The organism is Duganella zoogloeoides (assembly GCF_034479515.1).
GTDB lineage: Bacteria > Pseudomonadota > Gammaproteobacteria > Burkholderiales > Burkholderiaceae_D > Rugamonas > Rugamonas zoogloeoides.
On the sequence record NZ_CP140152.1, the window covers coordinates 2,177,294 to 2,292,636 of the forward strand.

Annotated in this window: 99 protein-coding genes, 5 pseudogenes and 1 other annotated feature (2 of these 105 running past the window's edge); of the genes and pseudogenes, 82 read left to right on the forward strand and 22 right to left on the reverse strand. The window is 64.8% G+C overall.

The window, feature by feature from the left end:
- Both SR858_RS09655 and SR858_RS09660 read left to right on the forward strand, forming a co-directional pair.
- Window positions 1-81, forward strand: partial view of a VOC family protein gene (locus SR858_RS09655; protein ID WP_019920565.1) — the final stretch only. It extends 345 nt beyond the left edge of the window; the window shows 81 of its 426 coding nt (coding positions 346-426); its start codon lies beyond the left edge, outside the window; it ends in the stop codon at window positions 79-81.
- A gap of 75 nt (window positions 82-156) precedes the next feature.
- Window positions 157-879, forward strand: coding sequence for a helix-turn-helix transcriptional regulator (locus SR858_RS09660; protein ID WP_019920566.1), 723 nt, complete (start codon window positions 157-159; stop codon window positions 877-879).
- Window positions 880-1,115: 236 nt separating this feature from the next.
- Here SR858_RS09660 and SR858_RS09665 read toward each other — a convergent pair whose 3' ends face one another.
- The 3 genes from SR858_RS09665 to SR858_RS09675 are packed head-to-tail and all read right to left on the reverse strand — an operon-like array spanning window position 1,116 to window position 4,203.
- Window positions 1,116-2,030 (reverse strand): polyprenyl synthetase family protein, encoded by a 915-nt coding sequence (locus tag SR858_RS09665; protein WP_019920567.1) that lies wholly within the window; start codon window positions 2,028-2,030, stop codon window positions 1,116-1,118.
- Window positions 2,030-3,148, reverse strand: a complete 1,119-nt coding sequence (locus SR858_RS09670; protein ID WP_019920568.1) for a metallophosphoesterase — start codon at window positions 3,146-3,148, stop codon at window positions 2,030-2,032. The genes SR858_RS09665 and SR858_RS09670 overlap by 1 nt, the downstream gene beginning before the upstream one ends.
- On the reverse strand, window positions 3,148-4,203 hold the full coding sequence (locus SR858_RS09675; RefSeq protein WP_019920569.1) for an aldo/keto reductase: 1,056 nt from the start codon (window positions 4,201-4,203) through the stop codon (window positions 3,148-3,150). Before SR858_RS09675 ends, SR858_RS09670 begins: the two co-directional genes overlap by 1 nt.
- 86 nt (window positions 4,204-4,289) lie before the next feature.
- Between SR858_RS09675 and SR858_RS09680 the strand changes: the two genes are divergently transcribed.
- The 25 genes and pseudogenes from SR858_RS09680 to SR858_RS09795 all read left to right on the forward strand — a co-directional run bounded on the left by SR858_RS09680 (window position 4,290) and on the right by SR858_RS09795 (window position 36,010).
- Window positions 4,290-4,985 (forward strand): TetR/AcrR family transcriptional regulator, encoded by a 696-nt coding sequence (locus SR858_RS09680; protein WP_019920570.1) that lies wholly within the window; start codon window positions 4,290-4,292, stop codon window positions 4,983-4,985.
- 563 nt (window positions 4,986-5,548) lie between these two features.
- Window positions 5,549-6,115: a response regulator gene (locus SR858_RS09685; protein WP_019920571.1), complete on the forward strand. Its 567-nt coding sequence runs from the start codon at window positions 5,549-5,551 to the stop codon at window positions 6,113-6,115.
- Between the two features lie 135 nt (window positions 6,116-6,250).
- The gene (locus SR858_RS27745; protein ID WP_019920572.1) at window positions 6,251-6,433 is read left to right on the forward strand and encodes a TrfB-related DNA-binding protein; all 183 of its coding nucleotides are present in this window, start codon (window positions 6,251-6,253) and stop codon (window positions 6,431-6,433) included.
- 273 nt (window positions 6,434-6,706) lie between these two features.
- On the forward strand, window positions 6,707-7,555 hold the full coding sequence (locus tag SR858_RS09690; RefSeq protein ID WP_019920574.1) for a GNAT family N-acetyltransferase: 849 nt from the start codon (window positions 6,707-6,709) through the stop codon (window positions 7,553-7,555).
- 167 nt (window positions 7,556-7,722) lie between these two features.
- Window positions 7,723-8,337, forward strand: a pseudogene (gene tnpC, locus SR858_RS09695) (IS66 family transposase); the annotation flags it as partial.
- Between the two features lie 221 nt (window positions 8,338-8,558).
- Window positions 8,559-8,846 (forward strand): hypothetical protein, encoded by a 288-nt coding sequence (locus SR858_RS09700; protein WP_154819773.1) that lies wholly within the window; start codon window positions 8,559-8,561, stop codon window positions 8,844-8,846.
- A 149-nt stretch (window positions 8,847-8,995) separates the two neighbouring features.
- Window positions 8,996-9,238, forward strand: coding sequence for a hypothetical protein (locus tag SR858_RS09705; protein WP_322534537.1), 243 nt, complete (start codon window positions 8,996-8,998; stop codon window positions 9,236-9,238).
- Between the two features lie 100 nt (window positions 9,239-9,338).
- A complete protein-coding gene (locus SR858_RS09710) occupies window positions 9,339-10,607 on the forward strand; it encodes a pilus assembly protein TadG-related protein (protein WP_407654707.1) in 1,269 nt (422 codons plus the stop codon).
- Between the two features lie 8 nt (window positions 10,608-10,615).
- Window positions 10,616-11,527, forward strand: a complete 912-nt coding sequence (locus SR858_RS09715) for a hypothetical protein (RefSeq protein WP_154819775.1) — start codon at window positions 10,616-10,618, stop codon at window positions 11,525-11,527.
- Window positions 11,524-12,360, forward strand: a complete 837-nt coding sequence (locus tag SR858_RS09720) for a hypothetical protein (protein ID WP_019920580.1) — start codon at window positions 11,524-11,526, stop codon at window positions 12,358-12,360. Before SR858_RS09715 ends, SR858_RS09720 begins: the two co-directional genes overlap by 4 nt.
- Before the next feature lie 11 nt (window positions 12,361-12,371).
- Window positions 12,372-13,142 (forward strand): hypothetical protein, encoded by a 771-nt coding sequence (locus SR858_RS09725; RefSeq protein WP_051120277.1) that lies wholly within the window; start codon window positions 12,372-12,374, stop codon window positions 13,140-13,142.
- Entirely contained in the window at window positions 13,139-13,384 is a 246-nt protein-coding gene (locus tag SR858_RS09730; RefSeq protein WP_019920582.1) for a hypothetical protein, read from the forward strand. Before SR858_RS09725 ends, SR858_RS09730 begins: the two co-directional genes overlap by 4 nt.
- A gap of 2 nt (window positions 13,385-13,386) precedes the next feature.
- Entirely contained in the window at window positions 13,387-14,358 is a 972-nt protein-coding gene (gene cpaB, locus SR858_RS09735; RefSeq protein WP_019920583.1) for a Flp pilus assembly protein CpaB, read from the forward strand.
- A 39-nt stretch (window positions 14,359-14,397) separates the two neighbouring features.
- Entirely contained in the window at window positions 14,398-16,152 is a 1,755-nt protein-coding gene (locus SR858_RS09740) for a type II and III secretion system protein family protein (protein WP_322534538.1), read from the forward strand.
- 9 nt (window positions 16,153-16,161) lie between these two features.
- Complete coding sequence (locus tag SR858_RS09745; protein ID WP_019920585.1) at window positions 16,162-17,997, forward strand: ATPase, T2SS/T4P/T4SS family; 1,836 nt, start codon at window positions 16,162-16,164, stop codon at window positions 17,995-17,997.
- Window positions 17,994-18,854 carry a type II secretion system F family protein gene (locus SR858_RS09750; RefSeq protein WP_019920586.1) on the forward strand — a complete coding sequence of 287 codons (861 nt, stop codon included), beginning with the start codon at window positions 17,994-17,996 and terminating at the stop codon, window positions 18,852-18,854. Before SR858_RS09745 ends, SR858_RS09750 begins: the two co-directional genes overlap by 4 nt.
- Before the next feature lie 15 nt (window positions 18,855-18,869).
- Window positions 18,870-19,802, forward strand: a complete 933-nt coding sequence (locus tag SR858_RS09755; protein WP_019920587.1) for a type II secretion system F family protein — start codon at window positions 18,870-18,872, stop codon at window positions 19,800-19,802.
- 27 nt (window positions 19,803-19,829) lie between these two features.
- Window positions 19,830-20,822 carry a hypothetical protein gene (locus tag SR858_RS09760; RefSeq protein ID WP_154819776.1) on the forward strand — a complete coding sequence of 331 codons (993 nt, stop codon included), beginning with the start codon at window positions 19,830-19,832 and terminating at the stop codon, window positions 20,820-20,822.
- A 27-nt stretch (window positions 20,823-20,849) separates the two neighbouring features.
- Entirely contained in the window at window positions 20,850-22,496 is a 1,647-nt protein-coding gene (locus SR858_RS09765) for an OmpA family protein (RefSeq protein ID WP_084669823.1), read from the forward strand.
- Between the two features lie 4 nt (window positions 22,497-22,500).
- The gene (locus SR858_RS09770) at window positions 22,501-27,678 is read left to right on the forward strand and encodes a DUF6531 domain-containing protein (RefSeq protein WP_084669825.1); all 5,178 of its coding nucleotides are present in this window, start codon (window positions 22,501-22,503) and stop codon (window positions 27,676-27,678) included.
- A gap of 7 nt (window positions 27,679-27,685) precedes the next feature.
- Window positions 27,686-28,540: a hypothetical protein gene (locus SR858_RS09775; protein ID WP_019920591.1), complete on the forward strand. Its 855-nt coding sequence runs from the start codon at window positions 27,686-27,688 to the stop codon at window positions 28,538-28,540.
- Between the two features lie 37 nt (window positions 28,541-28,577).
- Window positions 28,578-29,303, forward strand: a complete 726-nt coding sequence (locus SR858_RS09780) for a hypothetical protein (protein WP_154819777.1) — start codon at window positions 28,578-28,580, stop codon at window positions 29,301-29,303.
- A gap of 101 nt (window positions 29,304-29,404) precedes the next feature.
- A complete protein-coding gene (locus SR858_RS09785) occupies window positions 29,405-34,432 on the forward strand; it encodes a DUF6765 family protein (RefSeq protein ID WP_154819778.1) in 5,028 nt (1,675 codons plus the stop codon).
- Between the two features lie 13 nt (window positions 34,433-34,445).
- Window positions 34,446-35,321 carry a right-handed parallel beta-helix repeat-containing protein gene (locus SR858_RS09790; RefSeq protein ID WP_019920594.1) on the forward strand — a complete coding sequence of 292 codons (876 nt, stop codon included), beginning with the start codon at window positions 34,446-34,448 and terminating at the stop codon, window positions 35,319-35,321.
- Window positions 35,322-35,356: 35 nt separating this feature from the next.
- The gene (locus tag SR858_RS09795) at window positions 35,357-36,010 is read left to right on the forward strand and encodes a right-handed parallel beta-helix repeat-containing protein (RefSeq protein WP_154819779.1); all 654 of its coding nucleotides are present in this window, start codon (window positions 35,357-35,359) and stop codon (window positions 36,008-36,010) included.
- A gap of 284 nt (window positions 36,011-36,294) precedes the next feature.
- Here SR858_RS09795 and SR858_RS09800 read toward each other — a convergent pair.
- A pseudogene (locus SR858_RS09800) lies at window positions 36,295-37,023 on the reverse strand (transposase); the annotation flags it as partial.
- A gap of 966 nt (window positions 37,024-37,989) precedes the next feature.
- On the opposite strand from SR858_RS09800, the gene SR858_RS09805 reads away from it, so the two are divergent.
- Complete coding sequence (locus SR858_RS09805; protein ID WP_019920598.1) at window positions 37,990-39,717, forward strand: methyl-accepting chemotaxis protein; 1,728 nt, start codon at window positions 37,990-37,992, stop codon at window positions 39,715-39,717.
- 278 nt (window positions 39,718-39,995) lie between these two features.
- Here SR858_RS09805 and SR858_RS09810 read toward each other — a convergent pair.
- Window positions 39,996-40,669: pseudogene (locus SR858_RS09810) on the reverse strand (IS3 family transposase); the annotation flags it as partial.
- Window positions 40,351-40,442 (reverse strand) — a sequence feature (AL1L pseudoknot). (Overlaps the previous pseudogene by 92 nt.)
- A gap of 371 nt (window positions 40,670-41,040) precedes the next feature.
- Between SR858_RS09810 and SR858_RS09815 the strand changes: the two are divergent.
- The 5 genes from SR858_RS09815 (at window position 41,041) to SR858_RS09835 (ending at window position 47,880) form a co-directional block, all read left to right on the forward strand.
- Window positions 41,041-42,798 (forward strand): glycoside hydrolase family 2 protein, encoded by a 1,758-nt coding sequence (locus SR858_RS09815; RefSeq protein ID WP_019920601.1) that lies wholly within the window; start codon window positions 41,041-41,043, stop codon window positions 42,796-42,798.
- A 60-nt stretch (window positions 42,799-42,858) separates the two neighbouring features.
- Window positions 42,859-44,076 (forward strand): glycosyltransferase, encoded by a 1,218-nt coding sequence (locus tag SR858_RS09820; protein ID WP_019920602.1) that lies wholly within the window; start codon window positions 42,859-42,861, stop codon window positions 44,074-44,076.
- Between the two features lie 92 nt (window positions 44,077-44,168).
- The gene (gene glf / locus SR858_RS09825) at window positions 44,169-45,320 is read left to right on the forward strand and encodes a UDP-galactopyranose mutase (RefSeq protein ID WP_019920603.1); all 1,152 of its coding nucleotides are present in this window, start codon (window positions 44,169-44,171) and stop codon (window positions 45,318-45,320) included.
- Between the two features lie 48 nt (window positions 45,321-45,368).
- Window positions 45,369-47,600: a family 1 glycosylhydrolase gene (locus SR858_RS09830; RefSeq protein ID WP_019920604.1), complete on the forward strand. Its 2,232-nt coding sequence runs from the start codon at window positions 45,369-45,371 to the stop codon at window positions 47,598-47,600.
- Window positions 47,601-47,628: 28 nt separating this feature from the next.
- A complete protein-coding gene (locus SR858_RS09835; RefSeq protein ID WP_019920605.1) occupies window positions 47,629-47,880 on the forward strand; it encodes a hypothetical protein in 252 nt (83 codons plus the stop codon).
- 18 nt (window positions 47,881-47,898) lie between these two features.
- On the opposite strand, the gene SR858_RS09840 is transcribed toward SR858_RS09835, so the two are convergent.
- Window positions 47,899-48,078 (reverse strand): DUF3606 domain-containing protein, encoded by a 180-nt coding sequence (locus SR858_RS09840; RefSeq protein WP_019920606.1) that lies wholly within the window; start codon window positions 48,076-48,078, stop codon window positions 47,899-47,901.
- A 278-nt stretch (window positions 48,079-48,356) separates the two neighbouring features.
- Between SR858_RS09840 and SR858_RS09845 the strand changes: the two genes are divergently transcribed.
- From SR858_RS09845 to SR858_RS09865, 5 genes are all read left to right on the forward strand, one after another.
- Window positions 48,357-49,352 (forward strand): patatin-like phospholipase family protein, encoded by a 996-nt coding sequence (locus tag SR858_RS09845; protein ID WP_051120279.1) that lies wholly within the window; start codon window positions 48,357-48,359, stop codon window positions 49,350-49,352.
- Between the two features lie 310 nt (window positions 49,353-49,662).
- The gene (locus SR858_RS09850; RefSeq protein ID WP_322534539.1) at window positions 49,663-50,253 is read left to right on the forward strand and encodes a hypothetical protein; all 591 of its coding nucleotides are present in this window, start codon (window positions 49,663-49,665) and stop codon (window positions 50,251-50,253) included.
- A 269-nt stretch (window positions 50,254-50,522) separates the two neighbouring features.
- Window positions 50,523-50,753 (forward strand): hypothetical protein, encoded by a 231-nt coding sequence (locus tag SR858_RS09855; protein ID WP_084669905.1) that lies wholly within the window; start codon window positions 50,523-50,525, stop codon window positions 50,751-50,753.
- Window positions 50,754-50,813: 60 nt separating this feature from the next.
- Window positions 50,814-51,275 (forward strand): DUF6328 family protein, encoded by a 462-nt coding sequence (locus tag SR858_RS09860; protein ID WP_026637062.1) that lies wholly within the window; start codon window positions 50,814-50,816, stop codon window positions 51,273-51,275.
- 364 nt (window positions 51,276-51,639) lie between these two features.
- A complete protein-coding gene (locus SR858_RS09865) occupies window positions 51,640-52,671 on the forward strand; it encodes an SDR family oxidoreductase (protein WP_026637063.1) in 1,032 nt (343 codons plus the stop codon).
- A 113-nt stretch (window positions 52,672-52,784) separates the two neighbouring features.
- Here SR858_RS09865 and SR858_RS09870 read toward each other — a convergent pair whose 3' ends face one another.
- Window positions 52,785-52,955, reverse strand: coding sequence for a hypothetical protein (locus SR858_RS09870; RefSeq protein ID WP_019920612.1), 171 nt, complete (start codon window positions 52,953-52,955; stop codon window positions 52,785-52,787).
- 318 nt (window positions 52,956-53,273) lie between these two features.
- On the opposite strand from SR858_RS09870, the gene SR858_RS09875 reads away from it, so the two are divergent.
- The 38 genes and pseudogenes from SR858_RS09875 (at window position 53,274) to rfaD (ending at window position 90,902) form a co-directional block, all read left to right on the forward strand.
- Window positions 53,274-53,615: a hypothetical protein gene (locus SR858_RS09875; RefSeq protein ID WP_019920613.1), complete on the forward strand. Its 342-nt coding sequence runs from the start codon at window positions 53,274-53,276 to the stop codon at window positions 53,613-53,615.
- Between the two features lie 210 nt (window positions 53,616-53,825).
- Window positions 53,826-54,376 (forward strand): annotated as a pseudogene (locus SR858_RS09880) (sigma-70 family RNA polymerase sigma factor).
- Window positions 54,373-54,726: a DUF4880 domain-containing protein gene (locus tag SR858_RS09885; protein ID WP_026637064.1), complete on the forward strand. Its 354-nt coding sequence runs from the start codon at window positions 54,373-54,375 to the stop codon at window positions 54,724-54,726. The pseudogene SR858_RS09880 and the gene SR858_RS09885 overlap by 4 nt, the downstream one beginning before the upstream one ends.
- Window positions 54,687-55,040, forward strand: a complete 354-nt coding sequence (locus SR858_RS09890) for a FecR family protein (RefSeq protein ID WP_026637065.1) — start codon at window positions 54,687-54,689, stop codon at window positions 55,038-55,040. The genes SR858_RS09885 and SR858_RS09890 overlap by 40 nt, the downstream gene beginning before the upstream one ends.
- A 90-nt stretch (window positions 55,041-55,130) precedes the next feature.
- Complete coding sequence (locus SR858_RS09895; RefSeq protein WP_019920615.1) at window positions 55,131-57,614, forward strand: TonB-dependent siderophore receptor; 2,484 nt, start codon at window positions 55,131-55,133, stop codon at window positions 57,612-57,614.
- A gap of 301 nt (window positions 57,615-57,915) precedes the next feature.
- Window positions 57,916-58,158 (forward strand): annotated as a pseudogene (locus tag SR858_RS09900) (methyl-accepting chemotaxis sensory transducer); the annotation flags it as partial.
- A 245-nt stretch (window positions 58,159-58,403) separates the two neighbouring features.
- Window positions 58,404-58,637, forward strand: a complete 234-nt coding sequence (locus SR858_RS09905) for a hypothetical protein (RefSeq protein WP_019920617.1) — start codon at window positions 58,404-58,406, stop codon at window positions 58,635-58,637.
- Between the two features lie 92 nt (window positions 58,638-58,729).
- Window positions 58,730-59,656 carry an STM4015 family protein gene (locus tag SR858_RS09910; RefSeq protein WP_019920618.1) on the forward strand — a complete coding sequence of 309 codons (927 nt, stop codon included), beginning with the start codon at window positions 58,730-58,732 and terminating at the stop codon, window positions 59,654-59,656.
- Between the two features lie 15 nt (window positions 59,657-59,671).
- The gene (locus SR858_RS09915) at window positions 59,672-60,772 is read left to right on the forward strand and encodes an STM4014 family protein (protein WP_019920619.1); all 1,101 of its coding nucleotides are present in this window, start codon (window positions 59,672-59,674) and stop codon (window positions 60,770-60,772) included.
- On the forward strand, window positions 60,760-61,587 hold the full coding sequence (locus SR858_RS09920; protein ID WP_019920620.1) for an STM4013/SEN3800 family hydrolase: 828 nt from the start codon (window positions 60,760-60,762) through the stop codon (window positions 61,585-61,587). Before SR858_RS09915 ends, SR858_RS09920 begins: the two co-directional genes overlap by 13 nt.
- Window positions 61,584-62,963, forward strand: coding sequence for an STM4012 family radical SAM protein (locus tag SR858_RS09925; RefSeq protein ID WP_019920621.1), 1,380 nt, complete (start codon window positions 61,584-61,586; stop codon window positions 62,961-62,963). Before SR858_RS09920 ends, SR858_RS09925 begins: the two co-directional genes overlap by 4 nt.
- Entirely contained in the window at window positions 62,957-63,847 is an 891-nt protein-coding gene (locus tag SR858_RS09930; protein ID WP_019920622.1) for an STM4011 family radical SAM protein, read from the forward strand. The genes SR858_RS09925 and SR858_RS09930 overlap by 7 nt, the downstream gene beginning before the upstream one ends.
- 43 nt (window positions 63,848-63,890) lie before the next feature.
- Window positions 63,891-64,112 carry a hypothetical protein gene (locus tag SR858_RS09935; protein WP_019920623.1) on the forward strand — a complete coding sequence of 74 codons (222 nt, stop codon included), beginning with the start codon at window positions 63,891-63,893 and terminating at the stop codon, window positions 64,110-64,112.
- 274 nt (window positions 64,113-64,386) lie between these two features.
- Entirely contained in the window at window positions 64,387-65,847 is a 1,461-nt protein-coding gene (locus SR858_RS09940) for a PfaD family polyunsaturated fatty acid/polyketide biosynthesis protein (protein WP_019920624.1), read from the forward strand.
- A gap of 12 nt (window positions 65,848-65,859) precedes the next feature.
- Complete coding sequence (locus SR858_RS09945) at window positions 65,860-67,110, forward strand: hydroxymethylglutaryl-CoA synthase family protein (RefSeq protein ID WP_026637067.1); 1,251 nt, start codon at window positions 65,860-65,862, stop codon at window positions 67,108-67,110.
- Window positions 67,098-67,880, forward strand: a complete 783-nt coding sequence (locus SR858_RS09950) for an enoyl-CoA hydratase/isomerase (protein WP_019920626.1) — start codon at window positions 67,098-67,100, stop codon at window positions 67,878-67,880. The genes SR858_RS09945 and SR858_RS09950 overlap by 13 nt, the downstream gene beginning before the upstream one ends.
- On the forward strand, window positions 67,877-68,938 hold the full coding sequence (gene fabD / locus SR858_RS09955) for an ACP S-malonyltransferase (RefSeq protein ID WP_019920627.1): 1,062 nt from the start codon (window positions 67,877-67,879) through the stop codon (window positions 68,936-68,938). Before SR858_RS09950 ends, fabD begins: the two co-directional genes overlap by 4 nt.
- Window positions 68,939-68,963: 25 nt before the next feature.
- Window positions 68,964-70,940: a type I polyketide synthase gene (locus SR858_RS09960; protein WP_019920628.1), complete on the forward strand. Its 1,977-nt coding sequence runs from the start codon at window positions 68,964-68,966 to the stop codon at window positions 70,938-70,940.
- A gap of 32 nt (window positions 70,941-70,972) precedes the next feature.
- Window positions 70,973-71,746 (forward strand): hypothetical protein, encoded by a 774-nt coding sequence (locus SR858_RS09965; RefSeq protein ID WP_019920629.1) that lies wholly within the window; start codon window positions 70,973-70,975, stop codon window positions 71,744-71,746.
- Between the two features lie 33 nt (window positions 71,747-71,779).
- Window positions 71,780-72,043: an acyl carrier protein gene (locus SR858_RS09970; protein WP_019920630.1), complete on the forward strand. Its 264-nt coding sequence runs from the start codon at window positions 71,780-71,782 to the stop codon at window positions 72,041-72,043.
- The gene (locus SR858_RS09975; protein WP_019920631.1) at window positions 72,027-73,280 is read left to right on the forward strand and encodes a beta-ketoacyl synthase N-terminal-like domain-containing protein; all 1,254 of its coding nucleotides are present in this window, start codon (window positions 72,027-72,029) and stop codon (window positions 73,278-73,280) included. Before SR858_RS09970 ends, SR858_RS09975 begins: the two co-directional genes overlap by 17 nt.
- 8 nt (window positions 73,281-73,288) lie before the next feature.
- On the forward strand, window positions 73,289-73,828 hold the full coding sequence (locus SR858_RS09980; RefSeq protein ID WP_019920632.1) for a hypothetical protein: 540 nt from the start codon (window positions 73,289-73,291) through the stop codon (window positions 73,826-73,828).
- Complete coding sequence (locus tag SR858_RS09985) at window positions 73,825-74,712, forward strand: alpha/beta fold hydrolase (protein ID WP_019920633.1); 888 nt, start codon at window positions 73,825-73,827, stop codon at window positions 74,710-74,712. The genes SR858_RS09980 and SR858_RS09985 overlap by 4 nt, the downstream gene beginning before the upstream one ends.
- Complete coding sequence (locus SR858_RS09990) at window positions 74,709-75,644, forward strand: acyltransferase domain-containing protein (protein WP_019920634.1); 936 nt, start codon at window positions 74,709-74,711, stop codon at window positions 75,642-75,644. Before SR858_RS09985 ends, SR858_RS09990 begins: the two co-directional genes overlap by 4 nt.
- Window positions 75,641-77,188: a DHA2 family efflux MFS transporter permease subunit gene (locus SR858_RS09995; RefSeq protein ID WP_154819781.1), complete on the forward strand. Its 1,548-nt coding sequence runs from the start codon at window positions 75,641-75,643 to the stop codon at window positions 77,186-77,188. The genes SR858_RS09990 and SR858_RS09995 overlap by 4 nt, the downstream gene beginning before the upstream one ends.
- Window positions 77,185-78,264 carry an HlyD family secretion protein gene (locus SR858_RS10000; RefSeq protein ID WP_019920636.1) on the forward strand — a complete coding sequence of 360 codons (1,080 nt, stop codon included), beginning with the start codon at window positions 77,185-77,187 and terminating at the stop codon, window positions 78,262-78,264. The genes SR858_RS09995 and SR858_RS10000 overlap by 4 nt, the downstream gene beginning before the upstream one ends.
- Window positions 78,265-78,410: 146 nt before the next feature.
- Window positions 78,411-79,028, forward strand: a complete 618-nt coding sequence (locus tag SR858_RS10005) for a response regulator transcription factor (RefSeq protein ID WP_322534614.1) — start codon at window positions 78,411-78,413, stop codon at window positions 79,026-79,028.
- Window positions 79,029-79,185: 157 nt separating this feature from the next.
- Window positions 79,186-79,683 (forward strand): transcription termination/antitermination protein NusG, encoded by a 498-nt coding sequence (gene nusG, locus SR858_RS10010; protein ID WP_019920638.1) that lies wholly within the window; start codon window positions 79,186-79,188, stop codon window positions 79,681-79,683.
- A 12-nt stretch (window positions 79,684-79,695) separates the two neighbouring features.
- A complete protein-coding gene (locus SR858_RS10015; protein ID WP_019920639.1) occupies window positions 79,696-80,916 on the forward strand; it encodes a cation:proton antiporter in 1,221 nt (406 codons plus the stop codon).
- Between the two features lies 1 nt (window position 80,917).
- The gene (locus SR858_RS10020) at window positions 80,918-81,613 is read left to right on the forward strand and encodes a 4'-phosphopantetheinyl transferase family protein (protein WP_040377530.1); all 696 of its coding nucleotides are present in this window, start codon (window positions 80,918-80,920) and stop codon (window positions 81,611-81,613) included.
- 94 nt (window positions 81,614-81,707) lie between these two features.
- Window positions 81,708-83,234 (forward strand): sensor histidine kinase, encoded by a 1,527-nt coding sequence (locus SR858_RS10025; RefSeq protein ID WP_019920641.1) that lies wholly within the window; start codon window positions 81,708-81,710, stop codon window positions 83,232-83,234.
- On the forward strand, window positions 83,225-84,721 hold the full coding sequence (locus SR858_RS10030) for a sigma-54-dependent transcriptional regulator (protein WP_019920642.1): 1,497 nt from the start codon (window positions 83,225-83,227) through the stop codon (window positions 84,719-84,721). The genes SR858_RS10025 and SR858_RS10030 overlap by 10 nt, the downstream gene beginning before the upstream one ends.
- Window positions 84,722-84,874: 153 nt before the next feature.
- A complete protein-coding gene (locus SR858_RS10035) occupies window positions 84,875-85,435 on the forward strand; it encodes a hypothetical protein (protein WP_154819782.1) in 561 nt (186 codons plus the stop codon).
- A gap of 18 nt (window positions 85,436-85,453) precedes the next feature.
- Complete coding sequence (locus SR858_RS10040; protein WP_026637069.1) at window positions 85,454-86,113, forward strand: hypothetical protein; 660 nt, start codon at window positions 85,454-85,456, stop codon at window positions 86,111-86,113.
- Window positions 86,103-87,353: an SLC13 family permease gene (locus SR858_RS10045; protein WP_019920644.1), complete on the forward strand. Its 1,251-nt coding sequence runs from the start codon at window positions 86,103-86,105 to the stop codon at window positions 87,351-87,353. Before SR858_RS10040 ends, SR858_RS10045 begins: the two co-directional genes overlap by 11 nt.
- Window positions 87,350-88,636 carry an MFS transporter gene (locus SR858_RS10050; RefSeq protein WP_019920645.1) on the forward strand — a complete coding sequence of 429 codons (1,287 nt, stop codon included), beginning with the start codon at window positions 87,350-87,352 and terminating at the stop codon, window positions 88,634-88,636. The genes SR858_RS10045 and SR858_RS10050 overlap by 4 nt, the downstream gene beginning before the upstream one ends.
- Before the next feature lie 195 nt (window positions 88,637-88,831).
- Window positions 88,832-89,887 carry a lipopolysaccharide heptosyltransferase II gene (gene waaF / locus SR858_RS10055; RefSeq protein ID WP_019920646.1) on the forward strand — a complete coding sequence of 352 codons (1,056 nt, stop codon included), beginning with the start codon at window positions 88,832-88,834 and terminating at the stop codon, window positions 89,885-89,887.
- A gap of 16 nt (window positions 89,888-89,903) precedes the next feature.
- Window positions 89,904-90,902 (forward strand): ADP-glyceromanno-heptose 6-epimerase, encoded by a 999-nt coding sequence (gene rfaD, locus SR858_RS10060; protein ID WP_026637072.1) that lies wholly within the window; start codon window positions 89,904-89,906, stop codon window positions 90,900-90,902.
- Window positions 90,903-90,905: 3 nt separating this feature from the next.
- Here the strand turns inward: rfaD and SR858_RS10065 are convergent, their stop codons facing one another.
- The 3 genes from SR858_RS10065 to SR858_RS10075 all read right to left on the reverse strand — a co-directional run bounded on the left by SR858_RS10065 (window position 90,906) and on the right by SR858_RS10075 (window position 95,121).
- Entirely contained in the window at window positions 90,906-91,163 is a 258-nt protein-coding gene (locus SR858_RS10065) for a hypothetical protein (RefSeq protein ID WP_154819783.1), read from the reverse strand.
- 170 nt (window positions 91,164-91,333) lie between these two features.
- Window positions 91,334-92,998 carry a PepSY domain-containing protein gene (locus SR858_RS10070; RefSeq protein ID WP_019920649.1) on the reverse strand — a complete coding sequence of 555 codons (1,665 nt, stop codon included), beginning with the start codon at window positions 92,996-92,998 and terminating at the stop codon, window positions 91,334-91,336.
- 2 nt (window positions 92,999-93,000) lie between these two features.
- Window positions 93,001-95,121 carry a TonB-dependent receptor gene (locus SR858_RS10075; RefSeq protein WP_019920650.1) on the reverse strand — a complete coding sequence of 707 codons (2,121 nt, stop codon included), beginning with the start codon at window positions 95,119-95,121 and terminating at the stop codon, window positions 93,001-93,003.
- A gap of 216 nt (window positions 95,122-95,337) precedes the next feature.
- On the opposite strand from SR858_RS10075, the gene SR858_RS10080 reads away from it, so the two are divergent.
- Window positions 95,338-97,560 (forward strand): ATP-binding protein, encoded by a 2,223-nt coding sequence (locus SR858_RS10080; RefSeq protein ID WP_322534541.1) that lies wholly within the window; start codon window positions 95,338-95,340, stop codon window positions 97,558-97,560.
- Here SR858_RS10080 and SR858_RS10085 read toward each other — a convergent pair.
- The 7 genes from SR858_RS10085 to SR858_RS10115 are packed head-to-tail and all read right to left on the reverse strand — an operon-like array spanning window position 97,557 to window position 103,795.
- A complete protein-coding gene (locus SR858_RS10085; RefSeq protein WP_154819784.1) occupies window positions 97,557-97,793 on the reverse strand; it encodes a hypothetical protein in 237 nt (78 codons plus the stop codon). The genes SR858_RS10080 and SR858_RS10085 overlap by 4 nt on opposite strands.
- On the reverse strand, window positions 97,780-99,705 hold the full coding sequence (locus SR858_RS10090) for a hybrid sensor histidine kinase/response regulator (RefSeq protein WP_019920653.1): 1,926 nt from the start codon (window positions 99,703-99,705) through the stop codon (window positions 97,780-97,782). Before SR858_RS10090 ends, SR858_RS10085 begins: the two co-directional genes overlap by 14 nt.
- Window positions 99,706-99,732: 27 nt before the next feature.
- Entirely contained in the window at window positions 99,733-101,100 is a 1,368-nt protein-coding gene (locus SR858_RS10095) for an ATP-binding protein (protein WP_019920654.1), read from the reverse strand.
- Complete coding sequence (locus SR858_RS10100; RefSeq protein WP_019920655.1) at window positions 101,097-102,119, reverse strand: ATP-binding SpoIIE family protein phosphatase; 1,023 nt, start codon at window positions 102,117-102,119, stop codon at window positions 101,097-101,099. The genes SR858_RS10095 and SR858_RS10100 overlap by 4 nt, the downstream gene beginning before the upstream one ends.
- Window positions 102,107-102,577: an anti-sigma regulatory factor gene (locus SR858_RS10105; protein WP_019920656.1), complete on the reverse strand. Its 471-nt coding sequence runs from the start codon at window positions 102,575-102,577 to the stop codon at window positions 102,107-102,109. The genes SR858_RS10100 and SR858_RS10105 overlap by 13 nt, the downstream gene beginning before the upstream one ends.
- Window positions 102,574-102,924 (reverse strand): STAS domain-containing protein, encoded by a 351-nt coding sequence (locus SR858_RS10110; RefSeq protein ID WP_019920657.1) that lies wholly within the window; start codon window positions 102,922-102,924, stop codon window positions 102,574-102,576. The genes SR858_RS10105 and SR858_RS10110 overlap by 4 nt, the downstream gene beginning before the upstream one ends.
- 7 nt (window positions 102,925-102,931) lie before the next feature.
- Window positions 102,932-103,795 (reverse strand): STAS domain-containing protein, encoded by an 864-nt coding sequence (locus SR858_RS10115; RefSeq protein WP_019920658.1) that lies wholly within the window; start codon window positions 103,793-103,795, stop codon window positions 102,932-102,934.
- 301 nt (window positions 103,796-104,096) lie between these two features.
- On the opposite strand from SR858_RS10115, the gene SR858_RS10120 reads away from it, so the two are divergent.
- Genes SR858_RS10120 through SR858_RS10140 form a run of 5 tightly spaced genes read left to right on the forward strand, consistent with a single transcriptional unit; the run spans window position 104,097 to window position 109,085 of the window.
- Entirely contained in the window at window positions 104,097-105,146 is a 1,050-nt protein-coding gene (locus tag SR858_RS10120) for an ATP-grasp domain-containing protein (protein WP_322534542.1), read from the forward strand.
- The gene (locus SR858_RS10125) at window positions 105,146-106,357 is read left to right on the forward strand and encodes a phosphoribosyltransferase domain-containing protein (protein WP_019920660.1); all 1,212 of its coding nucleotides are present in this window, start codon (window positions 105,146-105,148) and stop codon (window positions 106,355-106,357) included. Before SR858_RS10120 ends, SR858_RS10125 begins: the two co-directional genes overlap by 1 nt.
- Window positions 106,335-107,087 carry an HAD family hydrolase gene (locus SR858_RS10130; protein ID WP_019920661.1) on the forward strand — a complete coding sequence of 251 codons (753 nt, stop codon included), beginning with the start codon at window positions 106,335-106,337 and terminating at the stop codon, window positions 107,085-107,087. The genes SR858_RS10125 and SR858_RS10130 overlap by 23 nt, the downstream gene beginning before the upstream one ends.
- Complete coding sequence (locus SR858_RS10135) at window positions 107,084-108,172, forward strand: cysteine protease StiP domain-containing protein (RefSeq protein WP_019920662.1); 1,089 nt, start codon at window positions 107,084-107,086, stop codon at window positions 108,170-108,172. The genes SR858_RS10130 and SR858_RS10135 overlap by 4 nt, the downstream gene beginning before the upstream one ends.
- Window positions 108,165-109,085: an HpcH/HpaI aldolase/citrate lyase family protein gene (locus SR858_RS10140; protein ID WP_019920663.1), complete on the forward strand. Its 921-nt coding sequence runs from the start codon at window positions 108,165-108,167 to the stop codon at window positions 109,083-109,085. Before SR858_RS10135 ends, SR858_RS10140 begins: the two co-directional genes overlap by 8 nt.
- Window positions 109,086-109,197: 112 nt before the next feature.
- Here SR858_RS10140 and SR858_RS10145 read toward each other — a convergent pair whose 3' ends face one another.
- The 5 genes from SR858_RS10145 to SR858_RS10165 form a co-directional block, all read right to left on the reverse strand.
- Entirely contained in the window at window positions 109,198-109,458 is a 261-nt protein-coding gene (locus SR858_RS10145; RefSeq protein ID WP_056148503.1) for a hypothetical protein, read from the reverse strand.
- Window positions 109,459-109,566: 108 nt separating this feature from the next.
- A complete protein-coding gene (locus tag SR858_RS10150; protein ID WP_019920664.1) occupies window positions 109,567-112,626 on the reverse strand; it encodes a family 16 glycoside hydrolase in 3,060 nt (1,019 codons plus the stop codon).
- Window positions 112,627-112,728: 102 nt separating this feature from the next.
- Complete coding sequence (locus SR858_RS10155; RefSeq protein WP_019920665.1) at window positions 112,729-113,169, reverse strand: hypothetical protein; 441 nt, start codon at window positions 113,167-113,169, stop codon at window positions 112,729-112,731.
- 173 nt (window positions 113,170-113,342) lie between these two features.
- Window positions 113,343-113,813, reverse strand: a complete 471-nt coding sequence (locus SR858_RS10160) for a response regulator (RefSeq protein ID WP_019920666.1) — start codon at window positions 113,811-113,813, stop codon at window positions 113,343-113,345.
- A protein-coding gene (locus SR858_RS10165) for a sensor histidine kinase (protein ID WP_019920667.1) crosses the window boundary here: on the reverse strand, window positions 113,810-115,343 show its 3' portion. 335 nt of this gene lie beyond the right edge of the window; only the last 1,534 of its 1,869 coding nucleotides appear in the window; the start codon falls outside the window, past its right edge — the gene reads right to left on this strand; its stop codon occupies window positions 113,810-113,812. Before SR858_RS10165 ends, SR858_RS10160 begins: the two co-directional genes overlap by 4 nt.

A 115,343-nucleotide genomic window follows, 5' to 3' on the forward strand; every position in this document is an offset into this window, starting at 1 on the left:
TCGCCACTCTATGGCATGCTCAAGGATCGCTTCGGCATTACGTGGGTGCTGTCGCTGTCCACGAGCCAGGCCGTGGCTTGATCGTTGCGCTCGGCTGTGTTTGAATAGCCGGGATGCAGTCGTTTTGCCGCATGGCCCTTTAATTATTTAAATCGTATGTCCCGTTCCGAACGCCTGCTGAATCTGCTGCAAGTGTTGCGCCACCATCGGCGGCCAGTGACGGGGCAAGCGCTGTCCGCGGAACTTGGCGTGAGCATCCGCACCTTGTACCGCGATATCGCCAGTCTCAAGGCGCAGGGGGCGGTCATTGAGGGCGAGCCTGGCCTCGGTTACGTGATGAAGCCGGGTTTCATGCTACCGCCCCTGATGTTTGCCGCTGAAGAGCTCGATGCACTGGTGCTGGGCATGCGGTTGATCGCCGAGCAGGGCGATCAGAGCCTGGCGCAAGGCGCCAGCCGGGCGCTCGACAAGATCTACGCGGTGTTGCCCGCCGAGCTGCGGCGCGAACTGGAGGCGTCGGCACTGCTCGTGGGCGCTGGCCGCAAGGTGCCGCCCCAAGCGGTCGACGCCGACGTGTTGCGCACTGCCATCCGTATCGGGCATAAGCTCGAACTCAGCTACCGGACACCTGCCGGCGCGGTGTCCGAGCGCACCGTCTGGCCGTTTGCGCTGGTGTATTTCGACCTGACCCGGGTGCTCATGTGCTGGTGCGAATTGCGCGGAGCGTTCCGCAATTTCCGCACCGATCGCATCCTCGCTGCCAAACTGCTCAGCACCCGATCGCCCAGAAGCAGGCAGGCACTGCTTGCTCAATGGCGCCGTACCGAATACGTTGCCGGCCACAGCATCCTGCCCGAGGCCACCAGCGGCGTGCGCTGACCGCCAGGTGGTCGCCGACCGGTCGCGTCTGCAGCATGGCCAGCACGCCGCTTGCAGACCGAGGTGTGCTCAGCGTTGCTGCCGACGTGCACCGCGCTGCCGCACCCGCAATCTTTTCATGCCCGTCGACATCGCAGCATTACCGGCTGCCGCTTGCCAACATCATCAGAACAGGTCGCGAAACTCGGTCGCGCCCGATCATGCGTGGATGCTGATCTGGCAGTGCTCAGCGGCAGTTAGCCGGTACCGCAGGCGTATTGCACGGCGAGCTGCGGGAACCGGGCCGCAAGCAAGCCAGCAGTCCGGTTGCCTGGCCCGAGCGCCTGTTCCAGACAGCGTTGCACCTGGCGTAGCGCGTTGTCCATGTTGTGGCCAGCCGCGGCGATGTCCAGGCTACCGGGCAGGGTGGCCTTGTCGGATTCCTGCCCGGTATCGTCGCCCGTAGCGTCACCGTGCCACGGGCGCGGCCCCGCGCCAGCACCCGGCAGTTCATCCCGGATCTGGTACGCCTGGCCCACTGCCGCTGCGACACCGCGCAAGCTGCGCGTGACAGTGTCGTTCGCTTGCGCAACGATGGCGGCCATCTCGATGGCGGTGCACAGCAGGGCGCCGGTCTTTAATGCATGGGATGTGTCGATGTTGATCTGTGCCTGTTCCGGGCTGCCGACCACATTGCCGCATTGACCTGCAAACAAGCCTTGCGCACCGATGGCCTGCGCCAGCACCGCGACCAGGTCCATGCGCATCGGTGCAGAAAGGTCCTCTGCACCGGCCACCAGCGTAAAGGCCTGGCTGAACAGTGACACCGCTGCCAGCACCGTGACGTCTTCGCCATACCGGCGATGTAGCGCCGGTACGCCACGGCGCAATGCCGTGTCGTCCTTGCAGGGCAGGCCGGCTAAAACCAGGGCTGCTGCCTGCACGATGGCGATCGCGCACGCTACATCCAGCAGTGAAGGCGTGTCGTAGCCGATGTCACGCGCAATGGAGACCAGCAAGATCGACTCCAGCCGTGTTCGCGGTCCAAGCACGGCAGCGCGCATGGCGTCGCCCAGCGGATCGACCGAATCATGTCCGCCGAACACCTGCTGCAAACGTTGCTCGAGCGCCCGTTCGACGGTGTCCCAATGCATTCGGTGGCGGTCGGTCATTACGCTTTCCTCCTGAGCGTGATGCGGGTCAGTTCCGATGGCACGCCGAGACGCAATGCCAGCCCGCCCCACAGTGCCGTGCCGTTACTGACGTACAAGGTCATGCCCTGGACGTCGTAGCGGCCGGACACATAGCCGCCGTTTGCCAGCGCGAAGACCGGCCCCAGGCCCAGCACCAAGCCACCATGGGTATGCCCGGAAAGCTGCAACGCTACGCCTAGTGAAGCGGCGGCGCGGGCATTTTGGGGTTGATGGTCGAGCAGGATCATCGGTGCGTTGGCGGGCGCGCCGGCGAGGGCTAGAGCGAGGTCCGGCATGGGCAAACCCGTTTCGCTGGCCGAGAGATCGGTCACGCCGGCCAGCACCATCCTGGCACCGCCGCGCGCGAGGACGGCATGGCTGTTTTCCAGCACTGTCATGCCAAGCCTGGAAAACTGTCGCATCCATGCCTGCTGGTCGAAAAAGTACTCGTGGTTGCCAGGGATAACGAACACGCCGTCCGCAGCGCGCAGGTGCGCCAAGGGCGCGATATCGCGGGCACGCGCTGCCACGCTGCCGTCGATCAGGTCGCCGGTGACGACGACCAGGTCCGGTCCCAGCGCATTGGTCCTGCCGACCACGACCTCAGCCCATGCGCCCGGAAACAGGCGGCTCAGGTGCAGGTCGGTCAGCTGCACCACCGTGTAGCCCTCGAATGCAGGCGGCAGGTCCGCGATCTCGACCACCACCTCGCGCAGTGGCGGAATACGGATGGCCGCGTGCACCCCAATGGCTGCAAGCAGCAATGCGCCAGCGGCCAGCGCATAGCGCAAGTCCGGCGCGATCGCCATGCTACGGCCAAGTACCGGCAGCAGCGCCAGCGCGCCGAGGTCGACCAGCAGCTGGAACAGCGCCAGCAGCAACAGGGCGCTGAATGCCCAGTTGAACAGGATGATCGCGCTGCGCGGCATTTCAGCGGCAAACACGCTGCCCGAGGACCAGCGGCTGTACAGGTGATATTGGGACGCCAGCAGCACCACGATGGCCGCCGCCAGTTTGACGCCTGATGGCCAGGGGAGGGGCCACAGCGTGCGGCCGATGACGTACAGCGACGGCAGCGCGAACACCAGGTGGAACATCAAGCCGCTCCCGCCTCGGTGGTTAGCCGGCCCGTGTCGCGCAGGGCGATCCGCGCCGCGCTGCTGTTGACCAGCATCCATCCCGGGTATTCGGGCGCGGGTGCGCCGGCCGCATTCAGGCGCTCGAGCTCGTCGCGGTGCAAGGTGATGTCGGCGGCAGCCAGGTTCGCTTGCAGCTGGTCGCGCGTCTTGACGCCCAGGGTGATGCTGGTGACCACGGGCTGGTGCCGTAGCCACGCCAGCGCTACCGCTTCCATCGAGCTGCCGTGGGCGGCCGCGATGGCGTCGAGCACTGGCAGCAGCTGCGCGCCCCGCGCCTCGTCCACCGGGGGGAACTGCACGCTCGCGCGGCGGCCGCCGGTGTTGCCGTCACGGTATTTGCCGGTCAGGTAGCCGCCCGCGAGCGGACTGTACACCAGCATGCCCAGGCCTTCCGCTGCGAGCATGGGAATGATGTCGCGCTCGGCATCGCGACCGACGAGCGAGTAATAGGATTGGTAGGACTGGAAGCGCGACAGCTGCAGCCGGTCGGCCACACCCAGCGCCCGGCTGACCTGCCACGCCGCCCAGTTCGATACGCCGATGTAACGCACATGGCCCTGGCGCACCAGGTCATCGAGCGCGCGCAGGGTTTCGTCGATCGGCGTGGCCGGATCGAAGCCATGCATCTGGTACAGGTCGATGTGATCGGTGCCGATGCGCCGCAGGCTGGCCTTGACGGCATCCATGATATGCACCCGCGAGCCGCCGCTGTCGTTCGGGCCCGCGCCTGTCGCGTGTTCGAACTTGGTGGCAAGGATCATGTCATGGCGGGCAATGCCCAGCGTTTTGAGGGCGCTCCCGACCATGGTTTCGGACTGGCCGTTGGCGTACACATTGGCCATGTCGATGAAGTTGATGCCCGCGTCGCACGCAGCGCGCACGATCGCATCGACTTCGTCCTGTTCCACGCCGCTGGCCGCCGCATATCGTCCGCCCGCGTGGCCGAAGGTCATGGTGCCAAGGCACAGCTCGGAGACGAACAGGCCTGTACGGCCCAAAAGGTTGTAGCGCATAATTGTATCCTTGGTCGTTGCAAAATAAGAAATAAGTCGTCAACACATGGAACTAATCAGTTCCGGAACTAAATAGTATCGAAATTATGAAGCCAAAACAAGGGGCACGCGAGTCCGTGCCTGATGCACTTTCAATCGAGCCAACTGCGCTGCCAACCTCGCCGGCACGGCCACGCGATGGCGGTGGTCGTCCACGCGACGCCACGCGGGACGAGGCTATCCTCGACGCTGCCATTGCCATCCTGGCCGAGACCGGCTACGACCGGATGACGATGGATATGGTGGCGATACGCGCCAAGGCCGGAAAGGCGACCGTTTATCGCCGCTGGCCGTCCAAGGGAGAGATGGTGGTCGACGCGGTGGCCCGGATGAAGCGCAGCCTGGTGGACCTGAACCTACTGGCCGATACCGGCACCCTGCGCGGCGATCTGCTGGCACTGTTCCGCCCGCAATCGGTTGAGCAGGCTGAACAGAAAATGCGGGCCATGGCCGGCCTGGCCGCCATGCTGGCGGCGCAACCAGCGCTGGCCGAGGCGGGGCACGACGCGATCGTGGCGCCGTGGGTGGCAGCCAACCGTGCCCTGATCGAGCGCGCCCGCGCCCGCGGCGAAGTGCGTGCCGAGGCGCAAATTGACACCCTTGCCAACCTGATTCCGTCGCTGGCCGCTTACCGGGCCTTGATCCAGCGGCGTCCGTTCGATCAGGCGTTCCTGGTGGAGATCATCGATGGTGTGCTGCTGCCGGCCTTGGGGATGTCAGCGCCAGACGTAGCAGCGCCCTGAGCTGACGCCGCTTGTGTCGCATGTCGCCCAGACCTGCGGGCGAAGCGTCTGACAGGTTCGGCTTGAGGGCAATTAACTGGTGAGACGACGTGAGAACTTCGCTCTGGTTGTTTTTCCCATGACCAGCAGCACCCTACATGGGAACATCGGCACGCATATCCGCCTTGGCGTGGACACACGCGGCATTGCTGGCCAGTGAGTGCCACCGCGATCCGCATCCTGCCAGTACGAGGAAACTGCTACATCGGCGCAAATGTCGCCCATGATGTTTTGGAGGTGATCGAACCTTATCTGCGGCTTGTGCAAATGAGGCACGATGGTGCGCTCACGCGATCGCAGGGAACTTCTCCGGCCCGTGGGCGAGGACGTCGCTTTCAGCATTCAGTCTTGCTTTGCAGCGATAGCCGTTTGGCTGCCGCCGTGGGGGGCTTTGCACGTGACGATTCACTCTCGGGCATCGCAAAGAGTGGCTTCGCAGCGTTCACCGGCTGTGACGTAGTGCCGGCGCTTGTTGTGCAGGTTCCATAGGTAATGCGACCGACTGCTCACGGGCGACGCTGACGATGGGTGCCGATGGTGCCCGGTATCGCTGCCTGGTATGGATCGGCGAGCAACTGAGCACCAATGCGAAGGTCGACTTCGTCGTGATCGGGGAGGGCGGCGGGTTGGCAGTGATCGAAAGTTCCAGGTGTCCCGACGATGTGCCTCGCTACCGGGTTAACAAGCTGGAAATCGTTGTCGAGCACCCATTCGCACCGACGGTCGCCATCGTTGACGATGAACGCGGCTTTGCCGACAGCCTGTGCGATTATCTGAACGATAGCGGCTTGCGTGCCGTTCCTTTCTATGACCTGGCATCGCTTGAGCGGTCAATGGAGGAACGCGAGTACGATGGCTATGTCATGGACTGGATACTCGGTGAGCGGATGTCCGAATCGCTGATCAAGAAAATTCGCCATTCTGACCCCGATGGCGTGCCAATCTACGTCCTCAGCGGGAAAGTCGCCAGTGGACTTATTGATGAAGCCGAAGCTGCGCGCGCGATCAGGCAGCTTGACGTGCACGGGCGCGATAAGCCGATCAGGATGGCGACGTTTGCTGCGGAGTTGCAAAAAAGCTTGGGCACTTAGCTGGCTTGATATAACGGCTTGCAGCCGCCGGTATGACAGGTCACGGCTTTATTTTGTGCGCACCTTTGTACGGCGAACGAATGTCCCTCCCTGATGCCGCCGGAGGCATTCCATAAACCCTGTCAGGAGCAAGAAATGAAGCTAGTTCGCCTTTCGGCCAATGACTTTGGGCGTATCGCGTCGCGAACCCGGTTGGGGCCGGCCGCAACTACCATGGCCTCCGGCATTCTGGTTGAGCGGAGAGGTTTGGCTGAGGTCGCTGCCGAGCATGGCGTTAGCAAGCAACGTGTATTTCTGGCGGTGGAGTCGGTTCGCTAGGAGTATTCGAACTCGCTTGAACAGTGTGGAAGCTTCGCTGTAGAAATTGAATTGCCCCACACGCTGGCGGTGCCGCTTGAGCAGTTTGTGTTGGCACTCGACGCCCAGGAAAGCAGCGAGTTAAAAATTGCCATGGTCAGAAGGTTAACGTTGGCGCTTGAGTAGGGGCTAATGGGGAATAACTTGCGAATTACATTGCCCATCGGGCGGCGCCGGCCAAAATGCGCGTACTTCGATATTGTCGGCTTTGATAAGAACGATTAGGAAAATGAAGTGAGCACTCAATTTGACCACCTAGGCTCCGCGTTTAGAAGTGATGACTTCGGAACGTGGCCAAGACAACCGGATGTTTGCATTCTCGAAATCCAAAGGCGAGAGGCGAGTAATGCTTTCGGACGGGTCGATCGGCTGCTGGTCGAAAAGAGGAAAGAATTTGAGCTGGATTCGGCCGGCAATGTTTACCGAGGCAAGCTGCGCATCTTTTATTGGGATCTCGAAAACGATCCTCTAGATGGTGACGTGCCGGACGGTGAATTTGGGGCCTGCTATGATCGTGGCTTCAATCTGGTATCAATTACCTCAAGTTGCCTGTCAAGCGGTGGCTACGTTCTGATTAAGCCCAATCGTCTCCGTGGTGCGGGTCTGGGAACCTACTTGATGAACTTCGCTGTAGAGTGGGCAAAGCAGTGGCCCGAGGCAGAGGTTCGTCAGATCGAACTACCAAAAGGCGAGGCGAAGGAGACACCACAACAGGAATTGCGGATTCATTTTTATGGAAAGTTTGGAATCGAGTTCGATTTCACGGGTGACCTCGTGACCTCCGGGATATCCCGGCCAATGCAAGCCCGCGACCTAGTGGTAATAACCCATCGGAAGGAGACAATTACTGAACTTAGCGCAGTCGTTTTCCTTCGTGAGCGTCTTCAAGAGGCAGAGCGTGGAGCAGCAGAAGTCGCCTTTCTGAGGCGTAGCCTAAAACAAGACGGTACTATTCTTAGCCAAGCGTATCGACATCCGATCAAATGGATGTTTCAACGATTGGTAACCGATAATTTGACGAGAACAGGCCTCATTATTGCTTTTATGTTCGTCATCGGACTGGGAGTGTACCGTGCATTTTAAATCGGGATAGTGTTCACAGCGTGACCGCCGCCGGCAACGACTACTCGCTTTAAAAAGATCAATGCGATCAATGAACGATGACGTCCGGTAGTTGTCAACAAAGATGTCGCGTTTTGTCATGCTGCTTTTTGGTTTATTGATTTATACTGTTGCCGCTGTACCGCTAGGCCGTCATTTACGCCCGCGAAGGTGTCGACCTCGATCGCGCGCTGCTGGCGAGCTGGGTCGGCGCCGCCAGCGCGTTGCTGCGCCCGTTGGTCGACGCCGTTCGGCGCCATGTGCTGGCAGCATCGAAGCTGCACGCCGACTACACGCCGATCCCGGTGCTGGCGCCCGGCAATGGCAAAACCAAGACGGCGCGCTTGTGGACCTATGTGCGCGATGACCGGCCAGCTGGCGACTCGACGCCGCCGGCCGTTTGGTTTGCCTACACGCCCGACCGCAAGGGCATCCATCCCCAGGCACACTTGGCCAAGTTCGAAGGCGTACTGCAAGCAGATGCCTACGCCGGTTTCAACGCCTTGTTCGACGACGGCACGATCCGCGAAGCGGCCTGCTGGGCGCACGCGGGACGCAAATTCCACGACATGCAAGCAGCGCGCGCAACGCCGCTAAGCGCCGAGGCGCTGCGCCGGATCGCCGAGCTCTATGGGGTCGAGAGCGAGATCCGGGGCAAATTACCCGACGAACGAAGGCAAGTTCGACAAACCCGCTCGCGCCCACTGCTCGACGACCTGGAGCGCTGGCTGCGCAGCACGCTCGATACTTTATCGCGCAAGGCCGGCGGAAGAAAAACTTAACGTAGTGTCCAGGATGGGTTGACCACTACAATTCGAACTCTCTTGAACAGTGTGGAAGCTTCGCTGTAGAACTTGAATTGCCCCACACGCTGGCCGTGCCGCTTGAGCAGTTTATGTTGGCACTCGACGCTCAGGAAAGCAGCGAGTTAAAACTTGCCATGGTCAGAAGATTAACCTTGGCGCTCGAGTAAGGTTTCTGTCGGATGGCGAATCCCGGTAAGCGTCCCCTCAGCGCGCACTTTGGACAATTTGGCCGCCTTTATACTCACCATCAGCGCAAAACCGCAAGTGCACTCGCAGCAAAATCCTCCCCCATGCCCCAATCTCTTACTGCAACGAATCTCTATTTCTCCACCGGGAACATCATTTCCCGCGCCACATTTTTTCCACATTTTTTAACAAAAACTTGTACCGCTGGCCGTCGGCGAGCCTATCCGAAAAAAACCCTGCGCACGATTCAAACGTATCAAAAAATAATTATTTTTATGTAATTTAAGCACTGTGACAATTAACGTATTTTCACGTGCAGTGCAGCATTTATATTTGGCCCTCCATTGATATCCATGAGGGGAATACCATGAATTTTGCACGCAACCCACTGTCGGCCCAAACCAAACGCCTGAAACAAAAAGGCCAGGGCATGACCGAGTACATCATCATCGTGGCACTGATCGCTGTTGCGGCGATCGCGACCACGCAGCTGTTTGGCGCCACTATCCGTAACCAGATGGCCGGTATTTCGAAAGAGGTTTCGGGTAATAGCGGCGCTGCGGCAATCACCCAGGCTGGCGTTGCTGCGGGCAAGGCGGAGACGGCCGCCAAGGACAACAACAAAAATTCGCTGTCGACCTTTGGTGACCAGAAAACCACTGGTGCGCAATAAATTTTAGCGTCGCGCGATCGTGCTTCAGCCTCATCGACCACTGGACTCCCGCCCGCGCCTGGTTCGCCAGCGCGGGCAGGCGATGATCTATGGCTTGTTCATGCTGATCGCCGGATTGGCGGCGCTGTTTTTCCTGTTTAACACGGGCCAGATGACGGCCGAAAAAACCAAGCTGGTCAACACTGCGGATGCGGTGGCCTACAGCGCTGCTGTGATGCATGCGCGGGCGCTCAACTTCGATGCGTACACCAACCGCGCGCTGATCGCCAACGAGGTGATGGTGGCGCAGACGGTCAGTGTGGCGTCGTGGCTGGAGTATGCGAAGGAGCATACCGAGCGGGTGACACCGCTCAATTGTTTGACATACTACTCGGTGCCGCTCGTGCTGGGGATGCCCAAATATACGCCGCTGTGCGCGTTGATGGCGTATCCCGCTGCGGCCACCGCGATCAATCTGGCCTCGGGCGCCTTCAACGCGCTGAGCACCGGTACCATGGCAGCGACCGAAGTGGCAAAAGTGGCACTGCAAGCGTCGCAGGCCACCATGTTCGCCGCTTTTTTACCGGCGCGCCACAAGGTCATGCAGCAGGTGGCCGATGCCAATTATGCGGGCCGCGGTGTGGTCAAGGTAACCCCCGCGCCCCTGCTGGACAACTACAGCGTGTTTGACGGTGGGCCATTCATCAAACGCTATTCCGGCAACGAGCGCGCACGGTTCAAGGAAGTCGAGGTCGCTGCTGCGAACAAAGATCCGTTTGTTTCCACTCGGGGATGGACCGACCAAACACCGGGCGGGTGCATTATCGTCCTCGGTGGCAAGGCCAGCCATACCGCCAGCACCACGCTCAGTAATTATGACAACTGGTCAGCCCGCGACGACGGCGCATTCAGGACAGAGATATGGGAATTCCGCTTTCCGCGATTCCGGTGCCGTACCAAGAGCTCCTACAACCTCGGTGACGGCCGCAAGAGCGCCCGCCCCAGCGGCGGCACCTGGTACTACAGCGGCGTGCCCAGTTTTTACGATTTGTCCACCGCCGCACTCGGTTACGTGTCGACCAATAGCGATGTCAAGAAGCGCGATCCGCGCCTGCAGTTTGCCGTTCGGCTCACCCGCGACAAGGCAGAGCTGCGCACGTCCGGCGGCAGTTCGGAAGTCAAGCAAACCGGCCGGATGGATATCTACCAGGGCGCGGAGGCCCAGGATTTGATGGCGGCCGTCTCCAGTTCCGAAGTGTTTTTCGAGCGCACGTCGCCGCGCGCCTATGGCGGCAAGGAACAGGCCAGCTTGTTCAATCCGTATTGGCAGGCGCACTTGATCGGCAACTCACCCACCGTCAGGGCCGCAGCCTTGGCTCTTCAACAATGATGAATTCCATGTTTACCCTTTACCGTGGCGCGGCGCTGGCCATTTCCCTGCTGGCATTGACCGGCATGCCCGCACATGCCACGTCGCCGCAAGAGCAGACCATCTTCAGCGCGCCGCTGCCGCACCAGCTCCATGCCGGCGGCCCCATGGTCAAAGTCCACCGCGCGCGGCTCGACGGCTATCTGGATTTCGAGAACGGCGATGCTGCCGCGCTGGCCGAACTCAAGGAGCGCGTCCAGCAGTGCACGCGCGCGCTGGCAGCCAGCGGGCGGGCGCTGCACCCGCCTACCGTCTGGCCCGACCACATGTCGTCGCACCGTGACGACCAGTACAGCGCTCCCAACCGTAACATCCGCTACACCAGCGGTGTGTCCTATGTCGTAAACGGCAACGATTGCAGCCTGATCGCGGAAATCGCGTCGTCGGCGATGCTGTCGTCCAGCAAGGGGGTATGCAAGATCGACCTGGTGAGAAAAACCGCGCGCGGTGAGTGCGATGCCAGTGGCCATGCCGATGCCCGGCCAGAACCGCAGGTGCAGGATGGCATGGCTGACGTCATCAGAAAAATGGCCGCCAACCCGGCGATGGCGGCGGCTGCCGCGCAATTGACCGCGGCGGTCGGCACCGGTGCCGTGCGCGGCGGACAGCGTACCGTGGCCGGTGTACGCTGCACCGACTGGCGCCAGCAAATCGATCCGCAAGGCACCATCGCCACGCTGTGCTATGCGACCGGCGGTTCATTCGTGCCGTTTCGCGCGGTGAACCAGGAAGGTCTGGGCGGCCTGTTGCTCGCCAATACCACGCCGCATGGCCTGCAACTGAAGGCGGTCGACGCGCGCCTCGATACCCAGGTGGGTAACGCCGTGTTCGCCCCGTACATGGCACCAGGCTTCACGCTGGAACGATCGGGACAACCATGAGGCCGGCACTGTACGCGCACCGCAGCTTGCGGCCCCGCCTGCACCGCTGCGGCGGTCAGGCCCTCACCGAATTCGTCGTGATCGCGCTGGCACTGGTGCCGCTGTTCTTGCTCATGCCCATGGTTGCCAAGTACCAGAGCGTTACCCATGCCACCGAAATGGCCAGTCGCTACGTAGCCTTCGAGGCCATTGCCAACAACGACGGCATGAGCAACTACAAACCGCCCGAGCAACTTGCGCAGGAAGTGCGGCGCCGCTTCTACAGCAACTCCGATGCGCCGATCAAAACCAACGACGAGGCTGGCGACTTCAAGGCCAACCAGAACTTGTTCTGGGTCGATGCCCAGGGCGACGCGCTGATCAAGAATTTCACCGACGTCACCGTCAGCTTCGGCAGCAGCCACGGCGCCAACCATGCAGACGGCAAGAGCGCCGCCGATGACGGCAAACCGTTCAACGTGCCGTCGCCGCTCCAGGTCGGCGAGCAACTGGGGCTGAAGACCGGGATGTACACGGCCAACGTCAGCGTCAAGCTGGCCAACCTTCAGGATATCGGCCCCAGCTTTGCATCGACCTACGAAGAATTCAAAAACCTCAACCTGACCGTCAGCCGCCACACCAGCGTGGTGACCGATACCTGGACGGCGCGCGACGCGATGCAGGTGGAATCGCGCATCGACAATACGCTGCTGTTCCCTGGCAAGCTCATGCGACCGCTGAATCCGGTGCTCAAGGCCACCAATATGGTGGTGGAACTGCCCCACATCGAGCCGCCCAATATGGCCAAACTCGAACTCTGGCGCGACCAGGTACCAGCGGACCGACTCCGATGAAAGCGCCCGCCATGACCCAACGCCTGGTACTGATCGCGCTGGCCGCCTTGTCGCTGCTGGCCGCCTGGACCATTGCCAGCGCGGTGCCGACGGCCAAGGTGCCGTGGCCCGAGGTAGCGCTACCGCCGGACGCGGTCAGCTACGAAATCGGCGAACAGATCAACATGGATGGCATACCGTTGCGCATGCGCGGCTTCGATACCAGCGCTTCGCCCGAACAGACGGCGGCCTGGTTCCGCCAGAACATGGCGCGGCCGGTGGTGGAAAACAAGGTGGGCGCGGCGCTGGTGCTGGGGCGCGAGCAGAACGGCTATTACGTCACCGTGCAACTGTCGCCAGCGGCAGAGGGCGGTGGCACGCGTGGGGTGGCGTCGGTGGCCGATGCCACCACCGGCATGGCGCAGCGCGACAGCTATCGCGCCGCCAACGAGCGCCTGCTGGCGAGCCTGCCTTCGGGCACCGAACTGGTCAGCGCGATGACCTCGATCGATGAGCGGCGCAATGCCCGTTTCGTGATGCTGATTAACCGCTACAGCGAGGAAGTCAACCGCGAGCGGGTGCGCGACCTGCTGCGCCAGGAAGGCATGGAACTCGAGCGCGAGGCGCGCGCTGCCGACGCTGGTGCGGACGTGCTGGCCACGCTGCCGCCAGGCACGACCAGCGGCATCGCGCTGTTCTTCAAAGGCAAGGGCCGCGAGGCCATCGCCGTCATCAGCCGCCTGCCCGACAGCCGCGCCAGCATCGTCCTGAACACCGTAACCACCATGGAGACTTACCAATGAAGCCGCGCCCAGCCGGACCATTCCTCCAGCAACCTGACGCCCTGGCGGCGGTCACGCGTCAGGCCGGCCAATCCACGATCGAGTACCTGGTTGTGTGCGCCGCGCTCGCCTTTGCCTTGTTCGTACCGATCAGCGGCGATGCGGCCAGTCCCGACGGTGCACGCACCACGGTGCAAATCGTGCTCAACGAGTTTCAGCAAGCCTATCGCAACATCAGCCACGCCATTTCCCTGCCCAATTGACCATGAAACTCGACCGACTCAAACGACTGCGCCATTTTCGCCCTGGTAAAACCTGGATCGTCCTGGGCGTTGCGCTCGCCATTGGCGGGCTGGCGGCGTTTGCCGCCAGCCGCTATCTGAACACCCAGATGGCCGCCATCGAAGCGCGGTCCAAGGGCACGACCACAATGGTGGTGGTGGCCAAGGTGGATATCGCGCGCGGCGTCAAGCTCGACAATCAAAACGTGGCGGTGCGCAGCGTGCCGCGCGAATACGCGCACTCGGTGGCGATCACGCCGGACGACTTTCCCCGCATCGACGGTCAGGCGCTGGCCTACCCGGTCAAGGCCGGTGAAATGATTTTATGGGGATTGATGGAAACCCAGAAGGCTCCCACGTTTTCGGCGCGGGTGGAAGCGGGGCGGCGGGCGATGACGGTGCCGGTGGACGAAATCAATTCCATCTCGGGCATGCTGGAACCGGGCGACATGATCGACCTGATTGCCACCGTGGACCAGAACGGCAAAAAGCTGACCTTCCCGCTGTTGCAGCGCGTGCACGTGCTGGCCACCGGCCAGCGCAGCGCCGAAGACGCTGCCGGCGAGCGCCGCCAGTTTTCCACCGTCACCATCGACACCTCGCCGGCGCAGGCGCAAAACCTGATCGTCGCGCGCGACATCGGCAAGCTCACCGCGCTGTTGCGCAACCCGCAGGACAACCAGCCCATCGGCGCCGAGGTCAACGACCTGGCCTCGCTGCTGGGCATGAAGGCTCGGCCCAATGGCGGCGGCGGCGGTGGCCAGGCGCGCCGCGGCGTGCCTGTCATCTACGGCAACAGCAAGGTGCCGCCCGAAGCGTTGTACCTGCGCCGCACCGGCGGCCGCGCGCTGCTCGACCCGGGCACGTCGCCAGCGGCGGTGCCAGCCGATGGCGCGCCCGATCTGACCGACCGGCCCGACCCTATGCCGAACCATCCAGCCCTGGGCATGCGCTAGCACATGCCTTCGACCATCCTCCAACCCGTGAATCAAACCATGCTAGTGCGCACCCTGTTTATTTGCCGTCGCCCGTTACGGCGCTCGTTGTCGCTGTCGTTGCTGTCCCTCTCGCTATCGATGTTGACCGGCAGCGCACTGGCCGCCGGCCAGGCGCAGGTCCAGCCTGCCGCTGCCCAGGCCGCGATGCCTGCCGTGCCTGCCACGCGCAGCGCGGTACCGGCGCCGCCGCCCGCCGCCAGAGCGGCCCTGGCACCTGCTGCACCCGCATCGGCACCTGGTGCTGTCGCTGCGGTGGCCGGTGCGCCAGCGCTGCCCGCAGCGGCGGCCGGCGCTGCAACTGCCGTCAATACCCGCAATCCGATCAGCGCGGCCGGCACCATGCGGCCAGCGCGCGCGACACCCAAGGTGGTGGAGCCGTACGCGCCGATCAGCGCCGGTACCGATGCCGTGCCGGTGCCCGAAATCGAATTGTACGTGGGCGAGTCGCGCGTGTTTCCCACGCCTGGTGTGGCGCGCATTGCGGTAGGCAATGGCCAGATCCTCAGCGCCAGTGCGCTCGACGGCAAAGAAATCATCATGTTCGGCAACGGCGTGGGGGTGTCGTCGCTGTTCGTGTGGAACGAGGACGGCCGCTACCAGCGCATCAAGGTCACCATCGTGCCCGGCGAGACTGCGCGCATCACGCGCGAAGTGGCGGCGTTCCTGCGGCATATTCCGAAAGCGACGGCCTCGGTGGTGGGCGACAAGGTGATCGTCGAAGGCGACGAGCTGTCCGATAACGACCGCGAGAAAGTGGCCGAACTGGCCAAGCGCTATCCGCAGATCGTCAATTTCACCAGCCCCATCGGCTGGGAGCAGACGGTGCTGATGGACGTCAAGGTGGTGGAGTTTCCGAAAAACGAACTGCGCGAGCTGGGTCTCAAGTGGAACCCCACCGGCGGCGGCGCCATCGGCGCGATCTGGTCGCCGGCCGGGCGCGGCGACAACGGCGCCAGCGTGGGCGGGCGCCAGATCACCATCACGTCGCCAGCCGGCCAGGCCAGCCCGATCACCAATATCGATACGACCAAGGGCGTGGTGCTGCCTTCGTCGCTGACGATCATGAGCGCGATTAACATGGGTCTCAATGCCCAGCTCAATCTGCTTGAGCAAAACGGTACCGCCGCCATCCTGGCCGAGCCGCAATTGTCCACCCGCAGCGGCGCCAAGGCCAGTTTCCTGGCCGGCGGCGAGTTTCCGTATTCGGTCTCCAACCTCAACGGTACGACCATCGTCTTCAAGCCATACGGTATCAAGCTCGATATCGAACCGAAGGTGGGCCGCAACGGCGTGATCCGCGCCGAGATCGATTCCGAAGTCAGTTCGCTCGATACGTCGGTGTCGTCGGTGGGCGGACCGGCGCTGCTCACGCGCCGCACCAAGACCGAGTTCAACGTGCGCACCGGCGAAACCATCGTGTTGTCGGGCTTGCTGCAGCGGACCACCGGCACCGACATCGACAAGGTACCGCTGCTGGGCGATATCCCGGTGCTGGGCGCCCTGTTCCGCTCGAAGCGCTTCCAGAACAAGGAGACCGAGCTGGTGGTATTCGTCACGCCCACCATTGTTGACGCCCGCGCCCCCGGCCTGCAGGACCGCGTGCAGCGCACCAACGAGCGGCTGGGAACGCAGATGGGACCGTCGCCGTACCTGAGCGATCCGCTGCAGCCGGGCACCGACCCCGCCCGGGTGTTCGTGCCGGTTGCCCCGGTTGCCCAGGATGCCGCCGTTACCCCGACCCCGTCACACTAGGAGAATCCCATGCTCGATATCGAAATCATCAGTGGCGACGGCGAGATCCGCCTGCTGGAAACGCCGGACGAGGCGCTGCTGGGCAAGGGTGCCCATGTGGACGTCAAGCTCGACGGCTGGCGCGTGGGCAAGGAGCATGCACGGCTGTACCGCACCCCGGGCGGGGTGCTGGTGCAGGATCTGGGCTCGTACGGCGGCCTGTCGGTGAACGGCGAGCGGGTGGCGTCGCAGCATGGCCCGCTGGCCGCGTGCGATGTCATCGGCATCGGTCCCTACAAGCTGCGGGTACTCAACAGCATGCTGGAAGCGCCCACGGTGCAGGCTGCCGCGCCGCAGTCGCGGTCGAGCGCCGCGCCCGCCCGCAACCGCCAGGCCACGGAGGAACTGAACACCTCGCGCCAGCTGGCCGAGCAGGCTGCCGAGGTGGCCCGCGCGGAAGGTGCGAGCAAGCCGTTTTCGCTGGTGGTGGGGGCCGACCCACGCCGCAAGGAACTGGAATTCGAATGGCGCAAGCGGATCCACGCCAAGCTGCTCGACACCATGGATTTGCGCCGCCACGATGTCTCGAGCATGAGCGATGCGCAGTTGCGCACCGAGAGCAGCCGGGTGATCCGCGAAATTCTTGCTGAAATGGAAAACGACCTGCCGCGCGAACTCGATCGCGACGTGCTGAGCCGCCAGGTACTGGACGAAGCCGTGGGACTGGGGCCGCTGGAAGAGCTGCTGGCGGACGAAACGGTGAGCGAGATCATGGTCAACCGCTACGATGAAATCTATATCGAACGCAACGGCCGCCTGCAACGCCACGCGCTCACGTTTACCGGCGACCGCGCGGTGCTGGGCGTGATCGAGCGCATCGTCGCGCCGCTGGGCCGCCGCATCGATGAATCGTCGCCGATGGTCGATGCCCGCCTCAAGGACGGCTCGCGGGTCAACGCCATCATTGCGCCGCTGGCGCTCAAGGGACCGGCACTGACCATCCGGAAATTCGCCACCCGCCGCCTGACCGCGCAAGACCTGGTAACGTTTGGCGCGGTCAGTCCGGACATGGCGGAATTCCTGCGCATCTGCGTCGAGTCGCGCAAGAACATCATCGTTTCGGGCGGTACCGGCTCGGGCAAGACCACGCTGCTGAATATCCTGTCGAACTTCATTCCGTCCGGCGAACGCATCATTACGGTGGAAGATGCGGCCGAACTGAAGCTGCACCATGAACACCTGATCAGCCTGGAATCGCGGCCGCCCAACGTGGAAGGCAAGGGCGGGGTGCTGATCCGCGACCTGGTCAAGAATACCCTGCGCATGCGGCCCGACCGCATCGTGGTGGGCGAGTGCCGCGGCGCCGAAGCGCTCGACATGCTGCAAGCCATGAACACCGGTCACGAGGGTTCGCTGACCACGCTGCACGCCAACACCCCGCGCGACGGCCTGGCCCGGCTGGAAACCATGGTGCTGATGGCCGGCATGGACTTGCCGCTGAACGCCATCCGCGAACAGATCGCCTCGGCCGTGGACGTGGTAGTGCAGCAGAGCCGCTTTGCGTGCGGTTCGCGCAAGGTCACCAGCATCACCGAGCTGACCGGCATGGAGAGCGGCAAGATCCAGTTGCAGGAAATTTTCCGCTACGTCAGCCAGGGCTATGGCAACCCGGACCAGCACGGCCTGAAAAAAGTGCAGGGCTACTTTACCGCCTGCGACATGGTGCCCGGCTTTTACGAGGAATTGCGCGCCGTCGGCAACGAACTGGACATGGATATGTTCAAGCCCACGCTGCCGCCCGGCATGGAGCGGGAAGAGCGCCGCGACTGGCGCAACCGCAGCAATGTCGACCGGAGGGCTTCATGACCCCCGCCATGACGGTGACCGTGCTCAGCGTGGTCATCGCGCTGGCGGCCGGCATGCTGGCGTGGCTGGCGATCGAGGTGGGCAGTGGCACGCTCAAGCGCTACAAGTCGAGCTTTACCGAGCGTGCCCAGTTCCGCGTGCGCGAATTCTTCCTGTTCATCGATCCGCGCCAGCTGTTCATGCTCAACGTGGGCGCCATGTTGGCGGGCGCCTTGCTCACCTGGCTGGTGACCGGCAGCGTGCTGCTGGCGCTGGTGGCAGTGGCCGCGCTGACATTCGCGCCGCGCCTGCTGTATGCGCGCATGCGCGTGCGCCGCATGCGCAATTTTGAACTGCAACTGCCCGATGCGCTGATGATGCTGGCCGGCGGCATGCGCGCCGGCGCCGGCTTCGGTTCGGCGCTGGCGCAACTGGTGCAGGAAGCGCCGGCGCCGCTGGGCCAGGAGTTTTCGCTGATGCTGCGCGAACAGCGCATCGGCGTCACCCTCGAACAAAGCCTGAACAACCTGGCGCACCGCATGCCCACCCAGACCACGATCCTGGTGGTGTCGGCCATGCGCATTGCCGCCGAGACCGGCGGCGGACTGGCCGAAGCGCTCGAGCGCACCGCCGGCACCATCCGCAGCCGTCTGCAAATGGAAGGCAAGATCCGCGCGCTTACCGCGCAAGGCAAGCTGCAGGCGTGGGTGGTGGGCCTGCTGCCGGTGCTGCTGGCGCTGGTGCTGGCCAAGCTGGAGCCGGCGGCGATGGACCTGCTGTGGCACAGCCGCATCGGCTGGGCCACGCTGGCGGTGCTGTTCGTGCTCGAAGCGATGGGCGTGTACGTGATCCGCAAGATCATCGCGATCGACGTCTGAGCCGGGGAGAGAACCATGGAAAAATTATTGCTCGAACATGGCACCGCGCTGATCGTCGCCGTGGCGCTGGCCAGCGGCCTGTCGGTGGCGCTGCTGGTGTGGCTGGTGAGTGCGGCGCTGGCGGAAGTGCCGCGCGAAGACCGGTCGTACAAGGATGCGCCGCCGCTCGGTTTCCGGCTGGTATGGTGGCCAATCCAGTGGATCAGCCATTTCGTCGGCCCGATCATGTCGGTAAACCGCCGCGCCGCCATGCTGGCCAAGCTGCGCCAGGCGGGGCTGGACTACACCGTCTCGCCAGCGCAACTGCTGGCGGCACGCCTGCTGGGCGCCGGGCTGCTGGCGCTGCTGTGCTGGTGGGGCCTGTCCAGCTTTGACCATGCACGCGACGGCGAGGTGGGTTTTTCGCTGATGCTGTATCTCGAAGTGATGGGTGGCGGCGCCTTGCTGGGCTTTTTCTATCCGTCGTTCTGGCTGCGCGACCTGATGCGGGCACGGCGCAGCGAGCTGCTCAAGACGCTGCCGTTTTATCTCGACATCATCACGCTGTGCGTGGAAGCCGGGCTGAACCTGCAGGGCGCGCTCAACCAGTCGGTGGACAAGGGCCCGCGCGGCGTGCTGCGCACCGAGATCCAGCGCGTGCTGCGCGACATCCGCGCCGGCAAGGCGCGGGCCGAGGCCATGCGCGCCATGGCCGACCGCCTGAGCGAACCGAACGTCACCCATTTCATCACCGCCGTGATCCAGGCCGAACGCATGGGCATGAACCTGGGGCCGGTACTGCGCGCCCAGGCCGACCAGCGCCGCACCGAGCGCTTTGCACGCGCCGAAAAGCTGGCGATGGAAGCACCGGTGAAAATGCTGTTTCCGTTGATCGCATTTATTTTTCCGTGCACGTTCATCGTGCTGTTCTTTCCAATCGTAATGAAGTTCATGCACCCCGGTGTGTGAGCCTTCGTTTTAAACCCGCCTATTGCAATGACTGTATTACAGGACATTTTGACCAGCAACGCCGAGGAATTGCTCGACCAGTGGCTGGCGCTGATCGAGCAAGATATCGCCGACGGCTGGCGCGCATTTTATGCGCGCGCGGTGTGGATGCGCGAACACCTGCCGGCACCGTTGATCAATGGCCTGGGCCGGGCGCTGATGGTCGAGCAGCTGCGGCAAAAAATCGGCGCAAACGGCCAGCCGGTGCTCGCCGACGATGTCGGCATGGTCCGCGAACTGTCCCAGCGCCTGGACTTGCCGGAGTGCCGGAATTATTTGCAGGTGGGCATCCTGTCCCTGCAACAGCAGCCCGCGCCTCTGGACCTGGTGGCCGATGCCGCGGTCATGCGCTTGCTGAACACCGCGCATCGGCACGCCGAGTTTGAGATCCGGCGCAACCAGGCCAACTGGTACGTGGAATCGACTGCCCGCTGCACGCTCACGCCACCGCTTATCACGCTGCCCAAGGAGGGCAAGCCAGCGGTGCGCGACGACAGCGAGCCGCTGGCACTCGATACCCACTACTGGTGGAATGTGTACGAGCCCGATCATCGCGTGGCGATGGATTGCGACAACAATGGCCTGTTTACGCCCGCCGTCAGCCTGATGCTGATGGCGGCGCTGGCGCCCGATTTTCCGTACGCCGAAACCTTGAGCACGGCGAAACGGCTGGTATTCATGCAGGCCGGCGACGGCGCGCTGGCCTGGGCGATCGTGATCGAGAAAATCGATGGCGGCCGCACGTTCCGTTACCCGCCGGCGCTGATGCTGATCGACCGTCACCTCGGCAAGAAACTCAAGGACCAGCACGTGCTGTTTCATAACGTTCTGACCCGGCCTTATTTTTCCGATGCGATCAGTGGCCAGGCGGCGATGGAACTGGAACTGCGCTTTCACCTGCCGCGCTATCGCCGTCTGATCGACGTGTACCGCCCCTATATTGCAGCGACGCAGTCTGCCGCACAACAACTGCTGGCCTGACCCCCATTCCACCAACGCCTACCGACCATGACCAACAATCCCGTTCCTGATGCCGCAAACGCACCGCCTGGTGATGCCTGGCTCCGCACCTGCAGCGGCGATCACCGGTTGGCGGTGCACCGCGCCGCCGGCTTCGCCAGCCGTTTCATGGGACTGATGGGGCGCGCCGGGCTGGCTCCCGGTGCCGCGCTGCTGTTGCCCGGCTGTTCCAGTGTGCATACGTGCTTCATGCGCTTCACCATCGACGTGCTGTACCTCGACCGCGAAGGCGTGGTGCGCAAGTGCGTGCCGCAATTGCGGCCGTGGCGCGCCAGCCTTGGCGGCGCCGGGGCGCGCCACACGCTGGAACTGGCGGCGGGCAGCATCGTGCGCTGGAACATCGCACCTGGCGACCGGCTGCACGATCCGCGGTCGCACTGGGAAGTGCTGGCGCCTTTGTCGCCGGCGCCGGCGCAACCGGCCAGCGCGCCGCCGTCCGCCCCGGTGCGCGCCGCCATGCGCGGGCGCCAGCGTGGCGCGGCGGTGGTGGAGCTGGCCGTGGTAGCGCCGATCCTGACCATCATGGGGCTGGGCACGGTGCAATACAGCCAGCTGTTCTTCGCAAAAAACCAGCTCGACCACGCAGCGATGCTGGCCGCGCGCGCCGGCAGCGTGGGCAACGCCAAACTCGACGCCATCAAAAACGCCTACACCGAAGGACTGGTGCCGATGTTCGGCGGCGGCGAAACCGCCGCCAAGCTGGCGGATTCGCTGGCGGCGGCCAAGGTATCGGTGGAAGCCAATGCCTCCATCGAAATGCTGAACCCGACGAAGGAAGCATTCCAGGACTTTAACGATCCGGCCCTGCAAACCCTGCTCAACACCCAGGGCAAGCGCGTGATATCGAATCGCGGCCTGGCGTTCAAGCCGAACTCGGTGGGCCCCACATCGGGCGAGACGCTGCAGGACGCCAACCTGATCAAGCTGCGCATCACCCACGGCATCAAGCCGGTGGTGCCGATCATTTCGAGCATCTACAAGGTGTACCTGAAGTGGCAGGACACCGGCACCGATCCCGTGCAAACGCGCCTGATCAACGACGGCCTGGTGCCGGTGGTTACGCACGTTACCCTGCAAATGCAGTCCGACGCCATCGAACCCGATCACCCGGTATCGTCGCCGGGGGCCGGCAACGGCGGCAATCCGACCAACCCCGGCGATCCGCCGGTCACGGGCGAGCCGCCGCCGGACGGCGAGTGCGGCACCCTCGGCGGTTGCACCACGCCGCCGCAACCACCGGGTAACACCTGCCCGGTGCCGATTTCGGCCAACCTCAGCGCCGACGCGCTGTTTGGGTTTGACCAGGCCACGCTGCAACCGGCCGGCATCGCCGCGCTCGACCAGCTAATCCAAAGCACCAATGGCCAGACCTACGACACCCTGACCGTGACCGGCTACACCGATCCGATCGGCACCGAGGCCTACAACCTCGAGTTGTCGCGCCGGCGTGCACAGGCAGTACGCGACTACCTGATCGGCCATGGCCTGCAGGTCGATCACATCAACGTGGTGGGCGCCGGGTCGGCCAGTCCGGTGGTGCAGCCGGGCGGCTGCCCGGGCATGACCGGCGCCGCGCTGCAAGCCTGCTACGCGCCCAACCGGCGCGTAGTGGTCGAACTGACGCCGAGAGGTTGACGCCATGATCTCATTGCTTCGATCGCTGTTGACGGCACGCCGGCGCGCCACGCTGGCGGCGCTGCTGCTCTCTGGCGCCGCCGCATGGCCGCAGGGGGCGCTGGCCTGCCCGGGCGACGGCGGCGCCACCTGCGGCGCTGCCGATGCGCCGGCCACCCAGCCCGGCGCCACCAGCGTGAATATCGGCGCCGGCAATCCGATCAACATCATCACCGGCAACAAGTACCAGCGCGAGGACGACCTGCCGGCGCTCCCCGGCGTGCTGGGCCTGGAAATCGTGCGCCACTACAACAGCCGCTTCAGCGGCACGGCAGCGGTGCCGGGTCTGGTGGGACGCGGCTGGAAGCTCTCGTATGAAACCGAGCTGGCAATCGACGGCGACACCATCCGCGCCTGGCAGGCCGACGGCAGCAGCTTCATGTTCCGCCGCGACCTGGCCAACCCGGCGCTGGCCAACAGCGCCGATCCGGCCAACGGCAGTATTGCCATCCGCCGCAACGGCGCCGGGCGCGACGAATACCTGTGGCGCTGGGCCAATGGCCGCGAACTGAGTTTCGACCAACGCGGCAAGCTGGTGCAGATCAAGGCCGCCACCGGAGAAATTCTCAGCCTGCTGTACGATGCCCGCGGCTTGCTGGTCAAGGTCACCGATCCGCAGGGACGCAGCCTGCGCCTGTCGTACCTGGACCGCCAGCAGGTTGCCGCGGCCGACCGCTTCCGCGGCGTGCAAAGCATCGATACGCCGGTGGGGCGGTTCAGCTACGAATACGGCAACCCGCCACCGAAAAGTTCCACGCTGGCGCCGCAGTACCTGCTGGCCAACCTGGTGCGGGTGCGCTATCCGGCCAGCGCGGCGGGTGCCGCTGGCACCGGTCGCCAGTACCATTACGAGGCGGCCGCTCACCCCACCAACCTGACCGGCATCACGATCGAAGGCCAGGGCGCGGATGGCAAGCCGACCGCGCAACGCTACGCCACCTTTGGCTACCAGGCCGACGGCCGCGCCGTGCTGTCTACCCACGCCAACGACGTGGACAAGGTCACCGTCAGCTTCGAGCGGCCCGGCATTACCGTCGTCAAGAACAGCGCCGGCCAGCAGACCACGTATCGCTATGCCAGCATGGCCGACGATTACCGCCTGCTGGAAGTGCGCGGCGCCGGTTGCGCGCTGTGCGGACCGCCCAACCAGCGTTATCGCTACGATTCGCAAGGCCGGCTGCTGGAAACCATCGAGCTCGATAGCCAGGGGCTGGCGCTGCACAGCCAGGTGACCGAAGTGGATCACTACGGCCGCGCGCTGCTGGTCAGCCGTATCGAATACATCAAGGGCAAGGCCCAGCCAGCGCAGTGGCAGCTGCGTTACGAGTACGCGCCAGGCAGCGCCGGCGGGCCGGTGCTGATTGCCCGGCCGAGCGTGGTGCCGGGGCGTGAGGCGGTCACGCGCATTGCCTACAACGACCGCGGGCAGCCCATCAGCGTGACGGTCAGTGGCTGGTCACCGCAGCCGCCGGGCATGGGCGCGCCACTGGCCATCGTGCGCACCACGCGCTACGCCTACCAAATGGTCAATGGCCTGAGCGTGCTGGCGCAGGTCGATGGGCCGCTGGCCAACGGCAAGACGAACAGTCCGGCCGATTCCGACATCACCCGCTTCGAGTTCGAAGCCAGCGGCCACTTTGTCAGCCGCGTCACCGCGCCAGGCGGCATCGTTACCGACGTGCGCGAACGCGATGCCGCGCTGCGGCCGGTGGTGCTGCGCCGCGTGGACGGCGCCCTGCAGCAGATCGCGTCCAATCGCCTCAATTGGCGCGGGCAGACCGAGGTGGGCAGCGTGGCGGCGACACAGGCCGGTGCCGACGCCGCGCAGACCCGTACGCTGCAGTACGCCTACGACGCCGCCGGCAATCTGACGGGCGTTACGCAGCCGGGCAACCTGACCACCCGCTACGTGTACGATGGCGCCGGCCGTCTGGCCGAACAGGTGCTGGCCGACGGCAGCCGCATTGCCACCCCGCGCGATACCGAAGGCCGCCAGCCGGGCGCCGCCAGCCCGGCCGGCAGCGAACAAGATCTTTGGGGCCGTTCGGTGGCGTGGCGCGACGCCAGCGGCGCGCCCTTGTTGCAGGCGCAGTGGGGCGCGATCGGCACCGCCGCGCAAGGCGATGTGCTGGCGCTGAGCACGCGCAATGCGCAGGCGCAGCGGCTGCTGGACGACGATGGCTGCGTGGTGGCCATCCGCAATCCGGGCCAGGGCTGGCAGACCGCGCGCTACGACGCCGCCGGCCGTATCGAAGAAGCCACTGATCCGCGTGGTGCCCGCCAGCGCGCCAGCTGGGACGTGGCCGATCGCCTGCTGCGGCTGGAGCGCTACGCGGCCGGCGCCAGCACGGCGGAACAGGTGCTCACGTATCGCTATGCCGGCGCCTGGGCCAGCGAAGAAACCATCACCGACGCCGACGGCGCGCGCACCACGCTGACGGTGCGCGATGCCCAGGGCAGGGTGCTGAGCGAAACGCTGCGCATCACCGCCACCGGCCCGCTGGCGGCCGCGCTGGCGCAACCGGTGCAGATCAGCCAGTCCTACCGCTACGATGCGGCCGGCCGGTTGCTGGCCCGCATCCTGACCGACAACACCGGCCGCACGCTGGAACTGGCCACCACGCTGGACGCGCAAGGCCTGCCGGCGAACATCGCTGCAGTGGGCCTGCTGCCGTCGTGGCTGGGCGGACGCCAGGCGCTGATCGACCGGGTGCAGTGGCAACAGCTGCCTGGCGGGCCGTATGCGACCGAGATCGCCCACGGCGACGGCAGCATCGACCGCTACCCGCGCATCGATACCGGGCGCGTGGATGCCGACGGCGTGACCACGCCGGCCGCGCGTGCCAGGGCGACCTCGGCTGCCACAGCGACCGCGACAACGAGCGCAACCTCAAGCGCAACAGCGGCCGCGCTGGCGGACGCACCTTCCGCCTTGCCGGACGGGGGAATGGCGGCCACGGCATCGGCCACCGATGCCGGCCAGGACCGCGCACCATTGGCCGGCCCGGGCGCGTCGCCCGACAGTGCCGGACTGCCAGCGACCGTGACGACTGCGCAGGGCGAACAACGCTTGCACTGGAACGCGGCCGGCCAGTTGAGCGCCACCGCGCGCGCCGGCAGCAGCAGCCGCTACCTGTACGATGCGCGCGGCCGCCGGGTGGTCAAGCTGGTCACCGACGCGCAGGGTGCGGTGCAGGTCTCCTTGATGGCGTACGAAGGCAACAACCTGGTGGCCGAGGCCGATGCCCACGGCCGGGCCAGCTTTGCCTATGTGCACCTGGGCTCGCGGCCGGTGGCGCAGCTCGACCTGCGCCCCGGCAGCTGGTGGCAAACCGTGCAGGCGCGCCTGTTCGGCGTGACGTCGCTCCACCTGCACACCAGCCGCGCCGGCCTGGTGCAGAACATGACCGAGGGCGGCAAAGTGGTGTGGCAGGATGCGCCATCGAACCGCGCCAACCCGGTACACCAGCCGCTGCGCTACGTGGGCCAGTACCACGATGCCGACAGCGGCCTCGCTTACCACGGCGCCCGCTATTTCGAACCCGGCAGCGGCCGCTTCATCAGTCCTGATCCGCAGGGCGTGGCAGACGCCGTCAACGAACTGTCCGGCGATTTGCTGCTGGACCTGTACGCTTACGCGGGCGGCCAGCCGAACGACTACTTCGACCCGGACGGCGCGGCGCGCATCCGGTATTTTGCGATTACCACCAAAGCCAATGGCCAGGCCATCGGCCAGGACCAAGGATATACCAAGGCACGCTGGGCCTTTATCGTGGATAACATCCAGGGTGGCGGCGATAGCAGCGCATTGGGGCAAAAGCGTAATGAATATGCCCAGAACGGCGCGGGACTGCTGGTGGACGCAAATGGCAGCTTCCTGGGCGTGGGACAGGAGGCTGCCACCTGGACCGGTGCGAACGGCAGGCTGGACGAGTTTACAGCGCATTACGGTGCCAACCTGATCGCGATCCCGGAATTTACCATCAATGATATGAGCGACGATGACGCCACCAAGCTGATCGCCAGTTACATCGCGGCTGACCGGCAGGCGCTGTTCCCGACCCAGTGCCCGGGCAAATCGACCTTGCTGCCGCCGATTAAATTCGGTACCGGCGATGCCGATATCAATATCATGATGGGTACTGCAAACGGGGCAAACAAGCAGCGAATTCTGGCGTGCGGTGCAGGGTCGAGTACCGATATCACACTGCGCCGTATCGCCAAGTACGAGGCGGCTGCGGAAACCAACGAGACCGCGCGCATCAACCGTGATTGCTCCACAACCGGTTGCCCCGGCATTGGGTACTACTGTAGCGCCACCAAGTGCTTCACCCCCAGGGACCAATTGCTCTACGGTCCGCCAGATACCACGGAGCCGGTGTACACGCCTTCATATGGACGTTCGCAGTTTATCGGCAGCACGCTGGTCGGGGAATTGTTGGGTGGTTACACCGCGTTCAGCGCCGATATTCTGACGCAGCTGGGCCTGACTCAACCGATGAAAACGTCGCTGGAAAGTGCAAAGGTCCGTGGCAACAAGATGGTTGCATGGTGGGACAGTGCAGTCCCGGCGGCCAACTATGCTGCGGCCAACCAGGCCTGGGCCAATCTTTCGGCAGCCAACAAAACGCGGTTCACTGCGGAAACTGGGCTTGGTGAGCGCGCCTACGTAGACATGATCCGTATTAAAACTCAGCCGCCCACCAATTCCAATGGCGCCGACTTGTCCGGTGATGCGAAGCAGGCGTTGGTGACCACCGCTATCATGAGTGATACCGTCGTCAAGGATTTACTGATGGGGATCTTCCAGGACTTCGACAAATTTACCGTGATGAGCCATGCCCTGATGCGAAAAAATCTGGAGGCGGCCATCGCCTACCAGTCGACTGCATCGGAAGCGTACCTGGCGGCCATGGTCGCGCGCGCCCACAATGGCGGCGTGTGGAAGAGAACGTATCAACAGTTGACGACCAGTGACTCCTATGATTATGTGAAAAACTTCATCGGCGCCCCGGGCCATACCGTGAAAGGCGACTGGAAATCGCTGCGCTGCACCGAGAGCCTGGGCGACAACACCGTCAGGCCCGGCACCGGGGGCGTAGGGATAGGCGGTCTGCAATTTACACCACTGATATTGAAATGAACTACTGATGAAAAAAATCTTGCGCAATGTGATACCGCTCCTGCTGGCATCGGCCTGCGCGGCCGCCGCGGGTCAGACCACCGGACTGACGAATACCATCCCGGCGTGTCGTATGCCTGCAGGTAAAGTCCTGCCGGATAAATATTACACGCTGTCAAAAGCCAAAAACGCGTTCAACTGGGTAGCTGGTGCCACGCGCGGCGACGGTGTGGTGGAAGGCAATGGCTGGGAGCGTGTAGACGGCTCCGGGATGCATGACTGGTTTTCGTTTTACCGCATCGATCTGAATGGCGATGGCCTTTGCGACTGGTATCTGAACGCTGCGGCGCCCATGTCCACGGGCGGGGATCGGGAATCGATCAACACGCTATACCTGGGGCGAGCGGCGGGCTGGACCCGTATTGGCGCCGACGTGCCGCAAGATAAGCCGGACGGGCTGGGCTACGGCAAAACCGGCGCGCAGCAGCGCCAGTTTCTGTTTGGTGAGGAACCGGCGGTCATCCATGATGCGGCCAGCAAGGCCAATTACATCGTGGCGGCGCTGTACAGCCGGAACGGCCAGCGCAACGGCAGGCCGGGCTATCGCATTTTCAACTGGGATGCCGACCGTAACACCTTGCGGCTGCTCGATAAATGGGAGCCCGGTTCGAAAGCCGCCCAGGTGTATGCCTACTTCAAGGCGCACGGAGCGAGGATGCCCGCGTCTGCAGCGACCGCAGCAAGCGACACCATCCAGGCCTTCGATCCCGACGTGGAAGCGTTCGAGCTAGAGCAGGCTTGCGATCCGCAAAGTGCATTGCGGTCATTTCCCGAAGCGAATGGCGTGGTATCGAAGTACCTGCTGGTCCGGTGCAAACGCTAAGCGGTGAAGCCGTGTGCATCCAATGAAAGAAGCGACAGTGAAAAAGATCTGGATAGCGTTGGCATCGGTAATCTGTGTGGTGTCGGCGCAGGCGGCGGCACTGCAGCGAGCGGACTTGAGCCTGAAGCCGCCGGCCGCCTGCAAAGGTGCCGGTCGTCCGGCGCCGAAGATGAAGGAAACGGTGCATGCCGAAACGGTGGGCGCGGCCGCCACCACGATAGACCTCAATGGCGATGGCTGGTGCGACTGGATCATGACGCTGGCATACCCGATGAATACCGGATTACCCGAGTACGGCGCAAAGGAAGCGATCTTGCTGGGCACCGACAAAGGCGCGAGAACCTTTGGCAACATCGAGAAAATGAGACCGCATTGGAAGCAGCAATTGCCCGTACCCGACGGCCTGGTGATGCCCGATGGCGTGACGGGAATGGCGCCGGTACTGGTGGCGTATTCCAGCAAGTCCAAAGCGCCGTACTTTATCGGTTTCTCCAACGCCTATCCCGACTTTGTGGCCGATGCGGACAGTTACGCCGTATACCAGTGGAACACTGAATTCGACACGCCGCAAATGGTCAGCAATGCCGACTATCTGACGGTGATGAACTTTTTACGCAAGCAGTACTGCGAGGGCAAGCACTATGCGAGCCAGGATTTTCAGCATCCCGAAACCAGCAATGCCGACCATCCGCTGGAAGTTGTCATGTGTTCGCCGCAGATGGCCGCTGCAATCGAGCGTGCAGAGCATCGATCCCGGCCATGAGATTAACCTGGAACCGGCACTTGCAGATGGCTGCCGTCACGTTCGCCCCAATGATTGATGCCTGACCAGTTGCCATTGTCCAGTTTTAAACAGGAGAGCACTTGAACCTCACCCCCCGTACCCTGATGTTGCTGGTCACCGCAGCGATAACCACGCCATGGCGAACCACTCCGCGCGGCGGCTGGCGCACGCGCTGGCTGGCCGGCGTCCTGTGGGCCGCTGCGGCAGGCACGGCAGTGGCCTGTCCCGGCGATGCCGGTCCCACCGGCGGCAAGTGCGATGTCCGTACCGCGCCAGCGAGCCAGCAGGCCGGTGCGGCCAGCGTGAATATCGGCGCCGGCAATCCGATCAATGTCATGACCGGCAATAAGTACCAGCGCGAGGAAGACATGGCGGCGCTGCCAGGCGTGCTGGGACTCGAGATCGTGCGCCACTATAACAGCCTCTACAGCGGCAATGGCACGGTGCCGGGACTACTCGGACGCGGCTGGAAGCTGTCTTATGAAACTGAATTGGTCGCGGTGGGCCAGACGCTGCAAGTGTTCCAGGCCGAGGGCAGCAGCCTGATGTTCAGCCGCGACCTGGCCAACCCGGCGCTGGCCGTGGGCGCCGATCCGGCCAACGGCAGCATCGCCATCCGCCGCAACGGCCAGGGCGGTGACGAGTACATCTGGCGCTGGCGCGATGGACGCGAACTGAGCTTCGACCAGCGCGGCAAGCTGGCGCAGATCAAGGCTGCTACCGGCGAGATGCTCAGCCTGATGTACGACGCCAAAGGCTTATTGGTCAAGGTGACCGACCCGCAGGGACGCAGCTTGCGGCTGCTGTATCCGGAGCGCCAGCAGGGCGCCCGCTTTCGCGGCGTGCGCGGCATCGACAGTCCGGTGGGCCGCTTCGACTACGACCATGATGACGGCGCGGCGCAACCGGCACGGATTGCCAACCTGGTGCGGGTGGGCTATCCCGGTGGTGCCGAAGCACGCCAGTATCACTACGAAGATGCGGCCCATCCTTCGTACCTGACCGGCATCAGCATTGCCGGCCCGGCCAGCTGGCGTTACGCCACGTATGCGTACCAGGCGGACGGCAAGGCAGTGCTTTCGACGCACGCCAACGATAGCGACAAGGTGACGGTCCGCTTCGACCGCCCCGGCCTGACCACGGTGACCAACAGCCAGGGCGGCCAGACCACCTACCGCTATGCCACGATGGCCGATGATTATCGCCTGCTGGAAGTGCGCGGCGCCGGCTGCGCACTGTGCGGTCCCAGCAACCAGCGCTACAGCTACGACAAGCTGGGACGGCTCACTGCCGTAACGCAGCTGGACCGGCAAGGCGCGGCGCTGCAACAGGTCCAGACCGAGCTCGATCATTACGGCCGGGTGCTGAGGCTCAGCCTGATTACCTATCGCAACGGGCGGCCTGGTCCGGCCCAGCTGCAGGCGCGGTATGAATACGGCAGCGCCACCGCCGCGGGGCCCACGCTGATTGCGCGGCCCAGCGTGGTGGCGGGCAAGGAGGCGCTCACGCGCATCCTGTACGGCCGCGAACGTACCGCGCAGCTGCCGCTGGCATTGCAGCAAACCGGCTTCGTGCCGACCTACGACGGCCTGGGTGTGGCAGCGACGCTGAGCCGCGCCAGCGGCTACCGCTACGATGCGGCCGGCCACCTGGTGCAGCACGATGGTCCGCTGCCCAATGCCGACCGCGATGCCGGCCCGGCAAACAGCGACATCAGCCGCACCGACTATGACAGCCGCACCGGCCTGCCGTTGCGCAATATCGCACCGGGCAATGTGGTCAGCGAAGTGATCGAACGCGACCAGGCATTGCGCCCGGTGCGCGTGCGCGTGACCGACGGCGCGCTGGTGCAGACCACCACCACCCGCTACAACTGGCGCAGTCAGCCGCTGCAGGTCGATGTCGAGGCGTACTATAACGACCCCGCCGGCAAACCCGCCGCGGCCACGCGCATGCACCGCGTACTCAGCTACCAGTACAATGCCATGGGACTGATGACCAGCACCACCACTGGCGGCGTGCTCACCACGCACGTACTGTACGACGCGGCCGGCCGGCCGACCCACCGCATACTGCCGGACGGCAGCCAGATCGTGCTGGCGCACGACAGCGAAGGACGCCGCCAGTCCGAGTTGCGCTACGCTGGCGCTGGCGCCGGCGATTTGCGCAACCGTATCGATTTCCAGTACGACGACGCCAGCCGCCTGACCCGGGTGGGCGACAGCCTCGGCCTGCTACGGCACAACCGCTACGACGATGCCGGCCGCCTTACGGCTAGCAGCAACGTGCTGGGCATCGCTACCCGCTACGACTACGACGAGCAGGGCCTGCTGGCGCAGCGCACCGATGCCGATGGCAGCGCCGATGCCGCCCACATCCGCCTGCGCCACGACATCCTGCAACAGCTCACTGCAGTCACCGATGCCAATGGTGTGGTGACCGAACGGCGCTACGATGACTTCGGCCGCAAGGTGATGGAAGCGAACGCCGATCGCGGCGTCACGCTGTATCAGCATGACGTGGCGGGCCGCATGGTGGCGCGCATCGACCAGACCGGCAACACGGTACGGTTTACCTATGACCACGCCAATCGCCTGCTAGCGCTGGGCGCCGGCGCCCAACCGGCCCTCACGCACTACCGGTACCAGGGACTGCGCCTGGCAGCAGTGCTGGTCACGCGCGACGGCAACCCCGACCACCCGGTGGAACACACGCAATTTGCCTACGATGCGCTGGGCCAGATCACCGAAGAGCGGCAATGGCTGGCCAAGGTGGACGCCGCGCCCGGCAAACCGGCGGCGCTGCGCACGGTGGCGCTCACGCAGGCTGCCGGCCTGAATTTCGTCACCCGCAACAGCTACGACGGCGCCGGGCGGTTGACCGCCCAGGTGCTGCCAGATGGCCACACGCTCAGTTACCGTTACGCGCCGCAGGGTGCGCGGCTGCAGCAGGTGCTGTTCGACCAGCAGGTGGTAGTGGGCGGCATCGAGCAGACCATCGTGGGCGGTATGACCGCGCTCACGTTTGGCAATGGTGTGCACCAGCAGATGCGGTTTGACAGGCGTGGCCGCATGACACAGATCGATGCGCAGCGCGGCGCGCCGCCGGACGATGCCCCCTGGCTCGACCGCCTGCGGGCCTGGTGGACTGGCGCGGGACAGACCGCGCCGCTGGTGTATAGCCAGGACAATCGTTACGACCAGGCCGGCCGCCTGCAAGCGTTGCAGCGCGCCCAGGGCGAGGCCGGCAATCTGCCGGCCAGTACGCGCCGTGAGCATTTCCAGTACGATGATCTCAACCGTCTGACGTCGGTGGCGGTGGATGATGACACGCCGCAGCACTACGCCTATGATCGCGGCGGCAATCGCCGTAGCACCGATGGCGGCGCCGGCCCGGCGCTGCACTACGCCTATGCCGCCGGCAGCAATCGCCTGCAGGCAATTGCTGCCGATGCCGCCAGCGGGCCGCCGCAATCGGCCTGGCTGTATCACGCGTCTGGCGTGCCGCTGGTGCAGCTGGCGGCAACGGCCAGCAGCTGGCGCAACCAGCGCGTGACCTACAATGCGGGACGGCGGCCGGTGGCAGTGTATGCCGCCAACGGCCGTCCGCTGGCGCGCTACGCGTACGGCAGCCTTGGCGAGCGCATGGCGAAAACCGTGTACGGCAGCGATGGCGTGGCCCGCACCAGCTACAGCCTGTACCGCGAACAGCGGCTGGCAGCGGAAACCGACGCCGATGGCCGCATCACCGCCCACTATATTTATTTGTACGGCAAGCCGGTAGCCAAGGTCGATATCGTGCCCGACAACAGCACCACCGCGCGTCTGTGGCACAAGCTGGGCGCCTCGTCGCAGCCGGGCACGGTCGCGCGGTTGTCGGCCATCCATACCGACCACCTGGGCGTGCCGCAAGCCATGACCGATGCCCGGCAGCGCATCACCTGGCTGGCGCGCAGCGACGCGTTTGGACTGGCAACCGTCCTGTACGCCGCGCACGAAGACGGCCAGCAAGCCAGCATGTCGCTGCGCCTGCCCGGCCAGGTCTACGACGCGGAAACCGGCTTGCACCAGAACTATTACCGCGATTACGATCCGCGCACCGGGCGTTACACCACGCCCGATCCGATGGGCGTGGAAGGCGGCCTCAATCCCTATACCTATGCCGCGTCGAACCCGCTGGCGAATATCGATCCGCTGGGCTTGTACGAAAGCGATATCCACTACTACACCACCTTCGTGCTGGCGCTGGCGGCGGGACTGAGCCAGGCCGATGCGCGCATGCTGGCGCTGGGCGCCCAGTATGTGGACGAGAACCCGCTGACCAAGCCCATGCCGCATGGGACTAGTCCGCAATCGATGAGCGTGAATGCCGAAGCATTGCTGAAATATCACTTCGTGCTGCCCGGCGGCCAGGGCGACGCCAGCATCATGAATCCGAGCAGCCCGCAGTTGAGCAACCTGGAGAATGCCGCCGCGATTGCGGCCGCCGCCGGCAACCGCAACGCGTGCCTGCAATTCGCGGGCGAGTTTCTGCACTCGTTCGAGGATACTTTCTCGCACCGCGACTACAATAACGTGACCTTCGATCCCGTCAAACAGATCAACGTGATACGCTGGGGCATCCTGGGGCTCACGGTCGACCAGAAAAACCAGGGGCTGGGCCACGGTTTGCTGGCCCACGATCCCGACTATACCTACAACCACCAGGGCAAGGAGTGGGGCGAGTGGACGTCGGACAACCACGGTACCGTCAACCTGTTCCTGCCGCCGCACGATGTAAACTGGGATGTCAACGAACTGCGTACGCTGAACATGGAGCAGGCGGCATTCAATAAATTGCTGGCGTACGGCGATCCGGCGAAGGCAGGCAACTGGACGGTGATCCGCCAGTTCATGATGGAATTTAATGCGATACCGGAGAACGAGAGTAACGCCGAGGACTTCCCGCTGAAGCTGGCAAAGCTGTCTGCATTGCTGCGGGCACTGAATATCGAAGGCATCGATCTCACCGGGGCGGATCGATATAAAGCGACCGATGCCAAGAACAATCGCGATACCAATACCCAGGGCCTTAATCCGACCGACTACCCCGGCACCATCCTGCGTTGACAAGGAATGAGCAATGAATTTACCGCATAGTATCAGCGCGGTGGCGGCCAGCCTGGCGCTCGCCATCGTCTTGCCGGCGATCGCGCAGCAACCGGTCAGGTCCACCGCGCAGGCGGCAGCCGGCGCGTGCGAAGTCCTGCACTGGGACCGCGCCGGGTTCGACAAGCCTACCCTCAGCATTACGCGTCCCGGCAAATACTGCCTCGACCAGGACTACGAGTTTGCCTGTGCGCCGCTTGCCCATGGTTGCATGGGCCACTTGATCGATATCGGCGCCAGCAACGTCGATGTGGACTTTCGCGGCCATACGCTGCGCGTGTCGGGTACCCGAAGTTTTAGCGGGGTACTGGGTAACGGGCGCAATATCCGCATCCACCATGGCCGCATCGAGGGCGCTGGCAAGGGCATCGTCTTGTCGGACAAAGGCAACTCACCGGTTGGCGCCTATCCCGCCTTGCCGGTCTCGACCACCGACGTGTTTACCGCGACCGGTTTCGTGGTGGAGCACATGCAGTTCAGCGACGTGCGCACGGCGATCATGGTGGGCGGCAGCGGCAACCAGATCCGCGACAACCGCATCGACGCCACGCTTGATAACACGGCTCCCGGTGGTCCGCCGTTTGCCTTGCTCAGCTACGGCCCGGCCGCGCGCATCGAGCGCAACACGTTTCGCCTGAGCGACCTCACACCAGGCTGGAAAGGTTACGCCATGTATCTTCGCTCTGCCAATGGCACGCTGGTAGCCAATAATACGGTGCAGGTGGGCGGCGCCCGCACCGGCACTATCGGCGTGGGCCTGAGCAGCAGTACCGATGTGGTGCTGGAGTCGAACGAGATCGACACGGAAACAGCCACCGAGCTCGACGAACGCAGCAGCGTTCGCCAATGACGGCAGGCGCGCAGCACTACCACGGAGTAAGCCACATGAATTTTCGACGGACGATATGCGCCGCCATGCTGGCGGCAATTGTCACGCCAGTCGTGAGTGCCCAGGAAATAGGGGGCGGCCGCCTGGTGTGGGAGCTGGTGAGCGAAGGCATCAAGCAGCAGCTGGTGCCGCGCGAGATTACCGTACCGGTTCCCGGCGTGCAGCCGGACCTGCGTGCGTGCGAGGTGGTGCAGTGGGAGCCGGATATGCCCGGCAAGCCGGCGCTGGTCATCCGTCATCCTGGCAAATATTGCTTGCAACAAGGGCATGTGTCCGAGTGTCCACCGGCAGCCCGTGACTGTGGCGGCTACCTGATCGAGATCCGCGCCAGCAATGTCGATCTTGATCTTCGCGGCAATATACTGCGCGTGTCCGGCACCCGCGACCGTGGCGGGATCTGGGGCAGCGGCCGGGGTATCCGCATTCACAACGGCCATATCGCCGGGGGCGGCGTCGGCGTCACGCTGGTCGATGGGGGCAGTTCCCCTCTGCCCGACGATGCTGCCAGGCCGGCCAGTCCGGCTGACGGCTCAAGCGGTACCGGCTTCGTGGTGGAGCAAATGCGGTTTACCGACGTGCGCACGGCGATCGAGGTTGGCGGCAGCGGCAACCGGATCCGTGATAACCGTGTCGATGCTGCGCGCGAATAGGCGGCGAGGCATCAATGCTTTTCTTTGGAGCGTCGACATTGCCGGTTGCTGAATACAAAACGCGCTGTGTCTTTGTTTTGTCCGTGGCAATAAGACATGTAGTCACAACGAAAAGGAACACGGCTTAGTCATAGAATTGATCTTACTATTTGAAAAAATTTAACGAACTGGCTGAGTCACTTTTCGGTGAGGGTATCGGAACCGCATAAAATCGGACGAATTGCTTCTGCCTGGCTGGTCGAGGCCTGTGTGTCCGAAGTCATTTAACTAATTTCAATGCTTGGTCACAGGTGCGCCGTGAAGCGCTCGGCGAACAGGATGGCGAATTGGTTTTTCGCGGCGCGCCAGGTGATGGCTGGCATTTTCCAATTTTTCGCGATGTTGCGCAAGGCTAGCCAAATCAGTTTTGTCGCCGCCTCGTCGTTGGGGAAGTGGCCGCGATTCTTGATCACCTTACGCACTTGCATATTTAGCTTTCGATGGCGTTAGTCGTGTACATGATCCGACGCACCTCCACCGGATAGACGAAGAACGGAATCACCTCTTGCCACTGGCGCCGCCAGATCGCGGTTATGGTCGGATACTTCAGTTCCCAAGGGCCGCTGGCAAACGCTTCAAGAGCCCGCTGCGCCTCGTCCTCGGTGGTGGCGCGGTAGATGTTTTCAGGTCGGCGGCAACCAGTTTGGGCTCCTTCCAGCCGACGAATCCCTGGCTATTACGGATCAGGTGCACGATGCAGGTCTGGATCTGCGCTTGCGGGAAAACGCCGTTGATGGCCTGCGGGCCACGAGCTGCGGCTCAAAGCTGCCGTCGCGGTCGCGTGGGATGTCGAGTTCAAGTTTCGTTTCGGCTGCCAGCACCGACTTCTTGCTGCTGCCGTTGCGGTGATTCCGCGTCGGCTCCGGACCACTGCGTTGCTGCGCCAGGTGATGCGTGAGCTCTGCCTGGAGCATTCTTTCTGCAAGCGCTTTTTTCAACTGGCCGAACCGCCCGGCGTCGGTGAACATGGTTTCTCGTTGATGCGCGTGACGGTGCCCATACGTTCGCGCAGGTGCTTGTCGGTGAAGCTGACCGTGAATTCCTATTCGAGTAAGTGACACTTGACGTGCACGGCCTTGGATACAGACTCCCCAGATTTTACGCAACCGGTGCGCAAGCTGTTGATTTTTAACGACGTTCGATTCCGGCTCGGAGCACCAGCCCTCATTTCAGCGGTTCCTTATAAAACGCCATAAGCTCTTGAAAATCAGGGGGTTTATGGCGTTTTTGCTTTGCATCATAGCCAACTTCTGACCGTTAAAAACTACTGATTTCTGCTACGCTTTACGCATGATTTACGCATCCTTTACGCAGGAGGTGCATCATGGAAAGCATCAAGAAATTCGGAGCCGGTTTGGCGCGCATAGGTGGCGATGGCAGGCATACAGCAGTCCAATCATAGGCAAATTACTTTGTGGTAATGCGATTACATCTGGATTTCCATATCAATAAGAGGTGATGGCGCCTTTGGGCTTAGACGGACATGCTGTTAAATCAATATATCCAAACCCACAAAATTTTCAATATATCAATATTGGCAGACGGTTTTGTTATTGGGATTTGGCAGTAAAACCTTTTGCAAATGGATTATGAATTCCTAATTCCTCCAGGCCATCCTGCTATTTACCCCTCCGCCGTGTAGGAGTTTTCGCTATCCGCTCTCGTTGTGTTGTACTGATGGGCGGCAGGCAACGGGCTGGAGGTGGCGACCTATCTTGACGCGCTGAGTAATTTCAAGCATACCTCCTCGTCAAAATCTCTCCCGCTGGGTTAAGCGTCGTTTCACTGTCCGCCGCTGTTTGTTGTTTTTAAAATCTTCATTGGTACACCCACTGGCTGCGGCGGTGAATAGGCGCAATAATTGCTGTGTCAAGAGCGACATCGTAACCCGCGAATTTATAATAAATATTATTAAATAATCACCTATTGGAGGAGTGGCAATGAAGATGTCAAACATGCGTATCGGTATGCGGCTGGGTGGGGGGTTCGGAGCGGTATGCCTGCTCTTGCTGTCGATGCTTATCGTGAGCAATCTGATGATGTCACGCATCAACGCCAGTACGGACGAAATTGTCAATGACAGGTTGCCGAAAATTGAAGCTACCACGCAGATACTCGTCGGAGTCAACGAGGTCGCAATTGCGCTGCGCAACATGATGCTCACTGACGACCTGTCCGATCGCCAGGCACAGGTGCAACGGATCATGGCGACGCGCCAGCTCAACCAGGCGGCCATGGACAAGCTGGAGGCCACTTTAAAAGATCCCAGGGCACGTGAAATGTTCGCCCAGATGAAAATCCAGATTGGTCGCTACCGGCCAGGCCAGGATCGCCTCATTAGCCTGGTCCAGGAAAATCGGCCAGACGATGCCCGCAAATTCTTGACCACCGAATTGCGCCCCATTCTCCAGGACCTTAAACAGGCCACCATCGCGCTGGCAACGCGCCAGAAGGAGTTAAGTGCCAGCACAGCAGCCGCAGCCGCGAGCACCTTCCACAATAGCCAGTTGTTGACGTGGAGCCTCGGCGCGGTGGCGCTGGCGCTGGGAGCAGCCATTGCTTATGCTATTACCGTTTCGATCACGCGTCCCGCCCAGCGGGCGCTGGCTATTGCCCAGACCGTCGCCGCTGGCGACCTTACCAGCCAAATCAATGTCGAGACGACCGACGAGATGGGACAGCTCTTGCTGGCCCTGAAAGCGATGAATGAGAGCCTTGCCGCCACGGTGGGGGCCGTGCGTACTGGTACGGAGACCATTGCCACAGCCGCCAAGGAAGTGGCATCCGGCAGCATGGACCTGTCGTCGCGCACGGAACAACAGGCGAGCTCACTGGAAGAAACTGCGTCGTCCATGGAGGAGCTGACGTCCACGACCAAGCAGAACGCCGACAACGCACGCCAAGCCAATGGCCTGGCGCGCACGGCATCGGACGTGGCCGCACGTGGGGGGGAGGTGATCGAGAAAGTCACCGAGACGATGAACGACATCAATGCTTCCTCGGCCAAGATTGCCGATATCATCAGCGTGATTGACGGTATCGCATTCCAGACCAATATCCTGGCGCTCAACGCGGCAGTCGAGGCAGCACGCGCTGGCGAAGATGGACGCGGCTTTGCGGTCGTAGCGTCCGAGGTCCGGAATCTGGCGCAGCGCTCGGCTTCGGCCGCGCGTGAAATCAAGGAGCTCATTGATGCTTCCACCATCAAGGTGGCCGATGGGAGCGCGCTGGTCAACCAGGCGGGCAATACCATGCGTGAGATTGTCACGAGCGTGCAAAGGGTTACGGACATCATGGCGGAAATCTCGTCTGCGAGCGCCGAACAGACAGCCGGCATCGACCAGATTAACCAGGCGGTGATGCAAATGGATGCGGTCACACAGCAAAACGCAGCGCTGGTGGAGCAGTCTGCCGCCGCATCCGAGTCGATGCAGGAACAATCGGCGGCTTTGGCGCAAGCGGTGGCAGTCTTCCGGTTGACTGCCGATCCCGTTGCCGTTCCCGTGCGCGCAGCGGCCTCGAAGGGGAAGGCCGCCCCGGTGCCGCGTGCGTTGCCTGCCAAGGCCACGACGGCTGCGCCGCGCGCCAAGCCGACCCAGAAGCCGGCGCCTTCCAGCGCCAAACCGATGATGGCCAAAGGCGGGGCTGACGAGTGGGAAGAGTTCTAAGTCCGCTTTTTCTCCCTGTCTACCCGGCCCTGCCAAGCCCGTTGGGGTAACGCGATAGGATAGTTAAGGGAGTGCGGCGATTGCACCGGGTAATGCCGGCCGCACCGCCAGTCAGCTGCCGTTTGCCGATTGGCTCAATGGCTTCACGGTGGGAAAACATCACAAGCGAATCTCTTTGGGATTGAGTGCATATTTTTTATGTAGCGATTTTGAATCGCCCCGGAAATTTAGGAGGCCGTTTGGTGTGAGTCAGGTGACATAGCCTGCTCGGAAAGTTGTCGATAGTAGTTTGCGATGGTCTCGGCCAGGGCGTTGTCATAGCTCTCGCCCTTACTACCAACAGAGGGCTCAACGCCGGCTTCAGCAAGACGCTCGCTGTAGCGGATGCAAACATATTGCGAGCCCCTGTCGCTATGGTGAATTAAGGCGCCGTCGCGCTCAGGCTGACGGGCGTATAGCGCCTGCTCCAAGGCATCCAAGACGAAGTCGGTGCGCATCGAACTGCTGACGCGCCAGCCCACAATGCGTCGGGCAAACACATCAATCACAAACGCCACATAGACAAAGCCTTGCCAGGTCGAGACGTAGGTGAAGTCGGACACCCAGAGTTGATTGGGCCGCTGTGCCTTGAACTGGCGATGGACCCCATACGCTTGGCGGTGCTGATCGATGAACGTTCTCACGACTTGAAACGACGGTCGAGCTCCGCCTGGGCGAAAAACGCGTTGGCCAGGCGTGGAATTTCATTTGCCTTGCGCAGCTCCTTAACTTCTCGCTCCAGCGTTTCGAGGCGCTCGTTCTCGACGGTGGTGGCGCCCTCACGCTGGCCAGTGTCACGCGCACGTTGGCGCACCCAGCGACGCAAAGTTTCGGCGGTACAGCCTATCTTGCCTGCAATGGACGTGATGGCGGCCCACTGCGACTCGTACTCGCTGCCGGCCTCTTGGACCATGCGCACGGCGCGCTCCCTCACTTCAAGGGAATATCGGACTGGTTTTTTATGGTGGCTCCATTTTCTCAAATGTTGGAGCCTCCTTCAAACCCGGGGCGATTCACTTTTCGACCTGCTTTCTCGCCGCTGCGAAGCGGCGCAATGTCATAACGGATGGCCTAGCTTAAGCCCCCCATTCTAGAGTTCAGATCAATATCGATACCGTGTGGCGATTGGAAGACGGGCAATATAACGGTTTCAAGCAACTTTTCTACTTGGTGAAACGCCGCACATAGTGCCCCAATAGTTGTTGTTAAAATTTTACTTCAGGTCGAAATGACGGAAGCCTGGTTGCTTGCATCAATAACGTCAGCGTTTTTCGAGGAGCGTACATGAGCCAGTTCGAGTATCCCAGGCCCCAGTTGGTAAGAGACGGATGGCTGTCCCTCAATGGCGAATGGGATTTCGCTTATGACGACGAACTGCAGTATGGCGGGCCCGATGAGGGCATCAACTGGGAGCATCGCATCCAGGTGCCGTTTGCCCCGGAATCGGCAGCCAGCGGACTTGGCGACCAGAACTTCCACCCGTGCGTGTGGTACCGCCTGAACTTCGACCTGATCCGCGACGGCGAATGCGTGTTGCTGCACTTTGGCGCAGTCGACTATGCCGCCAAGGTATGGCTGAACGGTCGCCTGGTTGCCCAGCACGAAGGCGGCCACACGCCGTTTACGGCCGATATCACCGATGCCCTGGTGACCGGCGCGCCACAGGTGTTGATAGTCCGGGCCGAGGATGATCCGGCCGACTTGCACAAACCGCGCGGCAAACAGGATTGGCTGCGCGAACCCCACTCGATCTGGTACCCGCGCACCACCGGCATCTGGCAGACGGTGTGGATCGAGCAGGTGGCTGCCACCTATATCAAGCAGCTGCGCTGGACGCCGATATTTGACGGCTTTGAAATCGGTTGCGAGGTCCTGGCGGCTGGCAAGCAAAAATCCGGACTGTCGGTGGAGGTCCGGCTCTCGCTCGGCGACAAGGTGCTGGCCGACGATATCTACATGCTTGTTGGACTCGAAGCGAATCGGAAGATCGCCTTGTCCGATCCCGGCATCGATGATTCCCGCAACGAGCTGCTGTGGAGTCCCGAGCGGCCCATCCTCATCGATGCCGAGCTGACGCTGCGCCACGGTGACCGCGTGCTCGATACCGTGCGATCCTACACCGCACTACGCTCGGTATCGCTCAACCGCGACCGCTTCATGCTCAACGGACGGCCGTACCAGCTGCGCCTGGTTCTGGACCAGGGCTACTGGACCGAATCGCTGATGACGGCGCCCAACGACGAAGCGCTGCGCCGCGATGTTGAACTGGCCAAGGCGATGGGGTTCAATGGCGTGCGCAAGCACCAGAAGATCGAAGATCCGCGCTACCTGTACTGGGCCGACAAGCTCGGGTTACTGGTGTGGGAAGAAATGCCTTCCGCCTACGCTTTCAGTCCGCGCGCGGTGACACGGCTGGTCAAGGAGTGGACCGAGGCCATAGAGCGCGATTACAGCCATCCCTGCGTGATCGTCTGGGTGCCATTTAACGAATCGTGGGGTGTGCCCAATCTTACGGCCATGCAAGCACATCGTAACGCCGTCGAGGCCTTGTACCATCTGACGCGGGTGCTGGACGCCACGCGCCCGGTGATTGGCAACGATGGCTGGGAAGCTGCCGCCACCGATATTCTCGGCATCCACGATTACGATGGAGAGCCGCAGCGCCTGCGCGCGCGCTACGAAAGCCAGGAGTCGCAAACGCTGTTCGACCGGCGTCGCCCTGGCGGCCGGATACTGACACTGGACGGCTTCCCGCACAGGGGACAACCGATCGTGCTGACCGAATTTGGCGGCATCGCGTATGACCCCAAGGCGCCATCGCATCACACCTGGGGCTACTCGCGCACCAACACCGCCGAAGCATTCGAAGGCATGTACCGCGAACTGCTCAAGGTCGTCAACGAGACGCCGATGTTCAGCGGCTTCTGCTACACGCAGTTTGCCGACACCTTCCAGGAGACCAATGGCTTGCTCAATGCAGACCGCACCCCAAAGATTCCGCTTGAACAGATCAACAGCGCTACCCGTAATGCAGGACGCTGACGCCCGCGGTCTACTGCACCGCTAACCACCGGCTCGCAAGAGCCCGCCAAGGAGAGTCTCATGCAAACCGTAATCGTTTTCTGTCACCTGCGTTGGGACTTCGTTTATCAGCGGCCGCAGCAGCTGCTCACGCGTCTCGCCGAACACTACAAGGTGCTGTTCATCGAAGAACCGCTGTTCGATACGGCCGCGCCGCACCTGCACGCTTATAGCCCTGCACCTAATCTGACCGTGTACCAGCCTCACACCCCGGTGCAGGCCCCCGGGTTCCATGACGAACAGATGCCAGTCCTGCAATCGCTGCTGGCCAACCTGGTACCGCCTGATGACGATCCGATCGTGTGGTTCTACACCCCGATGGCGCTGCCGTTGCTGGCGCAGCAGCATCCGTCACTGGTGGTGTACGACTGCATGGACGAACTCTCGGCGTTCAAGAATCCGCCTCCCGAACTGCTGCAGCGCGAGGCGGCGCTGCTGGCAGTTGCCGATCTCGTATTTACCGGCGGGCCCAGCCTGTACGAAGCAAAGCGCAACCGGCACGCCAATGCCTACTGCTTTCCCAGCAGCGTCGATGCAGCGCACTTTCAACGTTCGCTCGACCGTAGCGACGTCCATCCCCTGCAGCAGCACATCCGCAGGCCGCGCCTGGGTTTCTACGGTGTCATCGATGAACGGTTCGACACCGGCCTGATCGCAGCCATTGCCGATGCGCATCCGGATTGGCAAGTCGTACTTGTCGGACCGGTCGTCAAGATCGACGCGGCGGACCTTCCCGTGCGCCCCAACATCCACTACCTCGGGCAGCATTCGTACCAGGTGTTGCCGCAATTTCTGGCGGGTTGGGACGTGTGCCTGTTGCCCTTCGCGCTGAACGAGTCGACCCGCTTCATCAGCCCGACCAAGGTATTGGAGTACATGGCCGCATCGCTACCCATCGTCAGCACCGCCATCACCGATGTCGAGCAGCCGTATGGCCATGTGGTTGCCATCGGCCACGACCACGCCGAGTTCATCGCCCATTGCGAAAAAGCGTTGTGCCAGACCGGCGAGCGAACTGGCGCGATGGCGCAACAGATGCGGGCAATTATTGCGGCGACGTCCTGGGACGCCACGGCAGAACATATGCGCGAGTTGCTTGAACACGCCACTGCCGAACGCGTGGCCGGCTCGCGGCATGACGTGCCGCCGGTGGAGTCGGCAGTACTTGCGGGCAAAACCGGCGCCCACGAACTCGATGCAGAACGCGCCCTCGTTCAGCGGCCCGAACTGGTAGCGTGAACCACCGCCGGGCGGCTGACGCGGCCGCGTTCGCTGCCCGGCTCGAACCGGCCGCGGCCGCAGTTAATAACCCACACGTTGCGGGAGACCAGATGAAACCTATCGCCATTGTCGGTGCAGGATTTTCCGGGGCCGTGATTGCCCACCAGTTGGCGCAAGCCGGCCATACCGTCCAGGTGTTCGAGGCACGGCCTCACGTGGGCGGCAACTGCCACTCCGAACGCGATGCCGAGACCGGCGTCATGCTGCACGTGTACGGCCCGCATATTTTTCACACCGATAATGAGCGGGCATGGGAATTCGTCAACCGCTTTAGCGAGTTCAAGCCGTATGTGAACCGGGTGAAGGCGATTACGGGCGACCGGGTCTACACCTTGCCGATCAACCTGTTGACCATCAACCAGTTCTTCGGCAAGACTTTCCGCCCTGCTGAGGCCGCCGAGTTTCTGGCGGCCCTCGGTGACAAAACCATCGATAATCCGCAGACCTTCGAAGAACAGGCGCTGCGCTTTGTCGGCCGCGAGCTGTATGAGGCGTTTTTCAAAACCTACACGATCAAGCAATGGGGGCTGTCGCCCAGTGAACTGCCGGCAAGCATCCTGAAACGCTTACCTGTGCGCTTCAATTACGACGATAACTATTTCAGCCACAAGTACCAGGGCATGCCGGTGAACGGCTACACGGCGCTGGTCCAGAAGATGCTCGATGTGCCGGGCGTCAGCGTGTACCTCGGCACACCGTTCGACCCGGTATCGAAAAACGATTTCGAGCATGTTTTCTACGCCGGCCCCATCGACGCGTGGTTTGGTCATTCGGAGGGTCGTCTGCCATATCGAACCCTGGACTTCGAGGTGTTCCGCGACCGTGGCGACTACCAGGGTAACGCCGTGGTCAATTATTGCGACGCTGCCCAGCCATATACGCGGATTACCGAGCACAAACATTTCTCGCCGTGGGAGCAGCACGAAGGCACGATCCTGTACAAGGAATACAGCCGGCAATGCGAGGACAACGATATTGCGTACTATCCGATCCGCCTGGCGCGCGACAAGGAGCAGCTCGAACGATATGTCGCAATCGCCAGGCAGGAGCGCAACGTCACCTTCGTCGGGCGGCTTGGCACCTACCGCTATCTGGACATGGATGTCACCATCCACGAGGCACTGATCACCGCCGACAGGTTCCTGGCCAGTGCGGATGACCGCGTTGCCATGCCTGCATTCGTCATCGACCCACTGACGTAGCGCCTTGCCGCCGTTCGTGCTCCGACCGCTTCTTGCAAGGGACTCCGCATGCAGATTTTCCGGAACAAATCAGTGACGCAGCCGCTGGCCTTATGGGGCGGCATCGAATGCACGGTCAACCGCGTCGGCGATCGGTATTTCGACCAGGCCGCGCAGAGCGGCCACGAGTCCCGCCCCGACGACATCGAACTATTGCATACCACAGGCCTGTCGGCACTGCGGTATCCTGTATTGTGGGAGCGCGTTGCGCCCGATGGTCTCGACCAGGCCGACTGGTCGGTGGTCGACGTGCCGCTGGCGGCCTGTCGCGAACGCGGTATCACCGTGATCGCGGGCCTGGTGCACCACGGCAGCGGGCCGCGCAATACGAGTCTGATCGACGCCGGTTTTGCACCTGCACTGGCTGCCTATGCGGGTGCCGTTGCCGCACGCTATCCCTGGATAGACCATTACACGCCGGTCAACGAACCGCTGACCACGGCGCGCTTTAGCACCTTGTATGGATTGTGGTACCCACACGCCTCCAGCGACCGCGCATTTGTCACCGCCGTGCTGAACCAGGCGCGCGCCACGGTATTGGCTATGCAGGCCGTGCGCAGCGTCAACCCGTCCGCGAAACTGGTGCAAACCGACGACCTCGGTAAAACCTGGGGCACGGTCGAGATGGCAGCGGTGACGGAGTTTTACAACGACAGGCGCTGGCTGGCGTGGGACCTGTTGTGCGGCAAGGTCGATCAGCGCCATTCTCTGTGGGCGTACCTGCTCAAGCACGGCGCCACCGCTGCCGATCTACTGTGGTTCCGCGAACACCCGTGCCCGCCCGACATCATCGGCGTCAATTATTACGTCACCAGCGAGCGCTGGCTTGATCACCGTGTCGAACGATATCCGCACCTGCGCCCCGGCCTGATCGATGGCCAGCCCTGTATCGATACCGAAGCGGCGCGGGTGGCCGAAGCACCGCAGGCGCATCTGGCGCCGTTGTTGATCGAAGCCTGGCACCGCTATGGTTTGCCGATCGCCATCACGGAGGCGCACATTCATGCTGGCCGTGAAGACCAGCTGCGCTGGATGGCGGAAATCTGGGACGCTGCCCTGGCGGCCCAGGCCGCAGGCGTCGACATGCAGGCGGTCACGGCCTGGGCGCTGCTGGGCTCGTTTGACTGGGACAGCCTGGTCACGCGCCAGGCGGGCCACTATGAATCAGGCGCTTTCGACATTCGTGGCGGCAAACCGCGCCCCACCGCCGTGGCCCGACTGCTGCAACAGGTCGCCGCCGGTGATAGCCTTTCGCATCCAGCAGCCCTGGGGCTGGGCTGGTGGCGGCGCCCCACGCGCTATCATCCGGGCCGGCGCAGTGCCTTGCGACAGAGTATAGCGGCGGCCCCTGCGGCACCGGATGCCGCCATGCGTGCACCGTTGCTGATCTCCGGCGCAAACGGCACGTTGGGCCGCGCTTTCGCCCGGATCTGTACCGAGCGCAACCTTGCGTTCAGGCTGGTCAGCCGGGACGAGATGGACATCACCGACCCCGACTCGGTCGAGCGCGCACTCCAGCGCTACCAGCCGTGGGCATTGATCAATGCCAGCGGCTATGTTCGCGTTGACGATGCAGAGCGCGATGCCGAACGATGTTTTCGCGAGAACGCCCATGGCCCGCATGTACTGGCCATGGCATGTGCCCGCCATCGCATCCATCTGACTACCTTCTCCAGTGACCTGGTGTTCGATGGCCGGGCAGGGCAACCGTATGTCGAAACCGATGACATCTCGCCCATCAACGTCTATGGACGCAGCAAGGCTGACGGCGAGCAGGCGGTTCTGGGCCTGTTGTCTAATGCCCTGGTCATACGCACCAGCAGCTTTTTCGGCCCATGGGACAAGTACAATTTCGTGCATCGCGCGCTGGGGGCGCTGGAAGCAGGGCAGGCATTCGGCGCTCCCGGTGACCTCATCATCACGCCCACCTATGTCCCCGACTTGGTCGATACGTGCCTGAACCTGGTCGTTGACGGCGAGCGCGGAATCTGGCATCTCACCAACGGATGCGTGGTTTCATGGTTCGCGCTGGCACGCAGGGCGGCCGTGCATGCGAGGATGGACCCCACGGCCTTGTACGAACAGAAATCTTCCGACTGCAATTACATTGCCAGGCGGCCCGCCAATAGCGCGCTGCGCAGTCACCGCGCCGTGCTGCTGCCCACACTTGATAACGCATTGACCCGGTTCATGGCGCAGCGCACCGATCATCTCTCTGGCATCGAAGCGATCAGCGGCTGACTTCCTAAATGCCTTCAAGGCATATGTCATGCCCAATGGGCAGATCGCACTGGCCAGGAAACCTGATTACCTCGACTGCGCTACCGTGGAACTGGCATCGCTGGTCGAGGCGCTGCGGATTGCGATCACTGGAAAGTCATGGCGAGACGTCCTGTGCATGCTGCAGAATAAGAAGCTATCGCTGGCGAAACACCTGGCGTATTGGAAGCATTTTGCCATCATGGTACGGCAGGGATACGCCAGACAGGCTGACGCATCAGCCGGCATTTCAGCTTCCTGATGAACCAGCGTAACTGATTCAGCCAGCTGCCAGCCTTTCCCTTACTGCCTTCACGCTGACGCCGGCTTCTTTCACCAGTTGTTGTAAGCGGTCTTTCGTCACGCCCAGTTCCCCGGTCCAATAAGCCACCTCGTGCGGTTCATTGACATTGATTCGGGTGCGATCCTGCACTCCGGTTTTCGTTAAATCGTCACTCATGTCGTTCTCCTTTGTGTTGACTTCAATAATTTCACGATCGAGGTGCTTTCTCTGTTAATCGTCTAACGCCCGGTCTTGAAAGGCCAGATATCAGTGTTTACAGTCCCGCTTTCGAACTGCGCGCGTCGGGTTGCCGTTTTTCGATATGGTTGTATGCCAGGCCGGTTTGCCGTCCTCGCAGCCGCAAGCAGTGGGCCGGATGGCATACCGGTGCTGGGGCCAGCGCTCGAGAGGAGGCAGGGTCCTTCCCATTTATAACGAATGCAGAAATGGCTCTTATGACGAACACTTCGCGACGTGTCAAACGGATCAGTCTCGGGCTCCAGGGCGCTGGAACTTATGGTGCATTTACGTGGGGCGTACTCGACAGATTACTGGACGAAGACGATTTGAAGATCGACAGTATCAGCGGCAGCAGCTCGGGCGCAGTCAATGCCGTCGTGATGGCCGATGGGTACGCTTTCGGCGGCGGACGAAGGGGGTCGCAGCAGGCGCTCAGGCGCTTCTGGACGGCGCTGGGACGGACCATGTCCCTGAGTCCAATGGCCCGCACGCCGCTTGACAGGGTGGCCGGGAACTGGACACTGGAATATTCCCCGGTCTATCATCTGCTGGAGATGGCCGCAGCTTTTCATGGCCCGGTACTGGAGACGCCTGTCAGTCAAAACCCTTTACGTAACGTGTTGAGCGCATTGGTCGATTTCGACCGTGTGCGCCGCTGCGAAGAGCTGCAATTGTTTGTCGGCGCAACCAATGTACGTACCGGTGGCGGCCACGTCTTTATCCGCAAAGAGCTGGACCCGCAGCGCGTGCTGGCGTCCGCGTGCTTGCCTACGGTGTTCGCCGCTGTTGAGGTCGACGGCGAAACGTATTGGGATGGCAGCTTTACGGCCAATCCTCCGCTGGCGCCATTTCTGCAACTGGGGGCAAACGACGTTATCGTGGTACAGAACAACCCGGTCTCGCGGTCACAGATACCGCGCAGCATGGCCGACATCGGCAATCGCGCCAACGAGATCGCATTTAATATCAGCTTTTTACGCGAGCTGACCACCTTACAAAACGGTCTTGGCATTCCGGACGAAATGAACGGCAACAAGATGGTGCCGGGCGCGCCGCGCGTGCACCTGATCACCGGGCTCGATTCGCTGTCCGACTACAGTATTTCCAGCAAACTTAACGGTGAATTATCGTTTTTGCTGCACTTGCATGAACTGGGCGCCGCCACGGCCGATACGTGGCTGGGCCAGCACCGTGATGCGATCGGAGGCTAATTGTTGTAGTCCAATCATCTCGGACACTTCGTTAGCGTAAGCCAATCTGCAATCAAACTGATGTGCTCGCCCCCGTGCTCTGCCAAGCCTTCGATACGCAGATAGCCACTCTAACTCCACTATCAGTGTGTCTAAGTTTTCCGAGAAATTTACATAGTTATTTATTGCTAACTTTTTCGAAAGTCGGTACGATTTCCACATCGACTCTTTAGTCTTCATCGTGATCATTTCTTCTTTATTTCCTTCGGAAGATTGCCCGTCAAGTGTCCCACCGTCTCTCGACGCACTTGAGGAAGCCGTGTTCGCCTGGATGAAAACACCTGCCGCATGGGACGAGCGCAAGCACCCAACCATTGTTCAATTCCTTCGAGATATCCGGCGGCACACAATTGGGATCTGCGGCGCCGGGGATGTCTCACTGACGATTCTGAATCTGGAACTCGATCGGCTTGCCAAAAAGGTCTGCTGCACGGATGTTGACGCAAGGATCGATGACTTGCGCCACGCTTTATCGAGCCTGCATCTTGTTCCTCAAGTCAGAGCAGCGAAAGCAGGCAGCGAGCCTGTCGGTGAAAACAAATTATCAGCTCCGGGTGGCTGTACGGTAAGTACCGGGGAGCAGGAAATAGCGAGGCCGAACATGTCGCAACTGGCGGTGGGGGACTTGGTGACACTTGAGGATAATGAATGCGAAATGCTGGTAGTGGGAAGTGCAGATGAAGTGACGCAGCCGACCTGCAGTCCGTCAACCTGGTTTTGCGTCTGGGAGTGCGATCACCGCATGTTCGAGGAGGTGTTTGCGGAGGATATGTTGCGTCTGCTGCGAAAGGAGCGTCGACGAATTCCGAGGCCCTCCGATGCTGTCTTCCCCGGCCACGGCACCGGAACGAGGAAAAGCTGAAAGGATATCGCTTGGCTTGCATCCGGTCCAGCCGCTTGCATCCTGGTGCGCGGCTCCTCATGCGTACGAAACGGTAGGGAATGTGCGCCCATGTCGCCTGGGCTGGTGGTGGCCGAAGAAGCCTGCAGTTGTGATGAGTGAGGAAGCTAACCAACTCACCGCTCAATGCGAGGCATCATCAGAACCTCCTTCACCGTTCGGTCGGTTTTCCAGGTGCGCTGGCCGTGATCGCGAAGGCATATCAACAGTCTTTTATCGAGGGGATGCCTATGCCAACCGGTGCAAATCCAAAGCGCGAACGCGAGTATAAAAAGCTCGAGCGCAAGTTCAAGAAGGAGGGGCGCTATGCGGGAAGGGAAGACGAGGTGGCCGCGCGCATTGTGAATAAACAGCGCGCCCAGACTGGTGAAGCGAAACATAGCCACAGGGCGCCGCAGCGCTCGGCGTCGCGCCGCAAGAGCCGGGGCGCCCGGTCGGCTTCGCGTCGCGGGAAGTCGTGAGTCAGCCTGTAGGCCAGGGGGCGGCCGTGCGTCGGTCGGCTTGATCCGGGAGAATTGTAGTTGGAGAGAAACTCGCTAAAAGATCAGTTGCGCAATGTGCTGGAGGAGGCGCGGATGGTGCTGCCGGGCATACAGGCGCTGTTTGGCTTTCAGACCGTGGCGGTGTTCAATCAGGCGTTTTCAGAGCTGCCATCGGCGACCCAAGCGGTGCACCTGGTGGCGCTGCTGTCGGTGGTGTCGGCGATTGCGCTGGTCATGATGCCCGCCGCCTGGCACCGGATCGTGGAGCCGCATCGCGTATCGACCACCACCGTTTCACTTGCCTCCCGGTTGATCTGCGCCGCGCTGCTTCCTCTTGCTGTCGGGTTGGCGCTTGATATTTATGTCGTGGTCTTCGCCGTTACGCGGTCGACTGCTGTCGCTGTGTCCGTGGCGGTGACTACCGCGACGGTCCTGATTGGTCTGTGGTTTGCCATCCCTTTCCTGCGACGTTCCTTCGATCACGACGGTCAGCCCTCCTGACGGCTTTCTAGGCCGGGCACTTGCAACGGGCTGGCAGAGCGCGCTCATGGACAGTCCGACACGTCGTTTCAGCCAGCCGGGTCTTGGTGGTCTGCCGTACAGAGCTCGTGCCATTTGTTCTTCAAACTCGGTGACCAGAGAGGCCCAAACCCGGAACCAATTGCGACCTGGCCTCTGCCAAGCGTACCGGTGTGGCCAACCCTGCGAACGTTCATGCGACGCTGAAAACGATGTTTCAGCCGTCGAGGACGCAGACGTCAAGGCATTGGCCGCTAAGCTCGAATCCACCGTCGCGCGTCACCTGGCAATGGTCAGGACGCTGGCCGCTGCGGTCAAGTGACATCGCTAAACTGGAGGAAATTCTATGACTAAGCCATTGAAAAAAATTGGCTCGCAGGCCATCGTCATTACAGGCGCCACCAGCGGCATCGGGCTGACGACCGCCCGCGCTGCTGCTGCCAGGGGCGCCGGCCTGGTACTGGCTGCCCGCGACAGCGACGCCCTTGACCAACTAGTGGCCGAACTGCGTGCGCAGGGCGCTGATGCTATCGCTGTGCCGACCGATGTGGGCGTGCGCGGAGAGGTGGAGGCGCTCGGGCTTGCGGCTATGCAACGCTACGGTCGCATCGATACCTGGGTCAATAACGCCGGCGTATCCATCTACGGCCGTTACCAGGACGTGCCGCTGGCGGACCAGCAACGGCTGTTCCAGACCAATTTCTGGGGAGTGGTGCACGGTTCGCTGGTGGCGCTCGACATGATGCGAGAAGGTGGCGGCGCCATCATCAACCTGGGCAGCGAATTGTCCGACCGGGCCGTGCCGCTACAAGGCATGTACTCGGCATCCAAGCATGCGGTCAAGGGATTTACCGATTCCTTGCGAATGGAAGTGGAAAAAGACGGTCTGCCGGTCTCGCTGACGCTGATCAAGCCTGCGGGGATCGACACCCTGTACACCAAGCACGCGCGCAACTACATGGAGAACGAACCCGAGCTGCCGGCGCCATTGTATGCCCCGGATCTGGTTGCCGATGCAATTCTCTACGCTGCCGAGTCGGGCGGGCGTGATATTTACGTGGGCGGCGCCGCGCGCATGATCTCGGCCGAGGGCACCCTGATGCCGCGCTTACTCGACAAGTTGATGAATGCGATCATGTTTAAGCAGCAGAACACTGGTGAGCCTTCAGCGCCCGGCCGGCAGGACTCGCTGTACGCATCGAGCGGGCCCAGGCTGCGTGAGCGTCTTGGCGACCATGTCAGCAATGTCCACGAACATTCTGCCTACACCTACCTGACAACCAGGGGGAAACCGCTCGGGATCGGCTTGCTGATCGGTGCTGTCGCTATCGGGGTATTAGCGGTTGCAGGGAGTGAGGCAAAGCGTGAATCGGTATGAATGGTTGTTGCAAAGACCGCAGCAACGCGCGATGGATGAGAGGAAGCAAAATGAGAGGAAGCAAAATGAGAGGGCGCCAGCCGTGACCCGGCCGCCGTCCTCCCGGCGTGATGTCAATGCTTGCGGCTTTGCTTGGCGCCGCCGCCAGCGGTCTTGGTGCCGGCCGCCTTGGTGTGGCTTTCAGCATCCTTGCCGGTCTTGGACTTCTCTGGCGTCGCCGATTGCTTCGATCCGCTTTCGGTTGACGACTGCTTGCTGGAACCGCCTGACTTTTGCTTGGTCATGATGAACTCCGTGGGGTAAAGGAGATGCTATCTTGCGCCCCTTGTCGTAGGTTGGATGTGTGGCAGCGAACGCTCGCCACAGTATGTGGCGATTCCGCGCCCGCCTCCCGTTGCCATCGCCGGCGTTCCGCCAGCATTTCAGGAAGCCCTTCCAGATGAGGCAGAAGCGTGGCGCAAGACGTTAGTGCGTTTGGTGGAAACAGGCAGTTTAGTTTAGATAACCCGGGTTCTGGCGATGCGGAGCGCCGCACAACGTCGCCTGCGTCGTCCGCAATCGGAATATGGTAAGGTGGCCCCCACTGCATCCTGGGAGAAATCATGAACAGCCAAATCGTCCGCATGCTGCCCAGTTTCGAAGCTGCCGAAGCGGCCCGTGTTGAATTGCTGGCAGACGGTTTCGACGTAAACGGTATTGATGTCAACGTAACGACCGACGAAGCAGGTCCCGCTGAAAGCAATTTTTATGTGGGCGACTCTCCCGCCGTCAAGGGTAGTGCGGACTACGAGGACGTGTTCAAGCCCGCCGCTCGTGGAGACTTGTGCATGATGACGGTAACCGTCGCGGATGCCGCCGAGCGTGAACGGGCAAGCGTCATCCTGGAAAAATGCGGTGCTGTAGATGTCGATCCCGCGCACGGTGCAGCAAAAAGCAGTTTCTAATTGGACCGCGGCCAGCCTGACGATTGGGTTGCCGCCAGACACCACCCGCTCTGACGGAATTTTCGGCCGGCGTATTCGTGCGCTCAATCCGCTCTCGCATGTGTTCACCAGCGCGCGGCGCGAGTGGGGCAAGGCTCGCGGGTGTCTGGCAAACTCGTGTCGATTCACATGTCGTCGCTCACCGCATGCGGTCGCTTGCAAATGCATGCCATGACGTTCATCTCCATTCACCGCGCCGGTCCTGCATGGCCGCCCGATGCCGGCACCTTTTATGGTCAGCACCACGGCTGGCTGCTCGGATGGCTGCGTAAAAAGCTCGGCTGTGGTCATCATGCTGCCGACCTGGCGCAAGACACGTTCCTGCGCGTATTGATTACGCCGCGCGCGGACGGATGTAATCGTGCCCAGCAGCTACTGCCTGCGCTGCGCGAACCGCGCGCCTACCTGACCACCGTCGCCAGCCGCCTGCTGCTCAACCATTACCGCCGCCTGTCGCTCGACGCGCCTACCTCGAGGCGCTGGCGCAGGTGCCTGAACCCCACGCGCCGTCACCGGAACAGCAATTGCTGACGCTGCAAACGCTGCACGAAATCGATGCCATGCTGGACGCCTTGCCGGCCAAGGCACGCACTGCATTCCTGCTGGCGCAGTTCGAGGGCATGGCTTACGACGACATCGCCGCGCGCTTGCAGGTGCACGTGCGCACGGTCAAGCGCTACATGGCGATGGTATTCGAAGAGTGCATCTTGCTGGCCGCATGAGCATCACTGTTTCCAGCAGCGACCGGGCGCCGCTCGAGCGCCGCGTGGCGCGCCGCGCAGCGCACTGGCTGATGTTGCTGCACTGTGGCGACGCCACACCGGCCGATATCGACGCGTGCCGGCGCTGGCGCGCGGCCAGCCCCGAACATGAACGGGCCTGGCAGCGGGCCGAGAGCGTGCAACAAAAATTTGGCACGGTGGCGGCGGGCCTGGCCATGCGAACACTGGGCCGCGATCGCCGCCATGCGCGCCGCGCCGGCATCCAGACCTTGCTCTTGCTGATGACCGCTGCGCCGGCCGGTTACGTTGTATGGCGCCGGCCGGTGCCGGCGCGGCCCGCCAGGTGCTGAGGGCCGGCCAGCAGTCCCGCTTCGATGCGGACGCCATCGAGGCGCCGGTGGCCGCCGGCCGCCATGCCGATGCATGGACGCGCGGCAGGCTGCTCGCGCGGGACCTGCCGCTCGATAGTCTGGTGGCCGACCTGGGACGCTACCGGCGCGGCCTGCTGCGTTGCGATCCGGCGGTGGCGCGTTTGCGCATCAGCGGCGCGTTCCAGTTGAACCGGATCGACGCGGTGCTGGCGGCATTGCCGCGCACCTTGCCGGTCAGCGTGGTATACCGCACGCGGTACTGGGTAACCATCGTGCCGCGCGGGCAGGCCTGAGCATCAAAAAAATAATCGAATAGTCTGTCACCTTTGCGTGGGTTGCGTGTCATCGGTAGTGACACCCCATCACGACAAGGATCTCCACGCATGAGCAAACAGCAACTTCCGCAGCAACCGCGCCTGAACCATTTCAATCAATGCCTGCGCGCCGCCGTCATGGCGCTGGCCGTCGGCACGGCCGTGGCGCCGTTGCCGGCGCTGGCCGCGCCGGCCGTCGCCAGCTACCAGGTGCCCGCCGGCCCGCTCGACGAAGCCCTGGCCAGTTTTGCCGCCAGCGCCGGCATCAGCGTGCAAATGCTGCCGGCGCAGGTGGCCGGGCGCAGCACCCCGGGCCTGCACGCCCAGGTCACCGTGGCCGAAGGGTTGGCCGTGCTGCTGGCCGGCAGCGGGCTCGAGGCCGTGGATGCGGGCGGCAGCGTGTGGGTGCTGCGCGCCGCGCCGGCTGTCGACCGCCTTGCCGCCACGCTGGCGCCGGTGACGGTTACCGCACAGGCGGAGCGTGACGTGCCCACCGAGGGAACCGGTTCGTATGTATCGGCGGCGGTCCTTACCACCGCCACGCCGCTCGGATTGACGTTGCGAGAGACGCCGCAGTCGGTCAGCGTGATGACCAGCCAGCGTCTAGAAGACCAGGGACTGACCACGATCCAGCAGGCGCTGGCGCAAGTTCCCGGCGTGCGCACAGGTTCACTGGTCAGCGAGCTCGGTAATGCCAGTGCGCGCGGCTATGCGTTCAGCAATTACCAGTTCGATGGGTTGAACACCTATGTGGAGGTGCTGGGCGGCGGGGCGGTGCCTGCATCCACCCTGGCCGACATGGCGCTGTACGACCGCATCGAGGTGCTGCGGGGCGCCTCCGGGCTGGTGACCGGCTCCGGCGACCCGTCCGGAACCATCAACATGGTGCGCAAGAAGCCCACCGCCGTGTTTCAGCGTTCGGTAGAAGCGGGCATCGGTTCGTGGCACGGCAAGCGTGGCGCAGCCGACATCTCCGGGCCGCTTAATGACGCCCGCACCGTGCGCGGCCGGTTGATCGCGGTAGCCCAGGACGGCGACAGCTACATCGACAATTACGGCAGGAAGAAGGGGATCGTGTATGGCGTGGTGGAGGCCGACCTTGGCGCCACCACCCGCCTGACGGCAGGCTTCGAGCATGAGCGCACGCGGGTCAGGGGGCAGGGCGCGTACGTGGGCTTTCCGCTATGGTACCGCGATGGCACGCGCACGGATCTGCCGGTGTCGTTTACCGCTGCCAGCCGCGACAACTGGCTGCGACTCGATTCGACCAAGGCATTCGCGGCGCTGGACCAGCAACTGGGCGGTGACTGGCAACTGAAACTGTCTGCCAGCCACGCGCGTTCCACCCACGAGGACGGCCGGATATTCCTGCGGTTTAACAGCAGTTTCGCCAACCAGGCAGGCGACGGGATTGTGCTCAACGCATCCCAGCGCGATGGACATATCCGCCAAGATAGCGTGGACGTCAACGTGCGTGGGCCGTTTACCGTGTTCGGCCGCCAGCACGAAGCAGTGCTCGGCGCCACGTACGGGGATTACAAACAGCCGATCACGGCGACCAACGCCAGCAATGGCGTCAACGGCACCGCCGCCAACCTGTTTACCTGGGACCGGTCCGGTTCGGCGCAGTATGGCGCCGCGCCGGTCGTCGGCGCCTACGTGATGCGCCAGTCCAGCCTGTACGGGGCGACCCGCCTGCAGCTGGGCGAGCGTTTCAAACTGATCGCGGGCGCGCGGATCTTCTCGCACGACTACCACTTTGCCGAACAATGGGCGGGCGGCCGCTATGCCACCGACAGTTCGGAGGACGGCGTCGTCACACCCTATGGCGGCCTGGTATACGACATCGACGGTATCCACAGTGTATATGCCAGTTATGCGACCATTTACCGGCCGCAGACGGTGCGCGACCGGAACGGCGCGGCGCTCGATCCGACCGAGGGGGCCAATTTCGAAGCAGGCCTGAAAAGTGCGTGGCTGGGCGGTCGCGTGAACACGTCGGCCGCGCTCTACCAGATCCGCCAGGACAACCTGGCCGAGGCCGATGCCGGCTACACCGTGCCCGGCACCGGCAGCACCGCTGCGTACCGCGCTGTCAACGGCGCCCGCACCTCGGGCGCGGACCTGGAAATGTCGGGCGCCATCACGCCCGACTGGAACGTCGCTGCGTCGTGGACCTACAGCCAGACCAAGAATGCCAAGGGTGATCGCATCAATACCACGTTCCCGCGCCAGATGGTCAAGCTGTGGACCACGTACCGCCTGTCCGGCGCCTGGCGAAGCCTGACCGTGGGCGGCGGCGTGAACTGGCAGGGCAAGACGTATTCCACCGTCAACGCCTGGCAGATCGGCCGCGACCTGGATTGGGAGCAGAAATCGTTTGCCGTGGCGGACCTGATGGCGCGTTTCGACGTCGATCCCCGACTGGCCGCCACGCTCACTGTCGCCAATGTGTTCGACCAGCGATACATCGCCTCGGTATCGGACTGGTGGTATGCCGGCGTGTACGGCGCGCCGCGCAGCGTGGCCCTGAACCTTAAACTGCGGTTCTGACGGCCTATGCCGACGCCGGTACCGGCGACCTGTATGTCAGTTTCGTCGACCCCGTCTTTGTCAAGGAGGGCGGCGACATCGCGGCGGTGGTGCCGGCCGATGCCAAGCTGACCTCCGTCGTCAAGCTGGGCAACGGCATTCATCCCGCTGACGAGAGTTTTGCCGCGCTCATCGATGGCGCCAGCAACACCATCCTGGCCCATGCGCGCAAGGAGCTGACCCTCAAGCCGCCAAGATCGAGGGTTCGAGCTCGATCCTGCTCACGGCGGTGGACCGCGCCGACGCCACGGCGGCGCTCACCACGGCCATCGTCAACCAGATCAGCGGCGCCAGCCGCGAGCAAAGCAGCGGCATCGTCGAAGTCGGGATCGCCGTCACGCAAATGGACGAAAACACCCAGCAGAATGCGGCCCTGGTCGAGCAGGCTGCCGCCGCCGCGCAGTCGCTGCAGCAGCAGGCCAGCGCACTGGCGGAAGTGGTTGCCGGCTTCAAGCTGCCGCAGGGCCGGCAGGCGCTTTTGCTGCTGGGCCAATCCGTGCCGTGATCGTGCCGGCGGCGTTGCCAGTTCGCCATCGGCACGGGTGGCCGCTCGCGCGGCAATGCGCAACGGTGGAAACGATACAAAACAACTGGCGCGCCGCGTGGCGCAGGGGGGAAGCATCATGTCGATGAAATTTGCCCACGGTGGTAGCGCAGCGCTGCTTGCTGCCGTATCGCTGGACGTGCTATGCGTGCCGGCCGGCCCGGCGTGGGCTGCGTCCGAACCCAGACCGGGGGCGGGCGCGGACCATGGACCGTCGCGCTGCGCTGCGCTACAGCTACGGCACCAGTCACGGTGCCGACCAGACCTACGGCGGGCTCGATCCGAACAGCTGCGTGATGCCGGGCGCATTCGGTTACCCGTACCCGGCGGCTTCGCGGGGCGACATCCATATCGCCAACCTCAGCTACGACTTGCCAGGCGAGCATCAGCTGCCGCCGGGAGCGGACGTGATGCTCTATGCCATCCATGCTAAGATTTAGGAATAAACAAGATTTCCAGGCCTGGTAATCCTGGCAGGCCGCAGTACGACCTCCAGCGCCAGGCCCCACCAGTCCGCCACGGAGCCCAAGCGATGACGATTTCCGACAGCACCACCACCTTCCGCAATAAAACAGTCGTGCAGTACGATCCCGACAGCGCTTTCGATCCGTCGCCCGACGTGGTCTATCGCCTGGCGCTGGACTACGACGACACGCGCAAGATGCCGGAGCTGATCGACAGCTTCCTGGCGCGGGCCGACAAGGCCACGCTGGAGGCGCTGGTGATCGGCATGTGGGGCGAGCCTTACGAAGCGGGCGCCGATGCGGTGATCGCCGCGCTGGTTAGCCATGCGCCGCAGCTGCCCGCGCTGCGCGCGCTGTTCATCGGCGACATGACGTACGAGGAATGCGAAATTTCGTGGATCGTGCAGGGCAATTACAAGCCGCTGCTCGACGCTTTCCCGCAGCTGGAAGAGCTGCGCATCCGCGGCGGCAACGAGCTGACCATCGAGCCGTTCGCCCACCAGAACCTGCGCAAGTTCACCATCGAATCCGGTGGCCTGGACCAGAAGATCGCGCAAGCGCTGGCTGCGTCCAGCATGCCCAACCTGGAACACCTGGAACTGTGGCTGGGCGCCGACGATTACGGCTTCTCTGGCGATGTGGCGCTGTACCAGCAAGTGCTGGCGCAACTGGCCACGCCCACCTTGCGCTACCTGGGCCTGCGCGATTCGGAGATCGCCGACGACCTGGCTGCGTGGCTGGCCAACGAGCCTTTGCTCGCCACCGTCACCACGCTGGACCTGTCGCTTGGCACCATCGGCGACGCGGGCGCCGAGGCGCTGCTCAATGGTACGCAACTCGGCAACCTCAAACGCCTGGACCTGTCCCACCACTACATCTCGCCAGCGAACCAGGACAAGCTCCGTGCCTTGCCGTTCGATGTCGTGCTGGCCGATCCCCAGGAAGAGGACCAGTATGACGGCGAGGGCCATCGCTACGTCGCCGTCGGCGAATAATCGTTGGTACGTCCCATGACCGCGATGGTCGTGCTGGCAACAGCCGGCAGCAAGCGTGTGCGGCTGCTGCAGGCGGCGCGCGCGCAGCTGGGTATGTCGCCAGCGCGCATTCTGGAATGGCGCGACTGGCTGAACTTGCCGTCGTTGCTGGAACAGGCGCTCGATCAGCAATGCCTGTTCAAGATCGAACCGCCCGGCGACGATCCCGCCGCGCACCTGCACCTGCTGCGCGACGGTTGCCGCCTGCTGGACCGGCCGGCCCCGCGTGCGCCCGAACACGGCGAATTGCTGGCGATGGACGCCTGGTTTGCCGGTTTTTCCAACGCCATGGCGCGACTGTCGAAGCAGTTGGTGGACCTGCAAGCCGCCAGCGTGGTCAACGCCCCCGGCGAGATCTCGCTGATGACCGACAAGCTGGCGTGCCAGCACCATTTTCATGAACACGGCGTGCCCACGCCGGCCCTGCTGGGGCGCGTGGACGGCTACGACCACCTGCAAGCGCTGCTATCTGAACACGACCTCGATCGCCTGTACCTCAAACCGCGCTACGGTTCCTCCGCCTCCGGCGTGGTGGCCTACCGGCGCAACCGGGCAGGGCGCCAGCAGGCCACTACCTCGGCCCGCGTTGTGCACGCGAACGGCGGCATATGCCTGTTCAATGACAAGCGCATCGTGCGCCACGAGCGCACCGCCGATATCGCCGCGCTGGTCGATGCCCTGGCCGCGCAGGAACTGTACGCGGAGGCGTGGCTCGACAAGCCGCGCTGCGGCGACAGCCATTACGACCTGCGCGTGGTCGCCATCGGCGGCCGGCCCGCGCACCGGGTAGCGCGCCTGGGCACGCAGATGATGACCAATCTGCACCTCGACAACCAGCGCGGCGACGCTGCCACGCTGCTCCACGCTGCCGATATGGCTTCGCTGGAGGCCACCGTGCAGAAGGCGGCGCGGGCGTTTCCTGGCAGCGGCGTGGCCGGGTACGACCTGGTGGTGCACCGGGGCCAAACCCACGTGCTGGAGGCGAACGCTTTCGGCGACCTGCTGCCCGGACTGTTGTGGCAGCAGCGCGATACCTATGCGGCGCAACTGCAGGAGCTGTCCCCATGCCGGACATGAACCTGGTCGTGGGCAGTCACGACATCGTCTTCATCACGCTCGATACCTTGCGCTACGACGTGGCGCAAGCGCTGTTCGAGGCCGGTGAGCTGCCGGTGCTGGGCCGCTTTTTGCCAGCCACCGGCTGGGAGCGACGCCACTCGCCCGCCACGTTTACCTATGCCGCGCACCAGGCATTTTTTGCCGGTTTCCTGCCCACGCCGGCGGCGCCGGGCCGCCACCCGCGCCTGTTCGCCAGCGCCTTTGCCGGCAGCGAGACCACGTCGGCACGCACGTTCGCTTTCGAGCAGGCGAGCATTCCCGAGGCGCTGGCGGCGCGCGGCTACCGCACCATCTGCATCGGCGGCGTCGGCTTTTTCAACAAGCAGACGGCGCTGGGCAGCGTGCTGCCGGCGCTGTTCCAGGAAAGTTACTGGAGCGCCGGCATGGGCGTAGCCAGCCGCCACTCCACCGAAAAGCAGGTGGCGCTGGCGCGCGATCTGCTGGCGCAGAACAGCTGCCGCACCTTTTTGTTCATCAACGTGGCCGCACTGCACACGCCCAATCGCGCGTATCTGCCGGGCTGCCGCGCCGACAACCTGGAAAGCCACGCGGCCGCCTTGCGCTACGTCGACCAGGCGCTGGCGCCGTTGTTCGACGCCTGCGCCGCGCGCGCGCCCACCTTTGCGATGGTCTGCTCCGACCATGGCAGCGCTTACGGCGAAGACGGTTACCGTGGCCACCGCGTGGCGCACGACAGCGTCTGGAACGTGCCGTATGCGCACTTCTTCATCCCCGCACTTATCGACGCACAAGCAACAGGAGCCGCATCATGAACACCTCCGAACAGCCGGGAACCCTGGCGCAGCGCATGCGCCATACGCCGTACCAGGCATATTCGTATTCTTATCCGCACAAGGCTGCGTATCGCCCGTTGTCGCAGGCGACACCGCTCGCGCCGCTGTGGGCGCAGCAGGACCGCTCGGCGCTGTTCGCCTACATCCACATTCCGTTCTGCGAAATGCGCTGCGGCTTTTGCAACCTGTTCGCCATGGCGCGGCCCGGTGTCGACATGGTTGAGCGCTACGTGCAGCAGGTGCTGGTGCAAATGCGCGCGATGGACGAAGTGCTTGGTGCGCGCAGCTTTGCCCGCTTCGCGCTCGGCGGCGGCACGCCGACGTATTTATCTGCGGCGCAGCTCGATACCTTGCTGTGCGGCGCGCGCGATATCCTTGGCATCGATCTGCATGCCACGCCGGCCGGCATCGAAGCCTCGCCCGAAACCATCACCGCCGAACGGCTGGCTGTCTGTCGTGCGCACGGCATCGACCGCGTGAGCCTGGGCATCCAGAGTTTTGCCGCCGGCGAGATGCGCGCACTGGCGCGTCCGCAGCAGAACGCCACCGTGCATCACGCCATCGGCTTGATCCGCGCGGCGGGCTTTCCGACCCTGAATCTTGACCTGATCTACGGCATCGCGGGGCAGACGGTGGCCAGTCTGCTGGCATCGATCGACAGCGCACTGGCGTTCGTGCCGGAAGAGATTTACCTGTATCCGCTATACGTGCGCGAGCAGACGGGCCTGGGCAAGGTGGCGCGCCGGCAGGGCGCACAGACCCTCGACCCCATCATGCTGGCGAGCGATGGGGACAGCCGGCTGGCCCTGTACGCGGCCGCCCGCGACCACCTGCGCGCGCGCGGCTATGTGCAGGTATCGATGCGCATGTTCCGCGCGCCGCATGCACCGAGCGATGCGGGTCCTTCCTACTGCTGTCAGAACGACGGCATGGTGGGCCTGGGCGCGGGCGCGCGTTCGTACACGTCGCAACTGCATTACTCGAGCGAATACGCGGTGGCCCGCACCGAGACCATCGGCATCATCGACAACTACCTGGCATTGGACCAGGCGCGCTTCGCCCAGGCCGAACATGGCTACCTGCTCGAGGTGCAAGACCAGCAACGCCGCTACGTGATCCAGTCGCTGCTGACCGAACCGGGCCTCGATGGCGACGCCTACACCGCGCGCTTCGGCACCGCCTGCGAAGCCGACCTGCCGCAGCTGGCCGAACTGTTTGCATTGGAACTGGTGGAGCGGGACGGACCGCTGCTGCGGTTGAACGACCAGGGCTACGCCTACGCCGACACCATCGGTCCGTGGCTGGCGTCGGACACCGTGCGTGCACTGATGGCCGAAAGCGGACAGGCGTGCTGACAGCGGCCGATGGGGCACTGGCGCTGCTGTACCGGGGCACGCTATCGAGCTGTAACTACGCCTGCGACTACTGCCCGTTCGCCAAAAAGCAGGACAGCCGCGCCGTGCTGGCGCGCGATGCGCGCGAGGTAGGGCGCTTCACCGAATGGGTGGCTGCCCAGGACCGCGCCATCAGCGTATTGTTTACGCCGTGGGGCGAAGCGCTGGTGCGGCGCCATTACCGCACCGCCATGCATATCCTGGCCACGCTGCCCAATGTGCGCCAGGTGGCGCTGCAAACCAACCTGTCCGGCCCATTAAGCTGGCTGGCCGACATGGACGAAGCCTCCCGCGCCAAGATCGGCCTGTGGTGCACCTACCACCCGGACCAGACCACGCTGGCGCGCTTTGTCGAGCGGTGCGCGCGGCTCGACGCCGTTGGTGTACGCTACTCGGTCGGCGTGGTGGCGCTGCGTGAACACTACGACGCCATCCGCGCGCTGCGCGCGGCGCTGCCGTCGCACATCTATCTTTGGTTGAACGCGTACGATCGGCGCGGGCCCGGCTACTACGCGGCTGACGACCTGGCCTGGCTCGACGCCATCGACCCGTGGTTCGCACAAAGCCGCCGCCCGGCGCCGTCACGCGGCAAGGGCTGCCTGGCGGGCGAGGCTGCACTGTCGGTGGACGGCGACGGCACGCTGACGCGCTGCCATTTCGTGCCCGAGGTGCTGGGGAATTTGTACCAGCATGAGCTGGCGGATCTGCTGCAGGAACGCAGCTGCCCGCGCTTCAAGTGCGATTGCTACATCGGCTATGCGCAGCGCAAGGACTTGCCGTTTCAGCGGGTGTTCGGGGAAGGGGTGTTGGCGCGCATACTTCCAATGGCCAGGTCCGCACGATAGAAATACGCGCCATAATGGGTCATCAATCCCCGAGGAGACTGGCATGCCATTTTATCGAGTGTGGTACCAAAACAAGTCCGAGCCGCTGGAGTTTTCCAGCGCTGCGCGCCTGCCCGAAGCGCAGATTTTCGAGCGGCTGTTCGAGCATGAAAACATCGCGCTGCCAGACGAAGCCGGGCCGTCGCTGGCCGAACTGGCCGCCAGCCACCAGCTCGCACCAGTGCGCTATACCGAAGACGAGGGCGAGCCTTACACGCTGCTGTGAGCGGCCCTTTACGCCAACGACCGCCGCCCACCGGCGGTCTTTTGTTTTTTCGACACAGCCCCAGTCAGTTCTTGACGCCTTGATGTCGTTCGCATACGATTGTCCTTATCGCATCCTTGCGAAAGGGCGGAGCCGTGGCAATCACGGCGTCATTTCCCGCCGCACTGCATCACTCCCCTTGTAGATTCCGCGCCTGTCCCGGCGCAGCCATGCCGTTCCGACCCGATCCTCACCATCGCCACGCCGATGTCCGCGCGTGTGCAGGAGCATGTCCATGGAAGACCTCACGCTCGACCAGCCGTGCGCCAACCGCGCCGACTTCGCCGAACCTTCGGCAGTCGCGCAGTTGCACTGCATAGACCCCGCCACGCGCGCCGATGAAGCCGATACCGTGGCCATGCGGCTCGGCAGCGCGCAGTTCCGCCGCGATTACGGCCTGCGCTACGCCTACCTGTCCGGCGCCATGTATCGCGGCATCGCCTCGCGGCAGATGGTAGTGGCGATGGGGCGCGCGGGACTGCTCGGTTTTCTCGGCACCGGCGGCATGAGCCTGGAGCAGATCCGTGCCGACATTATCGCCATCCGCGAACAGCTCGAGCCGCACCAGGCGTGGGGCATGAACCTGATCGCGCAGGTGGCCGATGATGCCATGGAGCGCGCCACCGTGGCGCTGTACCTGGAGCTGGGCGTGCACGCCATCGAAGCGTCGGCCTTCATGCAGATCACGCCCGCGCTGGTGCATTACCGCCTGCAAGGGCTGGAGGCAGGGCCGGATGGTGCGGTCGTGTGCCGCAACAGGATACTGGCCAAGCTGTCGCGCCCCGAGGTGGCGCGCGAGTTCATGCAGCCGGCGCCCGAACGCATCGTCGCGCGGCTGCTGGCCGAAGGTGCAGTCACCGAGCAGCAGGCACGGCTGGCGCGCGACGTCAGCATGGCCAGCGACATCTGCGTGGAAGCCGATTCGGGCGGCCATACCGACCAGGGCGTGGCATTGGTGCTGCTGTCGGCCATCCAGCGGCTGCGCCGCGAACTGGGGTGTGACCCCGGCTCGCTGCGGGTGGGCCTGGCCGGCGGCATCGGTACGCCGGAGGCGGTGGCCGCAGCCTTTATCCTGGGCGCGGATTTCGTGCTGACCGGCTCCATCAATCAGTGCACCGTGGAGGCGGGCACCAACGATGCCGTCAAGGACCTGCTGCAGGAGATCGACATCCAGGATACGGCGTACGCACCGGCCGGCGACATGTTCGAGATGGGGGCCAAGGTGCAGGTGCTGCGCAAGGGCGTGTTCTTCCCGGCGCGCGCCAACCGCCTGTACCTGCTGTACAGCCAGTACGAATCGCTAGCCGAGATCCCGGCCGCCGTGCGCACGCAGCTCGAAGAAAAATACTTCCGCAAGCCGCTCGACGACGTATGGCGCGAAACCCGGGCCTTTCTCGCCACGCGCGGCCGCCAGGACGACGTCGACAAGGCCGAGACCAACCCGAAGCACAAGATGGCGCTGGTATTCCGCTGGTACTTCGGCCACTCGATGCGCGCCGCCATCAATGGCGACACCGCCAACCGCGTCGACTACCAGATCCACACGGGCCCCGCGCTCGGTGCATTCAACCGTTACGTGAAAGGCACGCCGCTGGAGAGCTGGCGCGCACGCCATGTCGATCGCATCGGCCGCCAGCTGATGCTCGATGCGGGCGCCCTGATGCTCGAGCGCGTGGCCGCGCTCACCGCCAACTAGAGGAAAGCGAACATGCTACACGTCGGAATAGAAGCGATGAACGTTTATGCCGGCACGGCTTGCGTCGATGTGCGCGCGCTGGCGCGGCACCGCCAGCTGGACCTGGCCCGCTTCGACAACCTGCTGATGCTGGAAAAGACCGTGGCGCTGCCCAACGAGGATCCGGTCACCTTTGCCGTCAACGCCGCGCGGCCGCTGGTCGATGCGCTGTCGCCGCAAGAAAAAGACCGCATCGAGATGGTCATCACCTGCACCGAGTCGTCGTTCGACTTCGGCAAGTCGCTCAGCACCTATGTGCACCAGTTGCTGGGACTGAACCGCAACTGCCGGCTGTTCGAATTGAAGAACGCCTGCTATTCTGGCGTGGCCGGCTTGCAGATGGCGGTCAATTTCATTCTCGCGCAAACCTCGCCCGGCGCCCGGGTGCTGGTGGTGGCCACCGATATCAGCCGCTTCCTGATGGACGAGGACACGCACGACCAGGACTGGTCGTTTGCCGAACCCAGTGGCGGCGCCGGCGCGGTGGCAATGCTGGTGGGCGAAGACCCGCAGGTATTCCGGATTGACGTGGGCGCCAACGGCTACTACGGCTACGAGGTGATGGATACCTGCCGCCCGTCGGCCGACAGCGAGGCCGGCGACGCCGACCTGTCACTGCTGTCGTACCTCGACTGCTGCGAGAACGCGTACCTCGAATACCGCAAGCGCGTGCCGCAGGCGGACTACGCCAGCTCGTTCCAGTACCTGGCGTTCCACACGCCGTTCGGCGGCATGATCAAGGGCGCCCACCGCAGCCTGATGCGCAAGCTGGCGCCGGCGGCATCGGCGGAGATCGAGCTGGACTTCAACCGCCGCGTGGCGCCGGGCCTCGACTACTGCCAGCGCGTGGGCAACACCATGGGCGCGGCGGCAATGGTGTCGCTGGCCAGTACCATCGCCAACGGCCGCTTCGACACGCCGCAGCGGGTGGGCTGCTTCTCGTACGGGTCCGGCTGCTGCTCGGAGTTCTTCAGCGGCGTGGCCACCAGCGCGGGCCAGGCGCGCCTGCGCACCATGGACATCGACCGGCGGCTCGACCAGCGCTACCGCCTGTCGATGGCCGAATACGACGAGATCCTCTCTGGCGGCGGTGTGGTGCGCTTCGGCACCCGCAACGCCACGCTGGCCGAACGTTATACGCCGGCGCCAACGGACGGGCAGGGCGCCACGCTGTTCCTGCGCCGCATCCAGGACTACCACCGGGAGTATGCATGGGCGGCCTAGCGCCGGCAGGCGCCACAGTGGTCACCCGGCGCGATGGCGATGTGTGCTACCTGCAGCTGCACCGGCCCGACGCCGGCAACGCCATCAACGGCGCCCTGCTGGCGGAATGCGGCGCGGTGCTGCGCGACTGCGCGGCGTGGGCGCGGGTGGTGGTAATCGAGGGCCTGCCGCACGTCTTCTGCCCGGGCGCCGACCTGCATGAAGCGGCGCAGTCCCGGCCCGACCGCCAGGCCGCTGCGCGCAGCGCCGAGGCGCTGTATGGCTTGTGGCTGCGGCTCAAGCGCGGACCGTTCATCAGCATCGCGCATGTGCGCGGCAAGGTCAGTGCGGGCGGAGTGGGGTTTGTCGCCGCCTGCGACCTGGTGCTGTGCGCGGACGACGCCACCTTCGCCTTGCCCGAACTGCTGTTCGGGCTGATGCCCGCCTGCGTGCTGCCGTTTCTGATCGAACGCGTGGGCAGCGCCCGCGCCCACGCCATGATCCTGATGACACAAGCGGTGTCCGCGCCGCAGGCGGCAGCGTGGGGGCTGGCCGACTCTACCGCCGCCGACAGCGCCAATCTATTGCGCATGCACCTGCTGCGTTTGCGGCTGTTGCCGCGCGACGCCATCGCCCGTTACAAGCGTTACGCCGCCAGCCTCGATGGTGGCCTCGAAGCTGCCCGCGACAAGGCGGTGGCTGCCAACGCCGAACTGTTTTCCGATCCGGCCACGCACGACAAGCTGGCGCGCTACGCCGCCACCGGCCAATTTCCATGGGAGGTCGTATGAAAACCTGTCTGTTCCCAGGCCAGGGCTCGCAAGCGAAAGGCATGGGCCGCCACCTGTTCGAGCGGTTTCCCGATCTGACCGCGCAGGCGGACCAGGTTCTGGGCTACTCGATCCGTGAACTGTGCGTCGATGATCCGCGCCAGCAGCTCAATCAAACGCTTTACACCCAGCCGGCAATTTTCGTGGTGAGCGCGCTGGCGTGGTACGAGCACCTGGCCAGCCACGGCAAGCCCGATTTCGTGGCCGGTCATAGCCTGGGCGAATTCAACGCATTGCTGGCCGCCGAATCGTTCGGCTTCGAGACCGGCCTACGGCTGGTGCGCAGGCGCGCGGAGCTCATGAGCGAGGCAGCCGACGGCGCCATGGCGGCCGTGCTGAACCTGGACGCGGCCGACATCGAAGCCATCCTGCGCGACCATGGGCTCGACCAGATCGACATCGCCAACCTCAATGCGCCGTCGCAAACGGTGATCTCGGGCGCGCGCGAGCAAATTGCCCGGGCCGCGCCATTGTTGGAAGCCGGGAAGGGGCGCTGCATCCCGCTCAACACCAGCGGCGCCTTCCACTCGCGCCTGATGGAACCGGCGCGCCAGCAGTTCGAGGCCTTCCTCGCCAGCTTCGACTTCCGCGCGCCGGCCATTCCCGTGATCGCCAACGTCACCGCGCAGCCGTACCAGCCCGGCGCGGTGGCAGCCAACCTGGCGCGCCAGCTCACGGGCACTGTGCGCTGGAATGAATCCATCGCCTACCTGCTGGCGCTGGACCCCGGCCAGCAGATGGTGGAATTGGGCCACGGCGAAGTGCTGACCAACCTGCTCAAGAAAATCCGCAGCGAGCGGCAGGTGGCGCCGGTGTCCGCGCCAGCCGCCACCGTCCACGAGCGCGTGCGCGACTGGAATTTGCGCCACCCGGTGGGCACGCGCGTGCGTTCGGCCATCGTCGCCGGCGCCGTACTGGCCACCCGCACCGAAGCCGTGTTGCTGTTCCAGCACCGCCCCGCCGTGTACCTCGACGGCTACCAGGGCTATTTCGACCTCGACGAACTGCAGCCGGCTTGATATGCCGGCTGCCCAAGGAGCTAACGTGTCTGAGCTGACCGATCCGCCTGATGACATCGCAATCATCGGCATGGCTTGCCGCTTTCCCAGCGCGGGCGATTATGAAGCGTTCTGGCGCGCGCAACGCGATGGCCGGTTTTGCGTGGGCGAAGTGCCGGCCGACCGCTGGCGCTGGCAGCAGCATTATTCCACCCGGCGCGAGGACGAGAACAAGACCATCAGCAAATGGGGCGGCTTCATGGCCGACATCGACCAGTTCGACGCCGCGCTGTTCCGCATTTCGCCGCGCGAAGCGGAGCTGATGGACCCGCAGCAGCGCATCATGCTGGAACTGGCCTGGTCATGCTTCGAAGACGCCGGCTATGCGCCCGCCAGCCTGCGCGGCAGCAATACCGGCGTCTATCTCGGCGTGTGCAATTTCGATTACAAGATGCAGGTCGAACGGGCACCGGCCGCCATCGAAGCCCATATGTCCACCGGCGTGCACACCACGCTGATCCCCAACCGCGTGTCGTACGAATTCGACCTGCGCGGCCCCAGCATCCCGTTCGACACCGCCTGTTCCAGCTCGCTGGTGGCGCTGGCCGAAGCCGTGCACGCGCTGCGGCGCGGCGATTGCGGCGCGGCGCTGGTGGGCGGCGTGAGCGTGCTGCTCAATCCCACCCACTTCATCTCGTTCTCCAAGGCCGGCATGCTGTCGCCGCGCGGCGTGTGCCGCTCCTTCGACGAAGGCGCAGACGGCTACGTGCGCGGCGAGGGTGCAGGACTGATCATGCTCAAGCCGTTGCGCCAGGCGCTGCGCGACGGCGACAAGGTCTATGGACTGGTGAAGGGCGTGGCCGTCAACCATGGCGGCAAGGTAGCCACCGTCACATCCCCGAATCCATTTGCCCAGGCACGCTGCGTGGAAATGGCGCTGCGCGACGCGGCATTGTCTCCCGCCGCCATCGGTTACATCGAAGCCCACGGCACCGGCACCCCCAAGGGCGATCCGATCGAGATGAATGCGCTGATCCGCGCCTACGCCAGCCAGGCTAGGGCGCAAGGCGTGGAATTGGCTGCGCGCTCGTGCGCGATCGGCAGCGTGAAGACCAGCATTGGCCACCTGGAAGCGGCGGCGGGCATCGCCGGCATCATCAAGGTGCTGATGGCCTTCAGGCACGTCACCTTGCCCGGCATACCCGGCTTTGCGGGGCCACACGCCAACCTGGCGGCGGCCGCCGGCCGCTTCGCTTTCAGCGCCGAGCCGCAACCGTGGCCGGCGCCGGTGGACCGGGTTGGCATCATCCAGCCGCGCCGGGCGGCGATCAACAACTTCGGTTTCAGCGGCGTCAACGCCCACCTGGTGCTGGAAGAGTACCTGCCGGCAGCGCGGCAGGAGCTACCGGCACAGCCGGAACTGATCGTGCTGTCGGCCCGCACCGACGCTGCGCTGCGCCAGGGCGCCATCGACCTGTTGCAGGTGTTGGCGGATGGACCGGTGCCGGCGCTGAGCGATGTCGCGTTTACCCTGCAAACAGGCCGTGCGCCGTTCAATCGCAGGCTGGCAGTGGTGGCAGACAGCCACGAAACGCTGCGGCGCGAACTGCAACGCCACCTCGACGGCAGCGCTGTCATCACTGGCGCCAACGCCACCAACAACGCCACCATGACCACCACCGGTCGCGCCGTCGCCGAAGTCGCTGACCGCGCCCAGGCCGATGCATGGGCACGAGAGGGCCATTTGCCGGAACTGGCCCGCCACTGGGTTGACGGCGGCACCGTGGACTGGCGGCTGCTGCGTGCGGAAGGTTCGGCGCGCAGGGTGTCGCTGCCCGGTCACCCGCTGTCGCCCCGGCCGTACTGGGTCACCGGCGCCACCGGCCTGTCGGCGCTGCACGGACGGCGCAAGGCCAAACGCGCAGCACGTATCAGCAAGGGCATCAACCAGGGCGTCAACCAGGGCGCCGACAGCCAGGGTGCCGGTCTTGCCACCGCCACCAGCACCGCGCCCGCCACGTAACACCTCGAATCCCAACCACTGAAAGGACTGATATGGCGAACAATATGCAAGCACAGGCCAGGCAGGTGATCCAGCAGGCCATCCTGCGTCATGGCGGCATGGCGCGTTACGAGCAGGTCGATCGGATTGTCTGCGACGTGACCACCATGGGCGGGCTGGCCATGCGCCGGCGCGGGCTGCACGCCGATTTCCCGCTGCCTAACCGGGTCACGCTGATGCCGCGCCAGGGCCAGGCGGTGCTGCATGACTATCCGGCGCCGGGACGCTCCTGCCTGTACGACAACGGCCGCGTGGCAATGGTGGGGGGAGGGCGCGAGACGGTCTTCGACAGCGACAATCACCGCCAGCAGATGCTCAGCGTCTCGCGCCTGCGGCGTCCATGGACCGTGCTCGATGCTGTCTATTTTTTCGGCTATGCGATGACGCACTACGCCTCGCTGCCGTTTTCGCTGCCAGGGTTGAAAGTGGTGGGGCTGGCGCGGCGCAGCAGCGGCGACTGGCGCACCCGCATCGATGTCGAGTATCCCGATGGCGCCCACACCCACAGCAAGCAGGAGACCTTCTATTTCGATGACACCGGCCTGCTGGTGCGCCACGACTACCGTCCGGAGGTGAGCTCGCCGGTCGCGCGCGCCGCCAACTTCCTGCACGAGTACAAGAACTGCGACGGCCTGCTGATCACCGAACGGCGCAAGGTCCACTTCCGGCTCGGGCGACTGGTCACGCCGCTGATCGTGATGGACGCCAGCATCAAGGTGCGGGAAGTGATGTACAGCTCCCCTGAAATGGCGGTCATCTCGGCATGAAGCACTCTTATTGAAAATCAAGGAGGAATCAACGTGGAAACTCAAGCTATCGTCGATATCATCGCCGGCCACGCGCGCGAGGTGCTGCCCGACCTGGGCACGCGGCCGCTGGGCAGCGCCGACTCGTTGCGCGAACTGGGCGCCAATTCCATCGATCGCGCCGAAATCCTGATGCTCACCACGGCCACGCTGGGTCTGCGCATTCCGCTGATCGAGCTGGCGCAGCCGCGCAACGTGGGCGAACTGGCCGAGTTGCTGTGGGAGCGGCTGGCGGAGCGGGGTGCACGTGTCGCCTGACGCCGTGGTCACCGGCCTGGGCGTGGTGTCGGCCGTCGGCCAGGGCAAGCAGGCGTTTTTCGACGCCTTGCTGGACGGACGCCAGGCGTTCGGCGTGCTGCGGCGCCCGGGGCGCCAGCTGCCCGCAGGCGACGGTGAAACCGTTGCGCCGCCCTTTATCGGCGCCGAAATCGCCGACCTGCAACTGTGCGCAACCATGCCGCGCAAGGGCTTGCGCACCGTGTCCCTGGCCGGCCGCGCGGCGTTGGCGGCGCTGCACGAAGCCTGGCACGAGGCACGCCTCGACCAGGTGCGGCCCGAACGCATCGGCCTGATTATCGGCGGCAGCAATGTGCAGCAGCGCGAACTGGTGCTGGCGCAGGCCGCGCTGGCGGGCGAGCCGTGGTTCATCGCACCGGCCTATGGCCACACTTTTCTCGACAGCGATGTATGCGGCCTGTGTACCGAGGCGTTCAATATCCGGGGCTTCGCCTACACCTTGGGCGCGGCGTCGGCCAGCGGCCAGGTGGCGGTGTTGCAGGCGGTGGAGGCGGTGCGTGCGGGCCAGGCCGACGCTTGCATCGCATTGGGCGCCTTGACCGACCTGTCGTACTGGGAGCTGCAAGCGTTGAGTTCCATGGGGGCGATGGGTTCCGCGCGCTTTGCCGGCGAACCGGCGATGGCCTGCCGGCCGTTCGACCGCGATCGCGACGGTTTTATTTTTGGCGAGGCGTGCGGCGCGGTGGTCGTCGAGCGGGTGGAGCGCGGCGCGGCGTTCGAGCGTGCCGGCGTGCAGCCGTATGCGCGCTGCCTGGGTGGGGCGGTCAACGTGGATGGCAACCGCCATCCCAATCCATCGCTGGCCGGCGAGTGCCTCTCCATCCGCCGCGCGCTGCGCCGCGCGGCGCTGACGGCGGCGCAGATCGATTACGTCAATCCCCATGCCAGCGGCTCCCGTATCGGCGACGAGACCGAATTGCTGGCGCTGCGCGAGAGCGGCCTGGCGCACGCCTGGCTCAACACCACCAAGTCGCTCACCGGCCACGGCCTGGCGGCCGCCGGCGCGGTGGAGGTGGTGGCGACGCTGCTGCAGATGCGCTCCGGGCGGCTGCACCCGTGCCGCAACCTGGACCGGCCGCTGGAAGCCGGCTGGAATTTCGTCGGTACGGCCGCGCAAGCCTGCGACGTCGAACACGCGCTCACGGTGAGCATCGGCTTTGGCGGCGTCAACTCGGCGCTGTGCTGGCAGCGCTTGTGAGGCAGCCCATGTCCGTCACAACACACGGCCTGCTCGAGCACTACCTGCCGCGCTATACCTTTGCCCACCGCTACAAGACCGTGGTGCGTTGCGGCGACATCGGCCGCGTGTACGATATCGCCCGCGACGTCGATTTATCGCGTTCGCGCGTGATCGTGCTGCTGTTCCGGCTGCGCGGCCTGCCATGCGACCGCTGGCGCGCGCGGGCGTTTTGCGCTGCCATGCACTGGACCGAGCTGGCACAGCGGCGGCCTGCGGAATTCCTGGTCGCCTACTGGCGCGGCGGCGACGGCAACCGCATTCGCCGCATCGAGGACGCCGCGCAGTTTTGCGGCGCGCTGCCGGGCGCCACGCAAAAAGCGGGCTTCACGTTCCGCTTCCGCCAGATCGATGCCAAGCGCGTGGAAATCGATACCGAAACCCGGGTGCTGTGCATCGGTGCGCGCAACCGGCTGAGCTTTCTCGGGTACTGGCTAATGATCAAGCCGTTCAGTGGCCTGGTGCGCAAGGAAATCCTGCGCCTGATCCGCCTGGAGGCCGAGTCATGACGGCGGCAGCCAACCAGTCCAATGCCATGGTGGTCAAACTGCCCTTGATCGTGCTGGCGCCGCTGCGGCTGTATTTTCAGCTGGCCGGCCGCATCGTGCCGCAGGCGGCAGAGGGGGCGTTCCGCTGGCTGCTGTCGCACATGCCGCGCCGGGGTCTGTCTGCCCACGAGCAGGCGTTTCTGGATGGTACAGAGCGCCTCGCCTTCGATTGCGGCGATGCGGTGCTGGCCGGCTACAGCATCGGCGCAGGTCCCGTCGTGCTGCTGGTGCATGGCCTGCAGGGCAGCGCCGCCAATTTCCGCGCGCTGGCGCCGGCGCTGGCGCACGCAGGGTATCGCGCCGTCATGTTCGACGCAGTCAACCACGGCAACTCGCCACCGGGCACCGCGTTTTCCGGGCGCTCGGTGCAGCACCTGCGGTGCGTGATCAAAAAACTGGGGCCGCTGCACGCCATCGTCTGTCATTCGGCCGGCGCCTATCTGACCATGCTGGCGCTGTGCGAACCAGCGGCCAGCGTGGAAAAATGCGTGTACCTGGCGCCGTACCCGGATATCGCCACCACGCTGCGCACGTTTGCCGACTACCTGTGGGTGCCGCGAACGATGGAGCCGCGCCTGCGGCGCTGGTTCGAGGACATCGGCGGCATGCCGTTCGAGCAGCAGTCGATGCGTCACTGCCTGCCGCGCCATGGCACTACCCGCAACCCGCCATGCCTGTTCGTGCACGACACCGACGACCGCCACATCCCGCTCGACTGTACCTACGCCACGCTGCGGCACCTGCCGCACGCGCGCCTGCACGTGACCAGCGGCCTCGGACACTTCCACATCCTCAAGGAACCGGGCGTGATCGCCCATATCGTCGAATTTCTCCAACGTCCATGACCAGTATCCACGCAATCAAGCCATCCCGCCCCGAGCTGGTGTTCCTGTTCCCCGGCCAGGGTTCGCAGCACTACCAGATGGGGCGCGCGCTGTTCGACGCCGATCCCGCTTTCCGCGATCTGATGACCGGCCTCGATGCGCAATTCACCGAACGCGAGGGCGTGTCGCTGCTCGCCCGCCTGTACGGTTCGCTCTCGGCCGCCACGCCGCTCGACGACATCCACCTGAGCCACCCGCTGGTCGTGATGATCGAATACTGCCTGGCCACCGTGCTGCGCCAGCGCGGCCTGCATCCGACAAGGGTGATTGCGTCCAGCGCCGGTGAGTTTGCCGCGCTGGCGTTCACCGGCCGCATCACCATCGAGACCGCGCTGGACATGATGGCGCGCCAGGCGCAATGGGCAACGCATTACGTGGAGCCGGGCTTCATGCTGGCGGCCATGGCGCCGCGTGCCTGGTGCGCGGCCGATCCCGACGTGTGCCGGCTGGCGTGGGTGGCTGGCGTGGGCATGCCGTCGGCCACCGTGCTTACGGGCCGGCGCCAGAACCTGGCGCCGCTGGAGACGGCGCTGCGCGCGCGCGGTGTGGCATTTGGCCGCCTGCCGGTGCGGGTGCCGTTCCACAGCGCGCTGATGGACCCGATGCGCGCGCACTGGGTGCGGCGCTACAACGGCCATCCGCACGCGGAGGCGCTGTGGGACGTGATCCGCCAGCCGTTCGACTTTCCGGCGTCGCTGGCCATGCTGGACCGGCAGGCGCCATGCACGCTGGTGGACGTGGGGCCGTCGGCCACGCTGGCCAACTGGATCCGCCACGGCGCCGTGCCGCATGCCGACCAGTGGCGCGTCCACGGCATCCTCTCGCCCTGGGGCGGCGACCTGCCACGGCTGCAGCAGGTGCTCGACCTTGCCGATGCCCACACCGCCGCATGATGACGCGCGGCGCCCGCCTGTTCCTGTTCGGCGTGATGGCGTTCGGCCAGTTCATGGCGCTGGTCGATATCCAGATCGTGGCCGCCTCGCTCAACGCCATCCAGGCCGGCCTGTCGGCCGCACCGGACGAGATCAGCTGGGTGCAAACCGCGTACCTGATGGCCGAACTGGTGATGATCCCGCTGGCTGGCTTCCTGGCCAAGGCCCTGTCCACGCGCTGGCTGTTCACGTTGTCCGCCGGGCTGTTCACGCTGGCGAGCGCCCTGTGCGGGCTGGCGTGGGATATCGATTCGATGATCGCCTTCCGCGTGTTCCAGGGTTTTGTGGGCGGCGCCATGGTGCCCACCGTGTGGGCCACGGGCTTCATCCTGTTTACGGGCCGCGACCGCGCGCTGGCCTCGTCCATCCTCGGCGTGGTGACCATGCTGGCGCCGGTGTCCGGGCCCACCATCGGCGGCTGGATCACGGAGCTGATCGACTGGCGCTGGATTTTTTACATCAACGTCGTGCCGGGCATCGTGGTGACGGTGCTGTCGGCGGCGCTGATCCGCTTCGACGAAGCGCGGCCGGCGCTGCTGCGCACGCTGGACTGGTCGCACCTGCTGGCAATGGCGCTGTTCCTCAGTTGCCTCGATTATGTGCTCGAAGAAGGCCCGCGTCACGACTGGTTCAGTGACACCGGCATCGCCGTGGCGGCGTGGGTGGCGCTGGTGGCGTTCGTGCTGTTCGTCGAACGTTCGCTGCGCTCGGCCACGCCGGTGGTGCGCCTTACGCCATTCAAGCGGCCGACGTTCGTGCTGGCCAGTATGCTGGCGCTGGCCACCAGCGCGGCCATTTTTGCGGCCACTTACCTGGTGCCGGTGTTCCTGGGCCGGGTGCGCGGCTACAACAGCCTCGATATCGGCACCACCGTGTGCGTGACGGGACTGGGCATGCTGATCAGCGCGCCGCTGACCATGCGCCTGCTCAGGCATGTCGATCCGCGCCTGGTGATCGCGCTCGGGGTGCTGATTTTTACCGCCAGCCTGTGGATGTTCTCGTTCATCGGCCCGGAATGGGGTTTCAAGGAACTGTTCTGGCCCCACGTGCTGCGCGGCGTGGCCGGCATGCTGTGCGTGGTGCCGGCCGCAAACCTGGCGCTGGCCGATCTCGAAGACGAGGCGCTGCACGAAGCGTCCGGCCTGTTCAACCTGCTGCGCAACCTCGGAGGTGCGTTGGGCATCGCGCTGGTCAATACCTGGCTGCAGGACCACAGCCGGCTGCACCTGCTGCGCCTCGGCGAGGCGCTCGGCGCGCGCGGCGACGGCGCCCGGCAACTGCTCGACGGGCTGCTGCACGACCTGTCCACCCGCACTACCGACGCCGCGCACGCCTGGCTGGCCGCGCAGGCGCTGGTAGAACGGCACGTGCAGCGGCAGGCGCTGGTGCTGGCGTTCGACGACGTCTTCCGCCTGATGGCCTGGCTGTTGCTGGCCACGCTGGTGCTGGTGCCCTGGTGCCGGCCGGCGCCGCCGTCTTCCAACCCTCATTCGATAGAACCATGACGCAAACCGAAACAAAAAGCCGGCGGCGTGCTTTGCTGCCGCTGCTGACGGCACTGGCGGTCGGCGGCGCCGGCGCCCTGTGGCTGGCGGCACCCGGCAGCCAGGTCTCGACCGACGACGCGTACCTGCGCGCCGACGATACCAGCATCGCCCCGCAGGTGAAGGGGAGGGTGCTGGAAGTGCTGGTGCGCGACCACCAGCGCGTGGTGACCGGCGCGCCGCTGGTACGGCTCGACGCCGACGACCTGGCCGCGCGCACCCGCGCCGCTGCTGCCGACCTGCAGGGCGCGCGTGCCAACGTGCAGGCCGCGCAGGCAGCGCTGGACAGCCTCGATGCGGAGGAACAGCTGGCGGCGGCCCAGATCACCACCGTGCGGGCGGGGATCGTCGCGGCACGGGCGCGGGTAGCGCGCACCGCCGCCGAGCAGGCGCGCCACGAAAAGCTGGCGCAATCGGGCGCCGTGGCCCAGCGCGAACTGGAACTGTCGCGCACCGGCGCGCTGGACGCCACGGCGGACGCCGACCGCAGCACCGCGCAACTGGCGGTGGCGCAGCGTCAGCTGGAGCTGACACGCAGCCGGCGCGCCAGCCTGCGCGCCGCGCTGGCCCAGGCCGAAGCGGGCGTGGCCCGCGCCGACGCCGCGCTGGCGCTGGCGCGCCAGGAGCAGGGTTACGCGGTGATACGGGCGCCGGTCGATGGCGCGGTGGGCGCCTTGCAGGTGCATCGCGGCGATATCGTGCAACCGGGCTCTGCATTGATGACGCTGGTGCCGCTCGAGCGCATGTACGTGGTGGCGTACTTCAAGGAGACGCAAAGCGAGCGCATCGTCGCCGGCCAGCCGGTGCGGCTCGATATCGACGCGCTGCCCGACCAGCCCTTGCGTGGTACGGTGGAGAGTTTTGCTCCCGGTACCGGCGCGCAGTTTTCACTGCTGCCGTTCGAGCCAGGGACCGGCAACTTTACCAAGATCGTGCAGCGGGTGCCGGTACGGATTGCGCTTGATGGCGGCCAGGAAAAGTGGTTGTCGAAACTACGGCCGGGCTTGTCTGTTACGGCCCGGGTCGCCATCAAGTAATCAAGGAGGCCAATACTTGCAAGGCGCGCTTGTCAAGCCGCGTAATTACTATCGGTGGCAAAATTGTCGCGTAGGCCATTTTTTTGTTTCGTTCAATTTTGCCTGTCGTTACAATCGCTGCATCGGAATTCCAAGGCGTGCGCACCATGATTTGCCTGATCGTCGATCATCATCCCGTCATTTCCAGCGGCCTGGCGCAGATGGTGCGCGCCAGCTTTCCCGGCTGGCAGGTGGATATCGCCCACACCGTTGCTGCCGCCATCGAACAGGCCGGTGCGCACCAGCCCGATGTCGTGCTGATCAGCCTGCTCATGCCGGACAATTCGGGACTGGCGCTGCTCGGCCACTTGCAGCAGCACGATCCGAACAGCCGCCGCACGGCCAGCATCGTCATCGCCGATGCGCCCGACGCCGAGACGGCGCGCCTGTGCGAGCGGCTGGGCGCGCACGGTTTCATGTCGCGCGCCCACGCATTTACCGCGATTGCCGCGGCGATCCGCGCGGTCTGCGCGCGGCAAAAATATTTCGAGCCGGCGCCCGATACGGCGACGCCTGTACCGGCGCCGATCCGCTTTACGCCGCGCCAGCGCGACATCGTCGATCTGCTGTTGATCGGCTACTCGAACAAGCAGATCGCGTGCACGCTCAACCTCAGCAGCGGCACCGTCAAGAACTACATCTTCGACCTGATGCGGATGATTTCGGTCAGTTCGCGGCTGGAGATGGCGCTCAAGATCCGCGACAGCGGCTACCAGCGCTCGTGACGCCCACCATCGAGACCCTGCGGGGTCTTTTTTTTTGCCTGTCGCCACCCACCGTGCCGGATGGCACCTGCCATCGGGCAGGTATCCACTGACATCTGTTCTTGTCAGTTCGACAAAAACATAATGAACCTCGACACCCTAGACCAACGGAGGTTCCATGAACGACGCATCCCCCAATCCGTGGCTGGTGCTGCGCACCCGCAGCCGCCAGGAAAACGTGGTGCAGGAAGTGCTGCGCCAGCGCCAGATCCATTCCTACCTGCCCAAGCACCGCGAGGCCGCCAAACCGACCGAAACGGCGCTGTTTCCCGGTTATATCTTCGTGCAGCCGCGCCCCGAGCAGGTCAGCGCGCTGCGCACCGTGCGCGGTTCGTGTGGCCTCCTGATGAGTTGTGGGCGCCACGCGCAGGTGGCCGCCAACGATGTGCTGGCGATCCGCATCATGGTCGGCAGCGGCGCGCCGCTCGATGTCCATGCCGACCTGGTGGCCGGGCAGCCGATGGAAGTGATCGCCGGGCCGTTCAAGCATGCGCAAGGGCAGTTCGTCAGCGTGGGGCGCCAGCGCCGGCTGGTGATCAACCTGCACCTGATCGGCCGTGGCCTCAGCGTCGAGATCGACGCCGCCCACGTACGTCCGCTCGCCAACGCCGCCTGACAGGAGCCAGCCATGTCGATCACCGAAATCTACCTGCTGGCGATGATGATGATTTTTGCCGTGCCTTACCTGGTGTGGCGCCTGCTCAATTCCGACAACGTGGCGCCGCTGGTGGTGGTGCAGATCGTCGGCGGCGTGCTGCTCGGGCCCGGCGTGCTGGGCGCCGCCTATCCCGGGTACCACGCCTTCGTGTTTTCGCCGCAGGTCACGCTGGCGCTGAACGGCATCGCCTGGTGGGCGGTGATGGTGTTCGTGTGGATTGCCGGCGTCGAACTCGATTTGCGCCAGGCCTGGCGCCATCGCGGCGAGAGCCTGGTGGTGGCCGGCATGGCGCTGGTCACGCCGCTGCTGCTGGGCGTGGGCGTGGCGCTGGTGCTGCTGGGCTGGCAGTCCGACTGGATCGGCCCGCGCGCCCATACCTGGCAATTCGTCACCGGCGTGGGCATGGGATGCGCGGTGACGGCGCTGCCGATCCTGGTGCTGTTCCTGGAAAAGCTCGGTGTCCTGCGCAGCACGCTGGGCCAGCGCCTGCTGCGCTACGCCAGCTTCGACGACCTGGCGATCTGGGGCGTGCTGGCGCTGATCCTGCTCGACTGGGAGCGCATCGGCCGCCAGGGGTTGTTCCTGTGCGGTTTCGGCATCGCCGCCTGGCTGGTGCGGCGCGTGATGGTGCGCTTGCAGGAGGGCGACCGCTGGTATGCCAGCCTGACCTGGCTGCTGGCCTGCTCGTTTTTGTCGGACTGGGCCGGGCTGCACTACATGGTGGGCGCGTTCCTGGCGGGCGTGGTGCTCGATGCCGGCTGGTTCGACCGCGCCCGCATGGACGCGCTGCGCGAGCAGGTGCTGTTTGCCTTCATGCCGGTGTTTTTCCTCAGCACCGGGCTCAAGACCACCTGGACCGTCGGCGCGGAGACGGTCTTCGTGGCGGCCGGCTTGCTGATGGCGGCCAGCGTGGCCGGCAAGCTGCTGGGCGTGGGACTGGCCGGGCGCATGCTGGGCTGGCCCCGTGGCGATGCGCGCGTGATCGGCTGGCTGCTGCAAACCAAGGGCTTGATTGAGCTGATCTTCGCCAACATCCTGCTCGACAAGCAGATCATCTCGAACCAGATGTTTACTGCCATGCTGCTGATGGCCATCGGCAGCACCATGCTGGCCTTGCCGATGGTGCGCAACAGCCACCTGGTGCCGGCCCGCGCGCCGGCCGCCATCCCAGGCGGTCCGCTGCGTGAATGAGGTGAGCGACCTTTGCGTGGTGCTGTGCGTGGCGTTGCCGGACGAATACCACCCGGCAGCGCTCGAGCGCGGGCTGCGCCGCCGCCTCGACCGGCCAACGCTGGACCGCATCGACCGCCTGCGCCAGCCGGTGGACCGCTTGCGGTCGATGCTGGGCCGCCTGCTGCTGCGCCACGGGCTGCGGCTGCGTGGCCTCGACGATGGCGCCGGCGTGACGATCGGCCACTATGGCAAGCCACGTCTGGTTGATGGCACGGCCGAGTTCAACCTCTCGCACGCGGGACGCTGGGTGGTGTGCGCCATCTCGCGGACGGCGGTTGGCGTCGATGTCGAACAGGTGCGGCCGTTCGACCTGGTGCTGGCGCAGCGCTTCTTTCACCGGCGCGAATGCGCGGCGCTTGCCGTGCAACCGGCAGCCGCCCGGCACGACTATTTCTTTCGCCTGTGGACCGCCAAGGAAGCGTACATGAAGGCGCTCGGACTCGGTTTTCAGCGCGACATGGCGTCGTTCAGCGTGGCGCCGCGCGCCGACCTGCACGTGGCGCTCGACGATCCGCAGATGTCGCCGCAGCCCTACGTACTGTCCCACCTGGAGCTCGATCCCGGTTACCGCCTGGCGCTGTGCCACCACGGTGAGCCGGTGACGGTGCTACTGGTAACCATCGAGCACTTGTTGTCACCAACCATCATTCATTAACTTACCTTCAGGCTACTGTGCTGTCGTGCCCGCTTTGAAACGGCATAATGCGCAACAGGGTTGGTTGCCTAAAGGACATAAAGTGCTGAATGGAATGTTGAAACGCGACCTGTCGTGGCTGTGGGCAGCAATCGCTGCGATGGTGTTGCTCATCATCTGGCTGCTGTTGCAACTGGGCCGGCAAGGATCGCAGGCGCAAATCACGGCCGCCCGCACTCGTGCGGCCGTGATTTGCCAGATCATGCGCGCGGGCGCCCAGCGCCTGGACGGCGAGGAGGCGCAGGCCGAAGCGGTCGAGCGCGCCGTGGTCGACATGGCGCTGCGCGAAGACAGCGGCGTCGAGGGCGGCCTGTGGCAGGCGCAGCGCGGTGTGTATGCGTACGCCTTTCCCACCTACGACGGCAGCGGCATCAAGAACGATGCCCCGGCTGCCGAGTTGCCGCGCATCGGCTCGCTGGCGCAGCGCGCTTTGGCCAGCGCCGCGCCGGTGATCGAGGTACGCCCCGGCCTGCGCGAGGCGGTCGTGTATGGCGCCTGCCCGGTGCGCGATAACGTTGCCGGCTGGACGTTGACGCGCGTCGCCAGCATGGCCGACAACGCGCTCGACCACCTGGTCGTGGCCGTCAGTGTGCTGCTCTGTTCGCTGGTGCTGGCCGGAGCCTGGTTCGCGGTGCTGCTCACGCGCTGGGGCCGCGAAGTGCAGCGGCTGTCGGGCCTGCTGGTGGCCAGCGAACGGATGGCTGCCCTCGGCAGCCTGGCGGCCGGACTGGCGCATGAAATCCGCAACCCGCTCGGCACCATCCGCATGAAGGTGGACAATGCGCTCGCCGCCGCGCCCGAGCGCCGTCCCGCCCGCACCGAGGCGGCGCTGCACACCACGCTGCTGCAGGTGCAGCGGCTGGAAACCCTGGTGGCCAGCCTGCTGGCGCTGACGCAGCCGTTCCACCCGCAGCGCGCACCGGTGGCGCTGGCAGACTGGCTCGAGCAGCGGCGGCTGGACCATGCCGATGCGGCTGCCGATCTCTCGGTGACACTGGCGCTGAAACTCGGGCCTGGCCTTGGCGCTGCCGTCCACCGTGCTGCCACCGTCCAAGCCGGTACTCACGCGGCCTGCGCGGGCGCCGCTGCGGCCAACGCCGATATCGCCGCAGCTCACGCCGACCGCGATCCAGGCGCCGCTGCCCATGCTGGCGCTCATGCAGCATCTCCAGACGCTGTCGCTGCCGAGGTCGCCGCCGCGCACGCTCACCGCGGCCCGGGCGCGCGCAGCGCCGTCCACACCGAGCAGGAGGTAGCGCTGTTCGATCCGGCGCAGATGGCCCGCGTGCTCGACAACCTGCTGATCAACGCGCTGGCTCACACCACGGCCGGCGGGCACGTGGAGTTGGGCGCCGCCCGCGACGGCGATGTCCTGCGGCTGTGGGTGGCCGACGACGGGCGCGGGGTGCCGCCGGCCTTGCAGGCCAGCTTGTTCGATCCGCTGGTGACGGGGCGGCCCGGCGGTACCGGCCTCGGGCTGGCGGTGGTGCGCGAAGTGGTCCACGCCCATGGCGGCACCGTCGCCCTCGACCCCGCCCACGTACCCGGCACCCGCATCGTGATGGCGCTGCCATGGAGCTGATCCTGGTCGTCGATGACGATACCGCCTTCCGGGCCACGCTGGCCGAGACGCTGGAAGATCTCGGCTACCGCGTGCGCCAGGCGGCCAGCGCCGAGGCGGGGCTGCGCGCGCTGGGCGAGGGCGGCATCGCCGCCGCGATCGTGGACCTGCGCCTGCCCGGCGACGACGGCCTGGCGCTGCTGCGCGCCGCGCCGGCGATCGCGCCGGACGTGCCGTGCATCATGCTGACTGCATATGCCAGCGGCGCCAACACCATCGAGGCGATGCGCCTGGGCGCTTTCGACCACCTGACCAAGCCGATCGGACGCAGCGCCCTGGCCGCAACGCTGGAGCGGGCGCTGCGGGCCAGGGCAGCGGCAGCGCCGGCGCCGGTGGAAGCTGCTGCCGATCCGGCCGACACCATGGTCAGCAGCAGCGAAGCGATGCGCGCCATTTTCAAGCGCATCGGCCTGGTGGCCGACAGTGACAATTCGGTGCTGGTACTGGGCGAGACCGGCACCGGCAAGGAACTGGTGGCGCAGGCGCTGCACCGCAACAGCGCCCGCGCGGGCGGTCCGTTCGTGGCTGTCAACTGCGCGGCGATACCGGCCGACCTGCTCGAGAGCGAACTGTTCGGCCACGTAAAAGGCGCGTTTTCCGGCGCTGCCGCCGACCGGCCCGGACGCTTCCGCGAGGCCGATGGCGGCACCCTGTTCCTCGACGAGATCGGCGACATGGCGCTGCCCACCCAGGCCAAGATCCTGCGCGTGCTGCAGGAGCGGGTAGTGACGCCGCTCGGCGGACGCCACGCGCAGCCGGTCAACCTGCGGGTGGTGGCGGCCACCCACCGCGATCTCGAACGCGAGGTCCTCGATGGCGCCTTCCGCGCCGATTTGCTGTACCGTTTGCAGGTCATCACCATCATGTTGCCGCCGCTGCGCGAGCGGCACGGTGATATCGAAGTGCTGATCGCGCATTTTCTCCATCACGGCGGCGGACGCGGCAAGCACCTGTCCGGCGCCGCGCTGGCAGCCCTGCGCGCGCACGACTGGCCGGGCAATGTGCGCGAGCTGCGCAACACCGTGCAGCGCGCAATTGCGCTGAGCGAGGGGGATTTGATCGAGGTCGAGCACCTGGGGCTGAGCGCGGTGACTGGTGTGTTGCCGGGTACTGCCGCGCCGCTGCGGGCTGATGCCGACGCTGTGGATGTTGTTCCCGCCATTGCTGGCGGCATTGCGACGGCTGCGCATGCTGGCCCCGGCGAAAATGTTGCTGCGGCAGCGCCTGCGGTCGCGGAGGGTGTCGCGACAGCCGTTTCGGCGGCTGGCGGGTTGCCCGCCATCGACTGGGATGGCAACCTGGACCGGGCCGTGGCGCAGCTGGAGGCGGCGATGCTGGTCCGCGCGCTGGACGCCAGCGACGGCAACCGCAGCCAGGCGGCGCGCCGGCTGGGATTGTCGCGCCAGCAGTTGTACCGCAAGCTGGCGCAATATGGACTGGATATGTGACGCCTGTCCGCAGGACGGACAAGCTGGTGTCACCAATCCGGACAGGTACGGGCAGCGAGCGGTCCAATCCTGCGCTGTACGGCGCTAATGGCGCTGGCACGCTATCTGCATAGACATGGTTACCCCGCCTTTTAATGAAACAAGGAGAGAACCATGACTGTACTGAAACTGAAACCCGCCATGCTGGCCGCCGCACTGTCCATTGCCACCGCCGCCGCCACGGCTGCACCACGGCCACCGCAGCCGCCGGCAGCGCCGTTGCTGGCCCAGGCCGACACGCCGCCACCGCCACCAGCAGCCGGCGCGCGCCGGGCCAAACCGCCTGGCCAGCCAGGCCAGGGCGTGCGGCCACCGGCCCCGCCGCGTGATGGCGTGACGCCGCCACCAGCAGGAGCCGGTGCGCCGCCCCCTCCACCAGCCGGCGGCGGAGCGCCACCACCGCCCCCTCCGGCAGGAGCAGGCATGTCACCGCCAGCTCCGGCAGGAGCGGGTACGCTACCACCACCACCTCCGCCAGCAGGTGCGGGTACGCCGCCACCAGCCGGTGCCGGTATGCCGCCGCCACCTCCAGCAGGAGCGGGTACGCCGCCACCACCACCAGCCGGTGCCGATATGCCGCCACCACCACCAGCCGGCGCTGGCGCGCCGCCACCATCGCCTGCTGCCGCCGGCATGCAGCAGCCACCGGCGCCGCCAGTTGGCGGCCAGCTCTAACCGAACGGGACGCGACCGATGCAATGGCATAGTCGCCTGTCCGCCACCTTGCTGACCGCGCTGCTTGGCTGCGCTGCCGCCGTCGCCAGCGCAGCGCCGCCGGGACCGCCGATGCCGCCAGCGCTGCCAGGCAAGGCGGCGCTGGCGGTCATCGAAGGCCAGGTGCAGCGCCTGCTGGTCACGCCTTACGGCGAACCGAATGGCCTGCGTTTCGTTGACGGCACGGTGGTGCTGCTGCCGCCGCACCTGGCCGTGCGACTGACCGGTGTCGTCGCCGTGGGCGACCGTGTGCGCGCGATCGGGCTGTCGGCCAGCGGTGGCGCCTTGCGCGCGCAGGCGCTGGTCAACCTGGCGACCGGCGGCGCGGTGGACGAGCAGGGTGAAGGTCCGCCCCGGCCACCAGCGCCGCCGCCACGTCCGCCGTTGCAACAGTACGCAGTGCAAGGCACGATCGATGTCGTCTTGTACGGCCCGCGCGGGGAGGCCAACGGCGTCATCCTCGCCGATGGCGCCATCATCTATTTCCGGCCCGACCTGGTCGGCTTTGCGCTGGCGCCGGGTCTGCCGTTCGCGGCGGCGGGCATCGGTACGCGCAGCGCGGCAGGCGTGGCGATCGAGGCGATTTCCGCCGCGGCCGGCAAAACTGACAATCCAGCCAATTCCAACCATGTCGAGTAACACCATCCTGTGGACTATCACCGCCATCACCATGCTGGGCATCGTGGTGCGCCCGTGGCGCCTGCCCGAGGCCGTGTGGGCGGTGCTGGCCGTGGCCGCGCTGCTGATCTTCGGCCTGATCGACATGGCGCATACCGTGGCCGGCGTGGCGCGCGGCAACGATGTTTATTTGTTCCTGGCAGGCATGATGCTGCTGGCTGAACTGGGCCGGCGCCACGGCGTGTTCGACTGGCTGGCCGCCCACGCGGCGCGCGCAGCCGGCGGCTCGGGCCACCGGCTGTTCCTGCTGGTGTACCTGGCGGGCACGGTGGTGACGGTGCTGCTGTCGAACGACGCCACGGCCGTGGTGCTCACGCCCGCCGTGTACGCGGTGGCGCGCGCGGTCGATGCGCCGCCGGTGCCGTACCTGCTGATCTGCGCCTTTGTCGCCAACGCGGCCAGCTTCGTGCTGCCCGTGTCCAACCCCGCCAACCTGGTCGTGTTCGGCGAGCACATGCCGGGCCTGGCCGACTGGCTGGCGCTGTTCCTGTTGCCATCGCTGGGCGCCATCGTGGTCACGTACGCGATACTGTATTACCGGCTGCGTGCCGGGCTGCCGCAAGTCATCCGGCGCGCAATCGCGGTGCCGGCCTTGTCCACCGGCGGCCGCGTCACGCTCGGTGCGCTCGCCGGTACGGCGCTGCTGCTGGGTGCGGCCTCGGCGTTGCGCTTGCCGCTGGGGCCGGTAACGCTGGCGGCCGGACTGGTGGCGCTGCTGCTGGCCAGCGTGGCCGCGCGGGTGTCGCCGCTGGCCGCCGTGCGGGCGCTGTCGTGGGACGTGCTGCTGATGGTGGCCGGCCTGTTCGTGCTGATCGAGGCGTTGCAGGCGCACGGCGTGGTGGCCGCGCTGGCGGCGCAATTGCAGCGCCTGCAGGCGGCTGAACCGGTCATTGCCGATGGCATTGCCGGCGCCGTGCTGGCCCTGACCTGCAACCTGTTCAACAATCTGCCGGCCGGCTTGCTGGGGGCAGCCACGCTCGACCACGTGGCGGCCGACCCGTCGCTGCGCGCTGCCGCCCTGATCGGCATCGATCTCGGCCCGAACCTGTCGGTAAGCGGTTCGCTGGCCACCATCCTGTGGCTGACCGCGCTGCGGCGCGAGGGCGTGCAGTTCAGCGCGTGGCGCTTCCTCAAGCTTGGCGTGCTGGTGATGCCGGCCAGCCTGCTGGCTGCGCTGCTGCTGTTGCAGGTGGCTGCATGAGCGCGGTACCGGCCGTTATCGGCGCCAGGCCCGCGGGCCCGACCGCCGCCACCCTGTGGGCACTGGCGCTGCTCAATTTTTTCCTGGCCGATGCGCGCGACGGCCTAGGTCCATTCCTCGACGCTTTTTTGACCACCAAGGGGTGGCAGCCGCTGGACCTGGGCATGCTGGCCACCATTGGCGGCGCCATCGGCCTTGCGGCCGGGGTGCCGGCCGGCGCTTTTGCCGACCGCACCCGCAACAAGCGCATGATGATCGTGGTGCCGATCGCCGTGATCACCGCCATGAGTTTCCTGTGCATCGCCTGGCCACAGAAAGGCTTGGTGTTCGTGACACAAGCGCTGGCCGCGCTGGCCGGCGTGCTGATCGCACCGGCGCTCACCAGCATCACGCTCGGCGTGGTGGGGCCCAGGCACTTCGGCCGCCAGCTGGGCAGGAACGAGGCCTGGAATCACGCCGGCAACGTGGTGCTGCTCGGTGGCACCTGGGGCGCCAGCGCCTGGTTCGGCCTGCCCGGTGTGGCCGGGCTGATGCTGATGACGACCATGGCTGCCATCATGGCCACGGTGGCCATCGCCCCGGCCAGCATCGACCATGCGGCTGCGCGCGGGTTGGCGCCGGCCGGTCCCACTGCGGTACAGCAGGCAAGCGGAGTACCGGCGGAGGCGGCAACGCCGTCGTGGCGCGTGCTGGCCACCAACCAATCGTTGCTGCTCCTGAGCGTGGCCTTGCTGCTGTTCCACTTCGGCAACGCGCCGCTGGCGCGGCTGATCGCCCAGCAGTTCGCCTTGCAGATGCAGCGCCCGTTCGAGACCACGGCGGTGATCACCATGGTGTCGCAGCTGTCCGCCCTGGCGGCGGCGCTGGCAGCGCAGCGCATCATCCGGCGCGACTGGGTGCGCGCGGCCGCCGTGCTGGCGGTGCTGAGTTTGCCGCTGCGCGGCGTGCTGGCGTGGAGCTTTTCCGACTTCGCCATGATTTATCCGGTGCAGTTGCTCGACGGCCTCGGCGTGGGTCTGCTCGGCATCCTGACGCCGTTCCTGGTGGAGCGCCTGACGCGCGGCAGCGGCCATTTCAACATGGCGCTGGCGGCGGTGATGGTGGTGCAGGGCGTGGGGGCGGCTTCGAGCAACGTGGTGGCCGGCTACCTGGTCGCGCACTACGGCTATCCGGTCACGTACCTGCTGCATGGCAGTTTCGCGCTGCTGGCGCTGGCGGCCTTGTTGCCGGCGCTGGCTGGCGCCAGGGACAAATCGCAAGCTTCGTGCGGCTTGCCGCATTAACCGCACTAGCTGCAGTGGCCGGCAACGCCGGCCATCTTGTGCCGACCGCCGCCCTGCATGGCCAGTGCCAAGCTCGGCCGGCCAAGGGCACGCCCGGCCCGGTCTGCCGCGCGGGCGGCTTGGCGCTATAATTCCGGTTTGCCGGCTCGGCAGCGCCCAGGGCGCCGCGGCAACCGGCCGGTCTCACTGGAACTTATGGAAAAATCAATCGATACGCGTGCCGTGCGCACGCTGGTGATCTCGCCCAACTGGATCGGCGACGCCGTCATGGCGCAGCCGCTGTTGCGCGCCCTGAAGGACGCCAATTCGCAGCGCCGCATCGACGTGCTGGCCCCGGCCTGGGTGGCGCCCGTGTGGCGCGCTGCCGCCGAGGTGAGCGAGGTGCTGGAAACGCCGTTCAAGCACGGCAAGCTGCAATGGGCCGAACGCCGAGAATACGCGCGCATGCTGCGCGAACGCGGCTACGACGAAGCCTATATCCTGCCCAATACCCTGAAATTCGCCCTGATTCCGTGGATGGCGAAGATCCCGAAGCGGATCGGCTACAAGGGCGAGATGCGCTACGGCCTGATCAACGTGATGCACCACGACGATCCCAGGCACAAGCGACCGATGCTGCCGTTTTACGCGGCGCTGGCCGGGCCGGTCTCGAAGACCCCGCCGCAGAACGTACCGTTCCCGGTGCTGACCATCAGCGATGAGGACAAGGCCGCCGCGCTGGGCCGGGTGGGCATTGCACCCGGCACCACCATCGTGGCGTTCGCGCCCGGCGCCGAGTTCGGTCCCGCCAAGCGCTGGCCCAGCGGCTATTTTGCAGGCCTGGCGCGGCTGTTGCAGCAGTCCCGGCCCGAGATCACCATCGTCCTGATGGGGTCGGCCAAGGATGCAGAGGTGTGCGACGAGATCGTCGCCGCGGCCCCTGGCGTGCGCAGCCTGGCCGGCGTGACGTCGTTATCCGATGCGCTCGCCATCCTCGGCAGCGCGGCGGCGCTGGTGACCAACGATTCCGGCCTGATGCACATAGCCGCCGCCTTGAACCGGCCGGTGGTGGCGCTGTACGGTCCGACCGATCCGAGGCATACTCCACCGTTGTCGGATATCGCCAAGGTACTGTGGCTGCATCTCGAGTGCGCGCCGTGCCAGCAGCGCGTGTGTCCGCTGGGCCACCAGGCTTGCATGCACAAGCTCACGGTGGACCTGGCATGGGCGCCGCTGCGCGCGATGCTGCCGGCGCGGCCGGCAGCCCTTTAATTTTAGAACAGGACAGATCATGATTTTGGTGACCGGCGGTGCGGGTTTTATTGGTAGTAACATCGTTCACGCGCTGAGCCAGCGCGGCGAAGCGACCTTCGTGGTCGATAACTTGAAGCGCCCGGAGAAATTCCACAATGTCGTCGATGCCGAGGTGGTCGATTACATGGGCAAGGAAGAGTTCATCGAGCGCCTCGAGCGCGGCGAATTCGCCGGCAAATTCTCGGCCGTATTCCACGAAGGCGCGTGCTCCGACACCATGGAAATGGACGGCGAGTACATGATGCGCAATAACTTCCGTTACAGCGTGTCGTTGTTCCACTTCTGCCAGAAGGAAAAAATCCCGTTCATCTACGCGTCGTCGGCAGCAGTATATGGCGCCGAGGAAGGCTTTACGGAAGAGCGTTCGGGCGAGCGGCCGTTGAATGTGTACGGCTACTCGAAATTCCTGTTCGACCAGTACGTGCGCAACTATTGGAAAACCAATGGCGACCGTGGCGCACAAGTGGTCGGCCTGCGCTACTTCAATGTCTATGGCCCGCGCGAATTCCACAAGGGGAATATGGCCTCGGTGCCGCTGCACCAGTACCGCCAGTTCCTGGCCGATGGCCAGGTAAAATTATTCGGAGAGTACGACGGCTACGCGGCTGGCACCCAGACCCGCGACTTCGTCTATATCGACGACGTGGTCAGCGTCAACCTGTTCTTCCTCGACAACCCGGACAAGAGCGGCATCTTCAACCTGGGCACCGGTCGTGCGCAGCCGTTCAACGATATCGCGGTGGCGGTGGTGAACAACCTGAAACCCGAAGCCGGCGCCCTGGCACTGGATGCCATCGTCGAGCAGAAATTGCTGGAGTACGTCGCGTTCCCGGACAAGCTCAAGGGCAAGTACCAGAGCTTCACCCAGGCCAACATCGCCAAGCTGCGCGCGATTGGCTACGACAAGCCGTTTTATGATGTGAGTGCCGGGGTGACCGCGTACATTGCGTGGTTGAAGGCCAACCACAAATAATCACTATTGCAGGCCCAGCTTCCTGAGCAAGCCGGGCAGCAACTGCGCCAGGAAAACGCTGCCGACGACCCAGACGATGATGGTGTTCTTCGCTTCGGCGATCCCTGCCTTGGTCTCGGCCTTGACCTCGGCGATAGACGACCTGGTGTCTGCATTGACCTTGGCGATGGCCTCGGCAAGGTCGGTTTTAGTGGCGACCGTTGCCTTGAGGATGCCGAGGTCGAGCTTGATGGCCTCCATCTCGAATTCGAGTTTTGTCACGCGCTGCTCCATGTTACGCTTCCATTTGCGTCTCGATTATTGCAAGCTGGGTAGCACTCGCGACAGCGTCGACGGCCCGGATGATGATGGTGCTTCCAGCCTATGTCCATGCTAAAAGAGTGCGCCTACCACGTCAAGCGGCACACGCGCCAGTCCGCAGAAATGCGGTTTTAGCGGCGACGCTTGCGCGGCACGAATACCCGCCACGCCACCACGCAGGCGGTCACGCTCATCGCCACCCCCAGCAACGATAACAACACGACCAGGCTGTCGCGCAGCCATGGCCGCGCCAGCAACGGGGCGAAGTCGAAGCTGTGCAGGCCGTTGTACAGCAGGCGTTGCCAGCGGTTGGAGTGTTCGGCGCGCAGCACGATGCGGGCAGAGGCCGGATCGGCATAGACCACCACGCCGTCGGCCCAGGCCGCGCGCCACACGGGCAGCGGCCGGTTCTGGCGGTTGGCAGGTTGGTTGCCGCGCGCGTAGTAGAGTTCGTCATAAGCAGTGAGGCGCGACAGTGTTACCGGTGCTTCTGCGCGCAGGCGTCCCAGTGCGGCGCTGATGTCGGCAGCGGGCAGGGCGGCGATGACGGCAGCGTCACTGGCCGTAGCCGCAGTCTCATCGACATCGTCGGCCGCAGTGATGCCGCCGGCAGCAGCGGCTCCATCGGTCGCAACGCTATGACTGGCAGCAACGACGCTGTCGACAGTAGCGACACCATCTGCACGCACGAGCACCGAACCATCCACGCCCCTCAGCCGATACCACGCCTGACCATCGAAGCGCAGCGTTTCCAGTTCGCGCACCTGTAGCGGCGCCGCCAGCCGCAACGCTGCCGCCGGCGACAATTGTGCAGCCACTTCCTGACCCGACCAGCGCCGCTGTTCGTCCGCCGTGGCGCCGCGTGGCGAGAACACGCTGAACGGATTCATCGACATCAGGCCCGAAAAAATCCACGTCAGCGTGACCACGCCAACGGCCAGCCCGAGGATATGGTGCCAGCGCATCCAGAAAACCCGGTACGGAATCCAGCGCGAACGGTTGAGGAATAGTTGCCACACGCCGATGATCAATCCGGTCGCAGCCAGCAGCACGCCCGGCAGCGACAGCCACACCACGACATTGTGCCAGCGCTCGGGCCAGCGCCGCAGTTCGGTGAAATAGATCCAGTGGGGAATTGCGCCGACCCAGTTCCAGGCGCGTTCGGCGCGACGGGTTGCGCCGACCACTTCGGCCGCGCCGGGAGAAACGTACAGCTCCAGTCCATCGTCGCCGTCGAGCTCCACCCGGACCAGCGGCCGGTAAGGATTGAAACCTTGCGCCACGGTCCACTGGTCGCGTTCCAGCGCTTCGGCGTAAATCGCGCGGCGGCCGCTGAAGGCTTCCGCCACGGCCATTGCCTGCGCCGTGCTCAGGTCGGGCAGCAGGGCGCCGGTGCTGGCATCGACTGCGATCCAGCGCTTATCGGGTGCGGTACGCAGCAGGCGCCAGACTGGCATATCCGCATGCATGCCCAGCCTGGCCTCGGCAGCGCGAAGGCCGGCGCGGGCGGCTGCCGCTGACGCCGTCAGGCAACAGCGATTGTCGACCGCCGTGGCCGGCAACCCGGCCAGTTGTTCGGCAGGTCGGTCATCCAGCGCGGGTGCCGGGAGTCCAGTCAGCGGTTCGACCGCTCGGTGGTCCAGCACCAGCGGCGGCAACCCGGCCAGCCGCTCAGTTGGTGTCAGGCTCGGGAACGGCACGAAGTACAGCACGATGCCACTGGCAAACCACACCAGGAACAGCAAGGCCAGCGCCACTCCCAGCCACTTGTGGACGAACAGCAGCGCCTGCTTCATGGTCAGAACGTGGTGCGGGCTGTCAATTGTACCGAGCGCGGGTCGGCCAGCAGCCAGCGCACGCCGGCGCTGCCTGACAAAGCGTAGTCGCGGTCGGCCAGGTTCTTGACCGACAGGGTCAGGCCCAGCTTGGGCGACGCAGTCCATGCCAGCGACGCGTCAATCGCCGTGTACGCGGGCAGGTTGGCGGTGTTGGCGGTATTGGCCTGACGCTCGCCGACGTAGCGGGCGCCGATCGCCGCTTGCCAGCCCGGCACGAAGCGGTAGCCGGTCCAGATGTTGGCGGTGCGCTCGGGAACGCCGGTGGGCGTGTTGCCGGCGCGCGAGATCGGCACGCCGCCGACCACTTCGTTGAAGTCGTCGTAGCGGGCGCGCAGCGCGGCCAGATTGGCGTCGATGGTCCAGCCGCGCACCGGTTCGGCGGCGAACGCCAGTTCGATGCCGGTCGAGGACTGCTGGCCGATCTGCAATGCCACGGTTGGATTGTCCGGGTCGCGCGAGAGCAGGTTGTTCTTTTCGATTTTATACACGGCCGCGCTCCATTCGCCGCGCAGCGCGGCGATGCCGCCCTTGGCGCCGAATTCGAGTTGCTTGCCACGGGTGAGGTCGAAGCTGGGGCTGCCGTTCGGCAAGGCCAGCGCGCCGCTGAGCGGATCGGTGGCGGTGCCGTACTGGGCGTAGAGGCTCACGGCGGGATCGAGATTCCACACCAGGCCGGCGCGGCCGGTCACCGGCGTGTAGTCTTTTGCTGCGCGCACGCCGGTGCGCAGTTCGTGGTTGTCGAGCGCCATGCGGTCGCGGCGCAGGCCGGCCACCAGTTTCCAGTGCGGCGCCAGGTCGAGCACGTTCTCGGCAAAGACCGCGGTCGATTCCAGCTCGGCGCGGCGCAGCGGCAGCGTGCGGCTGGGGATGGCGCCGGCAAACGTGCCGGGCACGAAGTTGTACGGGTCGATCACCGAACTGCCGGTATATGGCGAATTGTTGGTCAGGAACAGCCTGGTGCGATTCCATTCCACGCCCGCCACGAAGCGGTTTTTCAGGCCGGCGACCTGGCCGTCGAGCGTGACGTCGAGGCGGTTGCCCACTTGCTGCTGGTCGTGCAGGATTTCCAGGTAGCTGTCGCGGTTGATCAGCGTGCCGGTCGGGTCGAGGGTATAGCTCTCGGCGTTGCGCCAGTGGCGCTTGCTGGTCATGTAGTAGCTCTCGTTGCGCACGCGCACGCCGGCGGCAGCCTGGTAGTCCACCTTGACGCGCCAAACGCGGTCGTTGTACTTGACCAGGGCGTCATCGACGTTAAAGCTCAGGCGTTTCAGGCTATCGTCCAGCTTGCCGTTGCGCAGCGGCGTGCCGAAGTAGCGGGCGTCGTCGTTGTGGCCGGCAACGACCAGCAAGGTCACCTTCAGGTCGCGGTTGGGGCGCACGGCGACGGCGCCCGAGATGTTCTGGCGCTGGTAGCCGGAGTCTGCGCGGTAGCCGTTGCTCTTTTGCGCGTCGGCATACAGCGAATAGGCCACCATGTCGTTGACGGGGCCGCGCACCCCGACGCCGCCGCGCACCGTGTCCCACGAGCCGGCGCTGGCGTAGGCTTCGCCTTCAAACCGGTCGAAACGCGGTTGCCTGGTGACGTAATTGACCGCCGCGCCGATGGCGCCATCGCCGTACAGCACCGAGGCCGGGCCGCGCAGCACCTGCACCGATTCCAGTGGCCAGGTCGAGAACGGGTAGGTGATGGTGCCCACCGCCACCACCAGCCGGGTGCCATCGACCATCTGCGCCACCGAGTTGTGGCCCGAGAAGCCGCGCGCCGACAGGCTGGTGCCGCCATTGCCCGGCGACGGCGCTTCGCTCACGCCCGGCATGCGCACGGCGGCATCCTGGGCGCGCACCAGCACCCGTTCGGCCATGTCGGCGCTGCTCATGCTGCTGACGCTGGCCGGGGTGTCGCGCGCGGTCAAGCCCAGGCGCGAACCGGTGCCGTTTTCTTCGTCGAGACCGAGGCCGCTGTTGGCGGTGAGGCGGCTTTCGACCACTTCCACCGTGGGCAGGGTGGGGTGGTGGGCGCGGGCGGTGGCGCACACGGCCATGCTGGCGGCGGCCAGTGCGGTCAGTGTCGAATGTTTCATGTGAGAGCGGTGAGCGCGGAACAAGGCGCGCAGTTTATGACATTGACAACCTTGAGTCATTAGAAAGATTTTCACTTAAACGTGAAAATTATTCATGTAACCGGTTTTCGTTGTATTTCGATGCGTACCGCGCCCGGGTTGGCGCGGCGCTGGCGCTATAATTCGGTACCGGGGAGTTTGCCCATCCACGGCTAACCATCACTCCCCCGAAAGCCGATGACCATACCTGATTTTGCTGTCCGTAATGCCGATATGCCCGTCACGCTGGCCAACTGCGCCGACGAGCCCATCCACATTCCCGGTAGCATCCAGCCACATGGCGCGATACTGGTGTTCAACAGCGCGGCCGAACTGGTCTCGTGGAGCGCCAATGCCCACGCCATGTTGCAGTTGACGGTGCCGCTGGTGCTGCTCACGGCCCTGGCCGACCTCGGCCTGGCGGACGAAGTGCAAGAGAAGATCCACGAATGCATCGATGACATGGACGGCGGCGAAGCTCCGGCCGCGATGGCGGAAACCCTGGTCGGTACCCAGGACTTCGATTGCATCGTGCATGGCCACGAAGGCCTGGTCATCGTCGAATACGAATGCCGCGAACTGGCGGCCGACAGCGTGGCCACGTTCGCGCTCAAGGCCCACACTGCCATCGAGCGCCTCAAGCGCCAGAAGTCGGTGCCGGCGCTGCTTAAGGCGGCGGTCGATCAGATTCGCCTGATCACCGGTTTCGACCGCGTGATGGCCTACCGTTTCCGCCATGATGACAGCGGCGAAGTGGCGGCCGAAGCTAGAGACGAATCGCTCGACCCCTACCTGGGCCGGCGCTATCCGGCCAGCGACATCCCGGCGCAGGCGCGCCGCCTGTACGTGATCAACACCCTGCGCCTGATCGGCGACATGGGCTATAACCCGGTTGCCATGCTGGGCCGCACCGGCGCGGCGCCGCTCGACATGAGTTACAGCGTGCTGCGCAGCGTGTCGCCGATCCATGTCGAATACCTGCGCAACATGGGCGTGCAGGCGTCGATGAGCATTTCCATCGTCATCAACGGCAAGCTGTGGGGCCTGATCGCCTGTCACCACATGGCGCCGCGCCGGGTGCCGTACGCGATCCGCATGGCGGCCGACGTGATGGCGCAGGTGCTGGCGGCCTCGGTGCAGTCGCTTGAAACGCGCGAACGCGCGGCGCTTGCCGAACGCGCAGCCGAGGTACGCACCCAGGTCATGGAATCGCTGCTGCACTTCGACGATGTCGCCGCCGGCCTCACCGCCTGCGCGGCCGAGATCTGCGGCTCGCTGGGCGCCGGCGCGCTGGTCGTCATGCACAGCGGCCGTGTGGTGGCCCACGGCCCGGTATCGGCGGAAGTGGCGGCGGCAGCGGTGGCGTCGATGCAGCTCGAAAATGCCGACGTGGTCGAACGGTCGGCCCGGCGCGATTGGCCCGCCGCACAGCAGCAGGCCTGCGGCAAATGGGTGGGCCTGCTCGGCTTGCGCTACGACGCCTCTGCCAATGGCTGGCTGCTGGCGCTGCGCGAAGAGCAGGTCGAACTGGTGCGCTGGGGCGGCAAGCCCGACAAGGAAATCGCCCATGGCCCGCTCGGTCCGCGCCTCACGCCGCGTGGTTCGTTCGCGGAATGGCGCGAGACCGTGTTCGACCAGGCCGAGCCGTGGGAAGCCACGCGCCTGTCCATCGCGCGCCAGCTGCTGGCCGAAATGAACCGCGCTTCGGTCACGCGCCACGAGCAGAACGACCGCGCCCGCGCCCAGTTGTTCGCCATTCTCGGCCACGACCTGCGCAACCCGCTGCAATCGATCAGCATGGCAGCCACGGTGCTGGAATTGGGTGGTTCCAAGGAAACCGCCGGCCGCCGCATCAAGGCGTCGAGCGGACGCATGGAACGGTTGATTTCCCAGGTGCTCGACATGAGCATGATCAACGGCGGCATGCGCCTGGGGGGCGAAGTCGTGGCAGTGAACCTGGCGCCCATGCTGGCCGACCTGGCTGACGAATTCCGCACCGCCAAGCCGAATATCGTGCTCAACCTGGAAAGCCCGCCGCAGGTGCTGGTGCCGATGGACGCCGACCGCGTGGCGCAAGTGGTGAGCAACCTGATCAGCAACGCCTACCACCACGGCAAGGTCGGTGAAAGCATCGACGTGCGCCTGGTGCAGGACGACACCGGCGTGACGCTCGATGTGCTCAATGTCGGTGATGAAATCGCCGAGGAAACCGCGCGCACGCTGTACAACCCGTTCAAGCGGCTGTCGGCCAACAATGCCCGCAACAAGGGCGGCATGGGCCTGGGCCTGTACATCGCGCGCCAGATCATGCTTGAGCACGGCGGTACCATCGAGTACACGTACCAGGCGCCGCATGTGCGCTTTACACTGTATCTGCCCGCAGCGCCTGTCGTACCGGCGCCGTCTGCTGCCTCAGCCTAATTCACCTGCCACAGCCCCGCCAGCAGCCAGCGCAGGTCGCATTCGGGGTCGTCGCGGTAGCGCAGGAAGAAGCTGTCGGCCCATTCCTGGTCGAGCGGGGTGTCCCATTTCTCGAAGCTGGAAATCGGGTACTCCTCGCTGAACAGCAGCAGCAAATCGGTGTGCGCTTCGCGTTCGCTGGCGGCCAGGCCGCGATGCATGCTGAAGCGGACCAGTAAATCACTTTTTTTCATGTTCTAAAACCTGTGACGGCCGCAGACTACGCTCGAGCTCGTCGAAGTTGGCTGGTTTGACCAGGTGGAAATCGAAGCCGGCAGCGCGGGTTTTCTGACGGTCCGGGTCGGAGCCGTAGCCGGTGTGGGCGATCAGCCGGGTGGTGGCGAACAGCGGGTCGTCGCGCAGCATGCGCGCCAGTGCGTAGCCGTCCACCTTGGGCATGCCGATGTCGAGGATGATGGTGTCGGGACGGTGGGCGCGCGCCAGGGCCAGCGCGCGGTCGGCGTCGTTGGCCAGGAACACCTCGTGGCCCATCACGCCCAGCAGTTCACCCATTACTTCGGATGAATCGATGTTGTCGTCCACCAGCAGCACCCGGCGCATGCCGGGTGCGAGCGCCGGGTTGGCGGTATCTTGTGGCACCGGGGCGGCGCCGGTTGCGGTCGCATCGAGCAATGGCAGGATCAGTTCGAAGGTGCTGCCGTGATCGATGCCGGGGCTGCTGGCGTGCACGCTGCCGCCGTGCATATGGGCCAGCGTGGACACCAGCGACAGGCCGATGCCCAGGCCGTCGTGCACGCGGTCGTGGGCGGCGGCGCCCTGCGCGAACATATTGAAGATGCGCGGCAGGTTGTACGAGGTGATGCCGATGCCGTTGTCGTGCACCGAGATCGATACGCGGGCATCGGCCAGGCGCGCCACTTGCAGCCGCACTTCACCGCCGCGGTTGGTGAACTTGGCGGCGTTGTGCAGCAGGTTGCCGATCGCCTGCGCCAGGCGTACCGCGTCGCCGTTGATCCACAGCGGCTCGGGCGGCACGTCCACCACCAGCCGGTGCTGGCGCGATTCGAGCATCGGCTGCGCGGTTTCCAGCGCGGAATCCACCACCGCATGCAGTTCGGTGCGCTGCAACTGCAAGGTGAGCTTGCCCTGCGAAATGCGTGCCACGTCCAGCAGATCGTCCACCAGGCGCGACAGGTGCGCCACCTGGCGCACGATGATCTGGCGCGCCTTCTGGTGCAGCGCCACGTCGCCAGGCGCCACCTCTCCCATCAGCGCGACCGCGTTGCGGATCGGACTCAGCGGATTGCGCAGCTCGTGCGCCAGCGTGGCGAGGAAATCGTTCTTGTTGTCGTCGGCCGCGTGCAGCCGGTCTTCCATATCGCGGCGCTGGGTGATGTCGCTGGTGATGCGGGCGATGCGGTAGGGCACATCGGCGGCATCGCGCACCAGGAAGGCGCGGTCGCGTACCCAGCGCACGCCTGCACCAGGCACGGTAAGGCGGTATTCCTCATCGAATGGTTCACCGGCGCCGGCCAGCTGCCAGCGCGCGGCCACGGCGGCGCGGTCATCGGCGTGGATGGCGTCGAGCCAGTCGCCGGGCGCGCGTTCGAGCAGCTGCGCCGGGCGGTTCCACATGGTGGCGTAGGCATTGCTGACATACAGCAGCTCGCTGCCGTCCAGGCTGAACATCCAGAACACGTCTTCGATATTGTCGGTGAGTTGGCGGAAGCGTTCCTCGCTGTTGCGCAGGTCGGCCTGCGTGCGTTGCAGGCGCAGCAGGGCGTTGACGTTGGCGATCAGTTCGTCGGCTTCGATCGGCGCAGCCAGGTAATTGTCGGCGCCGCCTTCGAGGCCACGGATCTTGTCGTCGCGGCCGGTGAGCGCGGCCGAGGTTTGCAGGACCAGGATGGCGCAGGTATCGACATCGGACTTGATCTGGCGGCACACCTCGATGCCGTTGATGTCTGGCAGCTTGACGTCGAGCAGCACCAGCGCGGGCAGCAGGCGGCGCGCCATGGTCAGCGCGTCGGTGCCGTTGGCCGCCTCCGCCACCTGGAAGCCGGCGCCTTGCAGGATGCGGGTCTTGACGTAGCGCGCACCGTCGTTGTCGTCGACGTTCAGGATCAGGATGTCACTATTGCTCACAAGCGGTCTTTCACAGAATTGAACATGCTAAGCGTCCGGCGCGGGCGCGGGCGCGGTGCGGGGCAGGTGCAGGAAGAAGGTCGAGCCCTTGCCGCTGATGCTCTCGACGTCCACCGACCCGCCCAGCAGCGTGGCCAGCTTGCGGCACAGCGGCAAACCGAGCCCGGTGCCCTTGACCTGGCGCTGCAGCGGATGCTCGATCTGGGAAAATTCCTCGAAGATCAAGAGCAGGTTGTCGGAACTGATACCGATGCCGGTGTCGCTGACTGCAAAGGTAACATGGTCGGGGCTGTCGTTGGCGCGCAGCTCGACGCAAATCTGGCCGTGCTCGGTAAATTTGAGCGCGTTCGAGATGAAATTGCGCAGGATTTGCGCCACCATGCCTTCGTCCGACAGCAGCAGCGGGCCCGGCGGCGGCATCACGAAGACCAGTTCCACGTGCTCGTGGTGGGCCAGCGGGCGCAGCATGCCTTTGAGCGCGCTGAACAGGTTGGCGACGTCGAGCGGCGCGACCGTCAGTTCCACCTTGCCCGCCTCGATCTTGGCCAGGTCGAGCAAATCGTTGACCAGTTCCGACAGGTCGCTCGCGGCAGTGGCGATGAACTGCACCTGCCGTTCCTGCTCCACGGTCAGCTCGCCGTCCATGCGGTCAAGCAGCAGCTTCGACAGCGCCCTGATCGAACTGAGCGGTGTGCGCAGCTCGTGGCTGGTATTGGACAGGAAGCGCGATTTCATTTCGTCGGCCTTGCGCAGGCGCTCGGCTTTTTCTTCCACCTCGGCATACAGCGCCACCACGCCGCGATTGGTGTCTTCCAGTTCGTGGGTGAGCGAGATCAGGTCTTCCTGGCGGTCGCGCAGTTCAGCCAGCGCCATGGCCAGCTCGCGGTTTTGCTGTTGCATTTCCGCCACCGTGTTTTGTACCGGGCTGGCAGCGAGTTCACCGCCCAGCTGCAGCAGGCGGTCGCGGTCGATATGCTGGCGTGGTCCCAGCGCTTTGAGCATCAAGACATGCAAGCCATGCTCGGGCGAGCCTTGCACGCTGCACTCGTCCATCAGGCGGTGCGCAGTGGCGACCGCGTTGTTCAGTTGCGACTGCGGCGATTCGCTTTCGATGCCGGATGCCAGTTCGGTGGCGCGCACGGGATCGCCGTCGGCACGGATGGTGACCACCAGCTGCTGCTGGTTGCCGGAGGAGTCAAGTGCGAACACCGCGCGCCCGCGCGCCAGCCGGCTCGAGGCGCAGCGCGCCACTTCCGAAACTGCCGTGGCGATGCGCACCTGGTCTTGCGCGCCAAAGCCGAGCAGCGCCGAGATCTGGCGCGCGCGCTGGCGCACTGCCACCACGTCCGGCTCGCTGTCGATGCCTACTTGCAGGATGCGGGTCTGCGGCATCATGCACGCTCCGGCACGCGGTAGACCAGCACGCTGGCGTCGTCGCGCTGGCGCGCAAAGTCGCGCAGCAGCACGGCCGCCACCACCGACGGATCGCACGCTGCCAGGCCCGGGTACTGGTCCAGGTCCCACTGGGTGCCGATGCCGTCGGTGGCCATGATCACCAGTGCGCCCGGGCCGCACTCCACGGTAAATTCCTGCACCTTGCGCATATTGTTGCCGACAATGCCGTTGTACGACGCCAGCTGGCGGCGGCCGCCAGCGTCGATCACGCAGGCGCTGATATTGCCGATACCGGTGAAGTGCAACTGGCCGGTGGCCGCGTCGAGCAGTCCCAGCGCCAGTGCCGCACCGCGCGTGTTGCGCAGCGCCGCATGGCACGCCTGGACCTGCTCGGCCGGACGCAGGCTTGGCTGCAGCGCCACCGTGGCAATTGCGGCGGCGGCGGCCTTGGCCGCTTCCGGCCCGTGGCCCAGGCCATCGACCATCATCAGCGCCGTATGCTGGCGGGCGCCAGCCACGGCCCAGGCGTCGCCGTTGGCGGTCTCGCCGGCCAGCGGCAGCGAGATGCCGCCGCTGGCCAGTTGCAGGCCCGGCGATGGCGTGCGCCACAGGCGCATGAAGAATACCGCGCCCTTGCCGCGCGGGGCATACACGTCGAACTGGTCGGACAGCCGGTGCAGGGCACCGAGGCCGGTGCCGGCGGTGCCGGCGCTGGAGCTGCCGTCGCGCAGCGCTTGCGCCAGGTTGCCGATGCCAGGCCCGGCGTCATACGCCACCACGTCGATGCCGTCCATGCTGTCGGCATGCACGGCAGACAGCACGATGGTGCCATCGCCGGCGTGCTTGAGAATGTTGGTGGCCGCTTCGGTGATCAGGAGGGCCAGCTGGCCGGCACGCACCTCGTCAAAGCGGGCATTGCTTGCCAGTAATTGGCCTGCGCGACGGGCGGCAGCAATGTCGCTGGCGTGGGTGATCGTGATCCAGGTGGAAGTCTCGACCGATTGATTTATTTTTTCCATTTAACAATGGCTACTGCCGTACCTTCTCCGCTGCGGGAATCTATGTCGAACTCGTCGACGAGGCGCTTGGCCCCGCCCAGTCCCAGTCCCATGCCGCCACCGCTGGTATAACCATCGCGCAGCGCCTGGGTGATATCCGCGATGCCGGGGCCGTCGTCGGCAAATACCAGCCGCAACCCCTGGCGCATGCCGCTGTCGATCACTTGCGCCAGCACCATGCCGCCGCCGCCATACTTGATGGTGTTGCGCGCCAGCTCGCTGGCAGCCGTGACCAGCTTGGTCTGCTCGACCAGGCTGAGCTTGAGCGCAAGCGCGTGCTCGCGCACCAGCTTGCGCACGCCTACCACGTGCTCGTCGGTGTGCAACGGCAAGGTGATATCGCTCTTGACGCGCGCGCCCGGCTCGGTGAGCAGGGTCGAGGCGAAGCGCACCGCGTCTTCGGCGCTGAGCGCGTTCATCGCTTGCCGAGCATGACCATGCCCTTCTCAACATTGAGCGCGGTCTTCACGCCGGGCAGGGTCAGGCCCAGCTCGACCAGCGTGATCGCCACCGCCGGCTGCATGCCAACGAGCACCGTCTGGGCGTCGAGCACGCGCGCCATGGCAGCGGTATTGCTGATCATGCGGCCGATGAAGGAGTCGACCAGGTCCAGCGACGAAATGTCGATCAGCACACCCTTGGCGCGGTCGCTGACGATGCGCTCGGTCAGATCGTCCTGCAAGGTCATGGCCAGGCGATCATGCATGTCGACCTGGATCGACACCAGCAGCAGGTCGCCGATACGGAGAATGGGAATCCGTTCCATGCTGGCCTCAGGCGGCGATGCGCGTGACGCGCGCGCCCACGCGGGCCAGCGCCACTTCGAAGGCATCGGCCAGAGTGGCCTTGGTCATCACGTCTTCCAGGTTCACGCCCAGGTGGACGATGGTCTGGGCGATCTGCGGACGGATGCCGGAAATGATGCAGTCAGCGCCCATCAGGCGCGCGGCGGCGATGGTTTTCAGCAAGTGCTGGGCCACCAGGGTATCCACGGTCGGCACGCCGGTGATATCGATGATGGCAATTGCGGCGCCGGTTTCGACGATTTTTTCCAGCAAGCTTTCCATCACCACCTGGGTGCGGGCGCTGTCGAGCGTGCCGATCAGCGGCAGCGCCAGCACGTCCTGCCACAGTTTGACCACCGGCGTGGACAGTTCCAGCAGCTCCTGCTGCTGGCGCACGATGATCTGGTCACGGCTCTTCTGGAATACTTCCACCGTGTACAGGCCCAACTGGTCGAGCAGGGTGGTGGAGCCCCACAGTGCGTCGGCCAGCACTGCGGGCTCGGCGCTCAATGCTTCGCGCAGCGCGGTAAACAACGATTGCTTGAGCGAGAATACGAAAGTGGCGGTTTCGCTCGGGGTGGAGCCTTGCTTGGCGCGCTGGTTGGAGATCTCGGCCAGCAGGTTGCGCACTTCGTCCCAGGCGCGGCCTTCGATATTGTCGGTGCCGCCGGTAACGGTGGCTTCCGGCAGCAAGCCCAGCAATTGCGTGCAATGGCGACGCAGTTGATCGGCGACGGCAGCGTCTTTTCGGAAGGACAGGCTGTTGAGATGGCCGATCCACGCCTCGAGGATCTGTTGTTCGTGTTCTTGTATGACGGCGCCAAGGCGGCGTGCGGTGTCGTTCGAGCTCATCAATTCCCCAATCAACTTTAGATTTATTTCCTGTAAGTATAACAATTGATCAAAATCTACGGTTTCATCAATCGTGTGCAACCTCAAAGCTTAGCCACTTTTTAATCTTTCGACTAGGGCGCAGGTCATTAAAATCATGTGATTTGGAAAATAAATGCTGCGCGTGCAAAATCGCGTGCTTTGTCGCCGTAACGTCAAACAAGACTGCTAAGATTAAGTTTCCCTTAATTTCAAACCGGATACTGTTGGCGCGGCGTCAACTTGCCGTTAGGGAGTGGACAATTAAATATAGGGAGTGCAAGTGGTCAGTGAATCAGTTTTGGCAGCGTCGGTGCAACGGGTGTGGTTCAATCGTGCGTTTTCGTCGGTGTATACCGCCATCAGCCTGATCCGCGAAGCGGACCGGGAACAACGTTACCACCTGATTTACTCGCACGTCGCGCCGGCCACTGCCGGCCAGGTTGCGCACCAGTTCGAACTGGAACCGGCCGGTCTCAAGGGTGACGAATACGTCGAATGGTGCCTGGCGTTCTGCCGCGAGCACGCGGTCGATATCTTTGTCACCGGTAAAGAGGCACGCCTGATCACGGCCGCCGGCGCACAGTTTGCCGCCCTGGGCGTGCGCGTGCTGTCGGCTGGTTCTGCCGAGACCTTGCAATTATTGCACGACAAGGCCCGTTTCTACGCCACGGTCGAGTGCCCGCAGGCGCCGCCACCGGAAGCGATCGCCGTCCACACCCTGGCCGAGTTCGATGCCGCCTACACCGAGCTGCGTGGCCGCTACAGCAAGCTGTGTATCAAACCATCGCAGTCGATTTACGGCCTCGGCTTTGCCCTGATCGACGAGCAGCGCAGCTGCGCCGAGCTGCTGATCGCCGGCGTGCAATACACCATCGGCCTGGCCGACTTGCGCGCCGGGCTGGCGCTGCTGCCCGAGTTCCGTACCATGCTGGTCATGGAATACCTGGAAGGGCGCGAATACAGCGTCGATTGCGTGGGCGACAATGGCAAGCTGGTCGTTGCGGTACCGCGCAAGAAGCCGCAATCGTCGTCGGCCACCGGCCAGCGCGTCGACATGCATGCCGACATCCTGGCCGCGTGCGCCACGCTGTCCGAACATTACGGTTTGAACGGCTGCTTCAACGTGCAGTTCCGTGAAACCGGCGATCAGCCGCGCCTGCTGGAAATCAATCCGCGCATGTCGGGCGGCATCAGCATGGCGTGCGCGGCCGGGCCCAATTTGCCGTATATCGCGCTGGCCGGCTTCGACCGCGGTTTTGAACACGTCGCCATCGCGCCGGTGCGCAATGGCGCGCGCGTGACCGAAGTCTCGATCGCCATGGAGCTGTGATGGAGCGGCTGGCTGAAAACCTGGCCGTGGCCTTTGCCGGCCAGGACGGCGATAACTTGCGGGTGGTGGACCTGCCAACCGGCAAGCTCACCGTCTCCGCGCGCGCTGGCGCTTATCCGCTCGACGCGCTGGTGGGCTTTGCCGCCCGCGCCAACGCCAAGCGTGGTTTCCTGTTCGTGAGCAAGGTGCTGGGCAAGCACTGGCCGGTGCGTCCGAGCGCCATGCGCGGCCTGCACCAGTCGCTGGCGCGCGGTTTGCCGCTCGATCTGCCGGGACCGGTGCTGTTCATTGCCATGGCCGAGACCGCCATCGGCCTGGGGCAGGGCGTGTTCGAGGCCTGGCTCGATGAAGACTCCGGCCGCGCGGCGCTGTTCCTGCACACCACGCGCTACCGCGTGGGCGACGCCCCGCTGATCGAATTCGAGGAAGCGCACAGCCACGCGCCGCGCCAGTTCCTGCACATGCCCGACGATCCTGCGCTGGCCGCCAAGTTTGCCCAGGCGCGGTCGATCGTGCTGGTCGATGACGAGGCCAGCACCGGCAACACCTTTGTCAACCTGGCGGCCGCCTGCCGCGCGGTGGCGCCCGCCATCGAGCATGTGCACCTGGTGACCATCACCAATTTCATGGGCGAGCAGGGCACCAGCCAGTTGCTGGGCCGCTTCGGCGTGCCGGTCACCCACAACGCCGCGCTCGAGGGCGCGTTCGTGTTCGAGGCCGGTCAGCTCGACACCGGCGCCGCGCCGGCCCAGCGCTACGACGCCAGCGCCGACCGCGGCGCCAGCGCCGCGTTCGGCAGGCTGGCGGTGGACCATGCGCTGGCGTTGCCGCCGTCCCTGGTGGCCGGACTGCTTGACCAGGTGCAGCCGGGTCAGCGCGTGCTAGTGCTCGGCACCGGCGAGTTCATGCACCCGGCCTACCTGCTGGGCCGGGCGCTGGAAGAGATGGGCGCCGACGTGGTGGTGCAATCGACCACCCGCTCACCGATCCTGGTGTGGGGTGCGGTGGCCAGTGCGGTGACATTCCCCGACAACTATGGCGAAGGCGTGGCCAATTTCATCTACAACGTCGCGCCCGGCCAGTACGACCACGTGCTGGTCTGCCACGAAACGCCGCCCACGGCAGCGCTGCACGAGCTCGCTGGCAAGCTGGGCGCGCGCCTGTTCCATTTCAAGTCGGAGAAGCTGGTTGAAGAAATTCCTGTTCGTTGACCTGGACGATACCCTGTTCAGTACCCTGGGCAAATGCGCCAGCCAGGCCGATCTGCACCCGGCCGCGTATTATTCGGACCAGTCGGTGTGTTCGTACACGACTGCGCGCCAGCGCGCCTTTCTGGCGCTGATGGACCCGGCCACCACGCTGATCCCGGCCACTGCGCGCCACCTCGATGCGTTCGGCCGGGTCGGTCTGCCTTTTAATAGCTACAAGATCCTCAACTTCGGCGGCCTGATCCTCGGTCCCGACAACCAGCCAGACCCGGCATGGCTGGCGCAGATGCGCGCCGACATGACGATCGCGCTGCCCGGCCTGAACCAGGCGGCAACCGTCATCAACGCGTGGTGCGAACAGCAGGGCCTGGCCTCGCGCGCCCGCGTGGTGGAAGACGGCGGCGTGCCGTATTACACCTTGATCAAGGACGTGGACAAGCAGGCCGAGCGCCTGGCGCCGATCGAGCACGAAGCGCTGGCGCCGTGGCTGGCCGGCGCCGGCAGCGGTTTTTATGTGCACCGCAACGGCAACAACCTGGCCGTACTGCCGCGCACGCTCGACAAGGCGGTGGCGGTGGCCTATGTGACGCGCCTCTTGCGCGTCGAGCATGGCGAGATTCTGACCCTGGGCATGGGCGACAGCAAGTCCGACGCGCGCTTCATGGCCGCCTGCGATTACGCCATCATCCCCAGCAACACCCAGCTGGCGGCATTGACGGTGGCGGCGCTATGACCGGCGCACCTTTTTCCGGCAGCTACCAGGCTGGCGACGTGCAGTTTTTGCTGCTCCAGCTGCCGGCACAGCAGTTCACCAGCGTGGCCGACAAGGAAGCGCTGATCCAGTCCGGCCGCAAGCATTACAGCGAAATGCTGTCGCCCGAATCGCTGCCGTCCGAGCGTTATTTGCAGGTATTCGAGGACGCGTGCGCGGCCAACCTGGCGCAGATGGCCCGCGATTGCCTGGCGCTGGCCGGCATGATCGCCGCCCGCCGTGCAGGCGACGTCACCGTGGTATCGCTGGCGCGGGCCGGCACGCCGGTCGGCGTGATCGTCAAGCGCTTGCTCGAGCAACGGTGCGGGCGCGGCGCCGTGCATTATTCGGTCTCGATCGCGCGCGATCGCGGCATCGACGCCGTGGCGCTGCGCCAGATCGTGCAACACCACGCACCCGAATCGATCGTGTTTATCGACGGCTGGACCGGCAAGGGCGTGATTTCGCGCGAGCTGGCGCACTCGGTGGCGCGCTTCAATGACGAACATCGCACCGCGATCGACAGCGGCCTGTACGTGCTGTCGGACCTGGCCGGCTCGGCCGCTTGCGCTGCCAGCGAGGCCGACTACCTGATCCCGTCGAGCATTCTGAATGCCACCGTGTCCGGATTGGTGAGCCGCACCGTGGTGGGCGCGCCGGACCAGTTGCACGGCTGCGTCTATTACGAAGCGTTCGCGCCGCACGACCGCTCGCGCCAGTTTGTCGATGCGGTGACCGCCGCCGCGCTGGCGCTGTCGCTGGATGGGGCAGACTTGCCGCATGCTGCGCTGGACCGCGCAGCGGCCGCCGCCACCTCGCGCGCCTGCCTGGCGCGGCTGCAACAGGAGTACGGCGTGGCCGACGTCAACCTGATCAAGCCGGGCATCGGCGAGGCTACCCGGGTATTGTTGCGCCGTGTGCCGCGCCTGCTGCTGGTCCGCGATCCGGCCAGCGCAGACGTGCGTCACCTGACCTTGCTGGCACAGGAAAAAAATGTGCCGGTCATCATCGATCAATCGCTGCCTTACCAGGCGGTATCCCTTATCAGGAGTGCTTTGGATGGCTAATTGGACGGTGAACAAGCCGATGGGCGCGTCGTTATACGTACCGACCACCCACAAGGATTTGCTGGAAATTGCCAACGGCATCAAATTGCCGAAGCTGCGCTCGGTGATTTTTTGCACCGAGGACGCGGTGGCCGACCGCGAGCTCAGTTATGCGCTGTTCAACCTGTCGGTGATGCTGGAAAACATGGACCCGGTAGGCGTGCTCGACCGCTTCGTGCGGGTACGCAATCCCGAGGTGCTCGAACGGGTGCTGGCCATGAAGGGTTCCGAACACCTGACCGGCTTCGTGATCCCGAAAGCTACGCGCGACAATTTCGACGCCTACTTCAAGCTGGTGCGCCAGACCGGGCACATGCTGATGCCCACGCTGGAAACAGCGGAGGTATTCGACGAGCGCGAGATGGTGGCGTTCCGCGACCTGCTGCGCGCGCCGGGCGTGGTGGGACGCATCCTGGCGCTGCGCATCGGCGGCAACGATTTACTGGCGCTGCTTGGCATACGCCGTCCCCGCAACATGACGATTTACCGCACCCCGCTGGGATCGGTGATCGCGCGCCTGGTCACGACGTTCGCACCGTACGGCTTCCGCCTGACGGCGCCAGTGTTCGAACACCTGGACCAGGAGGCCTTGCTCGACATGGAAGTGCAGGAAGACCTGGCGCACGGCCTGGTGGGCAAGACGGCAATCCACCCAGACCAGCTGCCACTGATCGAAATGCATTACCGGGTCCAGCCGATCGACGTCGCTGCGGCGGTGCGGATCATGGACGAAGCTAGTCCGGCGGTATTCAAGATGGGGAATTCGATGTGCGAAGTGGCAACGCATCGCGCGTGGGCGCAGACGGTGCTACAGCAGGCCAATCATTTCGGGACGTATCCCGATAACAGCCTGGCGCCGAATCCGGATAGTTAGGAAAAGCGAATAAGTTGAGGCTGGGGCAGGGGTGGCTATCCCCTGAGGTCAATCGAAACACGCAGCCGGGCCGTCACTCGGTAGAGGGTGACGGCCCGGCATCACGCCAGGCTTAACGCGCTGGCGGCGGTGCTGCCGGGTCTGGCGTAGTGCCGCCCGGTGGCGTGGTCGTGGTGCCGTCAGCCGGTGGCGTGGTTGCTGGCGGCGGCATGGTGTTGTCAACTGGTGGCGAGCCGGTCGGGGCCGTATTGGCCGGTGGTGCTACAACTTCAGGTGCGGGCGGATCAACTTCCTGCTTCTTGCAACCGGTAACAGCGGCGGCGGTCAGGATCAAGGCGAAAATAAACTTGGCTGGTGCGTGATGCTGTTTCATGTTGAGCTCCTTTTGGTGACAATCGAACTACAGTTTATGCATTCCTCAGCCCGTGCGCTATCGGCGCGCTTGCGGCCTGTTTGTAGGACTACTCAGCGGTCGGCTGTATCACTTCTTTCCTGATGGCATAGACTTTTGAGCCGGATACAGCGCCTGCTGGCCCGTCATCGCTCTCGATGGCGCCGGCAGATTGCCACCGGCAGCCTTGATGACCAGGTTGTCGAACCAGGCCATGCTCAGCTTGTCTTCATCCTTGTCTTTGTGCGTAGCGGCCAGGATGCCGGCCATGCCGGCGCCGTACAGATCGTCGGTGGCGGCAAGCTGCTGCTTGCCATCGACCAGCCCGGTAATCCGGTTGCCGGCAAAGCGCAGCGTCAGCGTATGCCATTGGCCTGCTTTCACGCCTGCCACGCGGCTGGCGGCCAGTTGCTTCTCGCCGCCCTCGGACGTGTCGTTCATGGCGCGGATCAAAGCCTGCTGCTCGGCATCGCCGACCGCCTTTTTCTTGTCCTTCTTGCCGCGGATGGCCACCAGCCGCAACGCGCCATCGTGACCCAGTTGCAGAAAGTATCCTTTCGGGATGAAACCGTAGCCGGTGCCGGCATGGTTGATGCGGCCCATGACAGCGGCCGATTCGCCCGCTTGCAGGTACACGTCCACGCTTACTTCGTAGTCGCGCCAGGCATCGTCGCCGATGATCGAATAAGGCTGCCAGTCGGGCGCCCACGAAATGGTGGGAATCGGCGCACTCTGGCGCAAACAGGTGCCAACGCGGGCCGGGCAGCGCGCCAGTTCGAAGGAACCGGCAATGTCGGCCAGGTAGCGCGGCTGGTGGCCCCAGGTGGCTGGCCGTGGATAGTGTTCAAACGTTTCGCGGTACGGGAACGGGAACGATGCCAGCGCCGGCACGTCGGCCACGCCGCCTTTTTGCTGGCCGCGCGTGGTGGTCAGCGAATACACGGCGTGCGGCTCGAGCGTGAGCGTCGCCACGCCGTCGCGCACCACGGCGTCGGCCTGGCGTACGAAATGCTCTTGCTCGGTGGTGCGCCACACGGCCAAGTCGCCATCCTTCAAGCCTTTGACGTTCAGTCGCAGCTGCTGTGCAGCGGGCGCGTCCTTGGTTTCGATGATCACGCTGTAGTCGCGCTCGGGCGAGGCCAGCGTGACGAAGGTGCCGCCGCCGGCCAGATCGCCGCTGCCGCCCTGCAGGTAGGTCCAACCCGTTTCGGTGAACTGGCCGTAGTGGGCATAGCCCCACAACACCGGGTTGACGCGGTAGTGGCCGCTCCACGGCCAGTTGGCGCGCACCATCGCCTCTTTTTCGCCCGAGTACGCCTGCATCGTGTAGAGGCCGGCAATGCCGTACCAGTTGACCACCTTGGTCACACCGCTGCGCACATAGTTTTCATTGAAGGACTGGACCATGCTGATCAGCCCGTCGTAGCCGGCCTTGTACACGTGCTGCTCGGTGTTCCAGATCGGCTTGCCCATGGCGGCCGCTTTGCGTTGCACTTCGACCGGCACCACCGACTTGGGCGGGTTGATGTGGGCGCCGACGATGTCGATGGCGTCGCGCAGTTCCGCATCCCGGGCCATGTCATCGACAAAGCGGAATTTCCATGGATCGGGCCAGTTGTCGAAGCCGTGCAGCTTGACCTTGCCGAAGTCGTTGGCATTGAGCGTGGTGCGCAGCGCCTTGGCGAAACCGTAGCTGGCGCCTTTCTCGTTGCGGATGCCGATGGCGTCGAACTCCATGCCATAGACGTTGCGCAAGCCCTTGAGCCAGCTGACGTAGTAGTTGGCCGTGTCCTGCGAGAAGAACCGCGCATCGCCCTTGTAATAATCGCCCGTGCTCTGCTCGAACAGTTGGCCTTGCCGGCCCAGCCAGCCGGGCGCGCTCCAAGCGGCGCCGTCGAGCGTGAGTTGCGGATTGCGGCGCCTGGCCTCGCGCATTTCCCACCACAGGTAGCCGCGTTCGTAGTTCAGGTCGTCGCGGGCGTGCATGTGGCTGGGCATCGAGCCCTGGGTGGCGTTGCCGTCGCCGGGAATTTCCACGTACAGGGCGCTGACCGACGCGCCGAACTTCGGTGTGAACACCAGGTCGAGGATCTCGCTGCGCTGCGGTTCCGGGTAGTCCTTGAGCAGCACGCCGGTGCCGCCCCCGCCTTCGACGATGCCGATGCCGTCGAAGCGCGGACCGCCGGCGTTGCCGTCGAGGATGATGGTTTGTTCGGCCGGCTGGCGGCACAGGGTGCCGGGATCGATGCGGTCGGCCATCGGCGTCTCGGCGTCGAGCTTGATGCCCTGGCGGCGCGCCGTGCGTTCGATCACGGTGCCGCCGCCCGGCTCGGCGTAGGCAGGATCGGACTGCGCCTGTTGCAGCGGCACGTAGCGGGCGCCGGCCGCATCCAGGCGTTGCAGCACGTCGGGCAGGGTCACCGCGCTCCAGCCGCCCAGGTGGGTGAGCAGCACCTGCGGAATCACGCGGCCATACACGCGCTGCGAGTCGGCCTGCATCTTGGCGATGCCGCGCTCGACCGCCGCCAGGTACTGGGTTTTCATGGTCGTGATCGCGGCCTGGTCGCCGCTGGCCACGCAGCGCGCGTAGGCGTCGGTATAGTCCCAGTCGTCGAACGAGAGGCTGACATCGGCCACGCGGTAGCCGCGTTCGCGTAGCCAGGCCAGCGCGGCGGGGCCACGGGCGCCGCCGCCGTCGAGGAACGGCAGGCGCAAATAGCGCCAGTCAGCACCTTGCATGCGCTGCGTTACGGCGGCTTCGCCAGCCTCCACGTCGGCCTGCCAGGCCGCCAGCGACGGCGCTTTCGACAGGCCCAGGTGGGTGGCGGTATGGTTGCCCAGCGGGTGGCCGGCGGCGCGCCAGGCGTCGAGCACCCTGGCGTCGTCGGCGGACTTGGTCAGCTTGCCGGCGTTGACGAAGCCGAACGCCTCGGTCACGCCGTGTCGCTTGAAGGTTTGCAGGTGCGCTTCGGCGATGGCCAGGCGCGTCATGCGCGGCGGCAGCAGGCCGTGGGCGGGCAGGTCATCGACGGTGACGGCAACGTCGAAACCCTGGGCGCAAGCGGCGCCGGAGAACAGCAGGGCGGCGGACAGGGCGGTCAGCAGTGGAGCTAGCAGTGAAGGAGCTGCGGTGGCACGGGCGAAGGTCATGGCGGGCGATAGCGAAGTCGGAGGCAAACGCATCCTAATCGAAGCGCCGCGCCAGCGGTTCGCTGGCGCCGGAAATAATCAGCGCCGTGCGTGCGTGCCGGTTTATTCGCGTTCGATCGAGGCGCGGATCACGTGTTCGGCCGCCTGGTAGATATTCGGATCGCGCAGGATGTCGTACTGAAACGCACCGCCCGGCGTGGCCATCAGGTTGCCATCGCAATACACGCGGGCGTTCCAGTCGGCGCCGTGGCCCACGCTGTACGTGCCCAGGTAGCTGATGGCGCGGCCGTCGCGCTTGCGGGTGAAGGAACCCTTGATCGGCCACTGGTCGAGCCAGTACGACGCCATTTCGGCCGCGTAGCGGTTGGCGCCGTCAACGGTGCCGAATTCGGCCAATGGATACGATTGTTCATAGACCACGTCGCCGGCAGAAGACGCACCGCGGTAGATGCGGAAACAGGCATAGTAGCCGTTGTCCGCCGTGCGTTTGGGCGTGCAGACGATGTAGTGGCCTGCGTATGAGTAACTATGTGATTGCGCCATATAACCTCGCTAAGTGAACTGTTTGGCGCATCGCACCAAACCACCCGTAAGCTGCCTGGGCGATGTTTATAGAGCAAGAATAGCACAGGATTTCCTGGCAAGCCGGTTCAAACGTGCGCAACGACAAAAATAATATTGCGACGCAGCATGATGTGGCGCGGCGCGGGACGCGCTCAGGGCAGGCGGCCCCGGTAGCTTTGCGGCGCCAGTTCCTGCTGTGGCGCCAGCGCTTGCAGACGCTTGTACAGGACCCGGGTTTCCAGCAAATTCCACACGCGCAACATTGCCTCCAGCGTATCGAACGGCTTGGTAAGAAAGTCCTTGGCGCCCAGCGACAGTGCGCGGCGCTTGGCTTCGGCAGTAGCGTCGGCAGTGATCACCAGCACCGGGCGGAAGTCGTAGGGATCGCCGCGGCGCTTGAGGCGTTCGAGCACCGCATAGCCATCGAGGTCGGGCATCATCAGGTCGAGCACGATCAGGTCGGGATCGAAGGCGGTGTACAGGTCGAGCGCGGTGCGGGCGTCGGTGGTGCCGACCACGTGGGTCAGGCCCTCGGCAATGAACATGTCTTCCAGCAGCCGCAAATTGGCGGGCTGGTCGTCGATGATCAGGATGCGCGAAGCGAGTACTTGATTTTCCATCATGTAGATTTTCCGTGAGAATCGAGCAGGGCGAAGAACGCCGGGATATCGAGTGGTTTGGCCAGGTGCGGAACGTCGTTATTCGCCTCGCTGCCCAGGAGGACCACGGTGCCGGGCAGGGCCAGCCACTGTGCGCCGGCCAGGTTGGCTGCCAGCAGTACCAGGTCGGGCGGTTCGGCCTGCGCCACGGCCAGGCCTGCGGCGGCGTCGGCCACGGCGGTCACGCGCCAGTGCGGCCGGCGCTGGGCCAGCGTGGCCACCAGGATGCGCGTGGCGGGGTCCGCTTCCACGCACAGCAGGTGGCGGGTGCTGGCGCTGGTGGCCGGCACGGCCGCAGCGGGCGCTGGCTGGTCGGCCGGTTCCTGTTGGGCGGCCTCGTCGGTGGCCCCGGCGTTGGTCGCCAGCGGCAAGGTCAGCGTGAAGCGGCTGCCGGGCCCGGGCTTGTCGTGCAGGATGACGTCGCCACCCATGGCCTGCATCAGCGCTTTCGAGACTGCAAGACCGAGGCCGGCGCCCTCGGTCTTGCCACGTTCGGCGCCGAGGCGGTCGAACGGTGCAAACAGGCGCGTGCGCAGCGACGGCGTGATGCCGGGGCCGTTGTCGTCGATGTGGATGGCGGCCAGTTCGGCGCCGGGCGCCAGGTGCAGCGCCACGATGCCGTCAAGCGGGCCGTACTTGATGGCGTTCGACAGCAGGTTGAGCAGCGCCTGCAGCAGCCGCTGGCGGTCGGCCAGCACGGCCACCGCGAGGCCGGCGTGATCGTGGCGCAGCTGCACGCCGCGCTGGCGCGCCAGCGGCGCCATCAGCATCATCGCCTCGTCGAGCAGCGGCGCCAGCGCCACCGGCACGCATGCCAGGGTGAGCTTGCCGGCCTCGATGCGGCCGATGTCGATCACCTCGTTGATCAAGGCAAGCAGGTGCTGGCCGGCCTGGCGGATGTGTTCCGCATGTTCGCGTTCGCGCGGTTCGCGCAGGCCCGCTTCCAGCAGTTGCGCGTAGCCGAGGATGGCATTGAGCGGAGTGCGCAGCTCGTGGCTGGTGCGCGCCAAAAACTCGGTCTTGGCGCGGCTGGCTGCTTGCGCCGCCGAGGCGCGGCCGGCCAGCAGCACGCTGGCCTGGTGCAGGCGGTCGGCCAGCTGGCCCAGCTCGTCGGTGGTGGCCGGTGTGGGCTTGAGCGGCAGGTCGTTCGACAGGCGCTCGGCGTTTTCGGCGGCCAGGCGCACGCGCCGCACCAGCCCCAGGGTGAAGGTCAGCGTTGCCATCGCGCCAGCCATGCCGGCGCCAATCACGATCATCGCCATCCACAGGTTGCGGTTCGACGCCTGTTGCAAGGCCAATGTGCGCTGCTCGACCAGCGCGGCCTCGCGCAAATTCATCACGCCGATTTCGGTACGCAACTGGTCGAGAATCTGCTTGCTGCTGAGCAGATGTTCCTGCAACTCCGCCGTGCTGGCGTTGCGCTGCCCGCGCATCAGGTTCAGGCTGGCGAGCTTCTTGCGCAGCAGCGGTGTGATGCGCGCCAGGCTGGCCAGC

Coding starts and splice junctions, on each gene's coding strand:
- SR858_RS09700 (WP_154819773.1), top strand. CDS start 8,559: ATGGCGAATCCCGGTAAGCGTCCCCTCAGCGCGCACTTTGGACAATTT.
- SR858_RS09680 (WP_019920570.1), top strand. CDS start 4,290: ATGAAGCCAAAACAAGGGGCACGCGAGTCCGTGCCTGATGCACTTTCA.
- SR858_RS10145 (WP_056148503.1), bottom strand. CDS start 109,458: ATGAAACAGCATCACGCACCAGCCAAGTTTATTTTCGCCTTGATCCTG.
- SR858_RS09910 (WP_019920618.1), top strand. CDS start 58,730: ATGACGATTTCCGACAGCACCACCACCTTCCGCAATAAAACAGTCGTG.
- SR858_RS09715 (WP_154819775.1), top strand. CDS start 10,616: ATGTTTACCCTTTACCGTGGCGCGGCGCTGGCCATTTCCCTGCTGGCA.
- SR858_RS09965 (WP_019920629.1), top strand. CDS start 70,973: ATGGCGAACAATATGCAAGCACAGGCCAGGCAGGTGATCCAGCAGGCC.
- SR858_RS09980 (WP_019920632.1), top strand. CDS start 73,289: ATGTCCGTCACAACACACGGCCTGCTCGAGCACTACCTGCCGCGCTAT.
- SR858_RS09740 (WP_322534538.1), top strand. CDS start 14,398: ATGCTAGTGCGCACCCTGTTTATTTGCCGTCGCCCGTTACGGCGCTCG.
- SR858_RS10100 (WP_019920655.1), bottom strand. CDS start 102,119: ATGGAAAAAATAAATCAATCGGTCGAGACTTCCACCTGGATCACGATC.
- SR858_RS10030 (WP_019920642.1), top strand. CDS start 83,225: ATGGAGCTGATCCTGGTCGTCGATGACGATACCGCCTTCCGGGCCACG.
- SR858_RS09990 (WP_019920634.1), top strand. CDS start 74,709: ATGACCAGTATCCACGCAATCAAGCCATCCCGCCCCGAGCTGGTGTTC.
- SR858_RS09775 (WP_019920591.1), top strand. CDS start 27,686: ATGAAAAAAATCTTGCGCAATGTGATACCGCTCCTGCTGGCATCGGCC.
- glf (WP_019920603.1), top strand. CDS start 44,169: ATGAAACCTATCGCCATTGTCGGTGCAGGATTTTCCGGGGCCGTGATT.
- SR858_RS09685 (WP_019920571.1), top strand. CDS start 5,549: ATGGGTGCCGATGGTGCCCGGTATCGCTGCCTGGTATGGATCGGCGAG.
- SR858_RS09790 (WP_019920594.1), top strand. CDS start 34,446: ATGAATTTACCGCATAGTATCAGCGCGGTGGCGGCCAGCCTGGCGCTC.
- SR858_RS09885 (WP_026637064.1), top strand. CDS start 54,373: ATGAGCATCACTGTTTCCAGCAGCGACCGGGCGCCGCTCGAGCGCCGC.
- SR858_RS09985 (WP_019920633.1), top strand. CDS start 73,825: ATGACGGCGGCAGCCAACCAGTCCAATGCCATGGTGGTCAAACTGCCC.
- SR858_RS09925 (WP_019920621.1), top strand. CDS start 61,584: ATGAACACCTCCGAACAGCCGGGAACCCTGGCGCAGCGCATGCGCCAT.
- SR858_RS09870 (WP_019920612.1), bottom strand. CDS start 52,955: ATGACCAAGCAAAAGTCAGGCGGTTCCAGCAAGCAGTCGTCAACCGAA.
- SR858_RS10080 (WP_322534541.1), top strand. CDS start 95,338: ATGACCATACCTGATTTTGCTGTCCGTAATGCCGATATGCCCGTCACG.
- SR858_RS09725 (WP_051120277.1), top strand. CDS start 12,372: ATGACCCAACGCCTGGTACTGATCGCGCTGGCCGCCTTGTCGCTGCTG.
- SR858_RS09875 (WP_019920613.1), top strand. CDS start 53,274: ATGAACAGCCAAATCGTCCGCATGCTGCCCAGTTTCGAAGCTGCCGAA.
- SR858_RS09710 (WP_407654707.1), top strand. CDS start 9,339: ATGCTGATCGCCGGATTGGCGGCGCTGTTTTTCCTGTTTAACACGGGC.
- SR858_RS10050 (WP_019920645.1), top strand. CDS start 87,350: ATGAGCGCGGTACCGGCCGTTATCGGCGCCAGGCCCGCGGGCCCGACC.
- SR858_RS09840 (WP_019920606.1), bottom strand. CDS start 48,078: ATGAGTGACGATTTAACGAAAACCGGAGTGCAGGATCGCACCCGAATC.
- waaF (WP_019920646.1), top strand. CDS start 88,832: ATGGAAAAATCAATCGATACGCGTGCCGTGCGCACGCTGGTGATCTCG.
- SR858_RS09750 (WP_019920586.1), top strand. CDS start 17,994: ATGACCCCCGCCATGACGGTGACCGTGCTCAGCGTGGTCATCGCGCTG.
- SR858_RS10110 (WP_019920657.1), bottom strand. CDS start 102,924: ATGGAACGGATTCCCATTCTCCGTATCGGCGACCTGCTGCTGGTGTCG.
- SR858_RS09950 (WP_019920626.1), top strand. CDS start 67,098: ATGGGCGGCCTAGCGCCGGCAGGCGCCACAGTGGTCACCCGGCGCGAT.
- SR858_RS09720 (WP_019920580.1), top strand. CDS start 11,524: ATGAGGCCGGCACTGTACGCGCACCGCAGCTTGCGGCCCCGCCTGCAC.
- SR858_RS10115 (WP_019920658.1), bottom strand. CDS start 103,795: ATGAGCTCGAACGACACCGCACGCCGCCTTGGCGCCGTCATACAAGAA.
- SR858_RS27745 (WP_019920572.1), top strand. CDS start 6,251: ATGAAGCTAGTTCGCCTTTCGGCCAATGACTTTGGGCGTATCGCGTCG.
- SR858_RS09845 (WP_051120279.1), top strand. CDS start 48,357: ATGACGAACACTTCGCGACGTGTCAAACGGATCAGTCTCGGGCTCCAG.
- SR858_RS10140 (WP_019920663.1), top strand. CDS start 108,165: ATGGCTAATTGGACGGTGAACAAGCCGATGGGCGCGTCGTTATACGTA.
- SR858_RS10045 (WP_019920644.1), top strand. CDS start 86,103: ATGTCGAGTAACACCATCCTGTGGACTATCACCGCCATCACCATGCTG.
- SR858_RS09665 (WP_019920567.1), bottom strand. CDS start 2,030: ATGACCGACCGCCACCGAATGCATTGGGACACCGTCGAACGGGCGCTC.
- SR858_RS09855 (WP_084669905.1), top strand. CDS start 50,523: ATGCCAACCGGTGCAAATCCAAAGCGCGAACGCGAGTATAAAAAGCTC.
- SR858_RS10155 (WP_019920665.1), bottom strand. CDS start 113,169: ATGGCGCAATCACATAGTTACTCATACGCAGGCCACTACATCGTCTGC.
- SR858_RS09850 (WP_322534539.1), top strand. CDS start 49,663: ATGAAAACACCTGCCGCATGGGACGAGCGCAAGCACCCAACCATTGTT.
- SR858_RS09760 (WP_154819776.1), top strand. CDS start 19,830: ATGACTGTATTACAGGACATTTTGACCAGCAACGCCGAGGAATTGCTC.
- SR858_RS09670 (WP_019920568.1), bottom strand. CDS start 3,148: ATGTTCCACCTGGTGTTCGCGCTGCCGTCGCTGTACGTCATCGGCCGC.
- SR858_RS09660 (WP_019920566.1), top strand. CDS start 157: ATGTCCCGTTCCGAACGCCTGCTGAATCTGCTGCAAGTGTTGCGCCAC.
- SR858_RS09895 (WP_019920615.1), top strand. CDS start 55,131: ATGAGCAAACAGCAACTTCCGCAGCAACCGCGCCTGAACCATTTCAAT.
- SR858_RS10015 (WP_019920639.1), top strand. CDS start 79,696: ATGTCGATCACCGAAATCTACCTGCTGGCGATGATGATGATTTTTGCC.
- SR858_RS09940 (WP_019920624.1), top strand. CDS start 64,387: ATGGAAGACCTCACGCTCGACCAGCCGTGCGCCAACCGCGCCGACTTC.
- SR858_RS09915 (WP_019920619.1), top strand. CDS start 59,672: ATGACCGCGATGGTCGTGCTGGCAACAGCCGGCAGCAAGCGTGTGCGG.
- SR858_RS10150 (WP_019920664.1), bottom strand. CDS start 112,626: ATGACCTTCGCCCGTGCCACCGCAGCTCCTTCACTGCTAGCTCCACTG.
- SR858_RS09905 (WP_019920617.1), top strand. CDS start 58,404: ATGGACCGTCGCGCTGCGCTGCGCTACAGCTACGGCACCAGTCACGGT.
- SR858_RS09830 (WP_019920604.1), top strand. CDS start 45,369: ATGCAGATTTTCCGGAACAAATCAGTGACGCAGCCGCTGGCCTTATGG.
- SR858_RS09920 (WP_019920620.1), top strand. CDS start 60,760: ATGCCGGACATGAACCTGGTCGTGGGCAGTCACGACATCGTCTTCATC.
- SR858_RS09765 (WP_084669823.1), top strand. CDS start 20,850: ATGACCAACAATCCCGTTCCTGATGCCGCAAACGCACCGCCTGGTGAT.
- SR858_RS09995 (WP_154819781.1), top strand. CDS start 75,641: ATGATGACGCGCGGCGCCCGCCTGTTCCTGTTCGGCGTGATGGCGTTC.
- SR858_RS09890 (WP_026637065.1), top strand. CDS start 54,687: ATGGCGCCGGCCGGTGCCGGCGCGGCCCGCCAGGTGCTGAGGGCCGGC.
- cpaB (WP_019920583.1), top strand. CDS start 13,387: ATGAAACTCGACCGACTCAAACGACTGCGCCATTTTCGCCCTGGTAAA.
- SR858_RS10095 (WP_019920654.1), bottom strand. CDS start 101,100: ATGATGCCGCAGACCCGCATCCTGCAAGTAGGCATCGACAGCGAGCCG.
- SR858_RS10005 (WP_322534614.1), top strand. CDS start 78,411: ATGATTTGCCTGATCGTCGATCATCATCCCGTCATTTCCAGCGGCCTG.
- SR858_RS09835 (WP_019920605.1), top strand. CDS start 47,629: ATGCCCAATGGGCAGATCGCACTGGCCAGGAAACCTGATTACCTCGAC.
- SR858_RS09820 (WP_019920602.1), top strand. CDS start 42,859: ATGCAAACCGTAATCGTTTTCTGTCACCTGCGTTGGGACTTCGTTTAT.
- SR858_RS10125 (WP_019920660.1), top strand. CDS start 105,146: ATGGAGCGGCTGGCTGAAAACCTGGCCGTGGCCTTTGCCGGCCAGGAC.
- fabD (WP_019920627.1), top strand. CDS start 67,877: ATGAAAACCTGTCTGTTCCCAGGCCAGGGCTCGCAAGCGAAAGGCATG.
- SR858_RS09945 (WP_026637067.1), top strand. CDS start 65,860: ATGCTACACGTCGGAATAGAAGCGATGAACGTTTATGCCGGCACGGCT.
- SR858_RS09730 (WP_019920582.1), top strand. CDS start 13,139: ATGAAGCCGCGCCCAGCCGGACCATTCCTCCAGCAACCTGACGCCCTG.
- SR858_RS09815 (WP_019920601.1), top strand. CDS start 41,041: ATGAGCCAGTTCGAGTATCCCAGGCCCCAGTTGGTAAGAGACGGATGG.
- SR858_RS10070 (WP_019920649.1), bottom strand. CDS start 92,998: ATGAAGCAGGCGCTGCTGTTCGTCCACAAGTGGCTGGGAGTGGCGCTG.
- SR858_RS10040 (WP_026637069.1), top strand. CDS start 85,454: ATGCAATGGCATAGTCGCCTGTCCGCCACCTTGCTGACCGCGCTGCTT.
- SR858_RS09745 (WP_019920585.1), top strand. CDS start 16,162: ATGCTCGATATCGAAATCATCAGTGGCGACGGCGAGATCCGCCTGCTG.
- SR858_RS10075 (WP_019920650.1), bottom strand. CDS start 95,121: ATGAAACATTCGACACTGACCGCACTGGCCGCCGCCAGCATGGCCGTG.
- SR858_RS09770 (WP_084669825.1), top strand. CDS start 22,501: ATGATCTCATTGCTTCGATCGCTGTTGACGGCACGCCGGCGCGCCACG.
- SR858_RS10025 (WP_019920641.1), top strand. CDS start 81,708: ATGTTGAAACGCGACCTGTCGTGGCTGTGGGCAGCAATCGCTGCGATG.
- SR858_RS10160 (WP_019920666.1), bottom strand. CDS start 113,813: ATGATGGAAAATCAAGTACTCGCTTCGCGCATCCTGATCATCGACGAC.
- SR858_RS09865 (WP_026637063.1), top strand. CDS start 51,640: ATGACTAAGCCATTGAAAAAAATTGGCTCGCAGGCCATCGTCATTACA.
- SR858_RS10105 (WP_019920656.1), bottom strand. CDS start 102,577: ATGAACGCGCTCAGCGCCGAAGACGCGGTGCGCTTCGCCTCGACCCTG.
- SR858_RS10035 (WP_154819782.1), top strand. CDS start 84,875: ATGACTGTACTGAAACTGAAACCCGCCATGCTGGCCGCCGCACTGTCC.
- nusG (WP_019920638.1), top strand. CDS start 79,186: ATGAACGACGCATCCCCCAATCCGTGGCTGGTGCTGCGCACCCGCAGC.
- SR858_RS10085 (WP_154819784.1), bottom strand. CDS start 97,793: ATGAAAAAAAGTGATTTACTGGTCCGCTTCAGCATGCATCGCGGCCTG.
- SR858_RS09795 (WP_154819779.1), top strand. CDS start 35,357: ATGAATTTTCGACGGACGATATGCGCCGCCATGCTGGCGGCAATTGTC.
- SR858_RS10135 (WP_019920662.1), top strand. CDS start 107,084: ATGACCGGCGCACCTTTTTCCGGCAGCTACCAGGCTGGCGACGTGCAG.
- SR858_RS09935 (WP_019920623.1), top strand. CDS start 63,891: ATGCCATTTTATCGAGTGTGGTACCAAAACAAGTCCGAGCCGCTGGAG.
- SR858_RS10000 (WP_019920636.1), top strand. CDS start 77,185: ATGACGCAAACCGAAACAAAAAGCCGGCGGCGTGCTTTGCTGCCGCTG.
- SR858_RS09675 (WP_019920569.1), bottom strand. CDS start 4,203: ATGCGCTACAACCTTTTGGGCCGTACAGGCCTGTTCGTCTCCGAGCTG.
- SR858_RS09705 (WP_322534537.1), top strand. CDS start 8,996: ATGACCGAGTACATCATCATCGTGGCACTGATCGCTGTTGCGGCGATC.
- SR858_RS09755 (WP_019920587.1), top strand. CDS start 18,870: ATGGAAAAATTATTGCTCGAACATGGCACCGCGCTGATCGTCGCCGTG.
- SR858_RS09805 (WP_019920598.1), top strand. CDS start 37,990: ATGAAGATGTCAAACATGCGTATCGGTATGCGGCTGGGTGGGGGGTTC.